The following is a 110,951-nucleotide window of genomic DNA, read 5'->3' as shown; positions in this document are numbered from 1 at the left end:
AAATCCGCCCTGGTGCCGCGATCGGGGTAGCTTCTTGTTATGAATCAGTGGCTTGGACGTGTGTGGCAACGTCCTGTCGACCTTCGCGCCAGATCCGCCAACGGGCAGGCGCAGACGCACACGCCGCTGAGCCAAGCAAGAGCCATGCCGTAGCGCACCAGCCATAGGCAGCACTGCTGCAAAAGCGTGCACGCCAGGGCGGCCGGCGACGCCGGACGCACCCGGCCCTGCCCCTGCCTCGACCAGCATAGCCCGCCATCGCCCCGCGGCTGTGCAGGGCTGCGCCGCGGCGCCGCACGCCCGCGCACGACCATGCTCCAGCACGGTGCATGCGCAAACCTGGCCGCATTCTTGCTAGACAGCCGCCCACCGCCCCTGCGGGCACTGCTGGAGCCTGACGTGTTCGCCGGCCAACCCTTCGCCGTGTTCCAACCCTTCGTCGATACCGCCACCGGCCTGATCGCCGGCGTCGAGGCACTCGCCCGCCTGCGCGACGCCGACGGCCAGCTGCACTCGGCCGGCGCGCTGTTCGCCGACCCGGACAGCGACCAGGCCGACCTGCTGCGGCTCGACCGCCAGGTGCGCGAGCACGCCCTCGACCAGCTGCGCCACGCGCCGGCGGACTGGTTCCTCAGCCTGAACATCTCGCCGCGCTGGATCAGTTGCCTGAGCCCCGGCCAGGCGCTGCCGAGCCTGTGCCAGCTGGAGCGCCACCGCATCGACCCGCGGCGCATCGTCTTCGAGATCACCGAGCTGGACGGCGACATCCCCTGCCTGCTGCAGGCCGTGCGCCAGTACCGCCAGGCCGGCGCGCGCATCGCCGTGGACGACTTCGGCGCCGGCTATTCGCAGCTCGACCGGGTGCTGGCCCTGCAGCCGGACATCCTCAAGCTGGACATGCGCCTGTTCCAGGACGCCGCCCGCGGCGGCCCCGGCTGCGAGCTGGTCAAGGCGCTGGCGCAGATGGCCGAGAAGACCGGCTGCCGGATCATCGCCGAGGGGGTGGAGACCGAGGACGAGCTGCACTTCGCCCTCGAGTGCGGCGCCCGCTACGTGCAGGGCTTCCTGTTCGCCGCCGGCAAGCCCGGCTTCTTCGCCGCCGACGCCTTCGCCGCACGCTTCGCCGAGGTGCGCGACCACTACGTGCAGATCAAGCTGGCCGAGCGCGCACGGCTGATCGAGCTGCGCCGCCAGCTCGGCGAGCTGCTGGAGCACCTGCGCCCCTGGGCGGAGCAGCGGGGGCCGGCGGCCGCCCTGCCGGCACCCGGGCATCCCTGGCTGCTGCGCATCTATCAGTGCGACCGCAGCGGCGAACAGATCACTCCCAACTGCGAGTGGCGCGGCGACGCCTGGCACGAGGAGCCCGTCTACCTGCGCCACAACTGGTCGTGGCGTCCCTGGTTCCACCAGTTGCTGGCCGAGGGCCTCGACGAACAGCGCCTGACCCTGTCACCGACCTACCGCGACGCCACCAGCAACCAGTACTGCCTGACCGCCGGCCGCTGCATCGACCAGGGTCGCCGCCTGCTGCTGGTCGACATCGACGCCGGCGCCCTGGCCTCCCCGCCTCCCCCAGCTACCCCGGCGGGGCTTGCCGGCCACTGCCGCAAGCCGCAAGCTGGAGCCTTTGCGACTGCTGAGGACTCCCCTTGGACTGGCACACCCTGCTTACCCGCGAACGTCTGGGCAAACCCGTGCAGAGCTCCGAGGAGCTCGGCCGCAGCGCCTTCCACAAGGACCACGACCGCATCATCTTCTCCGGCGCCTTCCGCCGCCTCGGGCGCAAGACCCAGGTGCACCCGGTCTCCAGCAACGACCACATCCACACCCGCCTGACCCACAGCCTGGAGGTGGCCTGCGTCGGCCGCTCGCTGGGCATGCGCGTCGGCGAGATGCTGCGCGACGCCCTGCCGATCTGGTGCGACCCCGGTGACCTGGGGGTGATCGTGCAGTCGGCCTGCCTGGCCCACGACATCGGCAACCCGCCGTTCGGCCACTCCGGCGAGGACGCCATCCGCCACTGGTTCCAGCTCGCCGACGAGCGTGGCTGGCTGGACGCCCTGAGCCAAGCCGAGCGCGCCGACTTCCTCGGCTTCGAGGGCAACGCCCAGGGCCTGCGGGTGCTGACCCAGCTGGAGTACCACCAGTTCGACGGCGGCACCCGGCTGACCTACGCCACCCTCGGCACCTACCTGAAGTACCCGTGGAGCGCCCGCCACGCCGACGCCCAGGGCTACAAGAAGCACAAGTTCGGCTGCTACCAGAGCGAGCTGCCGCTGCTCGAGCAGATCGCCCGCAAGCTGCAGCTGCCACAGCTCGAGCCCGAGCGCTGGGCGCGCCATCCGCTGGTCTACCTGATGGAGGCGGCCGACGACATCTGCTACGGCCTGATCGACCTCGAGGACGGCCTGGAGATGGACCTGCTCGACTATCCCGAGGTCGAGGCGCTGCTGCTCGACCTGGTCGGCGACGACCTGCCGGAAACCTACCGCCAGCTCGGCCCCAGGGATTCGCGCCGGCGCAAGCTGGCGATCCTGCGCGGCAAGGCCATCGAGCACCTGACCAATGCCGCGGCGCGGGCCTTCGTCGCCCAGCACGACGCGCTGCTCGCCGGCAGCCTGGAGGGCGACCTGGTCGAGCACATGCACGGCCCGGCCAAGCAGTGCGTGCTGCGCGCCAAGGCGCTGGCGCGGCAGAAGATCTTCCAGGACAAGCGCAAGACCCTGCACGAGATCGGCGCCTACACCACCCTGGAGATCCTCCTCAATGCCTTCTGCGGCGCGGTGCTGGAGCAGCACGGCGGGCGCACGCCGTCGTTCAAGAACCGGCGCATCCTCGACCTGCTCGGCAACAACGCGCCCGATCCGCACCGCCCGCTGTACCAGGCCTACCTGCGGGTGATCGACTTCATCGCCGGGATGACCGACAGCTACGCCACCGAGATGGCCCGCGAGATGACCGGCCGCTCCAGCCCGGTCTGAAACGCAAAAGCCCCGCGGCACGGGCGTGGCGCGGGGCTTTTGCGGGGAAACGCGGTGATCAGGCGTTGATGGCCTTCTCCGGGTACCAGGCATCGGCCAGCTCGCCGATCTTGAAGCTTTCCAGCTCGCCGCGGCCCTGCAGCCAGGCCTCGACGGCGGCGCGCTGTTCGGCGCTGACCGAGCCGCGCTTGTTCAGGCAGACCATGCCGAACTCGTCGCAGCCGATGAAGATCAGGCCGTTGGCCTCGATGGCCTGGTCGAGGAACTGCCCGAGGAAGGCCTCGGCGGCTTCGCCCTCGAGATCCTCGCGGTAGTTGAGGATCAGCTCGAAGCCGAGTTCCTGGAACTCGTCGACACAGAGCTTCTTGCGCAGGCGGCGGGAACGATTGGTAGCCATGGATGCATCCTCGAACGTATGGGGTGCGGCACTCTACCAGCTTCCGCAGGTCAGGCCCATGACAGCGGGCTCCGTTCGGCACGAAAAGCCCCGAAATAGCGGGCTTGAGGCATAATTGCCCGATTCTTTCGTCCGCGAACGTTGAGACGCCCCATGCTGTTGCGCGTAACCAAGTCCTTGCTCGCCAAGGCATCCGAGATCGCCCGCCCGCTGCGCCTGCTCGGCCTCGCGGGCCTGCTGCTGCCCGCCACCCTGCCGCTGCCGAGCCATGCCGCCAGTCTGCCGCCGCGGGTGGAGCAGGCGCTCAAGGCCAGCAAGCTGAGCAGCGACGCCCTGTCGGTGGCGCTGATCCCCCTCGACGGCCCCGGCACCCCCAGCTACCTCAACGCCGACCGCCCGGTGAACCCGGCCTCGACCATGAAGCTGGTGACCACCTACGCCGCGCTGGAGCTGCTCGGCCCGACCCACCAGTGGAAGACCGCCTTCTACACCGACGGCCCGCTGCGCAACGGCGTGCTGCAGGGCAACCTCTACCTCAAGGGCGGCGGCGATCCCAAGCTGACCATGGAGCGCCTGTGGCTGCTGCTGCGCGACCTGCGCCACGCCGGCGTGCAGCAGGTGCAGGGCGACCTGGTGCTGGAGCGCAACCACTTCCGCACCGACGGCCAGACGCCGTTCGACGACGACGGCGGCGACCGCACCAAGCCCTATCTGGTCGAGCCCGACGCGCTGATGGTCAACCTCAAGACCCTGCGCCTGATCGTGCGCGGCGAGGCGCGCGGCGCCGCGGTGCAGGCCGAACCGCCGATCCCCTACATCCGCATCGACAACCGGGTGAAGGTGACCGCCCCGGCCACCTGCCCGGGCTGGCCGCAGGTGACCTACAACTTCCAGCCGCAGGCCGACGGCAGCCTCGAGGTGATCGCCGCCGGGCAGATCCCGGAAGGCTGCAGCGGCCAGCGCTACCTGTCGCTGCTCGACCACCCGGCCTTCACCGGCGGCACCGTGCGCGCGCTGTGGAGCGAGCTGGGCGGCAGCATCAGCGGCCAGGACCGCCTCGGCGCCACCCCGGGCAACGCCCGCCTGCTGGCCCAGGCCTGGTCGCCGGACGTGGTGGAGATCATTCGCGACATCAACAAGTACAGCAACAACACCATGGCCCGGCAGCTGTTCCTGTCGATCGGCGCGCGCCACCGCCTGCCGGGCGACGCCAACGATGCCGCGGCCGCCTACCGGGCCATCGACCAGTGGTTGACCCGCAAAGGCATCCGCGCACCGAACCTGGTGCTGGAGAACGGCTCCGGGCTGTCGCGCCGCGAGCGCATCAGCGCCCGCGAGATGGCCGCCATGCTGCATGCGGCGTGGAAGAGCCCGTATGCCGCCGAGTTCATCTCCTCGATGCCGCTGGCGGCGATGGACGGCACCCTGCGCAAGCGCATGCGCAACACCCCGCTGGCCGGCAACGCGCACCTGAAGACCGGCACCCTGAACAACGTGCGCGCTCTGGCCGGCTACAGCCGCGACGCCCAGGGCCACACCTGGGCGGCGGTGGTGATCCTCAACCACCCGCGGCCGTGGGGCGCCTCGGCGATCCTCGACCAGGTGCTGCAGGAGCTGTACCGCCAGCCGGGCAGCCTGAGCGCCGGCCTGGCCCGCTGAGCCGCCCACGAAAAACCGCCTGCCCGGGACACCGGACAGGCGGTTTTTTCATGGGTGGTAGTCCGGCAGGGGGGAACACGACCGCAGGTCTTTTCCACCGCCCAGTCCCCTGCTCGGGCACTGCTAGAGGATCGCTGCGCGAGTCCTCTACCCTACCTGGTCACGCTCCCTACCGGGCAGTCAGGCGCCAGGCGCGGTGGATCTTCGGGTTGCGGGCGAAGTCCGGATCGAGGGTCTGCGCGCTGATCTCCTCCACCGCGTAGCGCTGCTCCAGGGCCGGATCGAGCTGGAACTTGCGGAAGTTGTTGGAGAAGTACAGCACCCCGCCCCTGGCCAGGCGCGCCATCGCCAGGTCGAGCAGGTGCACGTGGTCGCGCTGCACGTCGAACACGCCTTCCATGCGCTTGGAGTTGGAGAAGGTCGGCGGATCGATGAAGATCAGCTCGTATTCGCCGCGATCGGCCTCCAGCCACTCCATCACGTCGCCCTGCTCGAGGCGGTGCTTGTCGGAGAAGCCGTTGAGCGCCAGGTTGCGCCGCGCCCAGTCGAGGTAGGTCTTCGACAGGTCGACGCTGGTGGTGCTGCGTGCGCCGCCCTTGGCCGCATGCACGGTGGCGGTCGCGGTGTAGCAGAACAGGTTGAGGAAGCGCTTGCCGGCGGCCTCCTTCTGGATGCGCAGGCGCAGCGGGCGGTGGTCGAGGAACAGCCCGGTGTCGAGGTAGTCGGTGAGGTTGACCAGCAGCTTGACGCCGCCCTCGCCGACTTCCATGAAGCGGCCCTGCTGGTCCTGGCGCTCGTACTGCTTCTTGCCGGCCTGGCGCTCGCGGCGCTTGATCACCACCCGCGCCGGATCCATGTCCAGCGCCTGGGGAATCGCCGCCAGGGCGTCGAGCAGGCGCGCCTGCGCCTTGTCCGGATCGATCGAGCGCGGCGGCGCGTATTCCTGCACGTGCACCCAGTCGCGGTACAGGTCGACGGCCAGGGCGTACTCCGGCATGTCGGCGTCATACAGGCGGTAGCACTCGACGTCGGCCTTGCGCGCCCACTTGCCGAGGGTCTTGAGGTTCTTCTGCAGGCGGTTGGCGAACATCTGCCCGCCTTCGGACAGCCGCGCCGGCTCGGTGCGCACCGCCGGCGGGCGCTCGACCAGTTGGCCGCCGATCATCCGCGCCTGGCTCGGCGCCGGCTGGGCCGACTCGTTGCGGCCGGTGACGAACTGCTCCGGCAGCACCTTGAACAGCAGCAGCTTGCACGGCAGCGCGCCGTTCCAGAAGGCATACTGCTTGTGGCTGCGGATGCCCATGCGCTTGCCCAGCTCCGGGGCGCCGGTGAACACCGCCGCCTCCCAGTTCAGGCAGGACTGGCGCAGGCGCTCGCCGAGGTTCTGGTAGAGGTACAGCAGGCTGGCCTCGTCGCCGAGGCGCTCGCCGTAGGGCGGGTTGCACACCACCAGGCCGGTCTGGTTCTGGTCCGGGCGCGGTTCGAAGGTGGCCAGTTCGCCCTGGTAGATCTTCACCCACTCGGACAGGCCGGCGCGCTCGATGTTGTTGCGCCCCGGCTGGATCAGCCGCGGGTCGGCCTCGTAGCCGCGGATCCACAGCGGCGGGCGGGCGAGGCCGGCGGCAGCGCGCGCCTCGGCCTCCTCGTGCAGCTTCTTCCAGATCGCCGGCACGTGGCCCAGCCAGTTGGAGAAGCCCCACTTCTCGCGCCTGAGGTTCGGCGCGATGTCGGCGGCCATCATCCCCGCCTCGACCAGGAAGGTGCCGACGCCGCACATCGGGTCGGCCAGTGCGCCGCCTTCGGCGGCGATGCGCGGCCAGCCGGCGCGGATCAGGATGGCCGCGGCGAGGTTTTCCTTGAGCGGCGCGGCGCCCTGCTGCAGGCGGTAGCCGCGCTGGTGCAGGCTGAAGCCGGACAGATCCAGCGACAGCACCAGCTCGCCGCGCTCCAGGCGCGCGTGGATACGCAGGTCGGGCTCGTACTTGTCCACCGACGGCCGCTGGCCGGACTGCGCGCGCAGGGCGTCGACGATGCCGTCCTTGACCTTGAGGGCGCCGAAGTGGGTGTTGTCGATGCCGGCGCCGCGGCCGGAGAATTCCACCGCCAGGCTGCCGGTGGGCAGCAGGTGCTCGCTCCAGTCGATGCCGCGCACCGCCTGGTAGAGCGTCTCGGCGCTGTCCACCGCAAAGCGGCCGAGCACCAGCAGCACGCGGTTGGCCAGACGCGACCACAGGCACAGGCGGTAGGCGGTTTCCAGGCTGCCCTGCCCCTGCACGGCGGCCACCTGGGCGCGGCCGTCTTGCAGGCCGAGCGCGGCGGCCTCCTCGAGGAGCAGGGTTTCCAGCCCCTTGGGACTGGTGAGAACGAGCGGGTACAGATCGGACATGCGGTATTCCAGGGGCAGAGCCCGTCATGGGGTGTGACGCAGGGTCGCGGATGACCCCTCGTCGGAAGGCGGGCGCCGCAGGCGGCCTCACCGTCGGGTATTCAGTATCGGCGCAACAGGGCTGCCCAGGCGAGCCAGCCCGTCTGCCACGGGGATATGTCCCCTCTCCAACGCAATGAAAGCATTAGGATTATTTTTTTATGACAAAACGATCATTCACAGAGTCCCGGACATTGCTTTAGAACTCAAGACAGATCCGCGGCCGCAAGCGCTGCGGGACACGCTCGCCACGCCGGCAGCGAGCAGCAGGTGGCAGAACCTCTGCCAGGCCTCCCGAGAGGCCAACGGGAACAGTACAGTCAACGACCGAGGGCAATACCCGATGAGAAGACTTAAGCGTGATCCGTTGGAACGAGCCTTTTTGCGCGGTTATCAGTATGGCGTCAGCGGCAAATCCCGCGACATGTGCCCCTTCACCCAACCTTCCGCACGCCAGGCCTGGCTCAACGGCTGGCGCGAGGGCCGGGTCGACAACTGGGAGGGCATGACCGGCACTGCCGGCGTCCATCGTCTCAACCAGCTGAACGCCGTAGGCTGAGCCCACTCTTCACCTTCCGACCGGCTCTTCCATCCATCCACCACAGGGCTCCCGCGGGAGCCCTGCCTGTTTCCGGCCTCAGGCCCTGCCGGCTGCGGCGATGGCATCCACCGCCGCGCGGATCAGCGCCGGCCCCTTGTAGATGAAGCCCGAATAGATCTGCACCAGGCTGGCGCCGGCGGCGATCTTTTCCGCCGCGTGCACACCCTCGGTGATCCCGCCGACGGCGATGATCGGCAGGCGTCCGCCCAGTTCGCCGGCCAAGACGCGCACCGTGTGGGTGCTCCGGTCGCGCACCGGCGCCCCGGACAGGCCGCCGGCCTCGTCGGCATGCGCCAGCCCCTCCACGCCCTCGCGGCTCAGGGTGGTGTTGGTGGCGATCACCGCATCCATGCCGGTCTCCAGCAGCGCACGGGCGACCAGCACGGTTTCCTCGTCGCTCATGTCCGGGGCGATCTTGATCGCCAGCGGCACGCGCCGGCCATGACGCACCGCCAGCTCCTCCTGACGCACGCGCAGGGCCTCGAGCAGCTGCTTGAGCGAGTCGCCGAACTGCAGGCTGCGCAGCCCGGGAGTGTTCGGCGAGCTGACGTTGACCGTCACGTAGCTGGCGTGGGCATAGACCTTGTCCAGGCAGATCAGGTAGTCGTCCACCGCGCGCTCGACTGGGGTGTCGAAGTTCTTGCCGATGTTGATGCCGAGGATGCCGCGGTACTTGGCCGCCTGCACCCGCGCCAGCAGGTGGTCGACGCCGAGGTTGTTGAAGCCCATGCGGTTGATGATCGCCTCGGCCTGCGGCAGGCGGAACAGCCGCGGCTTGGGGTTGCCCGGCTGCGGGCGCGGGGTCACGGTGCCGATCTCGATGAAGCCGAAACCGAGCTGGGCGAAACCGTCGATGGCGTCGCCGTTCTTGTCCAGGCCGGCGGCCAGGCCGACCGGATTGGGGAACTCCAGGCCCATCACCGTCACCGGCAGGCGCGGCGTCTGGCACACCAGGCGGTTGAGGCCGAGGCGGCCGCCGGCGCCGATCAGGTCGATGGCCAGTTCGTGGGAGGTTTCCGGGGACAGCTTGAACAGCAGCTCGCGAGCCAGAGCGTACATGGGCAGGGGTCATCAGGAGGCCAGAAGGGCGCAGATTATAGCCCAGTGACCGCCGGGCGGCGAAGCCGCCGCCGGCAATCCGCCGCTCCAGAGCGGCCTGGCAACAGAACGCCAGCATTCTTTTGACGGCCGAAGTCGGGTAGTCTTGGCTTCTGTTAGGCCTTGGGGCAAGGTCCGTGCGGCATACTCCCCCGCCTATAATCCATCTGTGTGCAGGAAGCATTCGGGCATGACCATGCCACCCATCACACTGACCGAGCGTCTCGCGGCCCTGCTCCAGCGTCTGGGGCTGGGCGGGCGCGGCAGCCAGCAGCTGCGCGAGCAGGCGGCGCGTCTGCGCCTGCCCTTCGCTCCCCTGCCGGAGGTGCCGGACAGCATCTGGTGGCAGGACGGCCCGCCGCTGCAGCGCCTGGCCGACCTGCCGCGCGGCGCCCTGTCCGGTCCGGTGCAGGAAGACAAGGCGGCCGCCCATGGCGCGCTGCGCGCGCTGATCCGGGTCGAGGAACGGCAGATCGGCGAGTTCGACCTGCGCTGGATCGACGGTCTCGGCGGCGCCCCGGAGTCGGGCTGGCGCTTCAACCGCTTCGAGGACTACGCCGCCTCGTCCGCCTGCCGCAGCATCCGCCTGATCAGCTACAAGGATTTCAGCCGCACCCTGGCCCAGGCCCTGCCGCACCATGCCAGCGGCGAGACCCTCTACCTGCGCCAGGCCAGCTGGCGCGGCGAGCGCTACTTCTGGAGCGGCGAACAGGCCGCGCCGGCCTTCGCCTGTGCGGTGGCCTACGCCCGCCGCCGCGGCCTGACCATCCAGCTGCCGGCGCTGCTCAGCGAATATCGCCTGAGCCGCAGCGGCCTCGACCAGCTGGATGCCGGCTACCATGTACTGGCCATGCCGGCCGCGGCCTGGAGCGACGCGCGCTTCATGCGCCTGCTGCTCACCGGCATGCCCTACGCCCGCCTCAACCTGCTGCGCGACAGCGGCGGCCCGGAGTTCCTCCTCCTGCCACGCAGCCAGGCCGACGCCGACGCCCTCGGCGAGGGCCTGCGCCTAGCCGGCGCCGCCGACGTCAGCGCCTGGCTGCGCACGCTGCTGGCGATCTGAACGGCGTCAGGCCGGCACCCCATCGCGCTCGCGAGCCAGCCGCGCTCCCGCCTGGGCGGCGGGCAGCGGGCGGCCGCACAGGTAGCCCTGCACCGCATCGCAGCCGAGCGCACGCAGCAGCTCCAGCTGGCTGGCGGTCTCCACGCCCTCGGCGACCACCTGCAGGTCCAGGCCCTGGCCCATGGCGATCACGGTGGCGACTATCTTGTCGGCGCGTGCGTCCTGACCCAGGCCGTCGATGAAGCTCTTGTCGATCTTCAGCTTGTCGATGGGGAAACGGCTGAGATAGGCCAGCGACGAGTAGCCGGTGCCGAAGTCGTCCACCGCCAGGTGCACGCCCAGGGCCTTGAGCTCGGCCAGACGCACCTGGGTCTCCAGGTTCTGCGCCATCAGCGCGCCTTCGGTGATCTCCAGCTCGAGCAGCGCGCCGGGCAGGCCGCTGTCCTCCAGCGCGCGGCGCACCAGCTCGACCACGTCCAGATGCTGGAACTGGCGCGGCGACAGGTTGACGCTGACCGGCACCGCCGGCAGGCCCGCCTCACCCCAGCGCACGGCCTGGCGACAGGCCTCGTGCATCACCCACTCGCCGAGGGCGAGGATCAGCCCGGTCTCCTCGAGCAGCGGGATGAACACCGCCGGCGACACCGGCTCGCCCTGGATCGGGCACCAGCGCACCAGCGCCTCGAAGCCGAGGATGCGGCCGCTGGCGATGTCCACCTGCGGCTGATAGTAGAGCTGGAACTCCTGGGCGGTGATCGCCCGGTGCAGGCGGCTTTCCAGGGCCTGACGATTCTCCGCGGCGCGGGTCAGCTCCTCGGTGTGGAACTGGTAGTTGTTGCGGCCGTTTTCCTTGGCCTGGTACATGGCCACGTCGGCGCAGCGGATCAGCTCGGACATTTCCAGGCCGTCGTCGGGGTACAGGCTGATGCCGATGCTGGCGCCGACGAACAGCTCGTGACCGCTGCCGACGCGGAACGGCTGCTGCAGAAGGTCGATCAGGTCCTGGGCGACCAGCGCCGCCTCTTCGGGGTGATGGATGCCCTCGAGGACCAGCAGGAACTCGTCGCCGCCCAGACGGGCGAACATGTCCTCGGCGCGGATGCGCTGGCGCAGGCGCCCGGCGATCAGTACCAGCAGCTCGTCGCCGACGCCGTGGCCGAGACTGTCGTTGACCCGCTTGAAGCCGTCGAGATCGAGGAACAGCACCGCCACCTTGCAGTGCAGGCGGCGCGCCCGCTCGATGGCGCCGTTGAGGTGCGACTGCACGAGGATGCGGTTGGGCAGCTCGGTGAGCGGGTCGTAGTGGGCCAGGCGCTCGAGCTGCGCCTCGGACTCCTTGAGCTGGGAGATGTCGCTGAACACCGCCACATAGTTGGTCAGCTTGCCCTTGTCGTCGCGCACCGCGCTGATGCTGTGCCACTGCGGGAACACCTCGCCGGACTTGCGGCGGTTCCACACCTCGCCCTGCCAGTGGCCCTCATCGAGCAGGGCGGTCCACATGCTCTGGTAGAACTCCTTGCTCTGCCGGCCGGAGCTGACCATGCTCGGGTTGCGGCCGAGCACCTCGTGCTCCTCGTAGCCGGTGATGTCGCAGAAGGCACGGTTGACCGCGATGATCTTCGGCGTGGTATCGGTGATCACCACCCCCTCGCGGGCGTTGGTGAACACCGCGGCGGCATGGCGCAGCTTCTCGTCCGCCGCCTTGCGCGCCGAGATGTCCAGCAGCAGGCTCTCCAGGCACAGCGGCTCGCCCGCCGCATCGCGGTGCACGCGGGTATAGTCCTCGATCCAGATGTAGCCGCCGACGCCGGTACGGATGCGGTATTCGAGGACGAATTCCGGACGCGCCTCGTCGATGCTGCGCTGCACCTCGGCCAGCACCAGCGGCAGGTCGTCCGCATGGATCAGGGTGGTGAACCAGCGCTGGCCGTCGAGCAGGCTGGACGCCGAATAGCCCCAGCGCTCGACGTTGCTGGACACGAACTGCACCGGCCAGCCGGTCTGCGCCTTGCGCCGCAGCATCACCATCGGGCTGGCGACCACCGCATCCACCACCGCCTGCACCGTCTCGCGGTCCTTGTAGCGCTGGGTGACGTCGAGCAGGGTGCCGATGATCGCCGGCAGACCGTCCAGCTCGATGCGGGTGCCGAAGGCCTCGGCCATGAACTCGCGACCGTCGCGGGTCAGCGCGCGAAACTCGTAGTGGGCCGAAACCAGCTCGCCGCGTTCGCGCCGGTCGAGCATGTCGCGCACCCGCGGCCGGTCGGCCTCGCAGACCAGGTCCAGCAGCGAGCGCGCCACCAGCTCCTGCGGCTGGTAGCCGAACCATTCGGCCAGACGCGGGTTGGCGTACTCGAAGTGGCCGTCGCGCAGCACGTAGACACCGACCAGCGACTGTTCGACCAGTCCGCGGAAACGCGCCTCGTTGGCCTGCAGCTCGCTGCCGGCATCCAGCTCGGACTGGATGTCGAAGGCGCTGCCCAGGTAGCCGTTGAACTGGCCATCGCGCCCCACCAGCGGCTCGCCATGCAGCTGCACCCAGTGGTAGCGTCCGGTCCGCGCACGCAGGCGCAGGCGCACGGCGAAGTCCACCCCGCAGCCACTACCGCCCTCGGTCAGCAGCGGCTCGAGCAGGCGGCGATCGTCGGGATGCAGCGCCTGCCACCAGCCCTCGCCCTGGCTGTCCTCGTCGCCCATCCCGGTGAGCTGCATCCAGGCGGCGTTGACGTAGACGCAGCGCTGCTGGCGGTCGACCTGCCACACCGGACTGGGAATGCAGTTGAGCAGGTATTCGTTGTAGTCGCGGGCGCTGATCACCCGCTGCATCAGGGCACCGAACTCGGCGGCCAGCTGGCCGACCTCGTCGCCGCCGAGCACCGGCAGGCTGTCGATGCGCCCGGTGCTGAGCCGGCGCACGTCGTCCAGCAGCTCCTCGATGCGATCGGTGAGCAGGCGCTTGAGCAGCCAGGCCAGCAGCAGGGCCAGCAGCAGCAGCGGCACCAGCAGCATGAGCAGTTGCTGACCGGTGCGCGCCCAGGCCTTGTCGCGCAGCGTATCGGTACGCATGACCAGCACCACCATGCCCCCGCCGGGTACGCTCGCCTCCTCGCCCAGCGGATAGCCGCCCAGCAGCAGCTCGTCGCCCTCCAGCCAGTGCAGGTGCTGACGCTCCCAGCGCTCGGGATCCGCCAGCAGGTGTTCGACGGCCGGCATGTTCAGCGGCATGCGCGACGCCCCCTGGGGCAGGCTCAGGGCGCGCAGGCGACCGCTGCCATCGAGCACGGCCGCGTAGACCAGGGCCGGATGGCTGAGATGTTCGCTGAACAGGTGTCCGAGGCGCTCGGCGCTGGCGGATCCGTTCTGCACCAGGCCGCTGGCGATGAAGTGACCGATGAAGTCGGTGGTGGTTTCCAGCTCGCCCATCGTCTCCTGCAGCGAGTGGCGATAGACCGAGAGTACCTGATAGGCGGAGACCAGCAGTCCGAAGCAGAGAAAGGCGCTCAGCAACAAGGCACGCAGGGTGAACAGGCGACTCATGCGCGATCTCTCCAGGGCGGGACTCTGTCACGAAAGCGGCGGAACCTCCCGGTGGGCAGGACTAGGCGCGCCCGCAGTACAGCTGCCGCAGGGATGGGTGCAGGGTTTCTCGCTTGTTGCCCGACCGCTCCCAACGGCACACTTTGCATGCACCCGCGGCAGAAAAGCAAAAGGGTTACTCGCAAAAACGTAACCCGTTGATATGTATCAAGATTCTGGTGCGCGAGGGGGGATTCGAACCCCCGACCTACCGCTTAGGAGGCGGTTGCTCTATCCAGCTGAGCTACAGGCGCTAATGGCCGGCGATGTTAAACGAGGCGCGGCGACTTGTCATGCCCGGAAGCCAAATCCGCCGCCCGGCAATGCCCAACCAATCGCAATTCCGCCACCACCGACTGGCCAGCCCCGGCTCCAGCGGTCACACTGCCCATCCCTCCCCGCCGCATGCGCGGGGCGCGACTATGGATGGAAACGGTGCCGGCGCGGGCAACTGATGAACGGAAGCAACCGGGCATGGTCATATCACTGCTACCTGCACATTCCCATCTGCGATCACCTGATAACGCGGTTAGACAGCCCATGAAACAGAGCCTCCCCTCCCGCTCCAGTCGGAGCGCCGACAAGTTTGTCGTCCGCCTGCCGGAGGGCATGCGTGCCCGCATCGCCGAAGTGGCCCGCCACTACCACCGCAGCATGAACTCCGAGATCATCGCGCGCCTGGAGAAGACCCTGCTCGCCGAGGGCAGCCTGCCCAGCGCCGGCAGCAGCGCCGCTGCCTCCGGCGAACTGCCCCCGCACGAGCACCAGCTGCTGCAGCGCTTCCGCCAGCTGCCGCAGCCGCAGCAGAGCGCGCTGATAGCCCTGCTCAACAGCGCGGCGAACAGCTGACCCTCCAGACGCACAAGGGCCGCCGGACATCTGCCGGGCGGCCCTTGTGACGGCACGAGCGGCGTGCCCCACCCGCTACATGAGGAACAGGGTGGCCAGGCCGAGGAAGATGAAGAAGCCGCCGCTGTCGGTCATGGCAGTGATCATCACGCTGGCGCCCATCGCCGGATCGCGCCCCAGACGCGCCAGGGTCATGGGGATCAGCACCCCCATCAGCGCGGCGAGCAGCAGGTTGAGGGTCATCGCCCCGGTCATCACCGCACCCAGCGACCAGCTGCCGTACAGGTACCAGGCCACCCCGCCGATCACCCCCCCCCAGACCAGGCCGTTGATCAGGCCGACGCCCAGCTCCTTGCGCAGCAGACGCATGGTGTTGCCCGTCCCCACCTGATCCAGCGCCATGGCGCGGACGATCATGGTGATGGTCTGGTTGCCGGAGTTGCCGCCGATGCCGGCGACGATCGGCATCAATGCCGCCAGCGCCACCAGCTTCTCGATGGAACCCTCGAACAGGCCGATCACCCGCGAGGCGAGAAAGGCGGTGACCAGGTTGATCGCCAGCCAGGCCCAGCGGTTGCGCACCGATTTCCACACCGAGGCGAAGATGTCCTCCTCCTCGCGCAGGCCGGCCATGTTGAGCACTTCGCTCTCGCTTTCCTCGCGGATCAGGTCGACCATCTCGTCGATGGTCAGACGGCCGATCAGCTTGTCGCTCTTGTCCACCACCGGCGCGGAAATCAGGTCGTAGCGCTCGAAGGCCTGGGCGGCGTCGTGGGCGTCCTCCTCGGGATGGAAACTCACCGGGTCGGTGGCCATCACCTCGGCGACTTTCTTGTCGGGGTCGTTGACCAGCAGGCGCTTGATCGGCAGCACGCCCTGCAGGATGCCGTCGTAGTCGACCACGAACAGCTTGTCGGTGTGCCCCGGCAGCTCCTTGAGCCGGCGCAGGTAGCGCAGCACCACCTCGAGGGTCACGTCGTCGCGGATGGTGACCATCTCGAAGTCCATCAGCGCACCGACCTGGTCCTCCTCGTAGGACAATGCCGAACGCACCCGCTCGCGCTGCTGCGCATCGAGCGTCTCCATCAGCTCGTGGACCACGTCGCGCGGCAGCTCGGGAGCCAGGTCGGCCAGCTCGTCGGCGTCGAGGTCGCGGGTCGCGGCGAGGATCTCGTGATCGTCCATGTCGGCGATCAGCGTCTCGCGCACCGCGTCGGAGACTTCGAGGAGGATGTCGCCGTCGCGCTCGGCCTTGACCAGCTGCCAGACCGTCAGGCGGTCGTCGAGCGGCAGGGCTTCGAGGATGTGGGCGATGTCGGCGGGATGGAGATCGTCGAGCCGGCGCTGCAGCTCGGCCAGGTTCTGGCGGTGCACCAGGCTCTCGACCAGTTCCTGGTGCTCACCTTCCTGACGCTGGGTCAGCCCCTCCACCAGCCTGTGCCGGTGCAGCAGCTCGACCACCTGGGCCAGACGATCCTGCAGGCTTTCCTGGGGCTTCTTGGCTTCTGCTTCGGTCATTGCGCACTCCCTGTCCCCCAGTGGCAGGACGCGCCCCGGAGGCAATCAATCTTTCAAGATGCAGACGAACAATCGAGGTTCGGGATAACTGGGTAAGTCCATGGCTGGATTTCCACACGACCCGCTGGGGGGCAGACGTGTCAATGATAACATCCGCGGCGCCCTTGGGCGCGTCGAATCGGCCCGTGGCAGAGCGGCTGCGGGAACGAAACGCGGGAAATGAAAAAAGGGCCTGCATCGCTGCAGGCCCTTTCGGTATGGCGCACTCAGGAGGATTCGAACCTCCGACCGCCCGGTTCGTAGCCGGGTACTCTATCCAGCTGAGCTATGAGTGCACATGTGATGTTTAGCCAGATCACCGCTGGTCCGGAATCGCCGGCAATGCCGGCGACCCTGAAGATGGCGCACTCAGGAGGATTCGAACCTCCGACCGCCCGGTTCGTAGCCGGGTACTCTATCCAGCTGAGCTATGAGTGCACATGTGATGTTTAGCCAGATCACCGCTGGTTCGGAATCACCGGCAATGCCGGTAACCCTGAAGATGGCGCACTCGGGAGGATTCGAACCTCCGACCGCCCGGTTCGTAGCCGGGTACTCTATCCAGCTGAGCTACGAGTGCGCAGGGCTGCCTGTCTTGCCAGGCTGTCACTCCGTCGAGCCATGCGACTCTCTGGAGAAAAATGGCGGAGAGGGGGGGATTCGAACCCCCGACACCCTTTTGAGGTGTACTCCCTTAGCAGGGGAGCGCCTTCGGCCACTCGGCCACCTCTCCGCAACACGGGGCGTACTATACCCAAGCAAACCCCGTTTGCAAAGCCTTGATTCGATAAAAATCGAAAAAAAATCAATGGCTTGGTTCTTCGTCCTTCTCCTTCTGGATGCGCTGGTAGATTTCCTCGCGATGTACTGCGACTTCCTTGGGTGCATTGACGCCAATGCGCACCTGATTGCCCTTCACGCCCAGCACGGTCACGGTGACATCGTCACCGACCATCAGGGTCTCTCCCACGCGGCGAGTCAGAATAAGCATTCCTTTTCTCCTTTTGCCTGTATCAGGACAGCTGTCTGCAAGAAAAATGGCTAAACACCGGAGGGAAAAACTCCCCCCAGCTATCGCCCAAGTATTGACCAGAGCCGGCGGAATGAAATCCTCCATCCCGGCCAAAAACGACAAAAGGCGCGGAAAGCCGCGCCTTTTGCTCGGGAGGCGTCACTCGCCCTGACGGGTCGGCGCGTCCAGATCGAAAGCGGTGTGCAGCGCGCGCACGGCCAGCTCGAGGTACTTCTCCTCGACCACAACGCTGATCTTGATTTCCGAGGTGGAGATCATCTGGATGTTGATGTTCTCCTTGGCCAGCGCCTCGAACATGCGGCTGGCCACGCCGGCGTGGGAGCGCATGCCGACGCCGACCAGCGACACCTTGGCGATGTCGGTGTCGCCGGACACCTCGCGGGCGCCGAGCGCCTGGGCGGTCTGGCCGAGGATCGCCAGCGCCTTGTCGTAGTCGTTGCGGTGCACGGTGAAGGTGAAGTCGGTGGTGTTATCGTGCGCCACGTTCTGCACGATCATGTCCACCTCGATGTTGGCGGCGCTGATCGGGCCGAGGATCTTGAACGCCACGCCGGGAATGTCCGGTACGCCGCGAATGGTCAGCTTGGCTTCGTCGCGGTTGAAGGCGATGCCGGAGATGATCGGCTGTTCCATGGATTCCTCTTCGTCGATGGTGATGAGGGTGCCCGGACCCTCCTGGAAGCTGTGCAGCACGCGCAGCGGGACGTTGTACTTGCCGGCGAACTCCACCGAGCGGATCTGCAGCACCTTGGAGCCGAGGCTGGCCATTTCCAGCATCTCCTCGAAGGTGATCTTCTCCAGCCGCTGGGCCTTGGCGACCACGCGCGGGTCGGTGGTGTAGACGCCGTCCACGTCGGTATAGATCTGGCACTCGGCGGCCTTGAGCGCCGCGGCCAGGGCCACGCCGGTGGTGTCGGAGCCGCCACGGCCGAGGGTGGTGATGTTGCCCTGCGCGTCGACGCCCTGGAAACCGGCGACCACCACCACGCGACCGGCGTTCAGCTCGCCACGGATGCGGGCGTCGTCGATCTCGAGGATGCGCGCCTTGGTGTGGGCGCTGTCGGTGAGGATGCGCACCTGGTTGCCGGTGAAGGACACCGCCGGCACGCCGCGCTTGATCAGCGCCATGCTGAGCAGGCCGATGGTGACCTGCTCGCCGGTGGAGATGATGGCGTCCAGCTCGCGCGGATCGGGCTGCGGCATGACCTGCTTGGCCAGTTCGATCAGACGGTTGGTCTCGCCGCTCATGGCCGAGACCACCACCACGAGGTCATGTCCCGCCTCGCGGAACTTCTTCACCTTCTCGGCCACCTGCTCGATGCGCTCGACGCTGCCGACCGAGGTGCCGCCGAATTTCTGTACGATCAATGCCATTTCGATGCTGCCCAACCGCGAAGAAAAAGTCGCCCATTAAAACCGCCAGGCCGGGACCTGCCAAGAGCCCGCCGGGCGCGGGGCGGGCTCTCGCATCCGGTCAGAACGCGGCGGCGACGAACGGCTCGACCAGCGCCAGCGCCTCGCCCAGCTTGCCGGCGTCCACGCCGCCGCCCTGGGCCATGTCCGGGCGGCCGCCGCCCTTGCCGCCGACCAGCGCGGCGGCCTGCTTCATCAGCTCGCCGGCCTTGAGCCTGGCGGTGAGGTCCTGGGTCACGCCGGCGACCAGCACCACCTTGCCGTCGAACTCGCCGCCGAGCAGGATCACCGCGCGGCCCAGCTTGTTCTTCAACTGATCGACCAGCGCCAGCAGGGCCTTGCCGTCCAGACCGTCGAGACGCGCGGCCAGCACCTTGACCCCATGGACGTCGACCGCGGAACCGGCCAGATCGTCGCCGGCGGCGCTGGCGGCCTTGGCCTTGAGCTGCTCCAGCTCCTTCTCCAGCTGGCGGTTGCGCTCGAGCAGACCGGCCAGCTTGTCCAGCAGGTTGTCGCGCGAGCCCTTGACCAGCGCGGCGGCTTCCTTGAGCTGCTCCTCGGCGCCGTTGAGGTAGGCGAGCGCCTGCTCGCCGGTCACCGCCTCGATGCGGCGCACGCCGGCGGCCACGCCGCCCTCGCTGACGATCTTGAACAGGCCGATGTCGCCGGTGCGCTGGACATGGGTGCCGCCGCACAGCTCGACGGAGAAGCCGCCGCCCATGCTCAGCACGCGCACGCTGTCGCCGTACTTCTCGCCGAACAGCGCCATGGCGCCCTTGGCCTTGGCGGTGTCGATATCGGTTTCCTCGGTCTCGACCTCGGAGTTCCTGCGGATCTCGGCGTTGACCAGGTCCTCGAGGGCCTTGAGCTGCTCGGGCTTGATCGCCTCGAAGTGGTTGAAGTCGAAGCGCAGGCGCTGGCTGTCGACCAGCGAGCCCTTCTGCTGCACGTGCTCGCCGAGGATCTGGCGCAGCGCGGCGTGCAGCAGGTGGGTGGCCGAGTGGTTGAGCGCGGTGGCGCCGCGCACACTGGCGTCGACGATGGCCTCGACGCTGTCACCGAGCTTCAGGCTGCCGGCGTCGAGGATGCCGTGGTGCAGGAAGGCGCCACCGGCCTTGCGGGTGTCGCGCACGTCGAAGCGCACGCCGTCCTGGCTCAGGTAGCCGCAGTCGCCGGCCTGGCCGCCGGACTCGGCGTAGAACGGCGTCTGGTCGAGCACCACCACGCCCTCCTCGCCGGCGCTCAGGCTGTCGACGCTCATGCCTTCCTTGAACAGGGCGACGACCTTGCCGCTGCCGCTGGTGCCCGCGTAGCCGGTGAAGCGGGTCTCGCCTTCCACCTTGATCAGGCTGTTGTAGTCCATGTCGAAGGCGCTGGCCGAGCGGGCGCGCTCGCGCTGGGCCTGCATCTCGCGCTCGAAGCCTTCCTCGTCGATCGACAGCTCGCGCTCGCGGGCGATGTCGCCGGTCAGATCGACCGGGAAGCCGTAGGTGTCGTACAGCTTGAACACCACGTCGCCGGGGATCACCTTGCCCTCGAGGCCGGCCAGGTCCTGCTCGAGGATCTTCAGGCCCTGCTCCAAGGTCTTGGCGAACTGCTCTTCCTCGGTCTTCAGCACGCGCTCGATGTGCGCCTGCTGCGCCTTGAGTTCCGGATAGGCCTCGCCCATCTCGGCCACCAGGGCGGCGACGATCCTGTGGAAGAAGGCGCCCTTGGCGCCCAGCTTGTTGCCGTGGCGGCAGGCGCGGCGGACGATGCGGCGCAGCACGTAGCCGCGACCCTCGTTGGACGGGGTGACGCCGTCGGCGACCAGGAAGCCGCAAGAGCGGATGTGGTCGGCGACCACCTTCAGCGAGGCCTGCCCCTCGTTGGCGCAGCCGATGGCCGCGGCGGAGGCGTTGAGCAGGCTCTGGAACAGGTCGATCTCGTAGTTCGAGTTGACGTGCTGCAGCACGGCGCTGATGCGCTCGAGGCCCATGCCGGTGTCCACGCTCGGCGCCGGCAGCGGGTGCAGCACGCCGTCCGCGGTGCGGTTGAACTGCATGAACACGTTGTTCCAGATCTCGATGTAGCGGTCGCCGTCTTCCTCGGGCGAGCCGGGCGGGCCGCCCCAGATGTGCTCGCCGTGGTCGAAGAAGATCTCGGTGCACGGACCGCACGGCCCGGTGTCGCCCATCGCCCAGAAGTTGTCGGACGCGTAGGGCGCGCCCTTGTTGTCGCCGATGCGCACCATGCGCTCGGCCGGCACGCCGACTTCCTGGGTCCAGATGTCGTAGGCCTCGTCGTCGCTGGCGTAGACGGTGACCCACAGCTTCTCGGCCGGCAGGTTCAGCCACTTGGGCGAGGTGAGGAATTCCCAGGCATAGGCGATGGCGTCGCGCTTGAAGTAGTCGCCGAAGCTGAAGTTGCCCAGCATCTCGAAGAAGGTGTGGTGACGCGCGGTGTAGCCGACGTTCTCCAGGTCGTTGTGCTTGCCGCCGGCACGCACGCACTTCTGGCTGGTGGTGGCGCGGGTGTAGGCGCGCTTCTCCAGGCCGAGGAAGCAGTCCTTGAACTGGTTCATGCCGGCGTTGGTGAACAGCAGGGTCGGGTCGTTGGCCGGAATCAGCGAACTGGATGCGACGCGGGTATGCCCCTTCTCTTCGAAGAAGCGGAGGAAGGCTTCACGGATTTCTGCGCTTTTCATGGATTTTTCTCGGGAAACTGGATCGCTGCGGCCATTGCCTGACTGCCGCACGGATAACCGGCAAAGACGGGCATTATATAAACAACCCGCGCCAACTTGCATCGGCGCAGGCTATCGGCCCGATAGGAATGAACGCGGGGAAGTTCAGGGACAGACGTCGGCCAGGCTGACCGGCACCACGATCAGGCCGGCGCGCAGGCCGTTCTTCACCCTGGGGTTGGGAAACACGATGCGCGCACCGCGCTCCACCACCTGCCAGCGCCGGCCGCCGGCATCCTCCGCCAGCAGGCTGCCCGCCTCCAGTGCGGTGAAGTTCTCCACCGCATCGTCCAGGTACAGACGGAAGTCGTGGCTGTGCTTGATGATCTCGCGGGCGATGCTGAACAGCTGCAGGGCCGCAGGGTCGCCGGGGGGCAGCTCGCGGCCCTCGATCAGCGCGCGCAGCAGCGTCTCCAGGCGGCCGAGGTCGATGCCCTGGTTCTGCCCGAACGGCCGCGCCTGGCCCAGCTCGAGGGTGAAGGCCTCGGCGCCGAAGCGCTGGCTGGAGAAGGCGCTGAAGGTGGTCGAGGTGCCGCTCTGCAGCAACAGCGCCTGCAGCCCCGCGGCCTGCAGGCAGGCCAGCTGCTCGCGGGTCGGCGGCTGCGCGCTGGCCGGGCGCAGGGCGAACTGCTCGATCTGCGAGCCGCGGATCGCGGTGTGCAGGTCGTAGTGCAGGCGCCGGCGCCCGGAACTGGCGAAGAACAGCTCGGCCTGCAGCTCCAGTTCCACCGCGCGCAGGGCTTCGGGACCGCTGACCGAGGGATCGCCGCCGCCGAACAGACGGTTGAGGTCGTAGCCGACGAAGCGCTCGCCGCGGCGCAGCCCGGCGGGATTGCCGAGCACCAGCAGCAGGCGCACGGCCGGCTGCAGGCGGCAGGAGGCGATGTCGTGAAGCAGGCGCTCGAGCAGCTCGACCGGCGCGGTCTCGTCGCCGTGGATGCCCGCCGACAGCAGCAGATCGACACCGCTGTCGCCGCCGGCCGGCGGCTCGACCAGCAGCACGCCCTCGGCCTTCCACTGCAGGCGGGCGCCGGAGGCGCAGACCTGGATCTTTTCCGAGGGCTCGCGTCCGGCCAGGGTCAGCTCAAGCAGTTTGCCGAGGGCAAGCATGGCAGGCGCTCCTTACGGCTGGCGGTACTCCCAGCATAGCCGGCGACTCAGTGGTGGTCGCAGCCGCAGTCGGGGCCATGCTCGTGGGCCTCGGCGGCTTCCAGCTCGACGCTCAGCGACAGCTGGTTGACCGCCTGCGGGCGCACCACCAGCAGCGGGATGTCGGTCTCGCCCTCGACCGACTCGGCGTAGACGATCACCCCGCCCTTGCCGTCGGCCTCCAGCCACAGCTCGCGGCCTTCGAGGCGCACCGCCACGCGCGCGCTGTGGGTTTCCCGACGTTCGCCGTAGGCATCTTCGAGGATCAGGGGCAGGCTTTCGCTCATGGAAGTTTCTCGCTCAGACACGCTGGAAGGAATAGAGGGCTCCCAGCTTAAGGATTTGCGTCAGTTCGTCCAGTGCCGCGCGCGACTCGTCGAGCAGTTGCGGGTCGGCCAGATCACGGCTTACCAGGCGGTCGCGGTAGTGGCGGGCGACCCAGCGCTCGAGGCTATCGCACAGCGTCGGGGTCAGCAGCACGCCGGCATGGGTCGCCGCCAGCTGGCCCGGGGTGAGCACCACGCGCAGGCGCAGGCAGGCCGGACCGCCGCCGTTGCGCATGCTCTGCCTGAGGTCGACCACCTCGAGGGCGCGGATCGGGTTGTCGGCGGCCAGCAGCGCCTGCAGCCAGGCCCAGACTTGCGCCTGCTCGCGGCACTCCTCGGGCACCAGCAGCAGCATGGAGCCGTCGGCGCGGGTCAGCAGCTGGCTGTTGAACAGGTAGCTGCGCACCGCCTGCTCCAGCGACACGAGCGCGCGCGGCACGCACAGCGCCTGCAGGTGGCCGCCGCGGCGCGCCAGCTTGCCGGCCAGCTCGTCCAGAACCCGCGCGCCGTCGAGGAAGGCGTCCTCGTGATGCAGCAGCAGCTCGCCGTTGGCCACCGCGATCACGTCGTTGTGGAACACCCCGGCGTCGATCGCCGCCGGGTTCTGCTGGGCGAACACCACGCCGTCGGCGGCCAGACCGTGCAGGCGCGCCAGCGCCGCGCTGGCCTCGCGGGTCTGCCGCGCCGGGAAGCGCTGCGGCTGCGGCGCCTGCGGATCGAAGGCGCTGCGCCCGTAGACGAACAGCTCGACGCCGGGCTCGCCATGGGCGCGGCACAGCCGTGCGTGGTTGGCCGCGCCCTCGTCGCCGAAGGTCGCCTGGGCCGGCAGCGCCGGGTGATGGGCGAAGTGCCGCGGATCGCCGAAGATCTTCTGCAGCACGCGGGCGCTGGCCGGAGGCTCGATCGAGCGATGCAGCTGGGCGTGGAGGTTGGCGGCGGTGAAGTGCACGCGGCCGTCGGCGGTATCGGCGCCGGGGCTGACGGTGGCGGCGTTGGCCGTCCACATGCTGGCCGCCGAGCCGAGCGCGGTCAGCAGCGCCGGCGCCTCGCCGGCGGCGCGCGCCAGCACCTGGGCGTCGCTGCCGGCAAAGCCCAGCGCGCGCAGGGTGGCCAGGTCGGGGCGCTCCTGCGGCGGCAGCACGCCCTGGACGAAGCCCAGCTCCAGCAGGCGGCGCATCTTCGCCAGCCCCTGCAGCGCCGCCGCACGCGGATCGGCCGGCTGCTCGCGGCTGCCCATCGAGGCCAGGTTGCCGGGCGACAGGCCGGCGTAGTTGTGGGTCGGGCCGACCAGGCCGTCGAAGTTGACCTCGACGACGCTCACAGCGCCAGTCCCGGCGGCAGGCTGGCCGGCACGGCGAGTTGTGCGCTCTCCAGCGAGGCCACCGGGTAGGCGCAGTAGTCGGCGGCGTACCAGGCGCTCGGCCGGTGGTTGCCGGAGGCACCGATGCCGCCGAACGGCGTGCTGCTGGCGGCGCCGGTCAGCGGGCGGTTCCAGTTGACGATGCCGGCGCGGGCCTGCAGCAGGAACTGCTCGTAGCGCTCGGGCGAGTCGGAGATCAGCCCGGCAGCCAGGCCGAAACGGGTGGCGTTGGCCTCGCCCAGCGCCGCTTCGAAGTCGGCATAGCGGAGCACCTGCAGCAACGGGCCGAAGTGTTCCTCGTCGGGACGCTCGGCCACTGCGCCGACGTCGAGGATGCCCGGGCTCAGCAGCGCCGTGCCCGGCTCCAGCTGGCGCATCGCCAGCAGCGGCGTGGCGCCGCGGGCGAGCAGGTCATCCTGGGCCGCGAGCAGACGGGCGGCGGCCTCGGGCGAGATCAGCGCGCCCATGAAGGGTTGCGGATCGGCATCGAAGCGGCCGACGCGCAGGCGGGAAACGACCTCGACCAGCCGCACCAGCAGGCGTTCGCCCCACGCCCCGGCCGGCACCAGCAGGCGCCGCGCGCAGGTGCAGCGCTGGCCGGCGGAGAGGAAGGCGCTCTGCACGATGCACAGCACCGCGGCGTCGAGATCGGCGACCTCCTCGACCAGCAGCGGGTTGTTGCCGCCCATCTCCAGGGCGAGGATCTTCTGCGGCTGCTCGGCGAACTGGCGGTGCAGCAGGCGCCCGGTGGCACTGGAACCGGTGAACAGCAGGCCGTCCAGCTCGGTTTCGGCGGCCAGTGCGGCGCCGGTGGCGCGACCACCCGGCAGCAGGTTGAGCACCCCGTCTGGCAGGCCGGCCTCGATCCAGCAGCGCACGGTCAGCTCGGCCACCGCCGGGGTCAGCTCGCTGGGCTTGAACAGCACGCAGTTGCCGGCCAGCAGCGCCGGGACTATGTGGCCGTTGGGCAGGTGGCCGGGGGAAGTTGTAGGGGCCGAACACCGCCAGCACGCCATGCGGGCGGTGGCGCAGCACGCTGTGGGCGTCGCCCAGCGGCGCGCGGCGCTCGCCGGCGCGCTCGGCCTGGGCGCGGATCGAGATGGCCACCTTGCCGACCATGCTGGCGACCTCGGTGCTCGCCTCCCACAGCGGCTTGCCGGTCTCGCGGCCGATCAGCCGGGCCAGCTCGTCGCTGCGCGCCCTGAGCACCTCGGCGAAGCGTTCCAGCACGGCGATGCGCTCGGCCAGCGGCCGCGCGGCCCAGGCCGGGAAGGCGCGGCGCGCGGCGCGGGCGGCGGCGGCGACCTGCGCGGCGCTGGCCGCGCGGCCCTGCCAGAGCAGCTGGCGGTCGCAGGGATCAAGCGAGACCAGTGCCTCGCCCTCCCCGGCCAGCCACTGGCCGCCGAGGTACAAGCTCATCGCCAGCCGACCTGCGCCGACAACGGCACCGCGCGCACCTGGGCGCCGGCGGAAAGGCGCAGGCGCTTGGCGGTGACGGCATCCACCACCAGGGTGCCGGAGGCCGGGCGCGCCTGGCCGACGGTGATCCGGCAGTCCTCGCGCTTGCGGTTGTGGATGAGGAACTGCGGCGCCTCCTCGCCCGGGGTGCCGATGGCCAGCACCAGGGTCTGGCTGTCGCGTACCGCGCGGATGTTGCCGGTCTCGCACTCCAGCGCCGGGCCGCCATCGAAGATGTCGATGTAGCCCTGGTAGCTGAAGCCCTCGGCGCGCAGCATGGTCAGCGCCGGCTCGGTGTCGCGGTGCACGCGGCCGATCACCGCGCGCGCCTCCTCGCTGAGGAAGCAGGTGTACAGCGGAAACTTGGGCATCAGCTTGGCGATGAAGGCCTTGTTGCCGACCCCGGTCAGGTAGTCGGCCTGGGAGAACTCCATCTTGAAGAAGTGCCGGCCGAGGCTTTCCCAGAACGGCGCGCGGGCGTTGTCGTCGGAGATGCCGCGCATCTCGGCGATCACCTTGTCGGCGAACAGCTCGCGGAACTCGGCGATGAACAGGAAGCGCGCCTTGGACAGCAGGCGCCCGCTGAGCCCGCTGTGGCGGTAGCGGGCGTCGAGGAACAGCGAACAGACCTCGGTGTTGCCGGTCAGGTCGTTGGCCAGGAACAGGGTCGGGTTCTCGCGGTGGATGCCCAGCTCGCGCGAGGCGCTGACGGTCAGGCCGACCCGGTAGTTGTACCAGGGCTCGCGCAGGCCGACCGCGCCGTTGATGGCGCTGATGCCGACCACCTGGCCGTCGTCGGTCTCCAGCACGAACTGGTAGTCGGCGTCGGCGCGTTCGGCCTCGCCGTGGAAGGACTTCTCCGCCCAGGCCACGCGCTGGGCCAGGCGTTCCTCGTTGGCCGGCAGCGAGGTGAGGCCGGCACCGGTGCTGCGCGCCATGGCGATCAGCGCGGGCATGTCGGTGCTGCGAACGGGACGAACGATCATGGTGCCTCCTGTTGACGGCCGCGAGGGCCGGAGCGCCGGCTGGCGCGGCATCGCGCCGCCGCAGGCCGGCGGCTTGCTCCAATCGGGTCGGACGGGATCAGACCGCCACCACCCGCACGCTGCCGCCCTCGCCGACGCCGAGCGCCTCGGCCACCGCCGGGGTGAGGGTCAGCGGCTGGCCGGGTTCCCAGTCCAGCTCGGCGATCAGCGCGCGGAAGTCCAGGGTCTGGTTGTTGGCCACCAGGTAGGGCCGGCCGACCTGCGCCGGCGCGCCGAGGCGCACCGGCACCAGACGGCTCTGGGCGATCGAGCGGATCCCCGAGGTGCGCGCGTGCACGGTGGGCCCGCCGTCGAAGATGTCGACGTAGTGCTCGGTCTCGAAGCCCTCGCGCATCAGGATGGCGAAGGACACCTGCGAGCGCGGGTGCACCTGGCCCATGGCCTCCTGGGCGCTGTCGGGCAGCAGCGGCACGTAGATCGGGTAGCTGGGCATCAGCTCGGCGAGCATGGTACGGCTCTTCAGCCCGCACAGGCGCTCGGCCTCGGCGTAATTGATGGCGAGGAAGTTGCGGCCGATGGCGTCCCAGAACGGCGCGTCGCCCTGCTCGTCGCTGTAGCCGACCACCTCGACCACCATGGCCTCGGCGAAGCGCTCGGGATGGCTGGCGACGAACAGCAGGCGGCCGCGCGAGTTGAGTTCGGCCCACTGGGAGTTCTCCAGCTCGGGCTGCATGTAGAAGCTGGTCAGCAGGCTGTTGCCGGTCAGGTCGTGACACAGCGACAGCACGTGGATGCGGTTGAGGATGTTCAGCTCGCGCGAGGCGTGCACGAAGGTCTCGTTGCGGAAGCTGTAGAACGGCTCGGAGAAGCCGGCGGTGGCAACGATGCCCGAGCAGCCGACCAGGCGGCCGCTGCCAGTATCCTCGAGGACGAAGAAGTAGCTCTCCTCGCCGTTGAAGCTCACCTCGGCGGCGAACGAGGCCTCCGAGGCGCGGATCTTCTCGGCCAGCCGCTCGCGGTCGTCCGGCAGGGAGGTGACACCGATGGGACTGTCCTTGGCCAGGCGCTGGACCTCCGGCAGGTCGCCCATCCGGGCGGGGCGCATGATCAGCATCGGTGTCTCTCCTTGGTTGTCGCGGTTGTCGTCAGGCGGCGGTCAGGCTGGCCAGCGCGCGCTCGAGGCGGGCCAGGCCCTCGTCGATGTCGGCATCACTGATCACCAGGCTGGGCGCGAAGCGCACCACGTCCGGGCCGGCCTGCAGGATCATCAGGTCCTGCTGCTGGGCGGCGGCCATCACCTCGCCGGCGCGGCCCTTCCAGGCGTCGGTGAGCACCGCGCCGAGCAGCAGGCCCATGCCGCGCACGTGGCTGAACACGCCGTACTGCTCGCCCATGCGGGTCAGCTCGCGGGTGAAGCGCGCGCTGCGCACGGCGACGCCTTCGAGCACCTCGGGGGTGTTGACGATGCTGATCACCGCCTCGCCCACCGCGCAGGCCAGCGGGTTGCCGCCGTAGGTGGTGCCGTGCACGCCGACGCCGAAGTGCCTGGCCACCGCGTCGGTGGTCAGCATGGCGCTGATCGGGAAGCCGCCGCCCAGGCTCTTGGCGCTGGTGAGGATGTCCGGGGTCACGCCGTAGTGCATGTAGGCGTACAGCGCCCCGGTACGGCCGACGCCGGTCTGCACCTCGTCGAAGATCAGCAGCGCGTTGTGCTCGTCGCACAGTTGGCGCACGCCCTCCAGGTAGGCGCGGTCGGCCGGCAGGATGCCGCTCTCGCCCTGGATCGGCTCCAGCACCACCGCGCAGGTGTTGCCGGAGATCTGCGCCTTCAGCGCCTCCAGATCGTTGTACGGCACATGGCTGATGCCCTCGATCTGCGGGCCGAAGCCTGCGGAATACTTGGGCTGGCCGGCGACGCTGACGGTGAACAGGGTGCGGCCGTGGAAGCTGTTGACCGCGGAGATGATCTCGCACTTCTGCGCGCCGCCGGTGTCATGGCCGTAGCGACGCGCCAGCTTGAACGCGGCCTCGTTGGCCTCGGCGCCGGAGTTGGCGAAGAACACGCGGTCGGCGAAGGTGGCGTCGGTCAGCAGCTTGGCCAGGCGCAGGGCCGGCTCGTTGGTGAACACGTTGGACACGTGCCAGAGCTTGCCCGCCTGCTCGCTCAGCGCCTCGACCAGCGCCGGGTGGGCATGGCCGAGCACGTTGACGGCGATGCCGCCGGTGAAGTCGACCAGCTCGCGACCGCTCTGGTCCCAGACGCGGCTGCCCTCGCCTCGCACCGGGATGAAGGCGGCGGGGGCGAAAACGGGGACCATCAGCTGGTCAAAATCGGCGCGTTGCACCGGCGCGTGCGGAACGGACATCGAACTCTCCTGCCTGGGCGGCTGATCGGATGGAACTGAACGGGATTGTAGAGACAAACTCCGCGCCGGGATTGCAGCCATGCGACATCTTCGTACAGCCGAGGCCCCGGGAAGCGGATCTGCGCCAACCGGATGGCGGCGCGGCGAAGCGCGCAGTGTAAAGGCTCGGCGCGGCTACGCCAAAGCCCCCTTGCCGGGCGACCCGGTCACTCGCGCTCGCCGGCGCCCGCGGGCATCTCGGCGGCGGCGCTGCGGCGCAGGTTGCGATCCTCGCGCGGGGTGACGCCGAAGAAGTTGCGGTAGGCGCTGGAGAAGTGCGGACCGGAGGAAAAGCCGCAGGACAGGCCGATCTGGATGATCGAGGTGCTGGTCTGCTGCAGCAGCTGGCGCGCACGGTTCAGGCGCAGTTCCAGGTAGTACTGGCTGGGCACCCGGTTGAGGAACTGCTTGAAGATGCGCTCCAGCTGGCGACGCGACACGCAGACCTGCTGGGCGATCTCGTCGGTGGTCAGCGGCTCCTCGATGTTGGCCTCCATCAGCAGCACCGCCTGGGTCAGCTTGGGGTGGGTGGCGCCCAGGCGGTTGCGCAGCGGCACGCGCTGGCGCTCGCTGCCGTCGCGGATGCGCTCGAGCACCAGCTCCTCGGCGATCGCCCCGGCCAGCTCGGCGCCGTGATCGCGCGCCAGCATCGCCAGCAGCATGTCCAGCACGGCCAGGCCGCCGCAGGCGGTCAGCCGCTCGCCGTCCCACTCGAACAGGTGGTTGCTGGCCGCCACCTGGGGGAAGCGTTCGGCGAAGTCGTCCTGCCAGCGCCAGTGCAGCGCCGCGCGATGGCCGTCGAGCAGGCCGAGCCGGGCCAGCGGATACAGGCCGGCGCCCACCGCGCCGAGCAGACTGGCGTTGCGTCCGGCCTGGCGCAGGGCGGCGTCCAGCTCGTCATCCGGAGCGGGAACCTCTTCGGCGAGCAGGAACAGGCGCTGTCCGGCCTGCAGCTGGCCGCGCCAGGGCTGGCCGGGCAGCGGCCAGGCGCCGGCCACCGGCGGCGCGGCCTGCAGGTAGCTGACCTGGTAGCCCGCCTCGGGATGCAGGCGGGCGGCCAGCTGCAGGACCTCGTCGACCAGGGTCAGGGTGAGCGGACGGACGTCCGGCCAGTAGAGAAAGGCGAGCTGTATGGGAGTCATGGACGGCAGTCTGGCCGGATTGCAGGCGCAAGGCTAGGCGGACGTTGTGGGCGGGCCGGCAATTTAACTGGTATCGCCGAAAAATGCACCAAAAAGGGGCAAAAAAACCCGTCCGGACGGAGCCGCCCGCCTCCCCCCCCCTCCCACCCCGCCAGCCCCGGACCGGCTCCGCCGCCGGCCACGGGGCGCCCCTGCGGCGGTCGTCGTCCTGTGCCCGTGACAGGCCACCCGCAAACGCAAACGCCGCGGCAGAACGCCCCTTGCGGGGCCTCTGACGCGGCGTTGTCGCCCGCCGCAGCGCGTGCGGCGGGACCGGGCGCGGATCAGCTCGGCTGCTGCAGCTCGAGGACGTCGCTGGTGCGCGCGCGCACGCGGCGCAGCAGCTCGCCATCGGTCTCCAGGGCCTTCTCGCTGGCCTCGAAGATCTTGCCCAGGCGCTCCTGCCAGGCGGCGCTCTTGTACTGCTCGGGGAAGCAGCGCTCGATCACTTCCAGCATGACCGACACCGACACCGAGGCGCCCGGCGAGGCGCCCAGCAGCGCGGCGATGGAGCCGTCGGCAGCGGCGACGATCTCGGTGCCGAACTGCAGGATGCCGCCCTTCTTGGCGTCCTTCTTGATGATCTGCACGCGCTGGCCGGCGATCTCCAGGCGCCAGTCTTCCTTCTTGGCGTCCGGGAAGAACTTGCGCAGGGCGTCGAGGCGCTGGTCCTCGGACTGCAGCACTTCCTTGATCAGGTACTTGGTCAGGTCCATGTTGTCGCGCGCCACGGCCAGCATCGGACCGATGTTGTTCGGGCGGATCGACAGCGGCAGGTCGAGGAACGAGCCGGTCTTGAGGAACTTGGTGGAGAAGCCGGCGAACGGTCCGAACAGCAGCGACTTGCCGCCGTCGACCACGCGGGTGTCCAGGTGCGGCACGGACATGGGCGGCGCGCCGATGTCGGCCTGGCTGTAGACCTTGGCCTGGTGCTGCCTGACGATTTCCGGATTGTCGCAGCGCAGCCACTGACCGCTGACCGGGAAGCCGCCGAAGCCCTTGCCTTCCTCGATGCCGGACTTCTGCAGCAGGGTCAGCGCGGCGCCGCCGGCGCCGAGGAACACGAAGCGCGCGGTCACCTCGCGGCTGCCGCCACGGGCCAGGTCGTCGACCGACAGGCGCCAGCGGCCGTCGGCGTCGCGACGCACGTCGCTGACCTTCTGGTTGTAGAGGACCTTGCAGCCCTGGCTCTGCTCGAGGTGCTGGAGGAGCTTGCGGGTCAGCGCACCGAAGTTGACGTCGGTGCCGCCCATGGCGCGAGTGGCCGCCAGCGGCTCGTCACTGGTGCGGCCCTGCATCAGCAGCGGCGCCCACTCGCCGATGACCTTGCGGTCCTCGGTGTACTCGAGGTCGTCACGGAAGCAGTGATGGGCCTTCATCGCCTCGAAGCGCTTGCGCAGGAAGGCGACGCCCTTCTCGCCGCGCACGAAGCTCATGTGCGGAACCGGGTTGATGAAGTCCTTCGGCGACTTGAAGTAACCCTGCTCGACCAGGTAGGCCCACAGCTGGCGGGACACCTCGAACATCGCGTTGATGTTCACGGCCTTGGCGATGCCGACCGAGCCGTCCGGACCTTCGGGGGTATAGTTCAGTTCGCAGAGTGCGGCATGGCCGGTTCCCGCGTTGTTCCACGGGAAGGAACTCTCGGCGGCCCCGGATTCGAGTTGCTCCAGGACTTCGATCTTGAGGCTCGGGTCGAGCTCTTTCAGCAGTACCGCGAGGGTCGCGCTCATGACGCCTGCCCCGACGAATACCAGATCCGGCTGATCACCACCAGTTTGCATCATTCATGCTCCTGAGACACAGGTTCCGCATTTTACCGCGGATCGTCTACAGAACGTACTGTAGCCCGTCCGACAAAAGTACTACACGCTCCCCGGAAGACCCCGGGCAAGGGGGCAGGCGAAGGCGGCGCAATGCTAACGATGTGCGTCGCGCAGCGCCAGTGGCAGCTTTGGTTTACGCCAAAAATCCGTCTGAGGCAGGGATTTGCGTCAACGCGGCACCAACAGGCGCCGCCCTGGCGCTGGCGGTAGGACACGCCGCCCGGGCACTACAGCAGGCGGACGGACGGCAGGCCGGGCAGGCGGCATCGACGCGGATTGTCGACACCCTGCCCCGCCGCGCCCGCCGGCGGTTACAGCACCGACTCGAACAGCTCCAGCTGCGGCGGGCCGAGGTAGATCTCACGCGGGCTCTTGCCGGCGTTGGCGTGGGCCTTGCGGAACGACTCGGAGTGGGTCCAGGCCTCGAAGGCCGCGGCCGACTCCCACTCGGAATAGGAGGAGAACAGGGTGTACTCCTCGGTCTGCGGCCCCTTGAGCAGGTGGAAGCGCAGGAAGCCGGGCACCTCGTCGAGGTAGCTCTCGCGCTGGCGCCAGTGCTCGACGAAGGTCTCCTCGTGGCCGCGGGCGATCTTGAAGCGGTTCATGGCAAGGAACATGGGTGGCACTCCGGTGGTCGGGAAGCGGCCATTCTAGCCGGCTAGTGCTGCAGATGGCCGTACAGGCGCGCATACAGGCCGCCCTCGGCGATCAGCTGCTGATGCTCGCCCTGCTCGGCGATGCGCCCGCCGTCGAACACCAGCACGCGGTCGGCCTGCTTCACCGCCGACAGGCGGTGGGCGATGATCAGCGTGGTGCGCCCCTTGAGGAAGGCGCCCAGCGCCTGATGCAGGGCGTACTCGGTGGCGGCGTCCAGCGCCGAGGTGGCCTCGTCGAGGATCACCACCCTGGGTTCGGCGAGGATCATCCGCGCGATGGCCAGGCGCTGGCGCTGGCCGCCGGAGAGGCGCACGCCGGAGCGGCCGACCACGCTGTCCAGGCCCTGCGGCAGGGCGCGCACGGTGTCGGCCAGCTGGGCGATCTCCAGGGCGCGCCAGCAGTCGGCCTCGCTGCAGTCGCGGCCCATGCTCAGGTTGGCGCGCACCGTGTCGTTGAACAGCGCCGGATGCTGCAGCACCACCGCCACCTGCTCGCGCACCCGCTCCAGGCCGATCTCCTCGAGGGTCGCGCCGCCGAAGCGGATGCTCCCGGCCTGCGGTGTGTAGAGGCCGAGCAGCAGCTGCACCAGGGTGCTCTTGCCGCCGCCCGAGGCGCCGACGATGGCCACCTTCTCGCCCGCCGCGATGGAGAGGTCGAGGCCGTCGAGCACCGGCTCGTCGCGGTAGGCGAAGCGCAGGCCGCGCACCTCGATGCCCAGCGTGGTCTGCCCGGCGAAGGGATCGACGCCGCCGGCATGCTGCGGCTCGTCGGCGCGGGCGAGCAGCTCGTTGATCCGGCTCAGCGCGCCGCCGGCGGCGTAGTAGGCGTACTGCAGGCCGAGCAGCTGCTCGACCGGGCCGATCATGAACCACAGGTAGCTGAACACCGCGAGCATCTGGCCGATCGACAGGTCGGAGAACAGCACGGTGAGCATGGCGGCGGCACGGAACACGTCGATGCCGAACTGGAACAGCAGGCCGCTGGCGCGGCTGGCGGCGTCGCTCTTCCACAACGAGGCCACCGCGTAGTCGCGCACCTCGCGGGCGCGGCCGCCGAGGCGACCGAGGAAGAAGCCCTGGCGGTTGCCGGCGCGGATCTCCTGGATCGCCTCGAGGGTCTCGCCGAGCGCCTGGGTGAAGCGTGCGGTGCTGTCGTTCTCCAGCTTCTTCAGGTGCTTGACCTTCTTGCCGAGCAGCACGGTGGCGTAGATCACCAGCGGGTTGAACAGCAGGATCAAGAGCGCCAGCTGCCAGTGCATCCAGATCAGGATCGCCGAGGTGCCGGCCAGGCTCAGCAGCGCCACCAGGAAACGGCTCAGGGTGTCGCCGACGAACTTGTCGAGGGTGTCCAGATCGGTGACCAGGTGCGCGGTCACCGTGCCGCTGCCGAGGCTCTCGTACTCGCCGAGGGAGATGCGCTTGAGGCGCTCGATCAGGCGCAGGCGCAGGCGGTACACCACGTCCTTGGACAGCCCGGCGAACAGCCGTGCCTGCAGCACGTTGAGCGCCAGCGCGGCGCCGCGCAGCAGCAGGGTCACCAGCAGCATCAGGCCGATGTAGCCGGCCGCCTGCTGCCAGGCCGCCGGCAGGAAACGGTCCATCACCCGCAGCGCGGCATCGCCCTGCCCCAGCAGCACCTCGTCGACCAGCAGCGGCAGCAGCAGCGGGATCGGCACGCTGCACAGGGTAGCCAGCACCGCCAGCAGGTTGGCGAGCAGCAGGGGACGGCGATGGCGCAGGGCCAGGCGGCGGATCTCCGCCCAGCCCAGCCGGTCGCCGCCGGCCGGCTCAGCCACGGGCGCGACGCTCCAGCCAGCGGCCGAGCAGCGGCGCCAGGGCGTCCAGCGGCTGGTAGCCGTTGGTCAGCAGCGCCAGCTGGCCGTTGCGCTCGGCCAGCAGGGTGGGAAAGCCGGCGATGCCGAGGTTCTGCACCCGCTCGAAATCGGCCTGGGTCGCCGCACGCTGGGCCGGACTGTCGAAGGCCGCGGCGAAGGCGGACCGCGGCACGCCGACCGCCTCGGCCAGCTCGACCAGCAGCGCCGGCCGGGTGACGTCGCGGCCCTCGACGTAGAACGCCTGCTGGATCGCCCACACCAGCGGCCAGACCTTGTCCGGCGCCAGGCTGCGCACCGCCACCAGGGCGCGACTGGCCGGTTCGGTGTCGTAGACGAAGCCATCCGGCAGGGCATCCTCGAAGCGGAACGCCTGGCCGGTACGCTCGGCCACCGCGCGCCAGTGCCGAAGGATGTAGTCGCGGGTGCTGCCGTCCAGCGCCTGCGCGCTGCCCGGGCGCAGGCCGCCGGCGACCAGGTGCAGGGCCATGCCGGCTTTCTGGGCCTGGGCGGCCAGGGCGTCGAACACCGGGGCGAAGCCCCAGCACCAGGAACACATGGGGTCCATCACATAGAGCAGGCGGGCGTTCATCCGGGCTCCTGTTGGCCGGGCAGGCGCCGGCCGGTGGGGGTGCGCCCTGCGCACCGGGATCAAATACGGGCCCTGCGGCCCGGGGGATTCGACGGGCACGGCCCGGCCCCCGGCAGACTCCCTTGCTCAGAGGTTGGCGCAGTCCGCCGGGCTTGTCGAACAGCCGGCGGCGCGGCGGGCCGGCGACTCAGTGGCGGTCGTGCTTGCTGCCGCCCAGGCAGGCCGGCGAGTCCGGCGCCACGCCCAGCGCGGCCCACTCCTCGGGGGTGTAGGTATGCTGGGCCAGCGCGTGGAACTGCGGCATCAGCTCGGCGAGCGCGGCATACACCTTCTGGTGGCGCTGCACCGGGCGCAGGCCGGTGAAGGCGTCGCTGACCACCACCGCCTTGAAGTGGCTCTCCTGGCCGCGGCTGTGCATGTGGCTCTCGTTGACCACCTCCAGGTGCTGCGGTGCGAAGGCGGCGGCGAGCGCCTGGCTGATCTGTTCCTGCATCGACATGGGAATGCTCCGCAATGGTTTCGGGCGACGCCCGGGAATGCCGCCATTTTCCGCGCATCGCCCGGCCCGCTCAAGCGCAGGACTGTCGCAGCGGCTGGACGGACGGAGCGCCCCGCGGACAGTGGCCGCCTAGACTGAGGGAGCCGAGCCACCGCGGAGACCAGCCGATGAGCCGCACCGAAACCGACAGCCTGGGCCCGATCGAGGTCCCGGACGACGCCTACTGGGGCGCGCAGACCCAGCGCTCGCTGATCAACTTCGCCATCGGCAGCGAGCGCATGCCGCTGGCGGTGATCCACGCCCTGGCGCTGATCAAGAAGGCCGCCGCGCGGGTCAACGCGCGCAGCGGCGCCCTGCCGGCGGACATCGCCGCGCTGATCGAGCAGGCCGCCGACGAGGTGCTGGCCGGCCAGCACGACGGCCAGTTCCCGCTGGTGGTGTGGCAGACCGGCAGCGGCACGCAGAGCAACATGAACGTCAACGAGGTGATCGCCGGGCGCGCCAACGAGCTGGCCGGCCAGGGCCGCGGCGGCAAGCAGCCGGTGCACCCCAACGACCACGTCAACCGCGCGCAGAGCTCCAACGACTGCTTCCCCACCGCCATGCACATCGCCGTGCTGCTGGCGGTGCACGCGCAGCTGCTGCCGGCGCTGCACGAGCTGCGCGACGGCCTCGCCGAGCAGGCGCAGCGCCACCGCGAGCTGGTCAAGACCGGCCGCACGCACCTGATGGACGCCACGCCGATCACCTTCGGCCAGGAACTGTCGGCCTTCGTCGCCCAGCTCGAGCACGCCGACCGCGCCATCCACGCGGCACTGCCGGCGGTCGGCGAGCTGGCCCAGGGCGGCACCGCGGTGGGCACCGGGCTGAACGCGCCGCAGGGCTTCGCCGAGGCCATCGCCCGCGAGATCAGCGAGCTGTCCGAGCAGCTGTTCGTCAGCGCACCCAACAAGTTCGCCGCCCTCGCCGGCCACGAACCGCTGGTCAGCCTGTCCGGCGCGCTGAAGACCCTGGCGGTGACCCTGATGAAGCTGGCCAACGACCTGCGCCTGCTCGGCTCCGGCCCGCGCGCGGGCCTGGCCGAGGTGCGCCTGCCGGCCAACGAGCCGGGCAGCTCGATCATGCCCGGCAAGGTCAACCCGACCCAGTGCGAGGCGCTGTCGATGCTCGCCTGCCAGGTGCTCGGCAACGACGCCACCGTGTGCTTCGCCGCCAGCCAGGGCCACCTGCAGCTCAACGTGTTCAAGCCGGTGATCGTGCACAACCTGCTGCAGTCGATTCGCCTGCTCGGCGACGGCTGCCGCAACTTCAACGAGCACTGCATCCGGGGCCTGGAGCCGGATGCCGCGCGCATGGCCGAGCAGCTCGAGCGCGGGTTGATGCTGGTCACCGCGCTCAACCCGCACATCGGCTACGACAAGGCCGCGCAGATCGCCAAGAAGGCCTACGCGGAGAACACCAGCCTGCGCGAGGCGGCGCTGGCGCTGGGCTACCTCAGCAACGCCGAGTTCGACGCCTGGGTGCGCCCCGAGCGCATGCTGCAGGCCGGCGAGGAAGGCTGAGGCTCAGCCCCGGCGGCGCCCGGCGAGCAGCGACGGCGCCAGCGCCACCAGCGCCGAGCCGCCGGCCACCAGCAGCGCGCCGCCGTAGGCCAGCAGGTTGAGCTCCTCGGCCGGCACCAGCGCCGGCCACAGGCTGGCGGCCGCGGCCACCGCGCCGAGGGTGACCAGCGGGGTCAGCGCCAGGGTGGCGCTGACCCGCGACGCCTCCCAGTGGGCCAGCGCCTCGGCGAAGGCGCCGTAGGCCACCAGGGTGTTCAGGCAGCAGGCCAGCAGCAGCCAGGCCTGCAGCGGGCTCAGCGCCAGCAGCTGGGTCGGCTGGGCCCAGGGCGTCAGCAGCGCCGCGCAGGCCAGGTAGATGACCATCATGATCTGCGCCGAACTCCACTGGGTCAGCAGCTGCTTCTGCGCCAGACCGTAGAACACCCAGACCAGCGCCGCGGCCAGCACGGTGAGCACGCCGAGGGTGTAGTCGCCGAGGGAGCCGAACAGCTCGCCCAGGCGCTGGTTGAAGAACAGCCCGAAGCCCAGCAGCAGCACGGCCAGCCCCACGCCCTGGACGCGGCCGAAGGACTCGCGGAACACCAGCAGGCTGGCCAGCAGCAGCATGATCGGCGCGGTCTGGATCAGCAGCTGGGTGGTGCCGGCGCTGAGGCGCTCGAGGCCCAGCAGGTAGAGCACGTAGTTGGCGGTCAGCCCGCCGATGGCCAGCGCCAGCAGGGCGCCGCCACGCCGCCCCAGCGGGCGCAGCGACGGCAGCCGACGCGTGGCGCCGAGCCAGGCCAGCAGGATCAGCCCCGAGCTGGCCAGCCGGTACCAGGTGACGGTGACCGGGTCCATCGCCTGCAGCACCTGCTTGAGCTGGATCGGCAGGATGCCCCAGAGCACCACGGTGATCAGGGACAGGAACAGGCCGTACAGCCGGCGGCCACTGGAAACATGCATGGGATAGTCACGCCGGGCAGGATGGGGAAGCGCCGCATTCTAGACCTGGCGCGCTCCGGGCGACAGCCGGCGGCGCCACCGGTCGCCTGCGGGCGCCGCGCCGCCTGCAGCGACTAGACTTAACGAGTCCACACCCCTGCGGGAGAGTTCGTGATGATCGGCAAGCGACAGCAGGATATGGCCCCCGGCAGCTACTACCGCACGGATCGCATCAGCGCTGTCAACGGCCAGTATTTCTTCGCCACCCGCGAAGGCACGCTGGAAGGCCCCTTCTACACCCGCGTCGACGCTCAGCAGGCAGCCAACCGCTACGTAGTCCACATGAGCAACCTGCAGCGCAGGCACTGAGGCCGGCGGCTCAGCGCTTGCGCGCGAAGGCCGCCTCCAGCGCCTCGTTGAGGGTGCGCAGCACCTTGACCCGGGCGAAGCGCTTGTCGTTGGCCTCGACCAGGGTCCAGGGCGCGATCTCGGTACTGGTGCGGTCGACCATGTCGTTCACCGCATCGATGTAGTGCGCCCACTTGTCGCGGTTGCGCCAGTCGTCCTCGGTGATCTTGAAACGCTTGAACGCGGTCTGCTCGCGCTCCTTGAAGCGCTCGAGCTGGGTCTGCTGATCGATCGCCATCCAGAACTTCACCAGCACCACGCCGGCATCGGTGAGCTGCTCCTCGAAGTCGTTGATCTCGTTGTAGGCACGCAGCCAGTCGGCCGACGAGCAGTAGCCTTCGACCCGCTCGACCAGCACGCGGCCGTACCAGGAGCGGTCGAACATGGTGAAGCGGCCGCGCGCCGGGATGTGCCGCCAGAAGCGCCACAGGTAGGGCTGCGCCCGCTCCTCCTCGGTCGGCGCCGCCACCGGCACTATGTGGTACTGGCGCGGGTCCAGCGCGCCGGTCACCCGGCGGATCGCCCCGCCCTTGCCCGCCGCATCGTTGCCCTCGAACACCGCCACCAGTGCATGGCGGCGCATGCGCTTGTCGCGCAGCAGCCGCGCCAGGCGCGCCTGTTCGGCCTCCAGCTGCTGCTGGTAGCTGTCCTTGTCCAGGCTCTGGGTCATGTCCAGGCTGTCGACCAGCCCGCGATTGTCGATGCTGGCGGCGACCGGGGCGGCATGCGGCTGGCGCTTGGGGCGCTCCTGCAGTTGCAGCGCCGCCTGCAGCCCTTCGAGCAGGATGCGGCCGATGGTCAGGCTGCGGTAGCGCTCGTCGCTGCCCTCGACCACATACCAGGGCGCGTAGTCGCGGCTGGTGCGGCGCAGCACCCGCTCGCCGTAGCGCACGAAGTCGTCGTAGGTCTTCGACTGCTGCCAGTCCAGCGGGCTGATCCGCCAGCTGTGCAGCGGATCGTCCTGCAGGGTCTTCAGGCGCGCCCTCATCTGCTTCTTCGACAGGTGCAGCCAGAACTTGAAGATCAGCGCGCCCTCGTCGCAGAGCATGCGCTCGAAGCGCACCGCCGTACCGATGGCCTGGTCGAGCCGGGCATCGTCGATGCGCCCGTGCACCCGGCCCTGCAGCATCTGGCTGTACCAGTTGCCGAAGAACACGCCGGTGCGCCCCTTGGGCGGCAGGCGCCGCCAGTAGCGCCAGAACGGCGGGCGAGCCAGCTCCTCGTCGGTCTGCTGGTCGAAGGTCTCGACCTGGATCAGCCGCGGGTCCATCCACTCGTTGAGCAGCTTGACCGTCTCGCCCTTGCCGGCGCCCTCGATACCATTGAGCAGGATGATCACTGGAAAGCGCGCCTGCTGGCGCAGCTCGAGCTGCGCCTCGAGCAGCGCCTCGCGCAGCTCGGGCACGGCGGCGTCGTAGGTTTCCTTGTCGATCTGGTGGCCGATTTCGGCGGATTCGAACATGCAAGCTCTCCCTGGCGATGCGCGCAGACTAGCCGATGGGCGGGGGAGTCGCGCAAGGGGTTTGTCGGCCGCTTCCCGCCGATCGGCTAGAATACGCGCCCCACTTTTCCGCGCACCACACCGATGACCGACCAACCGCATGCCCAGCTCGACTGGGACGAACAGGGCCAGCCGCACTCGCGCACCTTCGGCGACGTCTACTTCTCCCGCGCCTCGGGGCTGGAGGAGACCCGCCACGTGTTCCTCGCCCACAACCGGCTGGCCGAGCGCTTCGCCGCCCTGCCGGCCGGCGGGCGCCTGGTGATCGGCGAGACCGGCTTCGGCACCGGCCTCAACTTCCTCTGCACCTGGCAGCTGTTCGAGCAGACGGCACCGGCCGATGCCCGCCTGCACTTCGTCAGCGTCGAGAAGTATCCGCTGACCCGCAGCGACCTCGAGCGCGCCCTGGCCCTGTGGCCGGAGCTGGCGCCCTGGAGCAGCCAGCTGCAGGCGCAGTACCTCGCGCTGCACCCGGGCTTCCAGCGTCTGGCCTTCGCCGGCGGTCGGGTGATCCTGACCCTGCTGGTGGGCGATGTGCTCGACTGCCTGCCGCAGCTGGATGCGCGGGTCGACGCCTGGTTCCTCGACGGCTTCTCGCCGGCCAGGAATCCCGAGATGTGGACGCCGGCGCTGTTCGCCCAACTCGCCCGGCTGTCCGCCCCCGGCGCCAGCCTGGCCACCTTCACCTGCGCCGGTTTCGTGCGCCGCGGCCTCGGCGAGGCCGGTTTCGCCATGCGCAAGGTCCAGGGCTTCGGCCACAAGCGCGAGATGCTCGCCGGCGACTTCCGGGGTTCCCCTGCCGCAACCGGCAAGCCCTGGTACGCCCGCCCGCCGCAGCCGCCGGGCAGCCGTCAGGTGCTGGTGGTCGGCGGCGGCCTGGCCGGCTGCGCCACCGCGGCCAGCCTGGCCATGCGCGGCTGGCAGGTCACCCTGCTGGAGCGCCACGGCGCACTGGCCGAGGAGGCCTCGGGCAACCCCCAGGGCGTGCTCTACCTCAAGCTTTCCGCCCACGGCACCGCCCTGTCGCAGCTGGTGGTCGGCGGCTTCGGCCATACCCGCCGCCTGCTCGAGCGCCTGCAGGCAGGCGACGACTGGAGCGCCTGCGGCGTGCTGCAGCTGGCCTTCGACGGCAAGGAAGCCGAGCGCCAGCAGCGCCTGGCCGCCGCCTTCCCGCCGGACCTGCTGCGCGCGGTGGATGCCGCCGAGGCCAGCCAACTTGCCGGCCTGCCGCTGGCGCAGGGCGGCCTGTGGTTCGCCGAGGCCGGCTGGGTGCATCCGCCCGCACTGTGCCGCCGGCTCGCCGACCATCCCGCGATCCGCGTGCTGCCCCACCTCGAAGCCCTCGAACTGCGCCGGATCGACGACCGCTGGCAGGCCTGGCAGGGCGAGTGCCTGCTGGCCGAGGCGCCGGTCGCGGTGCTGTGCACCGCCAGCGAGGTCGGCCGCTTCGCCGCCGCCGCCCACCTCAGGCTCAAGCGCATCCGCGGACAGATCAGCCGCCTGCCGGCCACCGCAGCCAGCCGCGCGCTGAAGACCGTGCTGTGCGCCGAGGGCTACGTCGCACCGGTACGCGGCGGCGAGCATACCCTGGGCGCCAGCTTCAACTTCCAGCGCGACGACCTGGCGTTGTCGACCGAGGAGCACCTCGACAACCTCGGCATGCTCAGGCAGATCTCCCCCGTCCTGAGCGAGGCCCTGCACTGCGACCGGCTCGACCCGGCGGCCCTCGGCGGGCGCGCGGCCTTCCGCAGCACCAGCGCCGACTACCTGCCGCTGATCGGCCCGCTGGTCGACGCCGGCGCGTTCCGCGCCGCCTACGCAGCCCTGGGCAAGGACGCCAGCCGCCCCATCGATACGCCGGCGCCCTGGCTGGAAGGCCTGTACGTCAATTGCGGCCACGGCTCACGCGGCCTGATCAGTGCGCCGCTGTCCGGCGAGCTGATCGCCGCCTGGCTGGACGACGAACCGCTGCCGCTGCCGCGCCCGGTCGCCGAAGCCTGCCACCCCAGCCGCTTCCTGCTGCGCGAACTGATCCGCGGTCGCTGACGGCCGCGCCAGCGCCATACATCGCCGGAGCGACTCCCGGCGATTGCTTTTGGCCGGCCGCCCCAAGATACTCCCCACAGTACCTTGAAAGCGCCACCTACAGGAGTTCTCCATGCGCATTGCCAGTCTCGCCCTGCTCGCCACCCTCGCCGCTCCGGCCATGGCCGCCGACACCCAGCAGCTCGCCGCCGAGGGCGCCGCACTGATTCCGCCGTTCCAGCAGCAGCTGCTGGACACCGTGAAGGCAGCCATGCAGGATGGTGGCCCGGTCAAGGCCGTGGAAGCCTGCCAGCTGCTCGCACCGCAGATCGCCGCCCAGCACAGCCAGGCGCCATGGCGGGTCGGCCGTACCGCGCTGAAGGTGCGCAACCCGAACAACGCGCCGGACGCCTGGGAGCGCCAGGTGCTGGAGCAGTTCGCCGCGCGTGCCGCCGCCGGCGAGCCGGTGGCCGAACTCAGGCATGCCGAGGTGGTCGATGGCGAATTCCGCCTGATGAAGGCCATCCCCACCGGCGAGCCCTGCCTGGCCTGCCACGGCAGCAAGCTCAAGCCGGAACTGGCCGCAGTGATCGATCAACGCTATCCGCAGGACCAGGCCCGCGGCTTCGCCCTCGGCGAGCTGCGCGGCGCCTTCACCCTGCGTCGAACCCTGGATACCCCGAATGAGTGACACGCCCCCCCACCAGCAGGACGCCATGCTCAAGCGCCTGGCCCGTATCGAGGGCCAGGTCCGCGGCCTGCAGGCGATGATCCGCCGCGGCGAGGACTGCGAGGCGATCGCCCAGCAATTCGCCGCGGCGCGCAAGGCACTGGACCGCGCCTACCAGGAAATGCTCGCGTGCCTGCTGGAGGAGGCGGTGCTCGATCCCGAACAGGACAGCCGCGCGACCCTCAGCCGGGTGCGCGCGATCTTCACCAAATACACCTGAACGCCCGCCAGGATCGCCCGTGAGCAGCAGGGACGCTGCGTCGCCGAGATGCCCCATGCTGATTCCCCACGACCTGCTCGAGCCCGCCACCCTGACCCGCCTGATCGAGGACTTCGTCACCCGCGAGGGCACCGACAACGGCGACGACACGCCGCTGGACACCCGCGTCGCGCGTGTGCGCCAGGCCCTGCAGCGCGGCGAGGCGATCATCGCCTTCGACCCGGACAGCCAGCAGTGCCAGCTGATGCTGCGCCGCGACGCCCCGGCCGAATGGCTGGACTGAGCGCCGCGCCCAGCCCCTCCCCGCCTCAGCCGCGCACGCCGCCCTCGTGCTCCCAGGCGCAACGCATGCGCAGCACGCCCTCGCCCGGATGATGGCAGCCCTGTTCACTTTCCCAACGGAAGGTGTGGAAACCGCGCAGCTCGGTATCCAGATGCACCACCGCACTGGACCAGTACAGTCGCCCGAGCAGGGCCTCGAACTGCTTCAGCCAGGCCACCCACTCGTACTCCACGGCACGGTAACTGGCGCCGAAATGGATCACCTGGGTCTGGTACAGGCCATCGCCCTCGAAGCGGCAGAAGGAGAACATCGGCCGGCTGAGCAGCGCCAGCGCGCCGATCTCCGGCAGCTCGTCGAGCATGCGCCGGTTGTGCAGCCGGCGAACGCGCCGCTCCTGCGGATCGCCGTCCGGACAGTCGCGGATGCAACCGTAAACGATGGATTCCGGATCCACACGGACACTCCTGAAATGACAGGCCCGCCTTCTATCACAGCGACCGGCGGCAGGAAAGGAACTGCGCCATGGCGACGGAGAAAAGCCGCCGGCAAGCAAAAAGGGGCAGCCCGCAGGCTGCCCCTTTTTGCTTGGCTCGGTTGAGCGTGCCGCTTAGTGCGCTACCGCACCAGTGGCACCCAGGCCGGTCTGCGAACGCACGAACTGCGGGAAGAAACGCTCGCGCTCGTCGCTGGCCATCTTGGACTTGTCGGTGATCGAGAAGAACCAGATGCCGATGAAGGCAACAGCCACCGAGAACAGCGCCGGGTAGGAGTACGGGAAGATCGCCTCGGCGTTGCCCAGCACCTGCACCCAGACGGTCGGGCTGAGGATGGTCAGGACCAGCGCGGTGAACAGACCCAGTGCACCACCGATCAGCGCGCCGCGGGTGGTCAGGTTCTTCCAGTACATGGAGAGGAACAGGACCGGGAAGTTGCAGCTGGCGGCGATGGAGAAGGCCAGACCCACCATGAAGGCGATGTTCTGCTTCTCGAAGGCGATACCGAGCAGGATCGCGACCACACCCAAGGCCAGGGTGGTGCGCTTGGTCACCTTCATCTCGTCCTCTTCCTTGGCCTTGCCCTTCTTGATCACGCAGGCGTACAGGTCGTGGGACACGGCCGAGGCGCCAGCCAGGGTCAGACCGGCAACCACCGCCAGGATGGTGGCGAAGGCCACGGCGGAGATGAAGCCGAGGAACAGGTTGCCGCCGACGGCGTTGGCCAGGTGGATGGCCACCATGTTGGTGCCGCCGATGATGGCGCCAGTGGCGTCCTTGTACTCGGGGTTGGTGCTGACCAGCAGGATCGCGCCGAAGCCGATGATGAAGGTCAGGATGTAGAAGTAGCCGATGAAGCCGGTAGCGTAGAACACGCTCTTGCGGGCTTCCTTGGCGTCAGACACGGTGAAGAAGCGCATCAGGATGTGCGGCAGACCGGCGGTACCGAACATCAGGGCCAGACCCAGGGAGATCGCGGAAACCGGATCGGTCACCAGGCCGCCGGGGCTCATGATGGCCTCGCCCTTGGTGTGGATCTTCACGGCTTCGGAGAACAGGGAGCCGAAGTCGAAGCCCACGTGCTTCATCACCATCAGCGCCATGAAGCTGGCACCGGACAGCAGCAGGACCGCCTTGATGATCTGCACCCAGGTGGTGGCCAGCATGCCGCCGAACAGCACGTAGCAGACCATCAGCACGCCGACCAGGATCACCGCGACGTAGTAGTCGAGACCGAACAGCAGCTGGATCAGCTTGCCGGCACCGACCATCTGGGCGATCAGGTAGAAGGCGACCACGGTCAGCGAGCCCAGGGCCGACAGGACGCGGATCTGGGTCTGGCCGAGACGGTAGGACGCCACGTCGGAGAAGGTGAACTTGCCCAGGTTGCGCAGGCGTTCGGCCATCAGGAACAGGATCAGCGGCCAGCCGACCAGGAAGCCGATGGAGTAGATCAGGCCGTCGAAGCCGCTGGTGAACACCAGGGCGGAAATACCCAGGAAGGACGCCGCGGACATGTAGTCACCGGCGATCGCCAGGCCGTTCTGGAAACCGGTGATGCTGCCGCCGGCGGTGTAGTAGTCGGCGGTGGAGGTGTTGCGCTTGGCCGCCCACTTGGTGATGCCCATCGTCAGGACGATGAAGATCACGAACATGGAAATGGCGGTCCAGTTGGTCGCCTGCTTCTGGACTTCGCCGGTCAGGGCTTCGCCCGCCAGCAGCATCGGGGAGGCTGCCAGCAGGGCTGCAGCGCTCAGGAAACGAGCAATCATTATTTTTGGGCCTCGTTGAGGATTTCCTGGTTGATGCGATCGAACTCGCCGTTGGCACGCTGCACGTAGACACCGGTCAGGGCGATGGCCAGGAAGATCAGGCCCAGGCCAGCCGGGATGCCCCAGGTCGTGACGGTATCCGGGCCGAGCGGAATGCCGAACACCTTCGGATCGAAGGCGATCACGAGGATGAAGGCGAAGTAGGCCACCAGCATGATCGTCGAAAGGATCCACGCGAAACGACCGCGCTTGGCGACCAGTTCCTGGAAGCGTGGGTTGGCATAGATCTGCCGGTACACGTTTTCATTGTTCATTATTAGTCTCCAACGTCTGTCGAGCCTCCCACTGGGTGGCATGTACGCTACTTTATGACCCCCACCGACGAACACCAGACGACTTTAGTCGTGCCCCAAACCCTTGATCTTGAGCGCCTGCGGCCTTGACGGAAAAAACTGGTGACAATTCGACTTTTGATTGAGATCACCTATTCGATCCATCGACGACAGCCATTTCCCAGACCTCCCGCCGCGAGCCATGCTTGCTACCAGGCGACAACCGATCTCGTTCAACCACGCGGAGGTGCACCATGCTCAAGACCATGACCTTCACCCTGATGCACTTCTGCATCGCCTTCGGCGTGGCCTATGCCCTGACCGGCAGCCTGGCCGTCGGCAGCCTGCTGGCCATCGTCGAACCGCTGTGCAACTCGGTCGGCTTCTTCCTGCACGAGAAGATCTGGCAGCGCGTGGAGCATCGGCAGCCCGACAGGCAGCAATCCTCCGCAGCGCGCTGGCAGCACCGGCACGCCTGAGCACCGCTGCATGTTCCGCGCTGCCTGTTACAGAACGTGCACGCCTCTGGCGCACGGGCGGGGCGATCTTTAATATCCGCGGCTCCGCCTATCGCCCCGTGCCACCATGACCGCCCGATCGCGCTGCCTCCCGCTGTACTGCCTGTCCCTGCTGTTCACCCTGATCGCCCTGGCCGGCCTGTGGTACGGCCTTGGCCGCGAGCAGCCGCTGCCCGACCCGCAACTGGCCAGCGGCAAGCTGCAATGCGCGTCCTACAGCCCGTTCGACCACGACCAGTCGCCGTTCAACAAGCCGCTGAACATCCGCCGCGAGCGCGTCGAGGCCGACGTCGCCCTGCTCGCCGAGCGCTTCGACTGCCTGCGCACCTACTCGGTGACCGGCCTCGACTACCTGCCCGACCTGGCCCGCCAGCATGGCCTCAAGCTGATGATCGGCGCCTGGGTCAGCCGCGAATCCAAGGCGACCCGCCGCGAGATCGAGCGGGTGATCCGCATGGCCAACGCCCACCCGGACGTGGTGAGCGCGGTGATCGTCGGCAACGAGGCGCTGCTGCGCCGCGAGATCAGCGCCAGCCGCCTGACCGCGCTGATCGAGGAGGTGAAGTCGCGCGTCGAGCAGCCGGTGACCTACGCCGACGTCTGGGAGTTCTGGGAGCGCCACCCGGAGATCGCCCCGGCGGTGGATTTCATCACCATCCACCTGCTGCCCTACTGGGAGGACGATCCCACCGGCATCGACGGCGCACTGGCGCAGGTCAGGCGCGTGCACGACGAGTTCGAGGAAAGATATGCGCCCAAGCCGATCTTCATCGGCGAGACCGGCTGGCCGAGCGAAGGCCGCCAGCGCGAGGATGCACGCCCCAGCCGGGTCAACGAGGCGCGATTCATGCGCGGCGTGATCGACATGGCCGAGCAGAACGGCTGGCAGTACAACCTGATCGAGGCCTTCGACCAGCCCTGGAAGCGCATCAGCGAAGGGACCGTCGGCGGCTACTGGGGACTGTTCGACGCCCACCGCAACGACAAGGGCGTGCTGGCCGGACCGGTATCCAACCTGCCGGACTGGCAGCACTGGCTGGGCCTGAGCATCCTGCTGCTGGGCGGCGGCCTGCTGCTGGGCGGCGCTCCGCTCGCCCGGCCATCCGCCTGGCAACTGCCGCTGGCCACCGGCATCGCCGCCGCCGTCATCACCCTGTGGGCCGAGCAGATGCGCCTGGACAGCCGCCATCCGGGCGAGTGGCTGTGGCACGGCGCCCTGCTCCTGCTGAGCCTGCTGAGCGCCGCGCGCGGGCTGCTGCACCTCAACCCGCCGGCGGCAGGCTGGCGCGCCCGATTGGCCACCTGGCTGGCGAGCCGCTCCAGCACGCTGCTGCTGGCCATTGCGCTGGCCGGCGCCTGGCTGATGATGGCCCAGGTGTTCGACCCCCGCTATCGCAGCTTCCCCACCTTCGCCATGCTGCTGCCGGCATTGAGCTTCTTCATCTGGCCGTCGCGCGGACCGCGCGACGAACTCGGCCTGCTCGCCGTGCTGATCGGCATCGGCCTGCCGATCATGCTCTGGCAGGAAACCCTGCTCAACATCCAGGCCGCGGGCTGGGGACTGGTCGGCCTGCTGCTGGTCGCCGTGCTGTGGCGCAGCCGCCAGCCGTCGGGCATGCCCAGCCTGCCGGAACTGCCGGCGCGCGCCTGAGTCGCCCGCCCGCGCCGCGGAAAGCCCGGCCGCTCGGTCCGGCAGGACATGCCCAGCCCGGACTGTGCCGGGCTGGGCTGGGGCGGCGAAGGCGTCAGCGGCCGCCTACCCGATTCTCCAGCAGGCGCGGCCAGAAGTCGTCGATCAGCTTGCCGACCTCCTCGCGCGGCGCCTGGTAGCCGAACATGTCGGCACTCAGTCGCGCCGCCTGCACGCTGCCGCCCTCCGCCTCCAGCGCCTGACGCGCCCTGGCGTTCGGCGTCTGGTAGTAGGTGGCCCGGGCAATGCGGGCGGAAACCTCGGGGCGCAGCATGTAGCGGATGAAGGCCTGCGCCTCCTCGGGGTTCTTTGCGGCGGCAGGAATCGCCAGGATGTCGACGAACACCAGGCTGCCCTCCTCCGGCACCATGAACTTCACCGGCAGCCCCTTGGCCGCAGCGGCCAGGGCATCGCCGGTCCAGGCCATGCTCACACAGAGCTTGCCGCTGCCCAGATCGTCGACGTAGCGGCTGCTGTCGATGTAGCGGTAATGCGGGCGCAACCGCCCGAGCTGCTCCAGCACCCGCGAGACATAGGCCTCGCCGGCCGTTCCGAGGCTACGCCCCTGGTAGTTGGCCAGCAGGCTGGTCACGTCGTTGGCCGAATCGAGCAGGCTTACCCCGCAGGCGGACAACCTGGCCAGCAGGGCCTTGTCGAAGACCAGCCCCCAGGTATTGGGCACCGGGCCGCCCAGCGCGGCTTCGGCCTGCGGCACGTTCACCGCCAGGCCGATGCTGCCCCACAGGTAGGGCACGCCGTACTCGTGGGTCGGATCATGGCCGGCCACGCGCGCCATGATCAGCGGCTCGAGCACCTCGAACCCCGGCAGACTGGCCGCCGCGTAGGGCCGCAGCAATCCCTCCCTGATCAGCTTGCCGAAGTTGTCCGTGGAGGGCACAACGACATCCAGGGCCTCGCCCTGCTTCAGCAGCGCGTAGACTTCCTGATCGCTGTCGTAGGTCCGGTAATTGACTTCGATCCCCGTTTCCCGGGTGAAATCCGCCAGCACCGCAGGATCGATGTAGTCGTTCCAGTTGGCGACATTCAGGGGCTGGGCGTGGACGGGGGACAGCGCGAACGCCAGCAGCGGCGCCATGATCCATTTCTTCACGGTGCGAGATCCATTCGGTGGGTAGATAGCGTTGTGGTCGCCCGCCGCGGTTTCCCCTGGCGCAGCGACAGCCATGGACAGCCTTCAGAAGAGCGCGCGAATCACAGGGCCTTTTCTCGCGAAAGCCAGCGTGCACGCGCTCCCGCCGACGGACGAAAAGCACGGAAAGGACAGGCCGGCCACGACCGGGGAGGAAAGCTTTCCCCGCAAAATGAAAAAGCCCCGGGAGCCGAAGCTTCCGGGGCCTGAATATGGCGGGGAGATAGGGATTTGAACCCTAGGTACCCTCGCGGATACAACGGATTTCGAATCCGTCCCGTTCGACCACTCCGGCATCTCCCCCAAGTCGGCGCACATGATACCAGCTAGAATCCGTTTGGCGAAGCCCCCTCGAGAGTTTTTTTCGCGCCGGATCAGCAACTTGCGCGCCGCGGCGATGCTCAGCGGGTCAGCCGGGTCAGCGCCTCGCGGTACTTGTCGGCGGTCTTCTGCGCCACCTCGACGGGCACCGCCGGGGCCGGCGGCTGCTTGTTCCAGCCGGTGGACTCCAGCCAGTCGCGCACGAACTGCTTGTCGAAGCTCGGCGGATTGCTGCCTTCGGCGTAGCTGTCGGCCGGCCAGAAGCGGCTGGAGTCGGGGGTCAGCGCCTCGTCCATCAGGGTCAGGGTGCCGTCCTCGTCGAGGCCGAACTCGAACTTGGTGTCGGCGATGAGGATGCCGCGGGTCGCGGCGTACTCGACCGCCGCGCTGTACAGGGCGATGGCGGTGTCGCGCACCTTGGCGGCCAGCTCGGCGCCGATGATCGCCTCGCACTGGGCGAAGGAGATGTTCTCGTCGTGATCGCCGACGGCGGCCTTGGTCGAGGGGGTGAAGATCGGCTGCGGCAGCTTGGCCGCCTCCTTGAGACCGGCCGGCAGGGCGATGCCGCAGACGGTGCCGCTCTTCTGGTACTCCTTCCAGCCGGAGCCGACCAGGTAGCCGCGCACGATGGCCTCCACCGGCACCGGCTTGAGGCGCTTGGCGACCACCGCGCGGCCCTCCACCAGCGGCAGCTCGGCCGCCGGCACCACGTCCTCGACCCGGTCGCCGGTGAAGTGGTTGGGCACCAGGCCCTTGAGCTTGTCGAACCAGAAGTTGGAGATGGCGGTGAGGATCTTGCCCTTCTCCGGGATCGGCTGCTCGAGGATGACGTCGAAGGCCGAGAGACGATCGGTGGCCACCATCAGCATGCGCTTGTCGTCGATTTCGTAGAGGTCGCGGACCTTGCCCGAGTAGATCTTCTTCAGGCTCAGAGTGGTGGGTGTGCTCATAGCGGCATTTCCGTTTCTGGTAAGCAAGACAGGCGAAACCCGAGGGGTTTCGCCTGTCACGGTGGATGGCTGGAGCCCGAGGGCCCTGCTCAGCCGAGTTTATCCTGGATCAGCTCCAGCACGCGGCGCGCCACGTCGGCCGGCGCCACGGCGTCGATGCCCTTGTCTACCGACACCTGCACGCTGCCGCCGACGCTGGTCAGGCGTACCTGATAGCGCTCGGCACGCGCCTCGATGTCCTCGGCCTCGTCCTTGCCACCGAGCAGACGAGAGAAGAAGCCCGGCTCCTCGTCCGGCTGCTTCGCTTCCTCCGCAAGGTTGATGTAGTAGACGCCGAGACTGCGGTTCATGTCGTCGACGCGCACGTCGGCATCCTGCAGCGCCCGGCCGACTGCCGACCAGGCGCGATCGAAGTCGCTGGCCAGGGTCAGCAGCGGGTTGCCGCTGCCGTCCTGGCCCAGACTGACGCGCGCAGGGGCGTCGAAGCTGCGATCGGCCAGCAGCGATACGCTGCCACCCGGCGCATCGCCGGCGGAGGCGATCTCGCCGGCGCGCAGGGCGCGCGGACGCGGCACCTCGAACTTGCCCTCGGCGCTCGGCGTCGGCACCGCGGCCGGCACCGGCAACAGCGGCTCGAGGGGGCGCGCCTGGACATCCGGCGGCAGCTGCATCGGCGCCGCCTCGCGGGCCGTCAGGTAATCGCTGCCGCGATCACGGAAGTAGCCGTTGTCGCCCCAGATCCAGCCGCATCCGCTGCTGGCAGCGATACTCAGGGCGAGCGCGGAAAATCCGGCCAGTCGCTTCATGCGTGTTCTCTCTCCGTCGGGTCAGGCCAGCACGCCGGCCTGGCGCATGGCCTGGCGCAGCGGCTCCTGGCAGCCCTGGCTGAGCCAGGTCAGGGGCAGGCGGATGCCTTCGGGAATCAGGCCCATTTCGTGCAGGGCGAACTTCACCGGAATCGGGTTGGCCTCGCAGAACAGCTTCTGGTGCAGCGGCATCAGGCGTTCGTTGATGGCACGGGCGGCTTCGGCCTCGCCACGCATGGCCAGGGCGCACAGCTCGCTCATCGCGCGCGGGGCGACGTTGGCGGTCACCGAGATGTTGCCCTTGGCGCCCATCAGCATCAGCTCGACGGCGGTGGCGTCGTCACCGGAGAAGGTCAGGAAGCCCGAGGCGACCTTGTCCAGCACTTCCTTGCCGCGGACCAGGTCGCCGGTGGCTTCCTTGACGCCGATGATGTTCGGCACTTCGGAGAGACGGGCGATGGTGTCCGGCAGCATGTCGCAGGCGGTACGCCCGGGCACGTTGTAGAGGATCTGCGGGATGGCCACCGCTTCGGCGATGGCCTTGTGGTGCAGGTACAGGCCTTCCTGGGTCGGCTTGTTGTAGTACGGGGTCACCAGCAGGCAGGCGTCGGCACCGGCCTCCTTGGCGGCGGCGGTCAGCTCGATGGCCTCGCGGGTGGAGTTGGCGCCGGTGCCGGCGATCACCGGGATGCGCCCGGCGACCTGCTTGACCACGTGACGGATCACCGCCACGTGCTCCTCGACGTCCAGCGTCGCGGACTCACCCGTGGTGCCGACCGCGACTATGGCGTTGGTGCCTTCCCGGAGTTGAAAATCGACCAGCTGGGTCAGGCTGTCCCAATCCAGACGGCCCTGTGCATCCATGGGCGTGACCAGTGCCACCATACTGCCCGCAATCATGCAACCACTCCTGCCGCTATATAAAGAAAGGCGTAATGTTACTGGCGCCACCGGCCTTGCACAAGCTGGCGGCGGCGGGCCGGCCATTCCCCTGGTCGGCGCTTTTCGCTACCCTTCCCGCCTTTGCCGGCAGCCGTTCTGCCGCCACTTCTTTGCTCCAGGAATCCTGCATGTCGACCATTCCACCCCGTGAACAGTTTCTCGTGATCAGCGCCCTGGGAGCCTCGCCCATGGAGCTCACCAGCGTACTCTGTCGCGCCGCCCAGGAAAGCCGCTGCAACGTGGTCAGCAGCCGCCTGACCCGCCACGGCGAGTACAGCGCCCTGGTGCTGCAGCTCAGCGGCAGCTGGGACGGCCTGGCGCGCCTGGAAGCCGGCCTCGGCGCCCTGGCCAAGCGCCACAAGTTCAGCCTCAACGTGATCCGCAGCGCCGCCGCCGTGGAGCGGCCCAACGCCCTGCCCTACGTGGTCTACGTCAGCGCCGCCTATCGTCCGGACATCCTCGGCGAGCTGTGCCAGTTCTTCAGCGACCACCGCGTCGAGCTGGAAAACATCACCTGCGACACCTACCAGGCACCGCAGACCGGCGCCCTGCTGCTCAACGCCACCATCACCGTGACCCTGCCGCCGGGCACCCAGATCAGCTGGCTGCGCGACCAGTTCCTCGACTTCGCCGACGCCCTCAACCTCGACGCCCTGATCGAGCCGTGGCGCCCGCAGAACCCGTAACCCCATGCGTCCAAGGAGAGCCCCATGCCGGTAGCCATCGATTCGCCCGTCGCCGACTTCCAGGTCCAGGCCACCAGCGGCCAGCAGGTCGTGCTCAGCGCGCTGCGCGGCAAGCAGGTGGTGCTGTACTTCTACCCCAAGGACAGCACCCCGGGCTGCACCACCGAGGGCCAGAACTTCCGCGACCTGCACGGCGAATTCGCCGCCGCCAACACCCTGGTGTTCGGCGTGTCGCGCGACAGCCTGAAGTCCCACGAGAACTTCAAGTGCAAGCAGGAGTTCCCCTTCGAGCTGATCTCCGATGCCGACGAGCAGCTGTGCCGGCTGTTCGAAGTGATCAAGCCGAAGAAGCTGTACGGCAAGGAGTACCTGGGCATCGAGCGCAGCACCTTCCTCATCGACCGCGATGGCGTGCTGCGCCAGGAATGGCGCGGCGTGAAGGTGCCGGGCCACGTCGACACCGTGCTGGCCGCCGCCCGGGCGCTGAACGCCGGCTGACGCAGCGGGCCGTCAGGCCTTGCGCAGCCAGTAACGGAAGCAGCCGCCCTCCTCTTCCTCGCGCAGCAGCGCGTGACCGGCCAGCCGCGCGAAGGCACGGAAATCGCGCTGCGAGCCGGCATCGGTGGCGGTCACCTTGAGCACCGCGCCGCTGGGCAGGCGGTTGAGTTCCAGCTTGGCCTTGAGCAGCGGCAGCGGGCAGCTCAGGCCGCTGGCGTCCAGCTCGGCGTCATGGGCCGGCACCGGCCCGCAGGGTTCGCTCATCGTCACTCTCCGCAAATGCCGCGCAGCATACCCAAGCCGGCGCATCACTGGCCAGCCGGGCCGGGCAGCGGCTAGAGTAGGACTTTGCCGCAACGAGCCCGAGCGATGAAGATCCTGCGCCCCACCCTGCTGACGCTGGCCTGCCTGCTGGCGCCCCCGGTCCTCGCCAGCGAGCTGCCGTCGCTGGGCGATGCCAGCTCGGCGATCGTCTCCGCCGACCAGGAGCACCAGCTCGGCCGCGCCTGGCTCAGCGTGCTGCGCGGCCAGGTGAAGAGTCTGTCCGACCCGCAGCTCAAGGACTTCGTCGAGAGCAGCGTCTACCGTCTGGCGGAAACCAGCCAGCTCGAGGACCGCCGCCTGGTCTTCGTCCTGCTCGACAGCCCGCAGCTCAACGCCTTCGCCGCCCCCGGCGGGGTGATCGGGGTCAATGCCGGCCTGTTCCTCCACGCGCAGAGCGAGGCCGAATACGCCTCGGTGCTCGCCCACGAACTGGCGCACCTGTCGCAGCGCCACTTCGCCCGCGGCCTCGAGGAGCAGCAGCGCATGCAGGTGCCGCTGATGGCGGCCATGCTCGCCGGCGTGGTGGCCGCCGCGGCCGGCGCCGGCGACGCCGGCATCGCCGCCATCGCCTCGACCCAGGCCGCCGCCATCCAGGCGCAGCGACGCTTCTCGCGGCAGAACGAGCAGGAAGCCGACCGCATCGGCATTCTCAACCTCAAGCAGGCCGGCTACGACCCGAGCGCCATGCCGAGCATGTTCGAGCGCCTGATGCGCCAGTACCGCTACACCCAGGCGCCGCCGGAATTCCTGCTCACCCACCCGCTCAGCGAATCGCGGGTGGCCGACACGCGCAACCGTGCCGAGCAGTTCAGCAACGGCGGAAACCGCGACAGCCTGCGCTACCAGCTGATGCGCGCCCGCGTGCAACTGAACTACGAGAACTCGCCGGGGCTGGCCGCCAAGCGCTTCCGCGCCCTGCTCGAGGAAAATCCGCAGCTGGATGCAGCGCGCTACGGCCTGACGCTGGCGCAGACCCGCAGCGGCCAGCTGGAGGCGGCCGCCAAGACCCTGCAGCCGCTGCTGGCCAAGGCACCCAACGACATCACCTACAACCTCGCCCAGGTCGACCTCGACCTCGCCGCCAACCGCCTGGACGCCGCCGGCCAGCGCCTGCAGCGCCTGCTCGGCCTGTACCCGTCCAGCTACCCGCTGCGCCAGTACCAGAGCGAGCTGCTGCGCAAGCAGAACCGTCCGGCCGATGCCGAGCGCCTGCTTGATCGCCTGCTCGCCGAGCGCCCCGGCGATGCCGAGCTGTGGTACCAGCAGGCCGAGACCCGCGGCCTGTCCGGCAACATCGTCGGCGTGCATCAGGCCCGCGCCGAATACTTCGCCCTGACCGGCGACTACGACCAGGCACTGGAACAGCTCGACTTCGCCCGCCGCCGCGCCAGCGACAACTTCCAGTTGGCTGCGCGCATCGATGCGCGCCATCAGGAGCTGGCCGAGGAGAAGCGGATGATCGACAAGCTGCTGCGCTGAGCGCCGCGCAGAAACGCGAAGGCCCGGCGCAAGCCGGGCCTTCTGCATTCAGGGGGACACCCTCAGGCGTTGCCGGTCGCCTTCAGGCGCGCCGCCTGGGTGAAGTCGAGCATGCGCTTGAGCGGCTTGACCGCCTTGGGGATCAGCACCGGATCGACGTGGATCTCGTTGCTGCCCTCGCGCAGGCACTGCAGGGTGCGCTCCAGGGTGTTCATCGCCATCCACGGGCAGTGCGCGCAGCTGCGGCAGGTTGCGCCCTGGCCGGCGGTGGGCGCCTCGATGAACGACTTGCCCGGGCACAGCTGCTGCATCTTGTAGAGGATGCCGCGATCGGTGGCGACGATGAAGATCTGGTTGGGCAGGGTCTGCGCCGCCTTGATCAGCTGGCTGGTGGAGCCCACCGCATCGGCCAGCTCCACCACCGACTCCGGCGACTCCGGATGCACCAGCACCGCCGCCTCGGGATACAGCGCCTTGAGGTCCTGCAGCTGCTTGGTCTTGAACTCCTCGTGGACGATGCACGCGCCTTCCCACAGCAGCATGTCGGCGCCGGTCTCGCGCTGGATGTAGCGACCCAGGTGCTGGTCCGGCGCCCAGAGGATCTTCTCGCCGTTGTCCATCAGGCTCTCGACGATCTCCAGCGCGCAGCTGGAGGTCACTACCCAGTCGGCGCGCGCCTTCACCGCCGCCGAGGTGTTGGCGTAGACCACCACGGTGCGCTCGGGATGCTGGTCGCAGTAGGCGGAGAACTCCTCCACCGGGCAGCCCAGGTCCAGCGAGCAGGTCGCCTCCAGGGTCGGCATCAGGATGCGCTTTTCCGGATTGAGGATCTTCGCCGTCTCGCCCATGAAGCGCACGCCGGCGACCACGATGGTCGAGGCGGGGTGCTGGCTGCCGAAGCGGGCCATCTCCAGCGAGTCGGCCACGCAGCCGCCGGTTTCCTCGGCAAGCGCCTGGAGGACCGGGTCGGTGTAGTAGTGGGCGACCAGTACGGCGTCACGCGCCTTGAGTTCGGCGGCGATGGCCTGGCGGTAGTCGGCGACTTCCTCGGCGGTCAGCGCGCGCGGCTGTTTGGCATCGAGATGGGCCTGGACGAGGAGTCGTTCGGAGATCTGCGTCATGTTCGCTGCACCTGAAGGTTAGGGTGCGGGAACCGGAGTATACACCCGATCCAGAGCACCAGACGGGATAACGAGCGGGAGGTGGAACGGGGAACAGCGGGGAAAGTGGTGGGTCGTGTAGGGGTCGAACCTACGACCAATTGGTTAAAAGCCAACTGCTCTACCACTGAGCTAACGACCCAGGAACATCTACATCTTGCTGCTTCACCCCGAACAGCCATGCTTTGACGGCCAACTCGGGGCTTTGGAAAAAGTGGTGGGTCGTGTAGGGGTCGAACCTACGACCAATTGGTTAAAAGCCAACTGCTCTACCACTGAGCTAACGACCCAACGCCTGCGCATCATACTGATTTAATTCGGAATTTCAACTTTTTCCGAAAAAAAGTTCAAACGTAGCGGGTCGGATCGGCGATCCCCGCGCTGGCGAAGCCCTCGGCGCGCAGGCGGCAGCTGTCGCAACGCCCGCAGGCGCGGCCGTCGGCATCGGCCTGGTAGCAGGACACGGTCAGGGCGAAATCCACCCCGCGGGAGATGCCTGCCTGGATGATCTCGGCCTTCGACAGGTACTGCAGCGGCGCACGGATGCGGAAGCCCTCGCCCTCCACCCCGGCCTTGGTCGCCAGGTTGGCCAGGCGCTCGAAGGCGTCGATGAACTCGGGGCGGCAGTCCGGGTAGCCCGAGTAGTCGACCGCGTTGACGCCGATGAAGATGTCGCGCGCGCCCAGCACCTCGGCCCAGCCCAGCGCCAGCGACAGGAACAGGGTGTTGCGCGCCGGCACGTAGGTCACCGGAATGCCCTCGCCCGGGGTCTCCGGCACGGCGATGCTGGCGTCGGTCAGCGCCGAGCCGCCGATGCCGTTGAGGTCGATGCCGACCACCTTGTGTTCGATGGCGCCCAGCTGGCGCGCCACCCGCTCGGCGGCCTGCAGCTCGGCGCGGTGGCGCTGACCGTAGTCGAAGCTCATGGTGTAGCAGGCATAACCCTCGGCGCGGGCCATGGCCAGCACGGTGGCGGAGTCGAGGCCGCCGGACAGCAGGATGACCGCTTTCTTGTCGCTCATGTTCAGTGCCCCGGCTCGTCGTTCCACAGGTACTTGTGCAGCTGCAGCTGCAGGCGCACCGGCAGGTTGTCGGCGATGATCCACTCGGCCAGGGTGCGCGGCTCCAGCTGCTGGTGGCTGGGCGACAGCAGCACCTCGCCGGCGCGCTGGTCGAGGCGGTACTCGATCAGCTTCGACACCGCCCAGTCGTAGTCCTCGCGCGAGCAGATCACGAACTTGACCTGGTCGTTGCGGGTCAGTTCGGCCAGGTTCTCGTAGCGGTTGCGGCCGACCTCGCCCGAGCCCGGGGTCTTCAGGTCGACCACCCGGCTGACCCGGGTATCCACCGGGGCGATGTCCAGCGCGCCGCTGGTTTCCAGCGACACCTGGTAGCCGACATCGCACAGCGCGGCGAGCAGCGGGATGCAGTTGGGTTGCGCCAGCGGCTCGCCGCCGGTCACGCAGACATGGCGCGGCCGGTAGCTGGCGACCCGGGCGAGAATTTCCTCGAGGGTCATCAGCTCGCCGCCGCTGAAGGCGTAGGCGGTATCGCAGTAGCCGCAGCGCAGGGGACAGCCGGTGAGGCGGACGAACACGGTCGGCAGGCCGACGGTACGCGCTTCGCCCTGCAGCGAATAGAAGATTTCGGTGATACGCAGAGTCTGATTCATAAGCCCCGGGCGTGCTGGCGAAACAGGCCAACCGCCTCCGTTGCAGGATGTGGAAAAGGACGACGATTTTAACGAAAAAACCCGCGCCAGGCGCGGGTTTCATCGGCAAGGCCTGCCGTCAGGGCAGGCGGGCCAGGTCGCGCTGAGCCAACTGGGCGGCCGAGGTGCCCGGATACTGGGCGACCACCTGCTGGAGGATGCCCTTGGCCTTGCCGGCGTTGCCGAGGCGCTGCTCGACATCGGCCAGCTTGTACAGCGAGTCCGCGACCTTCTGGTGCTGCGGATAGCTCTGGCTGACCTGGGCGAAGGCGCGGCCGGCGCCCTGCAGGTCGCCTTGGGCGAGCTTGACCTCACCCAGCCAGTACTGGGCGTTGCCGGCGTACTGGCTGCTCGGATACTTGCGCAGGAATGCGGTGAAGGCCTGGTCGGCCTTGGCAAAGTCCTTCGCCTTGATCAGGTCGAAGGCGGCGTCGTAGAACAGCTTCTCCTTGGCCGGATCCCCCGGTGCGGCATTGGCAGCCGGAGCCTGGGCGGCAGGAGCGGCGCCCGATGCGCCGACGGCAGGTGCCACCGGTGCCTGGGCAGGAGCCTGGGGTGCGGCGGACAGCCGGCTGTCGAGGTCCTGATAGCGCTCGAGGCTCTGCTGCTTGAGCTGCTGGATCTCGTACTGCTGCTCTTCCAGGGTGCCGCGCAGGCGGGCAACCTCTTCCTGCAGCTGCTGCAGCTGCAGGAAGAGCTCGCCTTGCGCCGAGGTGGGCGCGGCAGGCGCCGCGCCACCGGCGTAAGCAGCCCCCGTCGCCCCGTAACCGGACGGCGGATAACCGCTGCTGCCCTCCATGACGGGCACCTGGGCCCAGGTCGAGAGGGGCGCGGCCAGGGCCAGCAGGGTCAGGAGACGGGAGTGCTTGCGCATGGCTTCTTACTTCTTCAGCTCGACGCGACGGTTCTGCGCCCAGCTCTCTTCGCCGCTGCCAGCGGCCAGCGGACGCTCTTCACCGTAGGACACCAGCTCCAGCTGGGCCGGGGAAACGCCCTGCAGGACCAGGTAGCGCTGCACGGCCTTGGCGCGACGCTCGCCCAGAGCCATGTTGTACTCGCGGGTGCCGCGCTCGTCGGCGTGGCCTTCCAGGACGACGCGGGCGCCGTTGGCCTGCAGATCGCGAGCGTGGACGTCCAGGGCGCGCATGGCTTCCGGCTTCAGGTCGGAGCTGTCGTACTCGAAGTAGAAGGTGGTGATGGCGCGCAGAGCGGCTTCTTCACCGTTCATGCTGCCATCGACGGCACCGGCGTTGGCACCGTAGCCGGCGTTCGGATCAACAGCGCCTTCGCCAGCGGCGTCGCCACCCTTGGACGAGCAACCCACGGCAACTGCCATAGCCAGAGCCAGCGCAGCAAACTTGCCGAATTTCAGCATTTCCATCTTTCAAAACCCCAGTGGTGTGTTCAAAAACAACTTGTTCAGGACAACGCATTAAAACGAGCAGCAGCGCGCCCTCACTGAATGTAGGGCGACCAGGAAGGCTCGCGGATTTCACCCTGAGCTGCAGGCAGCGGCAGACGAACGCGTCCGTTGGTGGAGACGAGCATCAGCACTCCACGGCCCTGCTGACGGGTGGCGTAGATTAGCATGGTGCCGTTGGGCGCGACAGTGGGCGACTCGTCCAGACTGGTCTGCGCGGAGAGCACGCGCAGGGTGCCGCGCTGCAGGTCCTGGGCCGCCACGCGGAACACGGTGAAGCCGTCCTGGCGATGGACCATCACCAGGGTCTTCTCGTCGGCGGACAGTTTGGGGTTGGCGTTGTAGTTGCCGATGAAGGTCACCCGCTCCGCGCCACCCGAACCGATGCTGGTCTTGTAGATCTGCGGCTTGCCGCCCCGGTCGGAGGTGAAGTAGATGGTCTGGCCATCCTTGCCCCAGAACGGCTCGGTGTCGATCGCCGGGCTGTTGGTCACGCGGCGCACCTGGCGGCTGCCCATGTCCATCACGTAGATCTCCGGGTTGCCGTCGCGCGACAGGGTGAAGGCCAGGCGGCTGCCGTCCGGCGACCAGGCCGGCGCGCCGTTGAGGCCCTCGAAGTTGGTGACCTGCTCGCGGCGGCCGGTGTCGATGTGCTGCACGAAGATGCGCGGGCGCTGCTGCTCGAACGACACGTAGGCGATGCGCCGGCCGTCCGGGGCGAAGCTCGGCGACAGGATCGGCTCGCGCGACTGCAGCAGGGTCACCGCGCGGGCACCGTCGTAGTCGGCGCGCTGCAGGGTGTAGCGGGTGTTGTTGGCCGAGAAGCGTTCGGCGGTGACGAACAGCAGCTTGGTGGAGAAGGCGCCCTTGATGCCGGTGAGCTTCTCGAACGACTGGTCGGCGATGTAGTGCGCCATGTCGCGCAGCTGGGCGGTGCTGCCGCCGACACTGCCGGTCAGCATCTGCTGCTCGGTGGTGACGTTGAACAGCGCGTACTGGATCTGCACGCCGGCACCGCCGGGCACGATGCTGCCGGTCAGCACGTACTGCGCGCCGAGGGCCTTCCAGTCGCGGTAGATCACTTCGCCGGCCTGGCTCGGCAGGCTGATCATGTTCTGCCGCGGAATCGGCTCGAAGTAGCCGGAGTTGCGCAGGTCGTTGCCGACGATCTCGGCCATGTCCTCGGGCAGCACGGCGCCGCCCTGCGAGGCGAACGGCACCACGGCGATCGGGATGGCCCGGTCGGTACCGCTGGAGATCACCAGCGGGTCGGCTGCCCTCGCCACACCGGCGAGCAGCGCCAGGCCCAGCAGGGCCATGCGGATCAGGGTGTTCACAGGCTCAAGTCCTCCGGTTTGAATATCATGGCGCGCTTTCGATACATGCGGTCGAAGGTCGCCCGGTCCAGTTGCTGCATTTCCGGTATGCGGCCGACGTTGCGCACCGCGGCTACCGCCGAATTGTCGAAGGCCACGTCGCCGCTGGAGCGGGTCACGCTGGCGTTGGTGATGGTGCCGTCGGGCAGCATCTGGATGGTCACCGTCACGCTCATCCCCTGGCGCGCCGACGGCGGACGCCGCCACTGCTGGCTGACCAGGTTGATGATCAGGTCATCGAGGTTGCCGGCCACCTTGTCGCCGACCTCGTCGGCCAGCGCCTGCTGATGCTGCACGTCGTCGGCGAGCAGCTCGGCCAGCGCGGCGGCCTTCTTGTCCTCCTGCGCCTTGCGGGCGGCCTCGGCGGCGGCTTTCTTCTTCGCCTCCTCGGCGGCAGCCTTCTTCCTGGCTTCTTCGGCAGCCTTCTTCGCCTGCTCCTCGGCGGCCTTCTTCTTGGCCTCCTCCGCGGCTTTCTTCTTCGCGGCCTCCTCCTGCGCCTTCTTCTTGGCGAGCTCCTCGGCAGCCTTCTTCTTCGCTGCCTCCTCGGCGGCCTTCTTCTTGGCGATGTCGGCCTGCTGCTTCTGTTCGGCAGCCTTCTTCTCGGCCTCGGCCTTGGCGGCAGCCTCTTTCTTCTGCGCCTCGGCCTTGGCCGCGTCAGCTTCCTTCTGCTTCTGCGCCTCGGCAGCCTTGGCCTGCTCCGCCTTTCGAGCCTCCTCGGCGCGCTTTTGTTCCGCAGCCTTGGCCGCCGCGATCTTCTGCTGCTCGGCCTTCTTCTGCTCCATCTGCTCGGTTTCGTACTGCGGCGCCGCCGTCTTCTGCGACTCGCCGGCGATGCGCTGGTTGGTCTGCACCTTCGCCTGGCTCTGCGATTTCAGCTGGTACAGGGTGGCCTGGACGATCGGCCGCGACGGCGGCAGCTCCGGGGTCATGGCGAAGCTGACGAACAGCATGGCGAAGATCAGCACATGCAGGCCGACCGCCCAGATGCTCGGCCAGAAGTAGCTTTCCGAAGGAGAGCGCTCACGCTGCTGCATCAGGGCGCCTCGGTAATCAGCCCGACGTTGCCCACGCCGGCCTGCTGCAGACCGCCCATGGCCGCCATCACCGCGCCGTAGTCGACCGCCTTGTCGGCACGCACGAACACCTGCACCGGCTTACCCTGGCTGCGGTTCTGGCTCATGATCGCGGTGACCGCCTGGGTCATCTGCTCGAGGGTCAGCGCAGTGTCCTGCACGGTGTCGACGTCGACCTCGCTGCCCATGTTCCAGTAGTAGGTCTTGTCGGCCTTGATCGAGATCGTCAGCACCTGGGCGTTGTTGTCCTGCGGCAGCGCCTCGCTGCTCACCTTGGGCAGGTCGACCTTGACCCCCTGGTTGAGCATCGGCGCGGTCACCATGAAGATCACCAGCAGCACCAGCATGACGTCGATGTAGGGCACGACGTTCATCTCGGCGACCGGCTTGCGTCTGTTGCGAATTCTGGCCATGTCTTGAATCGAACCTGTCGGAAAAGCGGATCCGGCGGCGCCGTGCTGGGCGCGGCCGGAGACGGCGTCAATCGTCGCTGGTGTGCACCTTGCGGTGCAGGATGGCCTGGAACTCGTCGGCGAAGGTGTAGTAGCGGTTGATCAGCATCTCGCCGCGGGCGGAGAAGCGGTTGTAGGCGATCACCGCCGGAATCGCGGCGAACAGGCCGATGGCGGTGGCGATCAGCGCCTCGGCGATGCCCGGCGCCACGGTGGCCAGGGTGGCCTGCTGCACCTGGGCCAGACCGCGGAACGAGTTCATGATGCCCCACACGGTGCCGAACAGGCCGACGTACGGGCTGGTCGAACCGACGGTGGCGAGGAACGGCAGGCTCTGCTCGAGCTTCTCCTCCTCGCGGGAAATGGCCACGCGCATGGCACGGTTGACACCGTCCATCACCGCATCCGGGTCGACGCCGGGCTGCTGGCGCAGGCGGGAGAACTCCTTGAAGCCGGCGCGGAAGATCTGCTCGACGCCGGAGTCCGGGTCGGGGTTGCTGCCGGCCTGGCGGTACAGCTTGGACAGGTCGATGCCCGACCAGAAGCGCTCCTCGAAAGTGTCCAGCCCCTTCTTGGCGGCACGCAGCATGCTGCTGCGCTGGAAGATCATGATCCACGAGGTGACCGAGGCGGCGACCAGGGCCAGCATCACCAGTTGCACCACGAAACTGGCATTGCTGATCAGGCTCCACATCGACATATGGTCAACGGCGTTGGCTTCCACGCTTACTCTCCTGCAGGGATTGGACCCGGCCCGGCGAAGGCTGCTCGCAGCGCTTCGGGAATGGCCCGGGGTTTGAAACTGTCGGCGCGCACGCAGGCCACCGTGATACGCCCTTCACAGAGCAGTGCATCGTCGCACATGCGGCGCACCTGCTGGCGAAAGACCAGACTGGCACGATTGAGTTCCACCACCTCGGCACTGACCGACAGCTCGTCGTCGAGCCGGGCCGGCGCCAGGTAGCGGGCCTCGGCCGAATGCACGACGAACAGCAGGTTCTCGCCGACCAGCTGCGACTGGGCAAGGCCCGACGCACGCAACCGCTCGGTGCGGGCCCGCTCCATGAACTTGAGGTAGTTGACGTAATAGACAACGCCACCGGCATCGGTGTCCTCGTAATAGACCCGACAACAGTGGCTGAACGGCTGGCTCTTGTTTTGCGCGCGCATACTCTAGTCCCGGCTCCCCCGGTTGCCAACGGTCGTGGCAACTATTTTTTCCGTCAGTCGTCGCCTGCGGCCGCTGCGGCGCCACGGCCCTCGCCGAGACGCCCCGGCACATCGAGGCCGAAGTGCAGGTAGGCGTGACGGGTCACCACCCGCCCGCGCGGCGTGCGCATGATGTAGCCCTGCTGGATCAGGTAGGGCTCGAGCACGTCCTCGATGGTATGGCGTTCCTCGCCGATGGCCGCCGACAGGTTGTCGATGCCCACCGGGCCGCCGTCGAACTTGTCGATCATGGTCAGCAGCAGGCGGCGGTCCTGGTGGTCGAAGCCGTGGGCGTCGATGTCCAGCATGTCCAGCGCGCGGTCGGCGATGCTGCGGCTGATCGCGCCCTGGCCGCGCACCTCGGCGAAGTCGCGCACCCGGCGCAGCAGCCGGTTGGCGATGCGCGGCGTGCCGCGCGCGCGGCGGGCGATCTCGTAGGCGCCTTCGGCGTCGATGGGCAGGCCGAGGATGCCGGCCGAGCGGCCGACGATGGTCGCCAGGTCGGCGACGCCGTAGAACTCCAGGCGCTGGACGATGCCGAAGCGGTCGCGCAGCGGGTTGGTCAGCATGCCGGCGCGGGTGGTGGCGCCGATCAGGGTGAACGGTGGCAGATCGAGCTTGATCGAGCGCGCCGCCGGCCCCTCGCCGATCATGATGTCGAGCTGGTAGTCCTCCATCGCCGGGTACAGCACCTCCTCCACCACCGGCGACAGCCGATGGATCTCGTCGACGAACAGCACGTCGCCCGGCTCGAGGTTGGTGAGCAGCGCGGCCAGGTCGCCCGGGCGTTCCAGCACCGGCCCCGAGGTGCTCTTGATCGACACGCCCATCTCCTGGGCGATGATGTTGGCCAGGGTGGTCTTGCCCAGCCCCGGCGGGCCGAAGATCAGGGTGTGGTCCAGCGCCTCGCTGCGTCCGCGCGCGGCGCGAATGAACAGCTCCATCTGCTCACGCACCACCGGCTGGCCGATATACTCGGCCAGCTTGAGCGGGCGGATGGCGCGATCCTGCTGCTCCTCGCGCTCACGCGGGCTGGCGGTGACCAGGCGGTCGGCTTCGATCATCGGGATTCACCCACGGGTTCAGGCCATGCCCTTGAGGGCACGGCGGATCAGTTCTTCGCTGGACAGGTCGGCAGCGTCCACCAGACTGACGGCGCGACTGGCCTCGGCCGGCTTGAAGCCCAGCGCCACCAGGGCGCTGACCGCATCGGCCTCGGCGCTGGAAACCGCCGGTGCACGCGCCGGCTCCACCACCAGCGGGGCGATGGCCGGCATGCTTTCCCAGACCTGGAAACGGTCCTTGAGTTCCACCAGCAGACGCTCGGCGGTCTTCTTGCCGACCCCCGGCACCCGCGTCAGCGCCTTGGTGTCGCCGGCCTGCACGCAGCGCACCAGCTCGTCCACCTCGAGGCCGGACATCAGCGCCAGGGCCAGCTTGGGACCGACGCCGTTGAGGCGGATCAGCTCGCGGAACAGCTCGCGCTCGCGCTTCTCGGCAAAGCCGTAGAGCAGCTGGGCGTCCTCGCGCACCACCAGGTGGGTGTGCAGGGTCAGCGCCTCGCCGACGCCCGGCAGGCGGTACAGGGTGGTCATCGGCACCTCCAGCTCGTAGCCGACGCCATTGACGTCGACCAGCAGGTGCGGCGGCTGCTTCTCCGCCAGGGTACCGCGCAAACGTCCGATCAAGATGGGCTCCTCGGGTTACAGGCGCAGGCGCCCGCCGCGCCGGCGGGCGGTGGCCAGGCCATGGGGAATCAGGCTCTGCCGGTGGTGGGCGTGACAGAGGGCGATGGCCAGGGCGTCGGAGGCGTCGATCTGCGGCTTCTGCAGCAGGCCCAGCAGGTGCATGACCATCAGCTGCACCTGCTGCTTGTCCGCCGCGCCGCTGCCGACCACCGCCTGCTTGACCTGGCTGGCGGTGTACTCGGCGACGCTCAGCCCCTCCTCCACCGCCGCGACTATCGCCGCGCCGCGCGCCTGGCCGAGCTTGAGCGCGGAGTCGGCGTTGCGCGCCATGAACACCTGCTCGATGCCGAGCATCACCGGTCCGTGCAGGCGGATCACCTCGCGCACGCCACGGTAGACCTTCTGCAGGCGCTCGGGCAGCGGGCCGTCGCCGGTGCGGATGCAGCCGGAGGCGATGTACTCGCAGCCGCGCCCGGTGTCGCGCACCACGCCGTAACCGGTGATGCGCGAACCGGGGTCGATGCCGAGGATCAGGGTCATGCAGGGGTCATCCGCCTTGTCCGCCAGCGTCACTCACTGGCTATTTATCCAGCCGCGAGTATAGGTGCCCCCTGCCGCGTCGTCACGCCCGACACGCCGGAGCATGACGACGCGCCCAAAAACAAAGCCGGAAGGGACGGGGCTCCTTCCGGCTCGGGTCACACCGACACCTGGCCTCAGCCGAGCTGCTCCATGATCTCGTCGGGGATCTCGGCGTTGTGGTAGACGTTCTGCACGTCGTCGAGGTCTTCCAGCATGTCGATCAGCTTGAGCACCTTCTGCGCGGTCTCCAGGTCGGTGATCGGCGCGGTGATCGACGGGATCATCGCCACCTCGGCCTCGTCGCCCTTGAAGCCGGCGGCGGTCAGCGCCTCGTTGACCGACAGGAAGTCGGCGAAGGAGGTGTACACCTCGACCGAACCGTCCTCCTCGGCGACCACGTCGTCGGCGCCGGCTTCCAGCGCCGCCTCCATCAGGGCGTCCTCGTCGACGCCCGGGGCGAAGCTGATCTGCCCCTTGCGGTCGAACATGTAGGCCACCGAACCGTCGGTGCCGAGGTTGCCGCCGCACTTGCTGAAGGCATGGCGCACTTCGGCCGCGGTGCGGTTGCGGTTGTCGGTCATCGCCTCGATGATGATCGCCACGCCGCTCGGCGCGTAGCCCTCGTAGCTCAGCTCGACCATGTTGTCGGCTTCATTGGTGCCGGCGCCGCGGGCGATGGCGCGCTCGATGACGTCACGCGACATGTTGGCAGTCAGGGCCTTGTCCACCGCCAGGCGCAGGCGCGGATTGTCAGCCGGGTTGCCGCCACCGTGTTTGGCCGCGACGGTCAGTTCGCGGATCAGCTTGGTGAAGATCTTGCCGCGCTTGGCGTCCTGACGTTCCTTGCGGTGCTTGATGTTGGCCCATTTGGAATGACCTGCCATGACTCTCTCCGTCGTGTTGCTGGTGGATCTTGTACTTTTGCCGCGCCGAAACTGAAGGAGCCTGGCTTAACCAGGCTCCTGTGTCGGCTTATTCGGCCTTGGGCTGCTCGCGCAGGCGGATGTTCAGTTCGCGCAGCTGCTTGGCGTCGACCACGCCCGGCGCCTGGGTCATCACGCAGGCGGCGCTCTGGGTCTTCGGGAAGGCGATCACTTCGCGGATCGAGCTGGCGCCGGTCATCAGCATCACCAGGCGATCCAGGCCGAAGGCCAGGCCACCGTGCGGCGGCGCGCCGAACTTCAGTGCATCGAGCAGGAAGCCGAACTTCTCCTGCTGCTCTTCCTCGCTGATGCCGAGCACGCGGAACACGGCCTGCTGCATTTCCTTGCTGTGGATGCGGATCGAACCACCGCCCAGCTCGGTGCCGTTGAGCACCATGTCGTAGGCGCGCGACAGCGCGGCAGCCGGGTTGGCCTCCAGTTCCTCCGGGCTGCACTTCGGCGCGGTGAACGGGTGGTGCATGGCGGTCAGGCTGCCGTCGTCGCTTTCCTCGAACATCGGGAAGTCGACCACCCACAGCGGGGCCCATTCGCAGGTCAGCAGGTTCAGGTCGTGGCCCAGCTTGACGCGCAGGGCGCCGAGGGCTTCGGAAACGATCTTCGCCTTGTCGGCGCCGAAGAACACGATGTCGCCATCCACCGCACCGACGCGATCGAGGATCACGTTGATGTTGTCCAGCGGGATGTTCTTGACGATCGGCGACTGCAGGCCCTCGACGCCCTTGGCGCGCTCGTTGACCTTGATGTAGGCCAGGCCCTTGGCGCCGTAGATGCCGACGAACTTGGTGTAGTCGTCGATCTGCTTGCGCGGCATGCTCGCACCGCCCGGCACGCGCAGGGCGGTGACGCGGCACTTGGGATCGTTGGCCGGGCCGGCGAACACCTTGAACTCGACATCCTTGAGCTGGTCCTCGACGTCCACCAGCTCCAGCGGGATGCGCAGGTCCGGCTTGTCCGAGCCGTAGCGGCGCATGGCTTCGGCCAGGGTCATGTGCGGCAGCTCGCCGAACTCGACGTCCAGCACTTCCTTGAACAGGTTGCGGATCATGGTCTCGGTCAGGCCCATGATGTCCTGCTCGTCGAGGAAGCTGGTCTCGATGTCGATCTGGGTGAATTCCGGCTGACGGTCGGCGCGCAGGTCCTCGTCGCGGAAGCACTTGGCGATCTGGTAGTAGCGGTCGAAGCCGGCGACCATCAGGAGCTGCTTGAACAGCTGCGGCGACTGCGGCAGGGCGAAGAAGCTGCCGGCGTGGGTGCGGCTCGGCACCAGATAGTCGCGCGCGCCTTCCGGGGTGGCGCGGGTGAGGATCGGCGTCTCGACGTCGAGGAAGCCGTTGTCGTCCAGGTAGCGGCGGATGCTGCTGGTGATGCGCGAGCGCAGCTTCAGCTTTGCGGCCATCTCCGGGCGACGCAGGTCGATGAAGCGGTAGCGCAGGCGGGTCTCCTCGCCGACGTCGCTGTACTCGTCCAGCGGGAACGGCGGGGTCTCGGCCTGGTTGAGCACTTCCAGCTCGTAGCCCAGCACCTCGATGGCGCCGGAGGCCATGTTCGGGTTGACCGCACCGGCCGGGCGCAGGCGCACCTTGCCGGTGATCTTCACCACGTACTCGCTGCGCACGCGGTCGGCCTTGGCGAAGGTCTCGGCGCGATCCGGGTCGAACACCACCTGGGCCAGCCCCTCGCGGTCGCGGATGTCGAGGAAGATCACTCCGCCGTGGTCGCGACGGCGATGGACCCAGCCGCACAGGGTGACTTCCTGGCCGTCCAGGCTTTCGTTGAGTTGGCCGCAATAGTGGCTGCGCATCATGGTCGGTTCGCTTCTCAAAGGTCAGTCGTGGATTGCCGGCGGCGGTCGCTCCGCGGTTGCCGTGGGCAACCGCTGCCGCCACGGCCGCCGGCGCGACGCAGGCACGCGGGCAGCAGGCCTTGCCGTGATAAAGGGCGGGGATTATAGCCTGAAACAATCACGCGGCGCAGGCCCTGCGGCCCGCCGCTGGCGCCATCGCCGGCGGCGCTTTTCCCGGCCCGCGCATCATGCTGGCGCGCGAGAATGCCGCTTGGCCGCAGCCCGCCGGAAGGCTGCCACCCTCGGCGCACCGACAGCCGCTCCGCACAGCGCACCTGCAGGTCCCCACCCCGCCAGGCGAGCGCCTTTGCCCAACGGCGCAATTGAGCGCTGCCTGCCTTTACGGTTAAATAGCCGCCGCGTCCGCACCGCTCGCGTCAATTTCTCGCCGAGGCCGTCGCGGCGCCGTCCGGCCTGACCTGTACGCCCCTCTCCGGGCGTTCCCCTTCCCGCTTCGCCCCCGTCACGCCCGGACGCCATCGTCAGTATCCGTCGTTACCAAGGTGAGTTCTTTGAGCATATTGAAAACCGTCCATCTCCTATCGGGCGCGGCCGCCCTGCTGCTGTCGTTCGTCCCCAGCCTGCGCGCCGACGCCCTGCCCTGGCTGCAGCAGCCCGACGCCCTGTACCTGGCCTTCACCGGCCTGGCCAACCTGCTGGTCGCCCCCCTGGCCGATACCACGCGCGTGCGCCTGCAGCGCCTGGCCAGCGCCCTGCTGCTGCTTGCCGTGATCCTGCAGAGCCTGACCCTTCTGGTGCCGCTGAATAGCCTAGGCGGCCAGCCGGCGGTGCTGCTGTGCCTGCTCGCCCTGGCCCTCGCGGCGCTGGTGCAACTGCTGCCGCAGCCGCGTGCGGCCGCCTCCGAGGCCGCCGCCGCGCCGGCGGCACAGACCGCCCAGCGCGCCCCGCAGCGCCCGGCGCCGAGCGCCAGGCCGGCCGCCGCCACCAGCCGCGGCGAGGCGAGAAGCCCGCGCGAAGCCGGCACGGTGAAGTGGTTCAACACCTCCAAGGGCTTCGGCTTCATCTCCCGCGACAGCGGCGACGACATCTTCGTGCACTTCCGCGCCATCCGCGGCGACGGCCACCGGGTGCTGGTCGAGGGCCAGCGCGTGGAGTTCACCGTGGTCCAGCGCGACAAGGGCCTGCAGGCCGAGGACGTGCAGATCCTCGAGGACTGAGCCCCTTCGCAACGACAGCGCCCGCCAATCGGCGGGCGCTGTCGTTTGCGGACCCGGTCATTCGTGACCCGGTCATTCGTGATCCGGTCATTCGCGACCTGCTCAGTAGTGCGGCGGCGGCGCCTCGTCCTCGGCGGGACCGATCTGGCCGACCAGCTCGGCCTGGCGCGCGGCCAGCGCGGCGATCTGGCGCTGCAGCAGATCGATCAGCCGGCCCTGGGCGAGCAGCTCGTCGCTGAGCTGCTGCAGGGTGTCGTCCTGGAAGGCCAGGCGGGTTTCCAGTTCGGTGACGCGCAGCTCCAGACTCATGCGGCCTCCGGGGCGAAGCGGAAGTCCTCGGGATCGAGCACCAGGCGCAGCTTGGCGCGCACCTCGCGGACCTGCTCCGCGGTGTAGGGCTGCGCCGGCTGGCGCCCCCACACCGGCGCCGGCCAGGCGGCGTCGTTGCGCCGCCGCACGATCACGTGCATGTGCAGCTGGCTGACCACGTTGCCGAGGGTGGCGACGTTCATCTTGTCGGCCTTGAAGGTGTCCTTGAGCAGCTCGGCGAGCAGCAGGGTCTCGCGCCACAGCGAACGCTGGTCGGCCGCGTCGAGCTGGAACAGCTCGCTGACCTCCTCGCGGCGCGGCACCAGGATGAACCAGGGATAGCTGGCGTCGTTCATCAGCAGCAGGCGGCACAGGGGGAAGTCGCCCATGTGCAGGGTGTCCTGCTCCAGGCGCGGATCGAGGGCAAACATGGCTGCATCTCCTTGGGATGGGGTGGCGATGCGCGCCAGTGTGCCACAGCTGCCTCCTCAGCTGGCCGGCGACAGGCCGCGCGGCAGCCACACCTCGACCTGCAGCCCGCCGAGGGGCGACTCCGCCAGCTGGATCTCGCCGCGATGCAGCTCGACGATGCGCTGCACGATGGACAGCCCCAGGCCGGCGCCCTGCCCCTCGCCCTGGCGATAGAAGCGGCGGAACAGCAGCTCGCGCTGCTCGGCCGGCACGCCCGGACCGCTGTCGGCCACCCGCAGACCGACGCGCTGTGCCTCGACCTGCAGGCTGACGGCGATGCGCCCGCCCGCAGGTGTGTACTGCACGGCATTGCCGACCAGATTCTGCAGCAGGGTGCCGAGGCTCGGCGCATCGCCCAGCAGGCGGTGGTCCGCCATGTCGTCGCAGTCGAAGCTCAGCTCCTGGTCGCGCTCCAGCGCCAGCGGGATCAGCTCGGCCAGCTCGCCGCGCACGTAGCTCGCCAGGTCCAGCTCGGCCATGCCCAGCTGGCGGGCAGCCGGCTCCAGGCGCGCCAGGGTCAGCAACTGGGTCACCACGCGGGTGGCGCGCTCGACCCCGGCCACCAGCTGGCGCAGGGCCGCCTCGCGGTCGGCGGCTTCCGGCGCCTCCAGAGCGTTCTGCGCGTGGATGCGCAGCACCGCCAGCGGCGTGCGCAGCTCGTGGGCGGCATCGGCGAGGAAGCGCTTCTCCCGCTCCAGCAGGGTGGTGACCTGGAGGAGCAGGCGGTTGAGGGCAGCGACCATCGGCTCCAGCTCCTGGGGCAACGGCGCCAGGGTCAGCGGGGCGAGGTTTTCCGCATCACGTGCCTTGATCAGCCCGACCACCTGCTGCAGCGGTCGCAGGCCGAGGCCGACCGCCGACCATACCAGCAGCGCCAGCAGCGGCAGGCCGACAAGGTCGGGCAGCAGGCTGCGCAGGGTGATGCTGCCGACCAGTTCGCCACGCACATCCTCGCGCTCGGCGACCAGGATCCAGTGGCGGTCGGCCAGGTCCTGGCGCACGAACAGCCGCCACTTCGCATCTGCCAGGCTCAGCGTGTGGTAGCCGACCAGCCGCTCGGCCCGGGCGGCCAGCGACACGCCTGCCGGCGCCTGCGCGCCGGTCTGCTGCAGCAGGCTGGCCAGCAGCCCGGGGGGTGCGCTGGCCGACTGCAGCAGCACCTGTCCCCGCCCGTCGAGCACCTGGAAGGCCAGCTTGGTTTCGTAGCGGTGCCCCTCGACGAGCGCCGGGCCACCATCCGGCTCGTCCCGCACGCGCAGGGCGGCATCCAGCGCCTGCTGCAGGGTCGCACGCAGCGCCGGCGACAGCTCGCCGCCGACCATGCCCTCGAGCAGACGCGCACTCTGCGCCAGCTGGGCATCGAACAGCTCCTCGATCTCGTGCTTGGCGTCGCTGTAGCTGAGCCAGGAGATCACCGTCAGTGCCAGGATCAGCACCCCCAGCACCCGCGCCAGGGTGCGCGAGCGGATCGAGCGCAGCCTCACGCCTTGTCCACCAGATAGCCGACGCCGCGCACGGTGCGGATCAGCTCGGGGAAGAACTTCTTGCGCAGGTGGTGCACGTGCACCTCGAGGGCGTTGCTCTCCACCTCCTCGTCCCAGCCGTAGAGCACCTGCTGCAGCCGGTCGCGGGTCAGCACCCGCCCGGGCTGGGCGAGCAGCTCGTGGAGGAGGAGAAACTCCTTGCGCGGCAGGTTGACCGCCACGCCCTGGAAGGTCACCTGCTGGCTGTCCGGCTCCAGACGGATGCCGCGGTACTCCAGCGCCGGCTGGGCGCGACCGAAACTGCGCCGCAGCAGGGCGCGCAGGCGCGCCTTGAGTTCGGCGACGTCGAAGGGCTTGACCAGGTAATCGTCGGCGCCGGCATCGAGGCCGGCGATGCGGTCGCTGGTGGCGTCGCGCGCGGTGAGCACCAGCACCGGCATCGCATTGCCGGCGCCGCGCAGGCGGCGCAGCACCTCCAGGCCATCCATGCGCGGCAGGCCGAGATCCAGCACGCACAGATCGAAATCCTCGTGACTGAGTGCATGCCAGGCGCTGGCGCCGTCCTGCACCCAATCAACGGTATAGCCCTCGGGCTTGAGCGCAGTGCGGATACCCTCGCCCAGCCCCCTGTCGTCCTCCACCAGCAAAATCCGCATCCACACCTCCTCGATTCGGGACCCTGACCGGCACGAAAACGCCGGGCGGGCGAGAGTATCGCACCCTCGCCGACCCGGCGCTCGAATCGTCGCCGGCGACTCAGCGCAGCTTGGCCCGCGCCTTCTCCAGCAGTGCCTGGGCCTCCTTGCGGCGGCCGGCGTCGGCCACCTCGCGCCCCGGGCGCGGCGGTGCCGCCAGCGCCTGCTCCAGCACCTTCTCGGCTTCGGCATAGCGCTTCTCGCGCAGCAGGAAGTCGCCGTAGAAGTAGTTGGGGTCGATGCCATCGGGATTGAGGGTCAGCGCCTGCTTGAGCAACTGCTCGGCGCGCTCGTCGTCGCCGAAGCCGACCGGCCAGCCCGGCACCTGATAGTAGAGCGAGCCCAGGCTGGTATAGGCCGAACCATCGAGGGCCTTGGGATCGAGTTCGATCGCCCGCTCGAACTGGCTGCGCGCCTGCTTGACCAGGTCCAGGGCGCCCAGCCCGCCCTTGGCGCCGGCCCAGGTGCTGAGGATGATGCCGTTCCAGATCAGCAGCTCGGGGGCCTGCGGCTCGGCCTTGACGACGGCCTCGGCCTCGCCCGCCAGCCTGGCGAAGGCAGCCTCGCGCTGCGCCTCGGGCAGTTGGTAGTTGATCTCGGCCCAGCGCCCCTGCAACTGCTTCAGGCTCTGCTCGCCGGCAGCGGTGAGGGCGAAGCTCGGCAGGCTGAGCAGCAGGGCGCCGCCGAGGACCAGATTGCGCACGAAGGATTTCGACATGGTTCCACTCCATTCCCGGGATACGTGCTCGCTGGCCGGCCTCGGGCGCAGTCGCCGCGCCCCCGGACCGCACCAGCTCAGCATCGACGACACACAGCCAGCAGGGGCTGCGCCGCTCATGACTTGCCGCGCGCGAAGCGCTGGATGATCGGCAGCTGCTTGCGCAGCGCCTGGTCGACAACCCGCGGCAGCAGGCTGTTGAGACGCACGAAGAGCTTTTCCGGCCAGCCGAGGTAGAGCTCCTCGCTTTCGCGACCGATGGCGGCGACCACCGCCTCGGCCACCCAGGCCGGGTCGTCCATCGCCACCTTCAGCTCGTCGTTCATCGCCACCACGCTCTGCTCGTTCATGCCGGTGCGGGTGGCGCGCGGGGCGACGTACATGACCTTGACCCGGGTGTCGGCCAGCTCGCGGCGCAGCGCCTCGGAGAAGCCGCGCAGGGCGAACTTGCTGGCGCAGTAGGCGGCGAAGCCCGGGTAGCCGATGGAGCCGAAGGTCGAGCCGATGTTGACCACCAGCGCCCGCTCCTGCTGGCGCAGCATCGGCAGCAGGCGGTGGGTGAGCTGCAGGGTGGCGGTGACGTTGAGCTGGACCAGGGCGGCGATGGCCTCCTCGTCATGCTGCTCGAGCAGGCTGAAGTGGTTGACCCCGGCGGCGTTGATCAGCAGGTTGATGCCGCCGAAGCGGCGCGCCGCCTGCAGCACCGCCTCGCGCCCGGCGCTCTCGGTGATGTCGGCGCACACGCTCTCGGCGCGCCCCTGGCAGCGCTGCGCCAGCTGCGCCAGGCGCTCGGCCTGGCGGCCGACCAGCAGCAGGCGCGCGCCGCCCGCGCAGAGGTGTTCGGCCAGCTGCTGGCCGATGCCGCCGGTCGCGCCGGTCAGCAGGATGCGGCAATCAGGCAGTCGCATGCTGACTCTCCCGCGACAGCGGCAGGCTGCGGAACATGTCGCCGTACAGGCGGTAGACCACCTTGGCGGTGTGCACCACCGCGGCCTGGTCGTCGGCGTCGTCGAGGCGGTTCATCAGCTTCTCGAAGAAGGCGACGTGACTGATGTCCAGGCTGCCGTGCGAGGTCAGGTAGCTGAACGCCTGCGCCGGCAGCTGCAGGCGATCCTGGATGATCTGCGCCGCCTGGGTCGCCAGGGCGATGCTGGTGCCCTCCAGCACGTTGACCATGCCGAAGAAGCTCACCGGGTTGCAGCGGGCGATGCGGTCGTAGACATAGCTGACCATCAGCTCAGTGGGCAGGTTGGGCGTGGCCTGGCGCACCGCCTCGGCGTCGGCGCCGCAGGCGCGGATGTCGTTGAGGATCCACTCCTGGTGGCCGTACTCCTCCTCGATGTACTCGGCGATCGCGCCCCGCAGCCACTCCAGGCGCTCGGGCAGGCGCGCCCCGCAGGCCATCAGCAGCGGCACGGTGTGCTTGACGTGGTGGTAGGCCTGGCCGAGGAAGGCGACGTAGCTCTCCAGGCTGATCCGCCCGGCCATCACCTCGGCGAAGATAGGCGCCGCCAGCAGGTACTCGCGCTCGGCCTGGGTCTGCTGCTGCAGGGACTCGTAGAAACTCATGAAGGCTGTTCCTCTTGAACTTGGACGCTCGCCTCGGCGAGCAGACGTTCGATGGCACTGCGGTAATGCTGATACAAGGCGGGGCGGCGCAGCCGGCCGTTGCTGGTGGCCAGGCCGCCGGCCTCGCTGAAGGGCTGTTCGGCGCGCAGCCAGAAATGCACGCGGGCGTAGTCGGGCAGACCGGCGTTGACCGCATCCACCGCCGACTGCAGCAGCGCATCGCTGGCCTCGCCGCGCGGCACCAGCACCGCGACGTTGGCCGGCAGCGCCTCGCCGTGCAGCCAGGCCTGGGCGATCGGCAACTGCTGGACCAGCTCGGCCTCCACCCACTCGGGATTGACGTTGCGGCCGAAGGCGGTGACGAACTGGTGCTTCTTGCGCCCGTGCAGGACCAGGAAACCGTCCTCCCAGTGGCCCAGGTCGCCGCTGCCCAGCCATTCGCCCGGGCGCAGAGGGTCGCCGAGGTAGCCGAGGAAGGTCGCCCCGCGCACCAGCACCTCGCCGTCGTCGGCCAGGCGCACCTCGGCGTGCGCCAGCGGCCGGCCGACGCTGCCGATGCGGCGCGCCTCGGGCGTGTTCAGGCACACCACCGAGGCGCACTCGGACAGGCCATAGCCCTCGAACACCGGCAGGCCCAGGGCCTCGGCGCGTTCGAGCAGCTGCGGCGCCACCCGGCCACCGCCGACGGCGATGAAGTGCAGCGAGTCCGGCAGCGGCTGGCCGCCCTCGGCGGCGGTGACCAGCGCCAGCAGTTGCTGCGGCAGCAGGATCAGGCTGCTCGGCCGCACCCGCGCCAGGCTGGCGAGGAAGGCGGGCAGCTCGAACTGGCTGGCACCGCGCATGCCGACCGCGGCCAGTGGCGGGATTTCCAGGCAGGCGCCGATCAGCAGCGGCGCATAGTTGCCGGCCAGGTTCTCCAGCAGCACCGCCAGCGGCAGCACGCACAGGTGGCGCTCGATGCCGCTGCCGGCGGTGGCCGCGGCGATGCTCTGCGCCACGTTCAGCATGGCCTCGGCCGACAGGCACACGCCCTTGGGCTGGCCGGTGGTGCCGGAGGTGTAGGTGATCTTCGCCGTGCCGGCCGGCAGCGGCGCCGGGTCACTCACCTCACGCTGGCACAGGGCGCCGCGCGGGACGAAATCCAGGGCGACGAAGCCATGCGGATCACGGGTGACCAGGGTGTCGACGCCGGCGCTGTCCAGCACGTGGCGCTGCTGTGACGGCGAGAAGAACCCCGGCAGCGGCACGCAGACCAGGCCGGCCAGCAGGGCGGCCAGATCCCAGAACAGCCAGTCGGGGCCGTTGTCCAGGGCGATCGCCAGGCGCCGCGCCCCGCACTGGTGCAGGAGGGCCCGGCGTGAGTCGATTTCGTGCAGCAGTTCGGCGTAGGTCCACTGCCGGTCGGCGCCGCGCAGGGCGATGCGCGTACCGTGATCAGCCAGTTGCTGGCGGAAACGTTCAACCGCAGGCGACATGGGCGAGCTCTCCGTCCAGTGCATGGCGCGGCTGGTAACCCAGCCGCCGGTAGATGCCCAGCGCCTGCAGGCGCTGGTGGGCGGCCAGCACGTCGCCGACCATCACCTGCGGCTGGGTGGCGTAGTAGCTGCCCCAATCGGCCAGCTCCGCACCGAGGCGCTGGCCATCGGCCGGGCCCAGGTGCAGCAGGCTCAAGCCCAGGCGCTGGAAGCTGTTGAGCAGCAGCGGAGTGCCCGTGAAGGCCACCCAGCGAAAGCCCGCGGTGGCCAGCAGCTCGGTGAGCGACACGATCAGCAGGCGGGCATAGCCGCCGCCCACGGAAGCCAGGTTGCCGACCTCGGCGATCCGCCCGCGCGCCGGCAGGCTGCCGCCGTTAAGTTCGGCGATGCGTTGCTCGACCGGCGCATCCAGGTAGTGCTCGAGAAACAGCGAGCCCTGCTGGCCACAGCGCACGCCGAGGGCGGCCTGCAGTTGCTGACCGCCGTCATAGAGCCCCAGCAGGCAGGGCATGAAGTGGCGGATCCGTGCGCCATAGTGTTCGGCGAAGCGCTCGCCGATGAAGTTTTCCAGCTGTCTGCGACGGCTTGTGCACGGCTCTTGCATAGCCAGATGCAACGCCAGTTCGGCATTCGTGCCGACCGTCGCCAGAAAATCGTCCCGACCAGCCTGAAGCGGTGCCATGAATGGGGCCTCCCTCTAGGGTATGAGGCAATTCTGGTACGGCAGACTTAACGCAGTCTTAAGCGCGGATGGGGCGCGGCGGAAACGACGGAAACTTGTCCCCGTCGACAAGCGCGACGAACGCGAGAGCAGGCAACTTCCGCGACACTTGAGCTCCGTGCTATAAGTGACCGCCGACAAAAAGAAAGTCCTGCCCTGTCAGATCCATTCACAGGGCCACAAGTACTTCGAAAAGAAACCTAGGGGCAATCCGATATGCAACTGAAGAAACTGAGCGTCATCGCACTGGCCGTGGCTGCCGCTTCCTCCCAGCTGGCCCAGGCCAGCGCGCAGTCCGAGTCCAAGGGCTTCGTCGAGGACGGCAGCCTGGTTCTGCTGAACAAGAACTACTACTTCAACCGCGACTTCCGTAACAACACTGGTGGCCAGAGCTACCGCGAAGAGTGGGCCCACGGCGTTCTGGCCACCTTCGAGTCCGGCTACACCCAGGGCACCGTCGGCTTCGGCATCGACGCCCATGCGGCACTGGGTCTGAAGCTGGACAGCGGCAAGGGCACCAGCGGCACCGGCCTGCTGCCGACCTCCACCGAGGACTGCAGTGCTGACGGCTGCGCAGCTCAGGATGAGTATTCCTACGCTGGCGGCGCAGTGAAGGCGCGCATCTCCAACACCGAGCTGAAGTACGGCCACCTGATCCCGACTTCCCCGGTGTTCGCCACCGGCACTGCCCGCCTGTTCCCGGGCACCGCCACCGGCTTCCAACTGCTGAGCAGCGAAGTCGACGGCCTGAGCATCGACGCCGGCCACTTCACCGCCATCCGCGACGGCAGCCGCGAAACCAACAGCGATGGTGAAATCACTACCGCCTACGGCCTCGGCGTCGGCGACAAAGTCGGCAGCGCCGACTACCTGGGTGGCACCTACGCCTTCACCGACAACTTCAGCGTCACCCTGTACGGCGCCCAGCTGGAGGACGTCTGGAACCAGTACTACGCCAACCTGAACTACAACATCCCGCTGAGCGACAGCCAGGCGCTGACCTTCGACGCCAACGTCTACGACACCAGCGAAACCGGTGACGAGAAGGCCGGCAAGATCGACAACACCACCTGGTCGCTGTCCGCCGCCTATACCCTGGGCGCGCACAAGCTGACCCTGGCCCACCAGCAGGTCGATGGCGACGTGCCGTTCGACTACATCTCCATGGACGGCCGCAACTACGGCGACTCGATCTTCCTGGCCAACTCGGTGCAGTACTCCGATTTCAACGCGCCGAACGAGAAGTCCTGGCAGCTGCGCTACGACCTGGACATGGCCAGCTACGGCGTGCCGGGTCTGAGCTTCATGGCGCGTTACATCACCGGTGAGGACATCGACGGCACCAAGGCTACCGGTGCTTACAGCTACTACAGCACTGTCGAAGACGGCAAGGAGTGGGAGCGCAACCTGGAAGCCAAGTACGTGTTCCAGGAGGGCGCCGCCAAGGACCTGTCCATCCGCGTACGTCACTCCACCTGGCGCGCCAACAGCGAATTCAATGGCGGCGGCAACATCGGAGGCAACGATCTGGACGAGATCCGCGTGATCACCGAGTACCCGCTGAGCATCCTGTAAGGCTCCTCGGTCGTACCGACGAAACGGAAGCCCGGCCCCGCGCCGGGCTTCTGCTTTTCCAGCCCCGCACAGCCCTCCCCCGCCCTGTACGCCACCAGACCCGCGCCGTACAATGCGGGCATTTTTCCGTTCAGCGAAACCGGATCATCCTGCCCATGCGTACCAGCCAGTATCTGATCTCGACCCTCAAGGAAACCCCCACCGACGCCGTGGTCATCAGCCACCAGCTGCTGCTGCGCGCCGGCATGATCCGCAAGCTGGCCTCGGGCCTGTACACCTGGCTGCCGATGGGCCTGCGCGTGCTGCGCAAGGTGGAGAACATCGTGCGCGAGGAAATGAACGCCGCCGGCGCCCTGGAAGTGCTGATGCCAGCCATCCAGCCGGCCGAGCTGTGGCAGGAGTCCGGGCGCTGGGAGCAGTACGGCCCCGAGCTGCTGCGCATCAAGGACCGCCACCAGCGCGACTTCTGCGTCGGCCCGACCCACGAGGAAGTGATCACCGACCTGGCGCGCAACGAGCTGAACAGCTACAAGCAGCTGCCGATCAACTTCTACCAGATCCAGACCAAGTTCCGCGACGAGATCCGCCCGCGCTTCGGCCTGATGCGCGGCCGCGAATTCCTGATGAAGGACGCCTACTCCTTCCACATGACCCAGGAGTCGCTGCAGGAAACCTACGACCGCATGCACCAGGCGTACTGCAACGTGTTCACCCGCCTGGGCCTGAACTTCCGCCCGGTGCAGGCCGACACCGGCTCGATCGGCGGCACCGGCTCCCACGAGTTCCACGTGCTGGCCGAGTCCGGCGAGGACGACATCGCCTTCAGCGACAGCTCCGACTACGCGGCCAACATCGAGAAGGCCGAGGCCATCCCGCGCGAGAAGGCGCGTGGTGCGGCAACCGAGGAACTGCGCCTGGTCGACACCCCGGACGCCAGGACCATCGACGAGCTGGTCGCCCAGTTCGGCCTGGCCATCGACAAGACCGTGAAGACCCTGGTGGTGCACGCCGCCGAGGAAGGCAAGCTGATCGCCCTGATCGTGCGCGGCGACCACGAACTGAACGAGATCAAGGCCGCCAACCACGAGCTGGTCGCCAGCCCGCTGGTGTTCGCCTCCGAAGCCGAGATCCGCGCCGCCATCGGTGCCGGTCCCGGCTCGCTCGGCCCGCTGAACCTGCCGATCCCCTGCGTGATCGACCGCTCGGTGGCGCTGATCAGCGACTTCGCCGCCGGCGCCAACGTCGACGGCAAGCACTATTTCGGCCTCAACTGGGAGCGCGACCTGCCGCTGCCGGCGGTCGCCGACCTGCGCAACGTGGTCGAGGGCGACCCCAGCCCGGACGGCCAGGGCACCCTGGTGATCAAGCGCGGCATCGAGGTCGGCCACATCTTCCAGCTCGGCACCAAGTACAGCCAGGCGCTCAACGTCTCGGTGCTCGGCGAGAACGGCAAGCCGGTGACCCTGATCATGGGTTGCTACGGTATCGGCGTGTCGCGCGTGGTGGCCGCCGCCATCGAGCAGAACTGGGACGAGCGCGGCATCCTCTGGCCGCAGGCGCTGGCGCCGTTCCAGATCGCCATCGTGCCGATGAAGTACGAGAACGCCGCGGTCAAGGAAGCTGCCGACCGCCTGTACGCCGAGCTGACCGCTGCCGGCTACGAAGTGCTGTTCGATGACCGTGACAAGAAGACCAGTCCGGGCGTCAAATTCGCCGACATGGAACTGATCGGCATCCCGCACCGCATCGTGGTCAGCGAGCGCGGCCTGGCCGAATCGGTTCTCGAATACAAGGGCCGCCGCGACAGCGAGGCGCAGAACGTGCCGCTCGCCGAGATCCAGGCGTTCCTCGCCGCCCGTATCAACCGCTAACCGAGATCATGCCCAGACGCCACCATCGCCTTGCCGGCGCCGCCCTGTGCGGCGCCGTGCTCCTCACCGGCTGTGCCAACCAGCTGCCCCAGCGCAGCGAACTCGAGGAGCGGGTCGAGCGCAAGCTGCTCGACCACAGCCTGCAGATCGACGCCGGCAGCTCGCCGGTGCTCGAGCTGCCGCAGCGGCGGGTGCGCATCCAGGAGCAGAAGACCTTCGAGGTCACCCCGTTCGAGGTGACGCGCCGCTACCAGCGCTACACCCCCTACCAGCCCTGGCGCGAACTCTACGAGATCCCGCTGGGCGCGCTGGCGGTGGTCGCCGGCATCGGCGCCAACGTGCTCAACGTGCCCCTGCTCGGCCACCTGCCGGAAAGCGCCACCCGCGACTGGATCAGCTACGGCTTCGCCGGCCTCAACCCGCTGATGAACGTCGAGTCCAACGGCCGCGCCCAGCAGAACCTCGCCGCGCTCGACGAGCAGCAGGGCGAGCCCCGTCTGGAATACTCCAGCCTGCCCTGGGCCGAGCGTCCGGTGCAGGTGCAGGTCGGCGAGCAGACCTACGAGCTGACCACCAGCCGCAACGGCGTGCTGCGTCTCAACCTGCTCGACAGCCCGTTCGCCGAGCAGGATCTGGGCCACATCGCCAGGCTGCAGCTGCGCGCCGAGGATCCCCAGGGACAGGCCCGCGCCGAAGTCACCCTGCGGCTCAGCCACAGCCTGCGCGGCCGCCTGCGGGAAGCCCACGAGCTGATCTACGCCGACCTGGAGGGCGACGACGTGACCCACTGGGTGCACCGGGTCAAGCGCCTGTCCGAACTGGGACTGGAAGAGGAAGCCAGCGAGCTGGAGCAGAGCCTGATCGAGCTGACCCGCAACGACCCCGAGCTGCAGCAGGAACTGGTCCAGGCGCTGCTCGAGGATGCCGGCCGGGTGGCCAGCGACACGCCCCGCGGCGACTGATCAGCCTCCGGCGCTTTCCCCCGCCGTCCTGCCGGGAGCGGCCGCGCCGAGGGCCGCCGCTCGCTGCGCCGCACGCTGCTGCTTGACCGCATACATGGCGGCATCCGCCTGGCGGAGCAGCTCGAACTCGCTCTCGCCATCTCCGGGATAGAGCGCGATGCCGATGCTCGGCAACATGCATGGCGCGCCCCCCGCCAGCTCGAGCGGCCGCCCCAGGGCCGCGCGAATCTTCTCCGCCACCTGCGGGGCCTGCTCCGCGTGCAGGATGCCCTCGAGCAGCACCACGAACTCGTCGCCGCCGATGCGCGCCACCGTGTCGCTGGCGCGCACCGTCTGCAGCAGCCGGCGCGCCGTCTCCTGGAGCAGACGGTCGCCGGCGGCGTGACCCAGGGTGTCGTTGACCCGCTTGAAGTCGTCGAGGTCGAGGTAGAGCAGCGCCAGCAGCTGCCCGCTGCGCCGCGCACGGGCCAGCGCTCCCTGCAAGCGCTCGGAGAGCAGCTCCCGATTGGCCAGGCCGGTCAGGGCGTCATGCTGCGCGGCGTGCGCGAGGCGCGCGTAGAGGCGCTTGCGCTCGATGGCGGTGGCGACCTGCGCCGAGACGAACTGCAGCAGTTCGCGCTCCTGCTCGCCGTAGCCGGTACCGCCGGCCGGGCTTTCCAGCAGCAGCGCGCCGATGACGCCCTGCTGGCAGTCGAGCGGGACACCGAGCCAGCAGCCATCGTCCGGCTGCACGCCGGCCTGCAACAGCGCCTGCCGACTGCGGACGATCTGCGCGCACAACTCGACGGCAGCGGCGGACTCGGCGGAGGATGGATAGGCGAGCGTCAAGCGCTCGCCGCGCTCATCGCGCAGGGCAACGAAGAAGCCGCGCACCGGCAGCAGCTCGCCGATGATCCGTCGGATCTGCTCGAACAGCGCCAGCAGATCGCTGGCGGCATGGGCCGCCTCGGAGATGGCGTAGAGCGCCGCCTGCAGCCTTTCGGCGCGCCGGCGCGCACTGACGTCCCGCGCCACCGCGATCCGCACGCCGTCGCTCTCCAGCCAGCAGGCCGACCACTGGATATCGGCATAGCGGCCGTCCTTGCGCCGGTAGCGGTTCTCGAAATTGAGCTTGGGCTCGCCGGCCATGATCTCGCGGGCCGCCTGCAGGGTGCGCGCACGATCCTCGTCGGCGACCAGCTCGATCATCGGCCGGCCGATCAGCTCCTCCGGCCGGTAGCCGAAGATGCGCTCGCAGGCGGCGCTGACGGCGAGAAAGCGCCCCTCGACATCGACCACGCAGATGGCGTCCATCAACAGGTCGACGATCTTGACCAGCGGGGGGTGGTTGCCGTTGTTCATCGCAAGGCCCGGAGAAGTGCCGAAGGTACCCGCCGCGGTGCAGCGCAGGCGCCGAACCGGACGGGGCGTTCGGCGTGACGAATATCACATATCCGTGAACGTGCGCCAACCAGGCCGCACGCGCCGCCGTCATGGCAGCGTAGCCCCCAGCGCGCGCAGCCGCTCGCGCAGGCCCGACGCCGTCTGCTCGCCGCTCAGTTGCTCGCGCGCCCGGCCCTGCGGATCGACCAGCCAGGTCACCGGCAGCACCTGGCTGGGCGCCAGCCCCAGGCGCGGCGCCGGATCCTGCGCCAGGTTGGCGTAGCGGATGCCCAGCGCCTCGACGGCGCGGGCCAGTTCCTCGCCCTGCAGGGCATCGAAGTTCACCCCCACCACCCGCACCGGAGCGCTCTGCAGCTCCTCGGCCAGGCGATTGAGCTCCGGTATCTCCCTGCGACAGGGGCCGCACCATTCAGCCCAGTAGTTGACCACCAGCCAGCGGCCCTCCAGCTGTTCCGCAGCCACCGGCCGACCGTGCTGGTCCGGGCCCCAGTCCTCCCCGCCACAGGCGGCCAGCAGCAGGCCGACTGCCAGCGGCAGCAGTCTCCGCCATGTCTTCAGCATCATCTCACTGCCCCCTCGCTTCCCGAGCCACCGCGAGCACATCGGTGCTCCCCGACCACCCTCACGGCCGCCCCACAAAACGACAAAAAACCGACCAATCAGCAAGCGCGCGAATCACAACACCCGAACGGCGCCACAAAACCGCCGAAGACGACTACCTATAATGCCGCCGCTCGAGATCATTCAGCGGAGACTACCATGGCATCCCACCACGACCAGCTGCTGCACACCCTGACCGCCGCCCAACTGGCCGCCGCAAGCCGCCAGGGCAGCCTGGGCAACGGCCGCGTCCTGGAGCTGGAGATCGCCGCCTGGCTGCACCTGCCCGGTCTCAGCGAGCTGCCGGTGTCGCTGCTGGTCAGCTACCTCGACGGCAACCAGTCACACGAGGTACTGATCGACCACGGTCGCCTCGACATGCGCCAGCGCATCCTGCTCTCCGGCGTGGCGCGCCTGCCGGTGCGGCAGCAGCTCGCCGCCGTCGAGCTGCGCCTGCGCAGTGCCGTCGCGCCGCGCAGCGTGCGCATCGAGGACATCTTCGTGCAGCCCGTGACCAGCGTGCTCATCTGAGACTCAGCTCCCGCCCTTCCCCGCCAGCCACTGCGCCAGGCTGTCGCCGAACCGTTCCGCGCGCGCCTGCTCCAGGGCCTGCAGGGCCTCGCGCAGGCGCGGATACCAGGGTGCCGGCAGCGTCTGCGGCAGACGCTCCGGCAGGCCGGACAGCGCCGGCAGCGGCCAGGGACTGCGCCCCAGCAGCTCGGCCAGCGACAGCCGCGACAGGTCGCGGCACAGCACCCAGTCGCCGCCGCCGGTGGTGCTGACCAGGCGCTCCCCCTCGAGGAAGTCGATCAGCGCCAGCCACTCCTCGTCGTCCACCCCCCAGCCCCGCTGCGCCAGCGCCTCGCGGGAAAGGGCGCGACCGCTCTGCTGGGCCTCGTGGAACTGCGCCAGCACGCCGAGCAGGTTGAGTAGCGCCGGGCGTGCGCGTCCCTCCCAGCTGTCCGGCGAGCCGAGATGGCAGACCAGCTCGGCACCGGCCAGCACGATCAGCCAGCCCAGGTAGATCCACAGCAGGAACAGCGGCACGGCGGCGAAGGCGCCGTAGATCAGCTGGTAACCGGGGAACAGACTGACGTAGAGGGCAAAAAGCGCCTTGGCCGCCTCGAACAGCAGGGCGGTGAACACGCCGCCGACCAGCGCGTGGCGCAGGCGCACCCGGGTGTTGGGCACGGCCACGTAGAGCAGGGTGAAGGCGGCGATGCCGCTCAGCAGCGGAGTGAGGCCGAGCAGGGTCGCCGCGCCGGGCAACGCCTCGGGGCCGGAGAGGAACTTCAGCGAAGTGACATAGGTGCTGGCGGCGAAACCGGCGCCGAGCAGCAGCGGGCCGAGACTGAGGATCGCCCAGTACAGCAGGAAACTCGACAGGCCGCGACGTGCCCGACGCACCCGCCAGATCTGGTTGAAGGCGCCCTCGATGGTGCTCAGGGTCAGCAGCGCGGTCGCTCCCAGCAGCGCCACGCCGATCCAGGTCAGCTCGCGCGCCTGGCTGCTGAAGCCGCGCAGGTACTGCTGCACCTGCTCGCCCGCCGAGGGCACGAAGTTGTGGAAGATGAACGCCTGGATCGGCTCGCCGAGATCGCGGAAGGCCGGCACGGCGGCGAGCATGACGAAGGTCACGGTCATCATCGGCACCACCGCGAACAGGGTGGTGTAGGTCAGGGCCGCGGCGCTCTGCGGCACGCGGTCGGCGAAGAAGCGGCGCACCAGCCGCTCGGCGAAGCGCCAGGCCTGCTGCAGGTGAGGATGCATCGACACTCCTTTGTAGGCGGCATCGTCCCGTCTCGCTCGGGAAGGTTCAGGGCCGGGGGCCGGCCCGGTTAGAATAGCGCCCTCCTCCAGTCACGGGCCAACCGAGATGACCGACCTGACCCTGTATCACAACCCGCGCTGCTCGAAATCCCGTGGCGCGCTGGAACTGCTCGAGGCCCGCGGCCTCGCCCCGCACGTGGTGCGCTACCTGGACACCCCGCCGTCGGCAGCGGAGTTGCGTGCGCTGCTCGCCAAGCTCGGCTACACCCCTCGCCAGCTGCTGCGCAGCGGCGAGGAAGTCTACCAGGAGCTCAACCTGGCCGACCCGGCGCTGGACGACGAGGCGCTGATCGCCGCCATGCTCGCCCACCCGCGACTGATCGAGCGGCCGATCCTGGTGGCCGGCGACCGGGCGGTGGTCGGCCGGCCGCCGGAGCGCGTTCTGGAGCTGCTGCCGTGAGCCAGCCCTACATCCTGGTGCTCTACTACAGCCGCCACGGCGCCACCGCCGAGATGGCGCGGCAGATCGCCCGCGGCATCGAGCAGGGCGGCCTGGCGGCGCGCCTGCGCTGCGTGCCGGCGGTCTCCCCCGAGTGCGCGGCGGTGGCCCCGGAGATCCCCGAGGAAGGCGCGATCTATGCCACCCTCGACGACCTCAAGCACTGCTCCGGCCTGGTGCTGGGCAGCCCGACCCGCTTCGGCAACATGGCCGCGCCGCTCAAGCATTTCCTCGACAGCACCAGCAGCCTGTGGCTGACCGGCGAGCTGGTCGGCAAGCCGGCCGGGGTGTTCACCTCCACCGCCAGCCTGCACGGCGGCCAGGAGAGCACCCAGCTGTCGATGATGCTGCCGCTGCTGCACCACGGCATGCTGGTCTGCGGCCTGCCCTACAGCGAGACCGCGCTGCTGGAGACCCGTGGCGGCGGCACGCCCTACGGCGCCAGCCACCACGCCGGCGCCGACGGCAAGCGCACCCTCGACGAACACGAGACCGCCCTGTGCCGCGCACTGGGCCAACGCCTGGCGCAGACCGCGCTGAAACTGGGGAGCTGAGATGGCGCGCAAGAACAAACCGCTGCCGGCGCTGGAATGGCTGGAGCCACGCCGCCGCCTGGCGCGCTGGGCCAGCCTGGCCACCTTCCTCGCCCTGATCGCGCTGCTCGGCGTCTGGTACCTGCTGATCGTCGACCTGCACGGCGCACGCCCCTGGGTGATCCTCGGCGTGCACCTGCTGCCGCTGGCGATCCTCGCCCCCGGCATCCTGCTCGGCAACGTGCGCGTGCACGCCTGGGCCTGCTACGTGGTCAACCTGTACTTCATCCAGGGAGTGGTCACCGCCTTCGAGCCGGGCCGCCTGGTCTACGGCAGCCTGGAGGCGGCGCTCAGCGTGCTGCTGTTCTGCAGCGCCACCCTGTACACGCGCTGGAGCTTCCAGTACCAGCGCAAGCTGGCCGGGGAATGATGCGGGGATGCGCAGGGTGGGTCAGCCGCACCGCGGCGTAACCCACCCTACGCCAGCCTCACCAGCCGAGGGTTTCCTTGAGGAAGGGGATGGTCAGCTTGCGCTGCGCCTGCAGCGAGGCGTGGTCGAGCTGCTCGAGCAGGTCGAACAGCGAGTTCATGCTGCGCGAGCCGCGGGTGAGGATGAAGCGGCCGACCTCGTCGGTCAGGTGCAGGCCGCGACGCGAGGCGCGCAGCTGCAGGGCGCGCAGCTTGTCCTCGTCGGACAGGCCGTGCAGCTGGAACACCAGCGCCAGGGTCAGCCGCGACTTGAGGTCGGGCAGCTTGATCGGCACCTCGCGCGGCGGTGCCGAGGCCGACAGCAGCAGGCGCCGGCCGGCGTCGCGCAGGCGGTTGAACAGGTGGAACAGCGCCTCTTCCCAGGTCGGGTGGCCGGCCACCAGGTCGACCTCGTCGATGCACACCAGGTCGCACTGCTCGAGGTTGTCGAGCAGCTGCGGGCCGTACATGGCCACCGTATCCAGCGGCAGGTACACCGCGCGGCCGCCGAACTGCTCCATGCGCAGGCAGGCGGCCTGCAGCAGGTGGCTGCGCCCGACGCCCTCGGCGCCCCACAGGTAGATCAGGTTTTCCGCCCAGCCGACATCGGTCTCGCACATGCGCTCGACGTACCCCAGTGCGGCCGCGTTGGCCCCGGGATAGTAGTTGGCGAAGGTGGCGTCATCGCGCAGACGCACACCCAGAGGCAGCTGGATGGGTTTCATGGGGACTCCGACGGCTCCTGCGAGCCATCGCCTGACTCTCCGTAAAGTGCTGACAGTTTATAGAAGTCGTGCACATGGCGCAGCAGCACCATGATCACCGCCGCCACCGGCAGCGCCAGCAGCACGCCGGTGAAGCCGAACAGCTGGCCGCCGGCGAGCACGGCGAAGATCACCGCCACCGGGTGCAGGCCGATGCGGTCGCCGACCAGCATGGGGGTCAGCCACATGCCCTCGAGCAGCTGGCCGACGGTGAACACCACCAGCACGCCGAGCAGCGGATACCACTCGAGGCCGAACTGGAACAGCACCGCCACCAGCGCCGCGGCGATGCCGACCACGAAGCCCATGTACGGCACCAGACTGGCCAGGCCGGCAAGCACGCCGATCAGCAGGCCCAGCTCGAGACCGAGCAGCATCAGCCCCGCCGCGTAGACCAGCGCCAGTGCCAGCATCACCAGCAGCTGGCCGCGCAGGAAGGCGCCGAGCACCTCGTGGCATTCGCCGGCCAGACGCACCACCAGCCCCTCGCGGCGGCGCGGCAGCAGGTTGCGCAGATGGGCGAGCATCAGGTCCCAGTCGCGCAGCAGGTAGAAGCTCACCACCGGGATCAGCAACAGGTTGCCGAACCAGGCCAGCAGCGCCAGGCTCGACGAGGTGACCTGGCTCAGCAGCAGGCCGGCGAAGTCGGTGGCCTGGCCGAGGTGTTCGGTGAACAAGGCCTTGAGGCGGTCCAGGCGCCAGAAGTCGGCGCGCAGGCCGAACTGCTGCTGCCCCCACGGCAGCGCAGTGCCCTGCAGCCAGTCGAGCATCAGCGGCGCCAGCTCGTAGAGGCGCAGCAGCTGGCGGCCGAGCAGCGGCACCAGCACCAGCAGCATGGCCAGCAGGATCAGGCTGAACAGGGTGAACACCGCCACCACGCCCCAGGTGCGCGACAGGCCGCGCGCCTCGAGGCGGTCGACCAGCGGGTCGCCCAGGTAGGCCAGCAGGGTGCCGACCAGGAAGGGCATCAGCACCGGCTGCAGCTGGTGGATCAGCCAGCCGAGCAGGACCAGGCCGGCCAGCCACAGCCAGCTGCGCGAATTGCTCAACATGGGCGCACTCCTTGCCAGCCCCGGAGGAAGACGTCGCCTTACCAGGCGAAGCGCAGGCGATCGGCCGACGGCGCCGGCACCTGCAGCGGCGGCTGCTGGGGCGGCTGCGGCGCGGCCTGAGCGTCGACGGCCTGCGCCGGCACCTCATGCAGGCGACCGAGCTGCAGCTGGGCGCGCAGTTGCTCGGGGCTGGCCTTGACCTGATAGACCAGGCTGCTGCCGACCACCGCCTGCAGGCGCGGCGCGAAGGGTTCGAGCAGGCGCTGCAGGGCGACATAGCGACCGAGGTCGCTGCCCTGCACCTCGAGGGTCAGGCTCTGTGCCGCGGCGCTGGCGGCGAAACGGCCGGCCAGTTGCTCGCCGACCTCCAGCAGCACGGCGTCGGCCAGGGCGGCCTGGCTGGCGGCGCTGCTGGAGCCTGCGGCGCGCTTGTCGCCCATCCACAGCTGCCAGTCGGCCTGCCAGCTGTCAGCGGCGCCCTTGGCCACCACCGCGAGCAGGGCGTCGGCGGCGTAGCGCGCCGAGGCGCCCTGCAGGGCCTGGCCGTCGCTGCCGCGCAGGGTCTGCGCATTGGCCAGCAGCTGCTCGTCGAGATCGCCCAGCGGCAGGCTCAGCGGCACACCGCGATTGCGCGCGGCATCGCGCAGGACGGCCGCGCCATCCTGGTCCCCAGCCAGCAGGCTGCTGCCGGTCTCGCCCTCGTTCAGCCACCAGGCCAGCACGCTGGCGCGCTCGGCGTTCAGCAGGCTCAGACCGGCATCGCGCAGGGCGCGCTGGGTGAGCACCGGATCGAACACCACCGACAGGGTCACCGGCGTGCCGGACTCGTAGACGTACTGCTGCACCAGCTGCTGCGGATCGGCCAGCAGCGGCTGCAGGCGGCTGTCCTGGGCCGACTCGCGCTTGCCGGTCAGGCGCACCACCAGGGTCTGCAGCGCGCGGCTCATCGCCGCAGCACGCTCGGCCGGGTCCTGCGAGGCCACCGGTTCGTGCACCTCGTACAATCCCTCGACCTGCGCGGCGGTGGCCGACAGGGTGGCGAACAACAGGCAGCAGGCGAACCAGCGGGCGATCAGGCGCATGGGGCATCTCGACAGGGCAACGGACGCGCCAGATGCGCGCCAGACAAGGCCTATACCTTAAACAGCCGCCCGGACGGCGGCAACCGCCCGTGATGGCCGCTCCCGGGCAAGGATGCTAGAATCGCGCGCTTTCCCGCACTTCCCGCAAAGGCCCGCATTCATGAGCAAGCAACCCTCCATCAGCTACAAGGACGCCGGTGTAGACATCGACGCCGGCGAAGCCCTGGTCGAACGCATCAAAGGCGTGGCCAAGCGCACCGCGCGCCCGGAAGTGATGGGCGGGCTGGGCGGCTTCGGCGCCCTGTGCGAGATCCCCGCCGGCTACAAACAGCCGGTGCTGGTGTCCGGCACCGACGGCGTCGGCACCAAGCTGCGCCTGGCGCTGAACCTGAACAAGCACGACAGCATCGGCCAGGACCTGGTCGCCATGTGCGTCAACGACCTGGTGGTGTGCGGCGCCGAGCCGCTGTTCTTCCTCGACTACTACGCCACCGGCAAGCTCAACGTCGACGTGGCCGCCACCGTGGTCACCGGCATCGGCGCCGGCTGCGAACTGGCCGGCTGCTCGCTGGTCGGCGGCGAGACCGCCGAGATGCCCGGCATGTACGAGGGCGAGGACTACGACCTGGCCGGCTTCTGCGTCGGCGTGGTGGAGAAGAGCGAGATCATCGACGGCTCGAAGGTGCAGACCGGCGACGCGCTGATCGCCCTGCCCTCCTCCGGCCCGCACTCCAACGGCTACTCGCTGATCCGCAAGATCCTCGAGGTGTCCGGCACCGACATCGAGGCCACCGAGCTGGACGGCACCAAGCTGGCCGACCTGCTGATGGCGCCGACCCGCATCTACGTCAAGCCGCTGCTCCAGCTGATCAGGGACACCGGCGCGGTCAAGGCCATGGCCCACATCACCGGCGGCGGCCTGCTCGACAACATCCCCCGCGTGCTGCCGGAAGGCGCCCAGGCGGTGATCGACGTGGCCAGCTGGACCCGTCCGGCGGTGTTCGACTGGCTGCAGGAGAAGGGCAACGTCGACGAGCACGAGATGCACCGCGTGCTCAACTGCGGCGTCGGCATGGTCATCTGCGTGGCGCAGGAGCAGGTCGACACCGCCCTGGCCAGCCTGCGCGCCGCGGGCGAAGCCCCGTGGCTGATCGGCAGCATCGCCGCCTGCGGCGAAGACGCCGAGCGCGTGGTGCTGAACAACCTGAAGGCGCACTGATGGGCAACACCTGCAACGTGGTGGTGCTGATCTCCGGCTCCGGCAGCAACCTGCAGGCGCTGATCGACGGCATCGCCGAAGGCGGCATCCCGGCCCGCATCGGTGCGGTGATCTCCAACCGCGCCGATGCCTACGGCCTGGTCCGCGCGCAGAACGCCGGGATCGCCACCGCCGTGCTGGACCACAAGGCGTTCGAAGGCCGCGAGGCCTTCGATGCCGCACTGATCGAGGCCATCGACGCCCACCGGCCCGACCTGGTGGTGCTGGCCGGCTTCATGCGCATCCTCACTCCGGGCTTCGTGCGCCACTATGCCGGTCGCCTGCTCAACATCCATCCCTCGCTGCTGCCCAAGTACAAGGGCCTGCACACCCACCAGCGCGCGCTGGAGGCCGGGGATGCCGAGCATGGCTGCAGCGTGCACTTCGTCACCGAGGAACTCGACGGCGGACCGCTGGTCGTACAGGCCGTGGTGCCGGTGCAGGCAGGCGATAGCCCCGAGCGGCTGGCCAAGCGCGTGCAGATCGGCGAGCATCACATCTATCCGCTGGCCGTGCGCTGGTTCGCCGAGGGACGCCTGCGTCTCGGCCACCAGGGCGCCGAACTGGACGGCACCCCCCTGCCGGCCAGCGGCCAGCAGATACGCGACTTGCCGCTGCCGCACTGAGGCAGCGGGCAAGCATCCGCCATCAAGGAGATCGTCATGCGCCGCGCGCTCACGCTTGCCCTGGCCCTCTGCGGCCTGCCCACCGCCGCCCTGGCCCTGGAACCCTTCAGCGCCCAGTACACCGCCGACTGGCAGCAGGTGCCGGTCAGCGGCAGCGCCGAGCGCCACCTGGCGAAGGCCGCCGACGGCAGCTGGACCCTGCAGTTCAAGGCCTCGATGCTGGTGGCCGGACTGAGCGAGGAAAGCCGCTTCCGCTACGACAAGCAGCGCTTCGTGCCGCTCAGCTACCGTTTCGAACGCAGCGGCCTGGGCAAGAGCAAGAGCATCGCCCACGACTTCGACTGGCAGGCCAAGATGGTCACCGGCCACGACCGCGACCATCCGGTGAAACTGGTACTCAAGAGCGGCCTGCTCGACAAGTCCACCTACCAACTGGCCCTGCAGGAAGACGTCGCCGCCGGCAAGAAGAGCATGAGCTACCAGGTGCTCGACGGCGACGAGATCGAGACCTACGACTTCCGCGTGCTCGGCGAGGAGCAGGTGCAGACCGAGGCCGGCCAGATCACCGCCCTCAAGGTCGAGCGGGTGCGCGACCCCACCAAGTCCAACCGCAAGACGGTACTGTGGTTCGCCAGGGACTGGGGCCACCTGCTGGTGCGCCTGCACCAGGTGGAGAAGGACGGCAAGGAATACCAGATCATGCTCAAGCAGGGCACGGTCGACGGCCGCGCCGTCAAGGGCAGCTGAAGCCCTCGTCCCCGCACAGCAAAACGCCCGGTCCATGCCGGGCGTTTTGCTGTGCGGGGCGCGCGCGTATGCTGGCAGAAAACATCCTGCCGCGAGGCCGCCATCATGTCCGACAGCTACCGGCCGCTGGCCTGCGACCGCCACGACTACCTGGAGATCGCCTGCCTGTACGGCTACCGCCTGCGCATCGAGCTGACCGACGGCAGCTGGCTGGAAGGGCGCGCACTGGACACCCGCACCCTGCCGAACAAGGAGGAAGTGCTGCTGGTGCAGGTGGCCGGAGCCACCCGCCAGCTGCGCCAGGACCGCCTGCGCGCCATCACGCCGCTGACGCCCGGCGCGCGCTTCGGGCGCATCGCACTGCAGTCCTGACCCGCAAGATCACCACATCAGGTCGTCGGGGATCACGTAATCCTTGTACGGATCGTCCTCGGCGTCCGGCACCTCGCTGGCGACGTTGAGCAGGACGATGCGCTGCGGCTCGCGCTCCTGCACCTTGAGCGCCGCCTCGCGCGGGATCAGCTCGTACTTGCCCTCCAGACGCACGATGGCCAGGGTGCCGCGGCTGAGCTTGTCGCGCAGCATCGGGTTGACCGCGATGCGCTTGACCTTCTTGTCGTCGACGAAGTTGTAGTAGTCGTCGCCATCCAGTCGCGGCAGGCGGCTGCCCTCGATCAGTTGCCTGACCTGGGCCGCCAGCGCCTTCTTCTGCGCCTTCTCCTGCTGCTGGCGGTTCAGCTCCTGGTCGCGGGCCAGCTTCTCGGCCTGCGCCTTGAGTGCCGCCTCGCGCTGCGAGTCGTCCTTCTCCGCCTGGCCCTTGTGCTCCAGACGCTGCTGCTTCTGCTTCTGCTTGGCCGCCTGCTTGGCCTGCTTCTCGTTGACCAGACCCGCCTTGAGCAGCTGGTCGCGTAGGGAAAGACTCATGACTTACCTTGTTGCCGGGGAATCTGACAGGGACGGCACGCCACCCGGGCGCGCCGTCGCGAATGGAGCGCGGGAGCGGCTAGCCGCAGGCCGGGCCTTCCCGCTCCTGGCGCTTGGCCTCGCCCCACAGGGCGTCCAGCTCTTCGAGGGGGCAATCATCCATGGCCTTGCCGGCGGCGCGCAAGGCCTGCTCGATGAACCGGAAGCGGCGCTCGAACTTGCGGTTGGCCGCGCGCAGCGCCGCCTCCGGCTCGACCTTGAGATGGCGGGCCAGGTTGACCGCGACGAACAGCAGGTCGCCGACCTCCTCGGCGATGTGCGCCTGGTCGCCCTCGGCCATCGCCTCGAGCACCTCGTCGAGCTCCTCCTGCAGCTTGTCCAGCACCGGCAGCGGCGCCGGCCAGTCGAAGCCGACCTGGGCGGCGCGCTTCTGCAGCTTGGCCGCCCGCGACAGCGCCGGCAGCGCCTGGGGGATGTCGTCGAGCAGCGACAGCTGCTCCGGCGCGGCCACCTGCTCGGCGCGCTCCTCGGCCTTGATCTCCTCCCAGCGCTGCCGGATCGCCGCCTCGGCGAGCCTCGGCAGGTCGGGCGCGCCGTACAGGTCGCCGTCGGGGAACACGTGGGGATGGCGGCGGATCAGCTTGCGGGTGATGCCGTCGACCACCCGGGCGAAGTCGAAGCGCCCCTCCTCGCGACCCAGCTGGCTGTAGTAGATCACCTGGAACAGCAGGTCGCCCAGCTCGCCCGGCAGGTGGGCGAAGTCGCCGCGCTCGATGGCATCGGCCACCTCGTAGGCCTCCTCCAGGGTGTGCGGCACGATGCTGGCGTAGTCCTGCTTGAGGTCCCAGGGGCAGCCGTATTGCGGGTCGCGCAGGCGGGCCATCAGGTGCAGCAGGTCGTCCAGCCGGTACATGTCCATCTCAGGCCCCCGAGCGGCTGCGCCGCGCTTCGATGATGTTGGGCAGCTGCGAGATGCGCGCCAGCAGGCGGCCCAGCGCCTCCATGCCGGGAATCTCGATGGTCAGGCGCATGTTGGCGGTGTTGTCGCTCTTGTCCGACTGGGTGTTGACCGCCAGCACGTTGATCTTCTCGTTGAGCAGCATCTGCGACACGTCGCGCAGCAGACCGGAGCGGTCGTAGGCGCGGATCTGGATGTCCACCGGATAGGTCTTGGCCGGCGCCTGGCCCCAGCTGACCTGGATGATCCGCTCGGGCTCGCGCTCGCGCAGCTGCAGGGCGCTCGGGCAGTCCTGGCGGTGGATGCTCACCCCGCGGCCCTGGGTGATGTAGCCGACGATCGGCTCGCCCGGCACCGGCTGGCAGCAGCCGGCCATCTGGGTGAGCAGGTTGCCGACGCCGAGGATCTGGATCTCGTCGCGTCCGCCGCGCGGGCCACTGGGACCACGGCGGCCGATCAGGTCGACCACCTCGAAGCTGCGCTCGGGCTCGACCAGCTGCTGGGCGGCGTTGACCACCTGCGACAGGCGCAGGTCGCCGGCGCCGAGAGCGGCGTAGAGGTCCTCGGCGGTCTTCAGGTTGCACTTCTCGGCGAGGCGCTCGGGGTCGACCGCGGTCAGCGCCAGGCGCACCAGCTCGCGCTCCAGGTAGTTCTTGCCGGCGATCACGTTCTGGTCGCGCGCCTGGGTCTTGAACCAGTGGACGATCTTCGCCCGCGCCCGCGAGGTGGTCACGTAGCCGAGGTTGGGGTTGAGCCAGTCGCGGCTCGGCGCACCGTGCTTGCCGGTGATGATCTCCACCTGCTCGCCGGTCTGCAGGCTGTAGGTGAGCGGCACGATGCGCCCGTTGACCTTGGCGCCGCGGCAGTTGTGGCCGATCTCGGTGTGCACCCGGTAGGCGAAGTCCAGCGGTGTGGCGCCGGTCGGCAGGTCGATGGCGTGGCCGTCGGGAGTGAACACATAGACGCGGTCGGGCTCGATGTCGACGCGCAGCTGCTCGGCCAGGCCGCCGATGTCGCCCAGCTCCTCGTGCCATTCGAGCACCTGGCGCAGCCAGGCGATCTTCTCCTCGTAGTGGCTGGAGCCGGAGTTGACGTCGGTGCCCTTGTACAGCCAGTGGGCGCACACGCCCAGCTCGGCCTCCTCGTGCATGGCGTGGGTGCGGATCTGCACCTCCAGCACCTTGCCCTCGGGGCCGATCACCGCGGTGTGCAGCGAGCGGTAGCCGTTCTCCTTGGGGTTGGCGATGTAGTCGTCGAACTCCTTGGGAATGTGCCGCCACAGGGTGTGCACGATGCCGAGGGCGGTGTAGCAGTCGCGCACCTCGGGCACCAGGATGCGCACGGCGCGCACGTCGTAGATCTGGCTGAACTCCAGACCCTTGCGCTGCATCTTGCGCCAGATCGAATAGATGTGCTTGACCCGGCCGCTGATGTCGGCCTCGATGCCGGTGGCGTCGAGTTCCTCGCGCAACTGGCTCATCACGCTGTTGATGTACTGCTCGCGATCGAGACGGCGCTCGTGCAGCAGCTTGGCGATCTGCTTGTACTGCTCGGGCTCGAGGTAGCGGAACGACAGGTCCTCGAGTTCCCACTTGATGTGACCGATGCCCAGGCGATGGGCCAGCGGCGCATAGATGTCGAACACCTCGCGGGCCACCCGGTAGCGCTTGTCGTCGGGGGCGTTCTTCACCGCACGGATGGCACAGGTGCGCTCGGCCAGCTTGATCAGCGCCACGCGCACGTCGTCGATCATCGCCACCAGCATCTTGCGCAGGTTCTCCACCTGCGCCTGGGCGCCAAGCACCATGGACTGGCGCGGATTGAGACTGGCACTGATCGCGGCCATGCGCAGCACGCCCTCGATCAGCTTGGCGACCTGGGCGCCGAAGCGCTGGCCGACCGCCTCCAGGCTGGTCTTGCCCTCGCGCACCGCACGGTAGAGCACGGCGGCGACCAGCGACTCCTGGTCGAGCTTGAGGTCGGCGAGGATCTCGGCGATCTCAAGGCCGGTACGGAAGCTCGACATGCCCTCGGCCCAGATGTTCTGCGCGGCGATCGCCTGCTGCTCGACCTCGCGGGCGAACTCGCAGGCCTTGCGCAGGCTGTCGCGATCGAGGGCCGGGTCGACATCGAGGATGTGATCCAGCCAGGCCTCGAGGTTGATGCTGCCGTCGGTGTTGACCGGCTGTTGCGCTCTTACCTGTACCATCGTCTTTCACCTTTCCTGCCAGGGCACGGAACAGCCGTGCCCGGTCAAGGGCCCGCCTCCGCGGGTCCTGCCTGCGCCGGCCTTCTGCGGACCGGTGCGCCTACGGACGCTCGGCGTCCGCCTCGAACAATGCCATCGCCTCCACATGCGCCGTCTGCGGGAACATGTCGAGGATGCCGGCGCGCTTCAGGCGATAGCCCTGCTGCGCCAGCGCTGCCGCGTCGCGCGCCAGCGTGGCCGGGTTGCACGACACGTAGAGCACGCGCCGCGCGCCCAGGGCACGCAGCTGGCCGACCACCGCCGCCGCGCCGTCACGCGGCGGGTCCAGCAGTACCGCGGCGAAACCGCCGCGCGCCCAGCCCGTCTGGCCCAGCGGCTGGGACAGGTCGGCGCGGAAAAAGTGCGCATTGCCCAGGCCATTGGCCGCGGCATTCGCCGCGGCCCGCTCGACCATCGCCTGCACGCCCTCCACCCCCACCACCTCGGCGGCGCGCCGGGCCAGCGGCAGGGCGAAGTTGCCCAGGCCGCAGAACAGGTCGAGCACCCGTTCGTCGGCCTGCGGCGCCAGCCAGGCCATGGCCTGGGCGAGCATCGCCTCGTTGACCGGGGCGTTGACCTGGACGAAGTCGCCCGGCCGCCAGGCCAGGGTCAGCCCCTCGCCCTCCAGCCGATAGCCCAGCTCCTGCGTCGGCTCGTCCGCCTGCGGCTCGCCCTCGCCCTGCCACCACAGCTGGGCGCCGTGCGCGGCGCAGAAGGCCCGCAGCGCGGCGCGATCCTCCTCCGCCAGCGGCTGGGTGTGGCGCACCAGCAGCGCACTGGCGGTGCCCTGGAACAGCTCGGCGTGGCCGATGGCCTGCGGCTTGCGCAGGCCGCGCAGCACCGCCGGCAGTTCGGCGAGCAGCGATTGCAAAGCCTGTACCAGTACCGCGCAGCGGTCCAGATCGACTATCGCCTGACTTGCCGCGGCGCGGAAGCCGACCTCCAGCCGCCGGCCCTTGGCATCCCAGCGCACCGCCAGGCGCGCGCGGCGCCGGTAGCCGAACTCCGGCCCGACCAGCGGCGGCGCCCACTCCTCGGGCGCCAGACCGGCCAGACGCTGCAGCTGCTCGGCCAGGGTGCGCTGCTTGAGCGCCAGCTGCTCGGCGTGCGGCAGGTGCTGCAGGGTGCAACCGCCGCAGCGTCCCGCCAGCGGACAGGGCGGCTCGCGGCGCAGGGCGCTGGGCTCGAGCAGCCGCTCGACCCGCGCGTCCACCACCTGGCTGCGCGCGGCCAGCACGCGGGCCTCGACCGTTTCCCCGGCCAGGGCCCCGGCGACGAACCAGGTGCGGCCGCCCTCGTGGGCGATGCCGCGGCCGTCGTGGGCCAGGCGTTCGATGCAGAGGCGTTGCTTCTTGCCGACCGGCAGTTGTGCGGCGCGTGCGCCGCCGCTCGGCTGGAAGCGCAGCCCGGTATTGCGTTTGGCCATCAGGCGACCTGCAGATTCAGTGTAGGGTGCGCCGGGCGCACCGCAGGGAAAGCGTGCTCGACCGCGGGCTCAGGCCTGCGGCTCGTCGTAGACGCCGGTGGACAGGTAGCGGTCGCCGCGGTCGCAGATGATCGCCACCATCACCGCGTTCTCCACCTCGCGCGACAGGCGCAGCATGGCCGCCACCGCGCCGCCCGAGGACACGCCGCAGAAGATGCCTTCCTCGCGCGCCAGACGACGCATGGTGTCCTCGGCCTCGCCCTGCGCCATGTCGATCACCCGGTCGACGCGGCTGGCGTCGAAGATCTTCGGCAGGTACTCCTGCGGCCAGCGGCGGATGCCGGGGATGGCCGAGCCCTCCTGCGGCTGCAGGCCGACGATCTGCACCGCCGGGTTCTGCTCCTTGAGATAGCGCGACACGCCCATGATGGTGCCGGTGGTGCCCATCGAGCTGATGAAGTGGGTGATGCTGCCCTGGGTCTGCCGCCAGATCTCCGGGCCGGTGCTCTCGTAGTGGGCCTGCGGGTTGTCGAGGTTGCCGAACTGGTCGAGCACCTTGCCGCGGCCCTCGGTCTGCATCCTCAGCGCCAGGTCGCGGGCGCCCTCCATGCCCTCGGCCTTGCTGACCAGCACCAGCTCGGCGCCGTAGGCGGTCATCGCCGCCTTGCGCTCGGCGCTCATGTTGTCCGGCATGATCAGCACCATCCGGTAGCCCTTGATCGCCGCTGCCATCGCCAGGGCGATGCCGGTGTTGCCGGAGGTGGCCTCGATCAGGGTGTCGCCGGGCTGGATGTCGCCGCGCAGCTCGGCGCGGGTGATCATCGACAGCGCCGGACGGTCCTTCACCGAGCCGGCCGGGTTGTTGCCCTCCAGCTTGACCAGGAGGGTGTTCGTGGTCGGGCCCGGCAGGCGCTGCAGGCGCACCAGCGGAGTGTTGCCGACGCAGTCGGCGATGGTGGGATACTGCACGGTCATGGAAGCGCTCGGTCATCGCAGCGGCCAGGGGGAGCGCTATGATAACGGCAAACCGGGCGGGCCGATAACACGGCACGATCGAACCTTATAACCTCAAGATATAAGGTTCGCGCGCTTGCCGACCTCTGGCGAGGCGCTACACTGCCGCCAACCCAGTAGTGCAGCGGAGAATCTGCGTGTTCGACAAACTCGGGATCAAGGGCCGCATCCTGCTGCTGTCCCTGCTGCCCACCAGCCTGCTGGCGCTGGTGCTCGGCAGCTACTTCACCTACACCCAGCTGGCGCAGATGCAGCACCAGCTCGACGACCGCGGCCAACTGCTGGCCGAACACCTGGCACCGCTCAGCGCCCGCCCGCTGGCCGCCGGCGACCGGGAGCTACTCGAGCGCCTGGCGACCCGCAGCCTCGAACAGAGCGACGTACGCGCCATCAGCCTGCTCGACGCCGAGGGCAGACCCCTGGCCCACGCCGGCCCGCGCATGCGCGGCGAGCCTCCCGCGGCGCAGCCCGGGCTGCTCAGCCAGGCCCGCAGCCTCAGCGCCACGCGCTTCCGCCTGCCGGTCTACGGCCACCACCGCCAGCTCGGCGGGCAGGCGCCGCAGAACGAGGACGACAACCTGCTCGGCTGGATCGAGGTCGAGCTGTCGCACCAGAACACCCTGCTGCAGAGCTACCGCAGCCTGCTCGCCAGCCTGCTGCTGACCCTCACCACACTGGGCCTGAGTGCCCTGCTCGGCCTGCGCCTGAGCCGCTCGATCAACCAGCCGCTGGCGCAGATCAGCCAGGGCGTGGCGCAGATCCGCGACGGCCAGCTGCACACCCGCCTGCCGAGCCTCGACAGCCGCGAGCTGAACGAGCTGGCCGCCGGCATCAACCGCATGGCCGAGGCGCTGGAGAGCGCCCACGACGAGCTGCAGCAGAGCGTCGAGCAGGCCACCGAGGACCTGCGCAGCACCTTGGAAAACATCGAGGTGCAGAACATCGAACTCAATCTGGCGCGCAAGGAGGCGGTGGAGGCCAACCGCATGAAGTCCGAGTTCCTCGCCAACATGAGCCACGAGATCCGCACCCCGCTCAACGGCATCCTCGGCTTCACCAACCTGCTGCGCAAGAGCGGCCTGGACAGCCGCCAGCAGGACCACCTGGCGACCATCGAGAAGTCCGCCGACAACCTGCTGGCGATCATCAACGAGATCCTCGACTTCTCGAAGATCGAGGCCGGCAAGCTGCTCCTCGAACAGGTGCCGTTCAACCTGCGCGACCTGATCCAGGACGTCCTCACCATCCTCGCCCCCGCCGCCCACGAAAAGCGCCTCGAACTGGTCAGCCTGATCTACCGCGACACGCCGCAGGCGCTGGTCGGCGACCCGCTGCGCCTCAAGCAGGTGATCACCAACCTGGTCAGCAATGCCATCAAGTTCACCCGCAGCGGCAGCATCGTGGTGCGCGCCATGCTCGAGGAGGACCTCGGCGACCGCGCCCACCTGCGCATCAGCGTGCAGGACAGCGGCGTCGGCCTGTCCGAGGCCGAGCAGCGCAGCCTGTTCCAGCCGTTCAACCAGGTCGACAACTCCAGTTCGCGACAGGCCGGCGGCACCGGCCTCGGCCTGGTGATCTCCAAGCGCCTGATCGAACAGATGGGCGGCGAGATCGGCGTGACCAGCGAGAGCGGCCATGGCGCCGAGTTCTGGCTGCTGCTCGACCTGCCCAAGGCCGCCGAGGAAAGCGACGAACTGCCGCGCGCCCTGCTCGGCGGACGCTGCGCCGCGCTGCTGGAAAGCCACGAACTGGCCCGCCAGTCGCTGCGCCACCAGCTCGAGGACTGCGGCCTGCAGGTGATCGAGTTCGGCAACCTCGACGCGCTGATCGAGGAGGCGGCCCTGCGCCAGCACGGCAGCGCGCCGCTGGCCATCGCCCTGATCGGCATCGATACCAGCGAGCATCCGCCCGAGCGCCTCAGCCGCCAGCTGTGGGAGCTCAACCAGCAGGGCTGCCAGAGCCTGCTGCTGTGCCCGACCACCGAGCTGATGCTGTATCACGCCAGCCTGCCGGCCGACCACGGCCAGCTGCAGGCCAAGCCGGTGTGCACGCGCAAGCTGCAGCGCACCCTGATCGACATGCTCAGCCCGCGCGCGCAGCGCAGCGAACCGAGCGGCAGCAACCACGCCACCGGCGCCAGCCGCGCGCCGCGCCTGCTGTGCGTCGACGACAACCCGGCCAACCTGATGCTGGTCAAGACCCTGCTCGGCGACATGGGCGCCCAGGTCACCGCCGTCGACAACGGCTACGCCGCACTGTGCGCGGTGCAGCAGGACAACTTCGATCTGGTGTTCATGGACGTGCAGATGCCCGGCATGAACGGCCGCGAGACCACCGAGGCGATCCGCCAGTGGGAGCTCGAGCAGCGCCAGTCGCCCCTGCCGATCGTCGCCCTGACCGCCCACGCCCTGGCCAGCGAGAAGCGCGCCCTGCTGCAGTGCGGCATGGACGACTACCTGACCAAGCCGATCAGCGAGCGCCAGCTGGCCCAGGTGGTGCTCAAGTGGACCGGTCTGTCGCTGCGCGGCAGCGAGCCGGCGGCCAGCCACCTGCCCGAGCGCGGCAGTGCCGCCCCGGAGCTGCGCGTGCTCGACCCCGAGGAGGGCCTGCGTCTGGCCGCCGGCAAGGCCGAGCTGGCCGCCGACATGCTGGCCATGCTGCTCGACTCGCTGGAGTCCGACCAGGCGGCGATCCGCCAGGCGCGCGCTGCCAACGACACCACCGCGCTGCTCGAGCGCATCCACCGCCTGCACGGCGCCACGCGCTACTGCGGCGTGCCGCAGCTGCGCGCCGCCTGCCAGCGCAGCGAGAGCCTGCTCAAGCAGAACGCCCCGGCCAGCGTCGCCCTCGACGAGCTGGATGCCGCCATCACCCGCCTGGCCGAACAGGCCGCCCGCCCCGCCCCGGATACGGCGTCGTAACGAGGAGTCCCCGTGCGCATCACCCTGTTCAGCAGCAAGCCCTACGACCGCGACAGCTTCGCCGCCGCCAACGACGGCGGCTTCGACCTGCACTTCCTCGACGCGCGCCTGGACGTCGACACCGCCGCCCTGGCCGCCGGCAGCACGGTGGTCTGCGCCTTCGTCAACGACGACCTGTCCGCGCCGGTGCTGGAGCGGCTGGCGCAGGCCGGCACGCGGCTGATCGCCCTGCGCTCGGCCGGCTACAACCACGTCGACCTGCACGCCGCCGCACGCCTCGGCCTGCCGGTGGTGCGCGTGCCGGCCTACTCGCCGCACGCGGTGGCCGAACATGCCGTGGGCCTGGTGCTGGCCCTCAACCGACGCCTGCACCGCGCCTTCAACCGCACCCGCGAGGGCGATTTCTCCCTGCACGGCCTGACCGGCTTCGACCTGCACGGCAAGACCGTCGGGGTGGTCGGTACCGGCCAGATCGGTGCGGTGTTCGCCCGCATCATGCTGGGCTTCGGTTGCCAGGTGCGGCTGTTCGACCCGCAGCCCGACGCCGGTCTGGTCGCCCTCGGTGCGCGCTACGTGGCGCTCGACGAACTGCTGGCGAGCAGCGACATCCTCAGCCTGCACTGCCCGCTGACCGCCGCCACCCGCCACCTGATCGACCGCCACAGCCTGGCGCGGATGAAGCACGGAGCCATGCTGATCAATACCGGGCGCGGCGCCCTGGTCGACACCCCGGCGCTGATCGGCGCACTGAAGAGCGGCCAGCTCGGCTACCTGGGCCTCGACGTCTACGAAGAGGAGGCCGACCTGTTCTTCGAGGACCGCTCCGACCAGCCGCTGCAGGACGACGTGCTGGCGCGCCTGCTGACCTTCCCCAACGTGATAGTCACCGCCCACCAGGCCTTCCTCACCCGCGAGGCGCTGGCGGCCATCGCCGGCACCACCCTGGACAACGTCGTCGCCTGGCAGGCCGGACGGCCGAGCAACCAGGTGCAGGCCTGAACCGTCATGGACAGCGTGCTAGCATGCCCGCCTTGCCCGGAGGCTCCATGACCGAACACGATTTCCGCTACACCCTGCTCAACCCGCAACACACCCTCACCGAGTGCCGTGCGCTGGCGCCCGGCCGCTATCAGGTCACCGGCAACGGCGGCTCGATCAAGGTCGGCGACATCCTGCTGGTGACCCTCAAGGGCAGCCGCGACCTGTCCATGCGCCTCGCCGTGGAAAAGGTCCGCCACCTGATCACCCCGCCCGGCCAGTGGCTGGCGGTGGCCCGCGGCCCTGCGTTCCGCGAGCTGAACATCCACACCTGGCAGGTGGCCTGCGACGGCTGCGGCGTGCAGCTCGACCTCGAGTTCGCCGTCGACGGCGCGCTGGGCGACAAGGCCCGCGCTCCGGCAGCCGAGGCGCGCCTTGCCGAACTGGGCTGGGCCAACCGCGCCGGCCGCCATCTCTGTCCGCAGTGCAGCGCCAAGGAGGCCTGATGTTGCCGCGTACCGCCTTGCTCGTCGCCGCCGCCGCGCTCGCCGGCTGCGCCGCCACGCCACCGCCCCTGGAGCAGGAGCGCACCTACCGCGTCGAGTGGATCGACGAGCGCCCGCTGCTCGAGGGCAGCCACCTGACCATCACCTTCGGCGCCGACGACCGCGCCTACGGCACCGGCGGCTGCAACCACTGGTTCGCCGGCTACGGCCTGGAAGGCGAGATCCTGCGTTTCAGCCAGGTCGGCAGCACCCGCAAGCTCTGCTCGCCGAGCCTGATGGAGCAGGAAGCACGCTTCTTCCGGGCGTTGCAGCAGGTGCGCCGCTGGGACGTCTCGCCGCTCGAGCAGCTGCGCCTGTGGCCGGAACAGGGCAAGCCGATCCGCCTGTGGCCGGACGAAGGCTGAGCTATTCGAACAGCACCAGTTGCTCCCCCCCCTCGCGCAGGTCGACCAGGCGCACGCCCACACCGATCAGCCGCACCGGCCTGCCGCCGCGGGCGAAGGCTGCCGCCAGCAGACGCTGGTAGCTGCCGCCATCGCGCCCGGCGCCGGCCTGCTCCAGGGTAGTCTGGGTGAAGTCGTGGAACTTCAGCTTGACCAGCGGCTTGTCCGCCCGGTAAGCGCTGTCCAGGCGCGCCAGGCGGTGCTCCAGTTGCTCGAGCAGCGCCGGCAGCTCGGCCACGCAGGCGGCCAGGTCCGGCAGGTCGCGATCGAAGGTGTGCTCGACGCTCAGCGTCTGCCGGCGCCGCTCGACCCGTACCGGGCGCTCGTCGATGCCACGGGCCAGCTGCCACAGGCGCTCGCCGAAGCTGCCGAACTCGCGCACCAGCGCCAGCCGCTGCCACTCGCGCAGGTCGCTGCAGCGCTGGATGCCGAGCCGCGCCAGACGCTCGGCGGTGACCTTGCCCACTCCGTGCAGGCGCGCCACCGGCAACGCGGCGACGAAGGCATCGACCTCCGGCGGCGTGATCACGCACAGGCCGTCGGGCTTGTGCCAGTCGCTGGCGATCTTGGCGAGGAACTTGTTCGGCGCCACCCCGGCCGATACCGTGATGTCCAGCTGCTCGCGCACCCGCCGGCGGATGTCCTGGGCGATGCGCGTGGCGCTGCCGGAGAAATGCGCCGAGTCGGAAACGTCGAGGTAGGCCTCGTCCAGCGACAGCGGCTCGATCAGCTCGGTGTAGTCCTGCAGGATGGCGTGGATCTGCCGCGAGGCCGCCTTGTAGGCCTCGAAGCGCGGCCGCACGATCAGCAGCTGCGGGCACAGCGCCAGCGCCTGGCGCGAGGCCATCGCCGAGTGCACGCCGAAGGCGCGCGCCTCGTAGTTGCAGGTGGCGATCACCCCGCGGCGGTCCGGCGCACCGCCCACCGCCATCGGCCGGCCGGCCAGACGCGGGTCGTCGCGCATCTCGATGGCGGCGAAGAAGCAGTCGCAGTCAATGTGGATGATCTTGCGCACGGCGCGGGACGGCAGAGGCCGGACTCCGGAACGATACAGGCGGACCGCCAGTGTAACGCCTGGCGCCAGCAAAGGGCGCAGCACTCTGGCGGCCGCGCCGGACGGGGCCTGGTGGCTGCCAGGCGCTCTGCCCGGGCGCATAACTGCTTGATCCGGCGAACGTTTTTCAAGATAGCGCTTGACACCGCGGCGCTTTTGCGTAAAATCGCCAACCACAGACGCGGGGTGGAGCAGTCTGGTAGCTCGTCGGGCTCATAACCCGAAGGTCGTAGGTTCAAATCCTGCCCCCGCAACCAAATCTCGAAAAGGCCATTCTCCGGAATGGCCTTTGTCGTTTCTGCTCGCAGCCGTTTCTCGCGGCAAGCCATTGATTCAGAAAAACTATTGGTTGACTGCCAGCCATTTGCGAGTAGAATGGCCGACATCAGACGCGGGGTGGAGCAGTCTGGTAGCTCGTCGGGCTCATAACCCGAAGGTCGTAGGTTCAAATCCTGCCCCCGCAACCAAATCTCGAAAAGGCCATTCTCCGGAATGGCCTTTTTCGTTGCTGCGCGAAAAGCACAGCCGCCCCCCCTCAGCTTGGCTTAAGGTTGGCGCCCTAGACTACCGGCATCGATTCGAATCGCCTGTCCGGAGTCAGCATGGCCTCTTCCCCCTCACGCTACAGTCCCCTGTCCATCGCCCTGCACTGGGTCATGCTGCTGCTGATCGCGGCGGTCTATGCCTGCATCGAACTCAAGGGCAACTTCCCCAAGGGCAGCGACATCCGCGAAGGCCTCAAGTACTGGCACTTCGTCCTCGGCCTGTGCATCTTCGCCCTGGTCTGGCTGCGCCTGCTCGGCCGCCTGACGGGCAGGACGCCGGCGATCCAGCCGGCACCGCCGGCCTGGCAGACCGGCATGGCCCACCTGATGCACCTCGCCCTCTACGCCCTGATGATCGGCATGCCGCTGCTGGGCTGGCTGCTGCTCAACGCCGAGGGCAAGCCGGCGCCCTTCTTCGGCATCGAGCTGCCCATGCTGGTGCCGCAGAACCACAGCCTGGCGGAAAACATCGAGGAACTGCACGAGTTCGGCGGCCAGGCGGGCTACTGGCTGATCGCCCTGCACGCCGCTGCCGGCCTGTTCCACCACTATGTCAGCCGCGACAACACCCTGACCCGCATGCTGCCGGGCCGCGACTGAAATCCTCCGCAGCAGGCCCCGCCCGCACTGTCGCGGGGCCTGCGTTCCTCCCTGCAGCACTGGCCAAGCGCGCCCGGCACCGCTAGAATTGCGCACTTTTTGATCAAGCGCCCGCGCGGCGTCACCCAGAGGTCAGCCTGCATGTCCAGCTCCACCCCCAAAGTCGGCTTCGTAAGTCTCGGTTGCCCGAAAGCGACCGTCGATAGCGAACGCATCCTCACCCAGCTGCGCATGGAGGGCTACCAGATCGTCCCCTCCTACGAGGATGCCGACGTGGTGGTGGTCAACACCTGCGGCTTCATCGACAGCGCCAAGGCCGAGTCGCTCGACGCCATCGGCGAGGCGCTGGCCGAGAACGGCAAGGTGATCGTCACCGGCTGCATGGGCGTCTCCGAGGACAGCATCCGCAACGTCCACCCCAGCGTGCTGGCGGTCACCGGCCCGCAGCAGTACGAGCAGGTGGTCAACGCCGTGCACGAGGTGGTGCCGCCCAAGGTCGACCACGACCCGTTCGTCGACCTGGTGCCGCCGCAGGGCATCAAGCTGACCCCGCGCCACTACGCCTACCTGAAGATTTCCGAGGGCTGCAACCACAGCTGCAGCTTCTGCATCATCCCCTCGATGCGCGGCAAGCTGGTCAGCCGTCCGGTCGGCGACGTGCTGTCCGAGGCCGAGCGCCTGGTCAAGGCCGGGGTCAAGGAGCTGCTGGTGATCAGCCAGGACACCAGCGCCTACGGCGTCGACCTCAAGTACAAGCTGGACTTCTGGAACGGCCAGCCGGTGAAGACCCGCATGCTCGAGCTGTGCGAGGCGCTCTCCGGCATGGGCGTGTGGGTGCGCCTGCACTACGTCTACCCCTACCCCAACGTCGACGACGTCATCCCGCTGATGGCCGCCGGCAAGCTCCTGCCGTACCTGGACATCCCCTTCCAGCACGCCAGCCCCAAGGTGCTCAAGGCGATGAAGCGCCCGGCCTTCGAGGACCAGACCCTGGCGCGGATCAAGAAGTGGCGCGAGATCTGTCCGGAGCTGACCATCCGCTCGACCTTCATCGTCGGCTTCCCCGGCGAGACCGAGGAAGACTTCCAGTACCTGCTCGACTGGCTGACCGAGGCGCAGCTCGATCGCGTCGGCTGCTTCCAGTACTCGCCGGTCGAGGGCGCCCCGGCCGAGGAGCTGGGCCTGGAGGCGGTGCCGGACGAGGTCAAGCAGGAGCGCTGGGAGCGCTTCATGGCCCACCAGCAGGCGATCAGCGCGGCACGCCTGCAGCTGAAGATCGGCAAGGAGATCGAGGTGCTGATCGACGAAGTCGACGAGCAGGGCGCCATCGGCCGCTCCGCCGCCGACGCCCCGGAGATCGACGGCAACGTCTACGTCGACAGCGACCGCGACCTGCAGCCGGGCGACAAGGTGTGGGTGCGCGTCACCGACGCCGACGAGTACGACCTCTGGGCCGAAGTGATTTAAGCCCCCTCCCCCGACGAGCCCGGCCCAGTGCCGGGCTCGTCGTCTCTGGGCCCGACGCGGGGAATGGGGTGTAATGTCTGCTCGTCCGGCATGGATGGAGACCGCCGATGAATCCCTGGCTGCAGATACTCGCCCTCACCCTGTTCGCCGGACTGGCCATGCCGGCCGGCGCCTTGCTCGCCATCCGCGAACACATCCACCCGCGCTGGCTGGAAACCGAACTGCGCCACACCATTCTCGCCTTCGGCGCCGGCGCCCTGCTCGCCGCCGTGACCCTGGTGCTGGTCCCCGAGGGCATGCGCACCCTGCCGGTCTGGCTCGGTGCGCTGTGCTTCGCCGCCGGCGGCGTGCTGTTCATGCTGATCGACCGCTACCTTGCCGCCCATCGCACCTCGGCCAGCCAGGCGGTCGACATGCTGTTCGACTACATCCCCGAAACCCTCGCCCTCGGCGCGGCCATGGCGCTCGGCAGCCACGCCGGCCTGCTGCTGGCCCTGCTGATGGCCCTGCAGAACCTGCCGGAAGGCTTCAACGCCTACCGCGAACTGCGCCGCTCCTCGCGCCTCGACAACCGGCAGATTCTCGGCCTGTTCACCCTGATCGCCCTGCTCGGCCCGTTCGCCGGCCTCTGCGGCTACCTGTGGCTGGCGCCCTACTCCGAGGTCGTCGGCGCCATCATGCTGAGCGCCTCCGGCGGCATCCTCTACTCGGTGTTCCAGGACATCGCTCCGCAGATCCCGCTGCGCCGCCACTGGGCTCCGCCGCTGGGCGCGGTGGCCGGCTTCCTGCTGGGGATGATCGGCCAGCCCCTGGGGGCCTGAGGGGCCGATTCGGCCGGCCAACCGCCCCGCAACGGAAACACCTTGCGATCTTCGTCACCGTGACGGCGAACTGGCCGGCATCCCGGGATGCGACTGCCGCCGCGGACGACTGCCTGCGAGTTCCGCTGCGGGGCGCGACTCGTTAAGATCATCACGACCCAGCGGGGCGCCCTGCCCGCCCCGTCCCCTTGCGCCCACTTCAGGAAGAGTGCCCACGATGAGTTCCACCTCCCGCTTCGCCCCCATGCCCGATGCCCGCGGCTACTTCGGCCCCTACGGCGGCCAGCTGGTGCCACCGGAACTCAAGCAGGTGATGGACGAGATCGACGCTGCCTACGAGGAGATCCGCCAGCGCGAGGACTTCCAGCAGGAGCTGGCCAGCCTGTTCGCCGACTACGTCGGCCGTCCCAGCCCGATCTTCCATGCCCGCCGCCTCTCCGAGCAGCTCGGCGGCGCGCAGATCCACCTCAAGCGCGAGGACCTCAACCACACCGGCGCGCACAAGATCAACCACTGCCTGGGCGAGGCGCTGCTGGCCAAGTTCATGGGCAAGACCAAGGTGATCGCCGAGACCGGCGCCGGCCAGCACGGCGTGGCGCTGGCCACCGCCTGCGCGCTGGTGGGCATCCCCTGCGAGATCCACATGGGCCAGGTGGACATCGAGAAGGAACATCCCAACGTCACCAAGATGAAGATCCTCGGCTGCAAACTGGTGCCGGTGACCCGCGGCGCGGCGACCCTCAAGGAGGCGGTGGACAGCGCCTTCGAGGAATACCTCAAGGACCCGCACAACTTCATCTACGCCATCGGCTCGGTGGTCGGCCCGCACCCGTTCCCGAAGATGGTCCGCGACTTCCAGTCGATCATCGGCACCGAGGCCCGCGCGCAGTTCCTCGGCAAGCACGGCCGCCTGCCCGACCACGTCGCCGCCTGCGTCGGCGGCGGCTCCAACGCCATGGGCATGTTCACCGCCTTCCTCGACGACGAGAGCGTCAACCTGGTCGGCGTCGAGCCGGCCGGCGAAGGTCTGGACAAGCCCGGCCGCCACTCGGCCACCCTGTCGATGGGCAAGCCCGGCGAGCTGCACGGCATGGCCTGCTACGTGCTGGAAGACGCCGAAGGCAAACCGGCCGCGGTGCACTCGATCGCCTCCGGCCTCGACTACCCCGGCGTCGGCCCGCAGCACAGCTACCTGAAGGACATCGGCCGGGTCAGCTACCAGACCGCCAGCGACCAGGAATGCCTCGACGCCTTCATGACCCTGTCGCGCGTCGAGGGCATCATCCCCGCCCTGGAAAGCGCCCACGCGGTGGCCTGGGCCATGCGCGTGGCACCGACCCTGCCGAAGGATGCGCACATCCTGGTCAACCTGTCCGGTCGTGGCGACAAGGACGCCGATTACGTGGCCAAGCTGCTCGGCCTGTAACCGCTCGCACACCCCGCGTCCCCCGGGACGCGGGGTGCTCTCCCGCCGTCCGGCGCGTATCATCCCCGCTGCCCCGTCGCCTCCCCGGTCTCCCCGCCATGTCCTACAGCGTCAGCCCCGTCGGCTACCTGCGTTCCTGCTTCAAGGAAAAGTTCGCCATCCCGCGCCAGCCGCAACTGGCCCCGGCCGCCCGCGGCGTGCTGGAACTCGTGCCGCCGTTCGACGATGGCTCCGCGGTGGCCGGGCTGGAGCAGGTCAGTCACGTCTGGCTGCTGTTCCTGTTCCACCAGGCGCTGGAGGACCGGCCGCGGCTCAAGGTGCGCCCGCCGCGTCTGGGCGGCAACCGCTCGCTGGGGGTGTTCGCCACCCGCGCCACCCACCGCCCCAATGGCATCGGCCAGTCCGTGGTGAAACTGGAGCGGGTCGAGGCGGGCCGCCTGCACCTGTCCGGCATCGACCTGCTGGACGGCACCCCGGTGCTGGACATCAAGCCCTACGTGCCCTACGCCGACATCGTCGACGAGGCCCGCAACGCCATCGCCGACGCGCCGCCGCCGGCGATCCCGGTCGACTGGTGCGCTAGCGCTCTGGCCCAGGCCCGCGAGCAGGCGCTGCGTCTGGGCGAACCGGTGGTCGAGCTGATCGAGCAGTGCCTGGCCCAGGACCCGCGTCCGGCCTACCAGGTGCCTACGCCGGAGCGCCGCTACGGGGTGCGCTTCTGGGACCTGCAGGTGCGCTGGCACTACCCCGCCCCCGAGCGCATCCGCGTGCTGGAGGTGGTGCGCGCCGAAGCGTAGGGTGCGCTATGCGCAGCACCGTTGGCTGCTCGCTGCGCTGCTTGAGCGGCCGTCCATAAGCGAAAACGGCGGAGCCCATCACCGGGGCTCCGCCGTTTTCCGTTGCGCGGTTCGTCTTATTTTTGGTTCTTCGCGGGATCGTGGGGAAGAGCGGATTGACAGACAGGGAAGCAGGTAAATTGGCAGTCGCCAAACACACCAACGCCTGCCCCCTGCTGTCACCGTGCATCCTATTGATCTTGCTGCTTTCTGGCCAGGCTACGACGTTGTAGCCTGCAGCCATTCCGTCGAAAAAA

General features: G+C 69.1%; 103 protein-coding genes, 10 tRNA genes and 3 pseudogenes. 41 read left to right on the top strand and 75 right to left on the bottom strand.

The genetic code is table 11. The features are described from left to right. Window positions 1-399 precede the first annotated feature (399 nt). Together RA210_RS05350 and RA210_RS05345 are read left to right on the top strand one after the other, a co-directional pair. A pseudogene (locus tag RA210_RS05350) lies at window positions 400-1,557 on the top strand (EAL domain-containing protein); the annotation flags it as partial. Between the two features lie 92 nt (window positions 1,558-1,649). Further along, a complete protein-coding gene (locus RA210_RS05345) occupies window positions 1,650-2,981 on the top strand; it encodes a deoxyguanosinetriphosphate triphosphohydrolase (RefSeq protein WP_136489287.1) in 1,332 nt (443 codons plus the stop codon). A 58-nt stretch (window positions 2,982-3,039) separates the two neighbouring features. On the opposite strand, the gene RA210_RS05340 is transcribed toward RA210_RS05345, so the two are convergent. Then, entirely contained in the window at window positions 3,040-3,378 is a 339-nt protein-coding gene (locus RA210_RS05340; RefSeq protein ID WP_136489288.1) for a YggL family protein, read from the bottom strand. Window positions 3,379-3,531: 153 nt separating this feature from the next. Here RA210_RS05340 and dacB point away from each other — a divergent pair, with 153 nt between their 5' ends. Further along, a complete protein-coding gene (gene dacB / locus RA210_RS05335; RefSeq protein WP_201485631.1) occupies window positions 3,532-5,037 on the top strand; it encodes a D-alanyl-D-alanine carboxypeptidase/D-alanyl-D-alanine endopeptidase in 1,506 nt (501 codons plus the stop codon). Window positions 5,038-5,206: 169 nt separating this feature from the next. Here dacB and rlmKL read toward each other — a convergent pair whose 3' ends face one another. Next, complete coding sequence (rlmKL, locus tag RA210_RS05330; RefSeq protein ID WP_136489290.1) at window positions 5,207-7,423, bottom strand: bifunctional 23S rRNA (guanine(2069)-N(7))-methyltransferase RlmK/23S rRNA (guanine(2445)-N(2))-methyltransferase RlmL; 2,217 nt, start codon at window positions 7,421-7,423, stop codon at window positions 5,207-5,209. 382 nt (window positions 7,424-7,805) lie between these two features. On the opposite strand from rlmKL, the gene rmf reads away from it, so the two are divergent. After that, window positions 7,806-8,021, top strand: coding sequence for a ribosome modulation factor (gene rmf, locus RA210_RS05325; protein ID WP_136489301.1), 216 nt, complete (start codon window positions 7,806-7,808; stop codon window positions 8,019-8,021). Between the two features lie 78 nt (window positions 8,022-8,099). On the opposite strand, the gene RA210_RS05320 is transcribed toward rmf, so the two are convergent. After that, window positions 8,100-9,122 (bottom strand): quinone-dependent dihydroorotate dehydrogenase, encoded by a 1,023-nt coding sequence (locus tag RA210_RS05320; RefSeq protein WP_201485630.1) that lies wholly within the window; start codon window positions 9,120-9,122, stop codon window positions 8,100-8,102. A 229-nt stretch (window positions 9,123-9,351) separates the two neighbouring features. Here RA210_RS05320 and RA210_RS05315 point away from each other — a divergent pair, with 229 nt between their 5' ends. Beyond that, window positions 9,352-10,224, top strand: a complete 873-nt coding sequence (locus tag RA210_RS05315; RefSeq protein WP_136489292.1) for a DUF6685 family protein — start codon at window positions 9,352-9,354, stop codon at window positions 10,222-10,224. Between the two features lie 6 nt (window positions 10,225-10,230). On the opposite strand, the gene RA210_RS05310 is transcribed toward RA210_RS05315, so the two are convergent. After that, complete coding sequence (locus tag RA210_RS05310; RefSeq protein WP_201485629.1) at window positions 10,231-13,761, bottom strand: sensor domain-containing protein; 3,531 nt, start codon at window positions 13,759-13,761, stop codon at window positions 10,231-10,233. Between the two features lie 216 nt (window positions 13,762-13,977). After that, a tRNA-Arg gene (locus RA210_RS05305) sits at window positions 13,978-14,054 on the bottom strand. A 286-nt stretch (window positions 14,055-14,340) separates the two neighbouring features. Between RA210_RS05305 and RA210_RS05300 the strand changes: the two genes are divergently transcribed. Next, entirely contained in the window at window positions 14,341-14,649 is a 309-nt protein-coding gene (locus RA210_RS05300) for an Arc family DNA-binding protein (protein WP_236574621.1), read from the top strand. A 75-nt stretch (window positions 14,650-14,724) separates the two neighbouring features. Here the strand turns inward: RA210_RS05300 and mgtE are convergent, their stop codons facing one another. The 21 genes and pseudogenes from mgtE to RA210_RS05195 all read right to left on the bottom strand — a co-directional run bounded on the left by mgtE (window position 14,725) and on the right by RA210_RS05195 (window position 35,647). Further along, window positions 14,725-16,167 (bottom strand): magnesium transporter, encoded by a 1,443-nt coding sequence (mgtE, locus tag RA210_RS05295; protein ID WP_136489294.1) that lies wholly within the window; start codon window positions 16,165-16,167, stop codon window positions 14,725-14,727. Between the two features lie 258 nt (window positions 16,168-16,425). Beyond that, window positions 16,426-16,502 (bottom strand) — tRNA-Arg (locus RA210_RS05290). 65 nt (window positions 16,503-16,567) lie between these two features. Then, window positions 16,568-16,644 (bottom strand) — tRNA-Arg (locus RA210_RS05285). A gap of 65 nt (window positions 16,645-16,709) precedes the next feature. Continuing rightward, window positions 16,710-16,786: transfer RNA gene (locus RA210_RS05280), tRNA-Arg, on the bottom strand. A gap of 62 nt (window positions 16,787-16,848) precedes the next feature. Continuing rightward, window positions 16,849-16,939, bottom strand: a tRNA-Ser gene (locus tag RA210_RS05275). A 72-nt stretch (window positions 16,940-17,011) separates the two neighbouring features. Continuing rightward, window positions 17,012-17,197 (bottom strand): carbon storage regulator CsrA, encoded by a 186-nt coding sequence (gene csrA, locus RA210_RS05270; protein WP_090312814.1) that lies wholly within the window; start codon window positions 17,195-17,197, stop codon window positions 17,012-17,014. Window positions 17,198-17,377: 180 nt separating this feature from the next. Beyond that, window positions 17,378-18,613, bottom strand: coding sequence for an aspartate kinase (locus RA210_RS05265; RefSeq protein ID WP_136489295.1), 1,236 nt, complete (start codon window positions 18,611-18,613; stop codon window positions 17,378-17,380). A 100-nt stretch (window positions 18,614-18,713) separates the two neighbouring features. Continuing rightward, window positions 18,714-21,338 (bottom strand): alanine--tRNA ligase, encoded by a 2,625-nt coding sequence (gene alaS, locus RA210_RS05260; RefSeq protein ID WP_201485628.1) that lies wholly within the window; start codon window positions 21,336-21,338, stop codon window positions 18,714-18,716. Window positions 21,339-21,482: 144 nt separating this feature from the next. Beyond that, window positions 21,483-22,487: a succinylglutamate desuccinylase gene (astE, locus tag RA210_RS05255; RefSeq protein ID WP_136489297.1), complete on the bottom strand. Its 1,005-nt coding sequence runs from the start codon at window positions 22,485-22,487 to the stop codon at window positions 21,483-21,485. A gap of 47 nt (window positions 22,488-22,534) precedes the next feature. Beyond that, complete coding sequence (locus tag RA210_RS05250; RefSeq protein WP_136489298.1) at window positions 22,535-22,813, bottom strand: GTPase; 279 nt, start codon at window positions 22,811-22,813, stop codon at window positions 22,535-22,537. A 13-nt stretch (window positions 22,814-22,826) separates the two neighbouring features. Continuing rightward, a complete protein-coding gene (astB, locus tag RA210_RS05245; RefSeq protein ID WP_201485627.1) occupies window positions 22,827-24,173 on the bottom strand; it encodes an N-succinylarginine dihydrolase in 1,347 nt (448 codons plus the stop codon). Next, window positions 24,170-25,631 (bottom strand): annotated as a pseudogene (astD, locus tag RA210_RS05240) (succinylglutamate-semialdehyde dehydrogenase). Before astD ends, astB begins: the two are co-directional and overlap by 4 nt. Beyond that, on the bottom strand, window positions 25,628-26,656 hold the full coding sequence (gene astA / locus RA210_RS05235; RefSeq protein WP_136489875.1) for an arginine N-succinyltransferase: 1,029 nt from the start codon (window positions 26,654-26,656) through the stop codon (window positions 25,628-25,630). Before astA ends, astD begins: the two are co-directional and overlap by 4 nt. A 97-nt stretch (window positions 26,657-26,753) precedes the next feature. Next, window positions 26,754-27,770, bottom strand: a complete 1,017-nt coding sequence (aruF, locus tag RA210_RS05230) for an arginine/ornithine succinyltransferase subunit alpha (protein WP_136489874.1) — start codon at window positions 27,768-27,770, stop codon at window positions 26,754-26,756. A 31-nt stretch (window positions 27,771-27,801) separates the two neighbouring features. Further along, window positions 27,802-29,022, bottom strand: a complete 1,221-nt coding sequence (locus tag RA210_RS05225) for an aspartate aminotransferase family protein (protein ID WP_201485626.1) — start codon at window positions 29,020-29,022, stop codon at window positions 27,802-27,804. Between the two features lie 206 nt (window positions 29,023-29,228). After that, entirely contained in the window at window positions 29,229-30,203 is a 975-nt protein-coding gene (locus tag RA210_RS05220; RefSeq protein ID WP_136489872.1) for a GlxA family transcriptional regulator, read from the bottom strand. A gap of 323 nt (window positions 30,204-30,526) precedes the next feature. Then, a complete protein-coding gene (gene mqo / locus RA210_RS05215) occupies window positions 30,527-32,029 on the bottom strand; it encodes a malate dehydrogenase (quinone) (RefSeq protein ID WP_136489871.1) in 1,503 nt (500 codons plus the stop codon). 350 nt (window positions 32,030-32,379) lie between these two features. Further along, window positions 32,380-32,685, bottom strand: a complete 306-nt coding sequence (locus RA210_RS05210) for an antibiotic biosynthesis monooxygenase family protein (protein WP_201485625.1) — start codon at window positions 32,683-32,685, stop codon at window positions 32,380-32,382. 41 nt (window positions 32,686-32,726) lie between these two features. Next, window positions 32,727-34,520 carry an ABC transporter ATP-binding protein gene (locus RA210_RS05205; protein WP_201485624.1) on the bottom strand — a complete coding sequence of 598 codons (1,794 nt, stop codon included), beginning with the start codon at window positions 34,518-34,520 and terminating at the stop codon, window positions 32,727-32,729. After that, on the bottom strand, window positions 34,513-35,148 hold the full coding sequence (locus RA210_RS05200) for a DsbA family protein (protein ID WP_201485623.1): 636 nt from the start codon (window positions 35,146-35,148) through the stop codon (window positions 34,513-34,515). Before RA210_RS05200 ends, RA210_RS05205 begins: the two co-directional genes overlap by 8 nt. Before the next feature lie 187 nt (window positions 35,149-35,335). Continuing rightward, window positions 35,336-35,647, bottom strand: coding sequence for a BolA family protein (locus RA210_RS05195; protein ID WP_136489867.1), 312 nt, complete (start codon window positions 35,645-35,647; stop codon window positions 35,336-35,338). 167 nt (window positions 35,648-35,814) lie between these two features. On the opposite strand from RA210_RS05195, the gene RA210_RS05190 reads away from it, so the two are divergent. Beyond that, entirely contained in the window at window positions 35,815-37,209 is a 1,395-nt protein-coding gene (locus RA210_RS05190; protein WP_136489866.1) for a class II fumarate hydratase, read from the top strand. Between the two features lie 3 nt (window positions 37,210-37,212). Here the strand turns inward: RA210_RS05190 and RA210_RS05185 are convergent, their stop codons facing one another. Then, on the bottom strand, window positions 37,213-38,151 hold the full coding sequence (locus RA210_RS05185; protein WP_201485622.1) for a DMT family transporter: 939 nt from the start codon (window positions 38,149-38,151) through the stop codon (window positions 37,213-37,215). 153 nt (window positions 38,152-38,304) lie between these two features. On the opposite strand from RA210_RS05185, the gene RA210_RS05180 reads away from it, so the two are divergent. Beyond that, the gene (locus tag RA210_RS05180) at window positions 38,305-38,499 is read left to right on the top strand and encodes a DUF6316 family protein (RefSeq protein WP_136489864.1); all 195 of its coding nucleotides are present in this window, start codon (window positions 38,305-38,307) and stop codon (window positions 38,497-38,499) included. Window positions 38,500-38,509: 10 nt separating this feature from the next. Here RA210_RS05180 and pap read toward each other — a convergent pair whose 3' ends face one another. Continuing rightward, window positions 38,510-40,000: a polyphosphate:AMP phosphotransferase gene (gene pap / locus RA210_RS05175; protein ID WP_201485621.1), complete on the bottom strand. Its 1,491-nt coding sequence runs from the start codon at window positions 39,998-40,000 to the stop codon at window positions 38,510-38,512. Window positions 40,001-40,123: 123 nt separating this feature from the next. Between pap and mnmC the strand changes: the two genes are divergently transcribed. The 4 genes from mnmC to RA210_RS05155 all read left to right on the top strand — a co-directional run bounded on the left by mnmC (window position 40,124) and on the right by RA210_RS05155 (window position 43,297). Then, window positions 40,124-42,085 carry a bifunctional tRNA (5-methylaminomethyl-2-thiouridine)(34)-methyltransferase MnmD/FAD-dependent 5-carboxymethylaminomethyl-2-thiouridine(34) oxidoreductase MnmC gene (gene mnmC / locus RA210_RS05170; protein ID WP_201485620.1) on the top strand — a complete coding sequence of 654 codons (1,962 nt, stop codon included), beginning with the start codon at window positions 40,124-40,126 and terminating at the stop codon, window positions 42,083-42,085. Window positions 42,086-42,197: 112 nt separating this feature from the next. Beyond that, window positions 42,198-42,755 carry a Tll0287-like domain-containing protein gene (locus tag RA210_RS05165; RefSeq protein ID WP_136489861.1) on the top strand — a complete coding sequence of 186 codons (558 nt, stop codon included), beginning with the start codon at window positions 42,198-42,200 and terminating at the stop codon, window positions 42,753-42,755. Then, window positions 42,748-43,014, top strand: a complete 267-nt coding sequence (locus RA210_RS05160) for a metal-sensing transcriptional repressor (RefSeq protein WP_136489860.1) — start codon at window positions 42,748-42,750, stop codon at window positions 43,012-43,014. Before RA210_RS05165 ends, RA210_RS05160 begins: the two co-directional genes overlap by 8 nt. Window positions 43,015-43,069: 55 nt before the next feature. Next, window positions 43,070-43,297, top strand: coding sequence for a YheU family protein (locus tag RA210_RS05155; protein ID WP_136489859.1), 228 nt, complete (start codon window positions 43,070-43,072; stop codon window positions 43,295-43,297). Window positions 43,298-43,322: 25 nt separating this feature from the next. On the opposite strand, the gene RA210_RS05150 is transcribed toward RA210_RS05155, so the two are convergent. From RA210_RS05150 to RA210_RS05140, 3 genes are all read right to left on the bottom strand, one after another. After that, window positions 43,323-43,751: a hypothetical protein gene (locus RA210_RS05150; RefSeq protein ID WP_201485619.1), complete on the bottom strand. Its 429-nt coding sequence runs from the start codon at window positions 43,749-43,751 to the stop codon at window positions 43,323-43,325. A gap of 153 nt (window positions 43,752-43,904) precedes the next feature. Continuing rightward, complete coding sequence (locus tag RA210_RS05145; protein WP_136489857.1) at window positions 43,905-45,563, bottom strand: cation acetate symporter; 1,659 nt, start codon at window positions 45,561-45,563, stop codon at window positions 43,905-43,907. Then, window positions 45,563-45,877: a DUF485 domain-containing protein gene (locus tag RA210_RS05140; protein WP_168772511.1), complete on the bottom strand. Its 315-nt coding sequence runs from the start codon at window positions 45,875-45,877 to the stop codon at window positions 45,563-45,565. The genes RA210_RS05145 and RA210_RS05140 overlap by 1 nt, the downstream gene beginning before the upstream one ends. 272 nt (window positions 45,878-46,149) lie before the next feature. On the opposite strand from RA210_RS05140, the gene RA210_RS05135 reads away from it, so the two are divergent. Both RA210_RS05135 and RA210_RS05130 read left to right on the top strand, forming a co-directional pair. Continuing rightward, on the top strand, window positions 46,150-46,374 hold the full coding sequence (locus tag RA210_RS05135) for a DUF2061 domain-containing protein (RefSeq protein ID WP_201485618.1): 225 nt from the start codon (window positions 46,150-46,152) through the stop codon (window positions 46,372-46,374). Window positions 46,375-46,480: 106 nt separating this feature from the next. Further along, window positions 46,481-48,064: a glycoside hydrolase family 17 protein gene (locus RA210_RS05130; RefSeq protein ID WP_201485617.1), complete on the top strand. Its 1,584-nt coding sequence runs from the start codon at window positions 46,481-46,483 to the stop codon at window positions 48,062-48,064. Window positions 48,065-48,158: 94 nt separating this feature from the next. On the opposite strand, the gene RA210_RS05125 is transcribed toward RA210_RS05130, so the two are convergent. The 5 genes from RA210_RS05125 to dapA form a co-directional block, all read right to left on the bottom strand. Then, the gene (locus tag RA210_RS05125) at window positions 48,159-49,214 is read right to left on the bottom strand and encodes an extracellular solute-binding protein (RefSeq protein ID WP_201485616.1); all 1,056 of its coding nucleotides are present in this window, start codon (window positions 49,212-49,214) and stop codon (window positions 48,159-48,161) included. Between the two features lie 252 nt (window positions 49,215-49,466). Then, a tRNA-Ser gene (locus RA210_RS05120) sits at window positions 49,467-49,556 on the bottom strand. Window positions 49,557-49,654: 98 nt separating this feature from the next. Further along, on the bottom strand, window positions 49,655-50,524 hold the full coding sequence (locus RA210_RS05115; RefSeq protein ID WP_201485615.1) for a phosphoribosylaminoimidazolesuccinocarboxamide synthase: 870 nt from the start codon (window positions 50,522-50,524) through the stop codon (window positions 49,655-49,657). 89 nt (window positions 50,525-50,613) lie between these two features. After that, the gene (gene bamC / locus RA210_RS05110; protein ID WP_136489852.1) at window positions 50,614-51,330 is read right to left on the bottom strand and encodes an outer membrane protein assembly factor BamC; all 717 of its coding nucleotides are present in this window, start codon (window positions 51,328-51,330) and stop codon (window positions 50,614-50,616) included. A gap of 21 nt (window positions 51,331-51,351) precedes the next feature. Further along, window positions 51,352-52,230 (bottom strand): 4-hydroxy-tetrahydrodipicolinate synthase, encoded by an 879-nt coding sequence (dapA, locus tag RA210_RS05105; protein ID WP_136489851.1) that lies wholly within the window; start codon window positions 52,228-52,230, stop codon window positions 51,352-51,354. Window positions 52,231-52,400: 170 nt separating this feature from the next. Between dapA and RA210_RS05100 the strand changes: the two genes are divergently transcribed. Beyond that, window positions 52,401-52,958 carry a glycine cleavage system protein R gene (locus tag RA210_RS05100; RefSeq protein ID WP_136489850.1) on the top strand — a complete coding sequence of 186 codons (558 nt, stop codon included), beginning with the start codon at window positions 52,401-52,403 and terminating at the stop codon, window positions 52,956-52,958. A gap of 24 nt (window positions 52,959-52,982) precedes the next feature. Then, a complete protein-coding gene (locus RA210_RS05095; RefSeq protein ID WP_201485614.1) occupies window positions 52,983-53,456 on the top strand; it encodes a peroxiredoxin in 474 nt (157 codons plus the stop codon). Window positions 53,457-53,468: 12 nt separating this feature from the next. Here the strand turns inward: RA210_RS05095 and RA210_RS05090 are convergent, their stop codons facing one another. Beyond that, window positions 53,469-53,720: a sulfurtransferase TusA family protein gene (locus tag RA210_RS05090; RefSeq protein WP_136489848.1), complete on the bottom strand. Its 252-nt coding sequence runs from the start codon at window positions 53,718-53,720 to the stop codon at window positions 53,469-53,471. A 105-nt stretch (window positions 53,721-53,825) separates the two neighbouring features. On the opposite strand from RA210_RS05090, the gene RA210_RS05085 reads away from it, so the two are divergent. Beyond that, complete coding sequence (locus RA210_RS05085; protein WP_201485613.1) at window positions 53,826-55,259, top strand: M48 family metalloprotease; 1,434 nt, start codon at window positions 53,826-53,828, stop codon at window positions 55,257-55,259. A 62-nt stretch (window positions 55,260-55,321) separates the two neighbouring features. Here the strand turns inward: RA210_RS05085 and nadA are convergent, their stop codons facing one another. The 17 genes from nadA to aspS form a co-directional block, all read right to left on the bottom strand. Next, the gene (gene nadA, locus RA210_RS05080) at window positions 55,322-56,380 is read right to left on the bottom strand and encodes a quinolinate synthase NadA (protein ID WP_201485612.1); all 1,059 of its coding nucleotides are present in this window, start codon (window positions 56,378-56,380) and stop codon (window positions 55,322-55,324) included. A 106-nt stretch (window positions 56,381-56,486) separates the two neighbouring features. After that, a tRNA-Lys gene (locus RA210_RS05075) sits at window positions 56,487-56,561 on the bottom strand. A 73-nt stretch (window positions 56,562-56,634) separates the two neighbouring features. After that, window positions 56,635-56,709, bottom strand: a tRNA-Lys gene (locus tag RA210_RS05070). 57 nt (window positions 56,710-56,766) lie between these two features. After that, entirely contained in the window at window positions 56,767-57,441 is a 675-nt protein-coding gene (queC, locus tag RA210_RS05065) for a 7-cyano-7-deazaguanine synthase QueC (protein ID WP_201485611.1), read from the bottom strand. Between the two features lie 2 nt (window positions 57,442-57,443). After that, window positions 57,444-58,091 (bottom strand): 7-carboxy-7-deazaguanine synthase QueE, encoded by a 648-nt coding sequence (queE, locus tag RA210_RS05060; protein WP_201485610.1) that lies wholly within the window; start codon window positions 58,089-58,091, stop codon window positions 57,444-57,446. A gap of 118 nt (window positions 58,092-58,209) precedes the next feature. Next, the gene (gene ybgF, locus RA210_RS05055; protein WP_201485609.1) at window positions 58,210-59,004 is read right to left on the bottom strand and encodes a tol-pal system protein YbgF; all 795 of its coding nucleotides are present in this window, start codon (window positions 59,002-59,004) and stop codon (window positions 58,210-58,212) included. A 6-nt stretch (window positions 59,005-59,010) separates the two neighbouring features. Continuing rightward, complete coding sequence (pal, locus tag RA210_RS05050; RefSeq protein WP_136489842.1) at window positions 59,011-59,511, bottom strand: peptidoglycan-associated lipoprotein Pal; 501 nt, start codon at window positions 59,509-59,511, stop codon at window positions 59,011-59,013. Between the two features lie 74 nt (window positions 59,512-59,585). Continuing rightward, the gene (tolB, locus tag RA210_RS05045) at window positions 59,586-60,887 is read right to left on the bottom strand and encodes a Tol-Pal system beta propeller repeat protein TolB (RefSeq protein ID WP_201485608.1); all 1,302 of its coding nucleotides are present in this window, start codon (window positions 60,885-60,887) and stop codon (window positions 59,586-59,588) included. Beyond that, on the bottom strand, window positions 60,884-61,963 hold the full coding sequence (gene tolA, locus RA210_RS05040; protein ID WP_442963376.1) for a cell envelope integrity protein TolA: 1,080 nt from the start codon (window positions 61,961-61,963) through the stop codon (window positions 60,884-60,886). The genes tolB and tolA overlap by 4 nt, the downstream gene beginning before the upstream one ends. Beyond that, window positions 61,960-62,412, bottom strand: a complete 453-nt coding sequence (gene tolR / locus RA210_RS05035; protein ID WP_201485606.1) for a protein TolR — start codon at window positions 62,410-62,412, stop codon at window positions 61,960-61,962. Before tolR ends, tolA begins: the two co-directional genes overlap by 4 nt. Before the next feature lie 67 nt (window positions 62,413-62,479). Further along, the gene (gene tolQ / locus RA210_RS05030) at window positions 62,480-63,175 is read right to left on the bottom strand and encodes a protein TolQ (RefSeq protein ID WP_136489838.1); all 696 of its coding nucleotides are present in this window, start codon (window positions 63,173-63,175) and stop codon (window positions 62,480-62,482) included. Window positions 63,176-63,177: 2 nt separating this feature from the next. Further along, complete coding sequence (gene ybgC / locus RA210_RS05025) at window positions 63,178-63,621, bottom strand: tol-pal system-associated acyl-CoA thioesterase (protein ID WP_201485605.1); 444 nt, start codon at window positions 63,619-63,621, stop codon at window positions 63,178-63,180. A 53-nt stretch (window positions 63,622-63,674) separates the two neighbouring features. After that, window positions 63,675-64,724 (bottom strand): Holliday junction branch migration DNA helicase RuvB, encoded by a 1,050-nt coding sequence (ruvB, locus tag RA210_RS05020; RefSeq protein WP_201485604.1) that lies wholly within the window; start codon window positions 64,722-64,724, stop codon window positions 63,675-63,677. Window positions 64,725-64,742: 18 nt separating this feature from the next. Beyond that, window positions 64,743-65,348 (bottom strand): Holliday junction branch migration protein RuvA, encoded by a 606-nt coding sequence (gene ruvA, locus RA210_RS05015; protein ID WP_201485603.1) that lies wholly within the window; start codon window positions 65,346-65,348, stop codon window positions 64,743-64,745. Between the two features lie 15 nt (window positions 65,349-65,363). Then, window positions 65,364-65,888, bottom strand: a complete 525-nt coding sequence (gene ruvC, locus RA210_RS05010) for a crossover junction endodeoxyribonuclease RuvC (RefSeq protein WP_136489834.1) — start codon at window positions 65,886-65,888, stop codon at window positions 65,364-65,366. 176 nt (window positions 65,889-66,064) lie between these two features. Continuing rightward, window positions 66,065-66,814, bottom strand: a complete 750-nt coding sequence (locus RA210_RS05005; protein ID WP_136489833.1) for a YebC/PmpR family DNA-binding transcriptional regulator — start codon at window positions 66,812-66,814, stop codon at window positions 66,065-66,067. An 88-nt stretch (window positions 66,815-66,902) separates the two neighbouring features. Continuing rightward, complete coding sequence (gene aspS / locus RA210_RS05000; protein ID WP_201485602.1) at window positions 66,903-68,678, bottom strand: aspartate--tRNA ligase; 1,776 nt, start codon at window positions 68,676-68,678, stop codon at window positions 66,903-66,905. A gap of 542 nt (window positions 68,679-69,220) precedes the next feature. Here aspS and RA210_RS22160 point away from each other — a divergent pair. Then, a pseudogene (locus RA210_RS22160) lies at window positions 69,221-69,496 on the top strand (cold shock domain-containing protein membrane protein); the annotation flags it as partial. 207 nt (window positions 69,497-69,703) lie between these two features. Further along, on the top strand, window positions 69,704-69,895 hold the full coding sequence (locus tag RA210_RS22155) for a cold-shock protein (RefSeq protein WP_136489458.1): 192 nt from the start codon (window positions 69,704-69,706) through the stop codon (window positions 69,893-69,895). A gap of 102 nt (window positions 69,896-69,997) precedes the next feature. On the opposite strand, the gene RA210_RS04990 is transcribed toward RA210_RS22155, so the two are convergent. The 9 genes from RA210_RS04990 to RA210_RS04950 form a co-directional block, all read right to left on the bottom strand. Further along, window positions 69,998-70,204, bottom strand: coding sequence for a SlyX family protein (locus RA210_RS04990; protein ID WP_136489407.1), 207 nt, complete (start codon window positions 70,202-70,204; stop codon window positions 69,998-70,000). Next, window positions 70,201-70,635: an HIT domain-containing protein gene (locus RA210_RS04985; RefSeq protein WP_136489408.1), complete on the bottom strand. Its 435-nt coding sequence runs from the start codon at window positions 70,633-70,635 to the stop codon at window positions 70,201-70,203. The genes RA210_RS04990 and RA210_RS04985 overlap by 4 nt, the downstream gene beginning before the upstream one ends. A gap of 57 nt (window positions 70,636-70,692) precedes the next feature. Further along, window positions 70,693-72,159, bottom strand: coding sequence for an ATP-binding protein (locus RA210_RS04980; protein WP_201485601.1), 1,467 nt, complete (start codon window positions 72,157-72,159; stop codon window positions 70,693-70,695). Continuing rightward, window positions 72,156-72,815 (bottom strand): response regulator, encoded by a 660-nt coding sequence (locus tag RA210_RS04975; protein WP_136489409.1) that lies wholly within the window; start codon window positions 72,813-72,815, stop codon window positions 72,156-72,158. Before RA210_RS04975 ends, RA210_RS04980 begins: the two co-directional genes overlap by 4 nt. 100 nt (window positions 72,816-72,915) lie before the next feature. Next, a complete protein-coding gene (locus RA210_RS04970) occupies window positions 72,916-73,572 on the bottom strand; it encodes a TRAP transporter TatT component family protein (protein ID WP_136489410.1) in 657 nt (218 codons plus the stop codon). A gap of 116 nt (window positions 73,573-73,688) precedes the next feature. Continuing rightward, window positions 73,689-74,480, bottom strand: a complete 792-nt coding sequence (locus tag RA210_RS04965) for an SDR family oxidoreductase (protein WP_201485600.1) — start codon at window positions 74,478-74,480, stop codon at window positions 73,689-73,691. After that, on the bottom strand, window positions 74,467-75,141 hold the full coding sequence (locus RA210_RS04960) for a TenA family transcriptional regulator (protein WP_201485599.1): 675 nt from the start codon (window positions 75,139-75,141) through the stop codon (window positions 74,467-74,469). Before RA210_RS04960 ends, RA210_RS04965 begins: the two co-directional genes overlap by 14 nt. Further along, window positions 75,138-76,616: an AMP-binding protein gene (locus tag RA210_RS04955; RefSeq protein WP_201485598.1), complete on the bottom strand. Its 1,479-nt coding sequence runs from the start codon at window positions 76,614-76,616 to the stop codon at window positions 75,138-75,140. Before RA210_RS04955 ends, RA210_RS04960 begins: the two co-directional genes overlap by 4 nt. Beyond that, complete coding sequence (locus RA210_RS04950; protein WP_201485597.1) at window positions 76,600-77,298, bottom strand: thermostable hemolysin; 699 nt, start codon at window positions 77,296-77,298, stop codon at window positions 76,600-76,602. The genes RA210_RS04955 and RA210_RS04950 overlap by 17 nt, the downstream gene beginning before the upstream one ends. 255 nt (window positions 77,299-77,553) lie before the next feature. Between RA210_RS04950 and RA210_RS04945 the strand changes: the two genes are divergently transcribed. The 3 genes from RA210_RS04945 (at window position 77,554) to RA210_RS04935 (ending at window position 81,745) form a co-directional block, all read left to right on the top strand. Next, window positions 77,554-78,912: an OprD family porin gene (locus tag RA210_RS04945; protein ID WP_201485596.1), complete on the top strand. Its 1,359-nt coding sequence runs from the start codon at window positions 77,554-77,556 to the stop codon at window positions 78,910-78,912. Window positions 78,913-79,067: 155 nt separating this feature from the next. Continuing rightward, the gene (locus RA210_RS04940; RefSeq protein WP_201485595.1) at window positions 79,068-80,783 is read left to right on the top strand and encodes a proline--tRNA ligase; all 1,716 of its coding nucleotides are present in this window, start codon (window positions 79,068-79,070) and stop codon (window positions 80,781-80,783) included. An 8-nt stretch (window positions 80,784-80,791) separates the two neighbouring features. Next, on the top strand, window positions 80,792-81,745 hold the full coding sequence (locus RA210_RS04935; protein WP_201485594.1) for a hypothetical protein: 954 nt from the start codon (window positions 80,792-80,794) through the stop codon (window positions 81,743-81,745). Here RA210_RS04935 and RA210_RS04930 read toward each other — a convergent pair whose 3' ends face one another. Further along, window positions 81,746-83,086 carry a diguanylate cyclase domain-containing protein gene (locus RA210_RS04930; RefSeq protein WP_201485593.1) on the bottom strand — a complete coding sequence of 447 codons (1,341 nt, stop codon included), beginning with the start codon at window positions 83,084-83,086 and terminating at the stop codon, window positions 81,746-81,748. Between the two features lie 129 nt (window positions 83,087-83,215). Then, complete coding sequence (locus tag RA210_RS04925; RefSeq protein WP_201485640.1) at window positions 83,216-83,689, bottom strand: TlpA family protein disulfide reductase; 474 nt, start codon at window positions 83,687-83,689, stop codon at window positions 83,216-83,218. A gap of 198 nt (window positions 83,690-83,887) precedes the next feature. Here RA210_RS04925 and RA210_RS04920 point away from each other — a divergent pair, with 198 nt between their 5' ends. Further along, on the top strand, window positions 83,888-84,259 hold the full coding sequence (locus RA210_RS04920; RefSeq protein ID WP_201485592.1) for a hypothetical protein: 372 nt from the start codon (window positions 83,888-83,890) through the stop codon (window positions 84,257-84,259). A 3-nt stretch (window positions 84,260-84,262) separates the two neighbouring features. Here RA210_RS04920 and RA210_RS04915 read toward each other — a convergent pair whose 3' ends face one another. Then, window positions 84,263-85,498 (bottom strand): YihY family inner membrane protein, encoded by a 1,236-nt coding sequence (locus RA210_RS04915; protein WP_136489419.1) that lies wholly within the window; start codon window positions 85,496-85,498, stop codon window positions 84,263-84,265. A gap of 106 nt (window positions 85,499-85,604) precedes the next feature. On the opposite strand from RA210_RS04915, the gene arsC reads away from it, so the two are divergent. The 3 genes from arsC to RA210_RS04900 are packed head-to-tail and all read left to right on the top strand — an operon-like array spanning window position 85,605 to window position 86,960. Next, the gene (gene arsC / locus RA210_RS04910) at window positions 85,605-85,958 is read left to right on the top strand and encodes an arsenate reductase (glutaredoxin) (RefSeq protein WP_201485591.1); all 354 of its coding nucleotides are present in this window, start codon (window positions 85,605-85,607) and stop codon (window positions 85,956-85,958) included. Then, window positions 85,955-86,551 (top strand): NAD(P)H:quinone oxidoreductase, encoded by a 597-nt coding sequence (gene wrbA, locus RA210_RS04905; protein ID WP_201485590.1) that lies wholly within the window; start codon window positions 85,955-85,957, stop codon window positions 86,549-86,551. The genes arsC and wrbA overlap by 4 nt, the downstream gene beginning before the upstream one ends. Window position 86,552: 1 nt before the next feature. After that, window positions 86,553-86,960, top strand: a complete 408-nt coding sequence (locus RA210_RS04900) for a DUF2069 domain-containing protein (protein WP_201485589.1) — start codon at window positions 86,553-86,555, stop codon at window positions 86,958-86,960. Between the two features lie 58 nt (window positions 86,961-87,018). Here the strand turns inward: RA210_RS04900 and hda are convergent, their stop codons facing one another. The 3 genes from hda to RA210_RS04885 are packed head-to-tail and all read right to left on the bottom strand — an operon-like array spanning window position 87,019 to window position 89,896. After that, window positions 87,019-87,723, bottom strand: a complete 705-nt coding sequence (gene hda, locus RA210_RS04895; protein WP_136489423.1) for a DnaA regulatory inactivator Hda — start codon at window positions 87,721-87,723, stop codon at window positions 87,019-87,021. Continuing rightward, window positions 87,720-88,814 (bottom strand): AI-2E family transporter, encoded by a 1,095-nt coding sequence (locus tag RA210_RS04890; protein ID WP_201485588.1) that lies wholly within the window; start codon window positions 88,812-88,814, stop codon window positions 87,720-87,722. Before RA210_RS04890 ends, hda begins: the two co-directional genes overlap by 4 nt. Before the next feature lie 38 nt (window positions 88,815-88,852). Then, window positions 88,853-89,896, bottom strand: coding sequence for a DUF2066 domain-containing protein (locus RA210_RS04885; RefSeq protein WP_201485587.1), 1,044 nt, complete (start codon window positions 89,894-89,896; stop codon window positions 88,853-88,855). A 160-nt stretch (window positions 89,897-90,056) separates the two neighbouring features. On the opposite strand from RA210_RS04885, the gene purM reads away from it, so the two are divergent. The 4 genes from purM (at window position 90,057) to RA210_RS04865 (ending at window position 92,899) form a co-directional block, all read left to right on the top strand. After that, window positions 90,057-91,115, top strand: coding sequence for a phosphoribosylformylglycinamidine cyclo-ligase (gene purM / locus RA210_RS04880; protein ID WP_201485586.1), 1,059 nt, complete (start codon window positions 90,057-90,059; stop codon window positions 91,113-91,115). Next, window positions 91,115-91,780 carry a phosphoribosylglycinamide formyltransferase gene (gene purN / locus RA210_RS04875; protein WP_201485585.1) on the top strand — a complete coding sequence of 222 codons (666 nt, stop codon included), beginning with the start codon at window positions 91,115-91,117 and terminating at the stop codon, window positions 91,778-91,780. Before purM ends, purN begins: the two co-directional genes overlap by 1 nt. A gap of 36 nt (window positions 91,781-91,816) precedes the next feature. Beyond that, window positions 91,817-92,527, top strand: a complete 711-nt coding sequence (locus RA210_RS04870; protein ID WP_136489428.1) for a DUF3108 domain-containing protein — start codon at window positions 91,817-91,819, stop codon at window positions 92,525-92,527. A gap of 105 nt (window positions 92,528-92,632) precedes the next feature. Then, complete coding sequence (locus RA210_RS04865) at window positions 92,633-92,899, top strand: Rho-binding antiterminator (protein ID WP_136489429.1); 267 nt, start codon at window positions 92,633-92,635, stop codon at window positions 92,897-92,899. A gap of 9 nt (window positions 92,900-92,908) precedes the next feature. Here RA210_RS04865 and RA210_RS04860 read toward each other — a convergent pair whose 3' ends face one another. The 5 genes from RA210_RS04860 to cysM all read right to left on the bottom strand — a co-directional run bounded on the left by RA210_RS04860 (window position 92,909) and on the right by cysM (window position 99,058). Next, window positions 92,909-93,451, bottom strand: coding sequence for a DUF2058 domain-containing protein (locus RA210_RS04860; RefSeq protein WP_136489430.1), 543 nt, complete (start codon window positions 93,449-93,451; stop codon window positions 92,909-92,911). Between the two features lie 79 nt (window positions 93,452-93,530). Then, window positions 93,531-94,364 (bottom strand): nucleoside triphosphate pyrophosphohydrolase, encoded by an 834-nt coding sequence (gene mazG, locus RA210_RS04855; RefSeq protein WP_201485639.1) that lies wholly within the window; start codon window positions 94,362-94,364, stop codon window positions 93,531-93,533. A 7-nt stretch (window positions 94,365-94,371) separates the two neighbouring features. Beyond that, window positions 94,372-96,618: a GTP diphosphokinase gene (relA, locus tag RA210_RS04850; protein WP_136489431.1), complete on the bottom strand. Its 2,247-nt coding sequence runs from the start codon at window positions 96,616-96,618 to the stop codon at window positions 94,372-94,374. A gap of 100 nt (window positions 96,619-96,718) precedes the next feature. Then, entirely contained in the window at window positions 96,719-98,083 is a 1,365-nt protein-coding gene (gene rlmD / locus RA210_RS04845) for a 23S rRNA (uracil(1939)-C(5))-methyltransferase RlmD (protein ID WP_136489432.1), read from the bottom strand. A gap of 69 nt (window positions 98,084-98,152) precedes the next feature. Next, entirely contained in the window at window positions 98,153-99,058 is a 906-nt protein-coding gene (gene cysM, locus RA210_RS04840) for a cysteine synthase CysM (protein WP_136489433.1), read from the bottom strand. 176 nt (window positions 99,059-99,234) lie between these two features. On the opposite strand from cysM, the gene RA210_RS04835 reads away from it, so the two are divergent. The 4 genes from RA210_RS04835 to RA210_RS04820 are packed head-to-tail and all read left to right on the top strand — an operon-like array spanning window position 99,235 to window position 103,906. After that, window positions 99,235-102,018, top strand: coding sequence for a response regulator (locus RA210_RS04835; protein WP_136489434.1), 2,784 nt, complete (start codon window positions 99,235-99,237; stop codon window positions 102,016-102,018). Window positions 102,019-102,030: 12 nt separating this feature from the next. Then, complete coding sequence (locus tag RA210_RS04830) at window positions 102,031-103,017, top strand: 2-hydroxyacid dehydrogenase (RefSeq protein ID WP_201485584.1); 987 nt, start codon at window positions 102,031-102,033, stop codon at window positions 103,015-103,017. Between the two features lie 47 nt (window positions 103,018-103,064). Next, window positions 103,065-103,502: a hypothetical protein gene (locus RA210_RS04825; protein ID WP_136489436.1), complete on the top strand. Its 438-nt coding sequence runs from the start codon at window positions 103,065-103,067 to the stop codon at window positions 103,500-103,502. Further along, window positions 103,502-103,906, top strand: a complete 405-nt coding sequence (locus RA210_RS04820; RefSeq protein WP_136489437.1) for an META domain-containing protein — start codon at window positions 103,502-103,504, stop codon at window positions 103,904-103,906. The genes RA210_RS04825 and RA210_RS04820 overlap by 1 nt, the downstream gene beginning before the upstream one ends. Window position 103,907: 1 nt before the next feature. Here the strand turns inward: RA210_RS04820 and dinB are convergent, their stop codons facing one another. Then, window positions 103,908-104,960 (bottom strand): DNA polymerase IV, encoded by a 1,053-nt coding sequence (gene dinB / locus RA210_RS04815; protein WP_168772495.1) that lies wholly within the window; start codon window positions 104,958-104,960, stop codon window positions 103,908-103,910. Between the two features lie 219 nt (window positions 104,961-105,179). Between dinB and RA210_RS04810 the strand changes: the two genes are divergently transcribed. The 7 genes from RA210_RS04810 (at window position 105,180) to tsaA (ending at window position 110,655) form a co-directional block, all read left to right on the top strand. Further along, window positions 105,180-105,256: transfer RNA gene (locus tag RA210_RS04810), tRNA-Met, on the top strand. Window positions 105,257-105,389: 133 nt separating this feature from the next. After that, window positions 105,390-105,466, top strand: a tRNA-Met gene (locus RA210_RS04805). A gap of 135 nt (window positions 105,467-105,601) precedes the next feature. Further along, window positions 105,602-106,144, top strand: coding sequence for a cytochrome b (locus RA210_RS04800; RefSeq protein WP_201485583.1), 543 nt, complete (start codon window positions 105,602-105,604; stop codon window positions 106,142-106,144). A gap of 141 nt (window positions 106,145-106,285) precedes the next feature. After that, window positions 106,286-107,611 (top strand): 30S ribosomal protein S12 methylthiotransferase RimO, encoded by a 1,326-nt coding sequence (gene rimO, locus RA210_RS04795; protein ID WP_201485582.1) that lies wholly within the window; start codon window positions 106,286-106,288, stop codon window positions 107,609-107,611. A 107-nt stretch (window positions 107,612-107,718) separates the two neighbouring features. Beyond that, complete coding sequence (locus RA210_RS04790) at window positions 107,719-108,432, top strand: ZIP family metal transporter (protein WP_201485581.1); 714 nt, start codon at window positions 107,719-107,721, stop codon at window positions 108,430-108,432. A 217-nt stretch (window positions 108,433-108,649) separates the two neighbouring features. Further along, window positions 108,650-109,858, top strand: a complete 1,209-nt coding sequence (gene trpB / locus RA210_RS04785; protein ID WP_201485580.1) for a tryptophan synthase subunit beta — start codon at window positions 108,650-108,652, stop codon at window positions 109,856-109,858. A gap of 98 nt (window positions 109,859-109,956) precedes the next feature. Then, on the top strand, window positions 109,957-110,655 hold the full coding sequence (tsaA, locus tag RA210_RS04780) for a tRNA (N6-threonylcarbamoyladenosine(37)-N6)-methyltransferase TrmO (RefSeq protein WP_136489443.1): 699 nt from the start codon (window positions 109,957-109,959) through the stop codon (window positions 110,653-110,655). The last annotated feature ends 296 nt before the right edge of the window (window positions 110,656-110,951 follow it).

Origin of the sequence: Pseudomonas sp. OF001 (genome assembly GCF_904426495.1) — a bacterium.
Lineage (GTDB): Bacteria > Pseudomonadota > Gammaproteobacteria > Pseudomonadales > Pseudomonadaceae > Geopseudomonas.
The sequence above is the reverse complement of the archived record's forward strand: the minus strand, read 5'-3'. Positions and strand labels throughout refer to the sequence as shown.

Coding starts and splice junctions, on each gene's coding strand:
- alaS (WP_201485628.1), bottom strand. CDS start 21,338: ATGAAAAGCGCAGAAATCCGTGAAGCCTTCCTCCGCTTCTTCGAAGAG.
- astA (WP_136489875.1), bottom strand. CDS start 26,656: ATGATCGTTCGTCCCGTTCGCAGCACCGACATGCCCGCGCTGATCGCC.
- RA210_RS04935 (WP_201485594.1), top strand. CDS start 80,792: ATGCCCAGACGCCACCATCGCCTTGCCGGCGCCGCCCTGTGCGGCGCC.
- RA210_RS05180 (WP_136489864.1), top strand. CDS start 38,305: ATGATCGGCAAGCGACAGCAGGATATGGCCCCCGGCAGCTACTACCGC.
- dacB (WP_201485631.1), top strand. CDS start 3,532: ATGCTGTTGCGCGTAACCAAGTCCTTGCTCGCCAAGGCATCCGAGATC.
- RA210_RS05210 (WP_201485625.1), bottom strand. CDS start 32,685: ATGTTCCTTGCCATGAACCGCTTCAAGATCGCCCGCGGCCACGAGGAG.
- RA210_RS04960 (WP_201485599.1), bottom strand. CDS start 75,141: ATGAGTTTCTACGAGTCCCTGCAGCAGCAGACCCAGGCCGAGCGCGAG.
- RA210_RS05115 (WP_201485615.1), bottom strand. CDS start 50,524: ATGAGCACACCCACCACTCTGAGCCTGAAGAAGATCTACTCGGGCAAG.
- RA210_RS05100 (WP_136489850.1), top strand. CDS start 52,401: ATGTCGACCATTCCACCCCGTGAACAGTTTCTCGTGATCAGCGCCCTG.
- RA210_RS04975 (WP_136489409.1), bottom strand. CDS start 72,815: ATGCGGATTTTGCTGGTGGAGGACGACAGGGGGCTGGGCGAGGGTATC.
- RA210_RS05195 (WP_136489867.1), bottom strand. CDS start 35,647: ATGTCGATGCAGGAACAGATCAGCCAGGCGCTCGCCGCCGCCTTCGCA.
- RA210_RS05300 (WP_236574621.1), top strand. CDS start 14,341: ATGAAACAGAGCCTCCCCTCCCGCTCCAGTCGGAGCGCCGACAAGTTT.
- mnmC (WP_201485620.1), top strand. CDS start 40,124: ATGACCGACCAACCGCATGCCCAGCTCGACTGGGACGAACAGGGCCAG.
- purN (WP_201485585.1), top strand. CDS start 91,115: ATGGGCAACACCTGCAACGTGGTGGTGCTGATCTCCGGCTCCGGCAGC.
- queC (WP_201485611.1), bottom strand. CDS start 57,441: ATGAGCGACAAGAAAGCGGTCATCCTGCTGTCCGGCGGCCTCGACTCC.
- dapA (WP_136489851.1), bottom strand. CDS start 52,230: ATGATTGCGGGCAGTATGGTGGCACTGGTCACGCCCATGGATGCACAG.
- astE (WP_136489297.1), bottom strand. CDS start 22,487: ATGCTTGCCCTCGGCAAACTGCTTGAGCTGACCCTGGCCGGACGCGAG.
- csrA (WP_090312814.1), bottom strand. CDS start 17,197: ATGCTTATTCTGACTCGCCGCGTGGGAGAGACCCTGATGGTCGGTGAC.
- RA210_RS04800 (WP_201485583.1), top strand. CDS start 105,602: ATGGCCTCTTCCCCCTCACGCTACAGTCCCCTGTCCATCGCCCTGCAC.
- tsaA (WP_136489443.1), top strand. CDS start 109,957: ATGTCCTACAGCGTCAGCCCCGTCGGCTACCTGCGTTCCTGCTTCAAG.
- rlmKL (WP_136489290.1), bottom strand. CDS start 7,423: ATGTCCGATCTGTACCCGCTCGTTCTCACCAGTCCCAAGGGGCTGGAA.
- ybgC (WP_201485605.1), bottom strand. CDS start 63,621: ATGCGCGCGCAAAACAAGAGCCAGCCGTTCAGCCACTGTTGTCGGGTC.
- RA210_RS04955 (WP_201485598.1), bottom strand. CDS start 76,616: ATGTCGCCTGCGGTTGAACGTTTCCGCCAGCAACTGGCTGATCACGGT.
- RA210_RS04990 (WP_136489407.1), bottom strand. CDS start 70,204: ATGAGTCTGGAGCTGCGCGTCACCGAACTGGAAACCCGCCTGGCCTTC.
- hda (WP_136489423.1), bottom strand. CDS start 87,723: ATGAAACCCATCCAGCTGCCTCTGGGTGTGCGTCTGCGCGATGACGCC.
- nadA (WP_201485612.1), bottom strand. CDS start 56,380: ATGACGCAGATCTCCGAACGACTCCTCGTCCAGGCCCATCTCGATGCC.
- RA210_RS05310 (WP_201485629.1), bottom strand. CDS start 13,761: ATGAGTCGCCTGTTCACCCTGCGTGCCTTGTTGCTGAGCGCCTTTCTC.
- RA210_RS04870 (WP_136489428.1), top strand. CDS start 91,817: ATGCGCCGCGCGCTCACGCTTGCCCTGGCCCTCTGCGGCCTGCCCACC.
- RA210_RS04965 (WP_201485600.1), bottom strand. CDS start 74,480: ATGCGACTGCCTGATTGCCGCATCCTGCTGACCGGCGCGACCGGCGGC.
- ybgF (WP_201485609.1), bottom strand. CDS start 59,004: ATGCGCAAGCACTCCCGTCTCCTGACCCTGCTGGCCCTGGCCGCGCCC.
- RA210_RS04915 (WP_136489419.1), bottom strand. CDS start 85,498: ATGCATCCTCACCTGCAGCAGGCCTGGCGCTTCGCCGAGCGGCTGGTG.
- RA210_RS05155 (WP_136489859.1), top strand. CDS start 43,070: ATGCTGATTCCCCACGACCTGCTCGAGCCCGCCACCCTGACCCGCCTG.
- tolR (WP_201485606.1), bottom strand. CDS start 62,412: ATGGCCAGAATTCGCAACAGACGCAAGCCGGTCGCCGAGATGAACGTC.
- RA210_RS04865 (WP_136489429.1), top strand. CDS start 92,633: ATGTCCGACAGCTACCGGCCGCTGGCCTGCGACCGCCACGACTACCTG.
- RA210_RS05220 (WP_136489872.1), bottom strand. CDS start 30,203: ATGACTCCCATACAGCTCGCCTTTCTCTACTGGCCGGACGTCCGTCCG.
- ruvC (WP_136489834.1), bottom strand. CDS start 65,888: ATGACCCTGATCCTCGGCATCGACCCCGGTTCGCGCATCACCGGTTAC.
- RA210_RS05340 (WP_136489288.1), bottom strand. CDS start 3,378: ATGGCTACCAATCGTTCCCGCCGCCTGCGCAAGAAGCTCTGTGTCGAC.
- RA210_RS04940 (WP_201485595.1), top strand. CDS start 79,068: ATGCGTACCAGCCAGTATCTGATCTCGACCCTCAAGGAAACCCCCACC.
- RA210_RS04820 (WP_136489437.1), top strand. CDS start 103,502: ATGTTGCCGCGTACCGCCTTGCTCGTCGCCGCCGCCGCGCTCGCCGGC.
- queE (WP_201485610.1), bottom strand. CDS start 58,091: ATGAATCAGACTCTGCGTATCACCGAAATCTTCTATTCGCTGCAGGGC.
- purM (WP_201485586.1), top strand. CDS start 90,057: ATGAGCAAGCAACCCTCCATCAGCTACAAGGACGCCGGTGTAGACATC.
- RA210_RS05135 (WP_201485618.1), top strand. CDS start 46,150: ATGCTCAAGACCATGACCTTCACCCTGATGCACTTCTGCATCGCCTTC.
- arsC (WP_201485591.1), top strand. CDS start 85,605: ATGACCGACCTGACCCTGTATCACAACCCGCGCTGCTCGAAATCCCGT.
- RA210_RS04885 (WP_201485587.1), bottom strand. CDS start 89,896: ATGCGCCTGATCGCCCGCTGGTTCGCCTGCTGCCTGTTGTTCGCCACC.
- RA210_RS05095 (WP_201485614.1), top strand. CDS start 52,983: ATGCCGGTAGCCATCGATTCGCCCGTCGCCGACTTCCAGGTCCAGGCC.
- aruF (WP_136489874.1), bottom strand. CDS start 27,770: ATGCTGATCATGCGCCCCGCCCGGATGGGCGACCTGCCGGAGGTCCAG.
- RA210_RS04920 (WP_201485592.1), top strand. CDS start 83,888: ATGGCATCCCACCACGACCAGCTGCTGCACACCCTGACCGCCGCCCAA.
- RA210_RS05320 (WP_201485630.1), bottom strand. CDS start 9,122: ATGTACGCTCTGGCTCGCGAGCTGCTGTTCAAGCTGTCCCCGGAAACC.
- RA210_RS04860 (WP_136489430.1), bottom strand. CDS start 93,451: ATGAGTCTTTCCCTACGCGACCAGCTGCTCAAGGCGGGTCTGGTCAAC.
- RA210_RS04930 (WP_201485593.1), bottom strand. CDS start 83,086: ATGAACAACGGCAACCACCCCCCGCTGGTCAAGATCGTCGACCTGTTG.
- rmf (WP_136489301.1), top strand. CDS start 7,806: ATGAGAAGACTTAAGCGTGATCCGTTGGAACGAGCCTTTTTGCGCGGT.
- pap (WP_201485621.1), bottom strand. CDS start 40,000: ATGTTCGAATCCGCCGAAATCGGCCACCAGATCGACAAGGAAACCTAC.
- aspS (WP_201485602.1), bottom strand. CDS start 68,678: ATGATGCGCAGCCACTATTGCGGCCAACTCAACGAAAGCCTGGACGGC.
- ruvB (WP_201485604.1), bottom strand. CDS start 64,724: ATGATCGAAGCCGACCGCCTGGTCACCGCCAGCCCGCGTGAGCGCGAG.
- RA210_RS05200 (WP_201485623.1), bottom strand. CDS start 35,148: ATGAACGCCCGCCTGCTCTATGTGATGGACCCCATGTGTTCCTGGTGC.
- RA210_RS05145 (WP_136489857.1), bottom strand. CDS start 45,563: ATGATTGCTCGTTTCCTGAGCGCTGCAGCCCTGCTGGCAGCCTCCCCG.
- RA210_RS05225 (WP_201485626.1), bottom strand. CDS start 29,022: ATGTCCGTTCCGCACGCGCCGGTGCAACGCGCCGATTTTGACCAGCTG.
- rimO (WP_201485582.1), top strand. CDS start 106,286: ATGTCCAGCTCCACCCCCAAAGTCGGCTTCGTAAGTCTCGGTTGCCCG.
- RA210_RS04890 (WP_201485588.1), bottom strand. CDS start 88,814: ATGTTGAGCAATTCGCGCAGCTGGCTGTGGCTGGCCGGCCTGGTCCTG.
- RA210_RS04825 (WP_136489436.1), top strand. CDS start 103,065: ATGACCGAACACGATTTCCGCTACACCCTGCTCAACCCGCAACACACC.
- RA210_RS04985 (WP_136489408.1), bottom strand. CDS start 70,635: ATGTTTGCCCTCGATCCGCGCCTGGAGCAGGACACCCTGCACATGGGC.
- relA (WP_136489431.1), bottom strand. CDS start 96,618: ATGGTACAGGTAAGAGCGCAACAGCCGGTCAACACCGACGGCAGCATC.
- RA210_RS04790 (WP_201485581.1), top strand. CDS start 107,719: ATGAATCCCTGGCTGCAGATACTCGCCCTCACCCTGTTCGCCGGACTG.
- RA210_RS05315 (WP_136489292.1), top strand. CDS start 9,352: ATGACCATGCCACCCATCACACTGACCGAGCGTCTCGCGGCCCTGCTC.
- RA210_RS05165 (WP_136489861.1), top strand. CDS start 42,198: ATGCGCATTGCCAGTCTCGCCCTGCTCGCCACCCTCGCCGCTCCGGCC.
- cysM (WP_136489433.1), bottom strand. CDS start 99,058: ATGACCGTGCAGTATCCCACCATCGCCGACTGCGTCGGCAACACTCCG.
- RA210_RS05265 (WP_136489295.1), bottom strand. CDS start 18,613: ATGGCATTGATCGTACAGAAATTCGGCGGCACCTCGGTCGGCAGCGTC.
- RA210_RS05130 (WP_201485617.1), top strand. CDS start 46,481: ATGACCGCCCGATCGCGCTGCCTCCCGCTGTACTGCCTGTCCCTGCTG.
- RA210_RS04945 (WP_201485596.1), top strand. CDS start 77,554: ATGCAACTGAAGAAACTGAGCGTCATCGCACTGGCCGTGGCTGCCGCT.
- RA210_RS05085 (WP_201485613.1), top strand. CDS start 53,826: ATGAAGATCCTGCGCCCCACCCTGCTGACGCTGGCCTGCCTGCTGGCG.
- RA210_RS04970 (WP_136489410.1), bottom strand. CDS start 73,572: ATGTCGAAATCCTTCGTGCGCAATCTGGTCCTCGGCGGCGCCCTGCTG.
- RA210_RS05090 (WP_136489848.1), bottom strand. CDS start 53,720: ATGAGCGAACCCTGCGGGCCGGTGCCGGCCCATGACGCCGAGCTGGAC.
- bamC (WP_136489852.1), bottom strand. CDS start 51,330: ATGAAGCGACTGGCCGGATTTTCCGCGCTCGCCCTGAGTATCGCTGCC.
- RA210_RS05190 (WP_136489866.1), top strand. CDS start 35,815: ATGAGCCGCACCGAAACCGACAGCCTGGGCCCGATCGAGGTCCCGGAC.
- RA210_RS04900 (WP_201485589.1), top strand. CDS start 86,553: ATGGCGCGCAAGAACAAACCGCTGCCGGCGCTGGAATGGCTGGAGCCA.
- mgtE (WP_136489294.1), bottom strand. CDS start 16,167: ATGACCGAAGCAGAAGCCAAGAAGCCCCAGGAAAGCCTGCAGGATCGT.
- mqo (WP_136489871.1), bottom strand. CDS start 32,029: ATGATGCAAACTGGTGGTGATCAGCCGGATCTGGTATTCGTCGGGGCA.
- RA210_RS05250 (WP_136489298.1), bottom strand. CDS start 22,813: ATGAGCGAAAGCCTGCCCCTGATCCTCGAAGATGCCTACGGCGAACGT.
- RA210_RS05160 (WP_136489860.1), top strand. CDS start 42,748: ATGAGTGACACGCCCCCCCACCAGCAGGACGCCATGCTCAAGCGCCTG.
- RA210_RS05185 (WP_201485622.1), bottom strand. CDS start 38,151: ATGCATGTTTCCAGTGGCCGCCGGCTGTACGGCCTGTTCCTGTCCCTG.
- pal (WP_136489842.1), bottom strand. CDS start 59,511: ATGGAAATGCTGAAATTCGGCAAGTTTGCTGCGCTGGCTCTGGCTATG.
- RA210_RS04925 (WP_201485640.1), bottom strand. CDS start 83,689: ATGCTGAAGACATGGCGGAGACTGCTGCCGCTGGCAGTCGGCCTGCTG.
- RA210_RS04950 (WP_201485597.1), bottom strand. CDS start 77,298: ATGGCACCGCTTCAGGCTGGTCGGGACGATTTTCTGGCGACGGTCGGC.
- trpB (WP_201485580.1), top strand. CDS start 108,650: ATGAGTTCCACCTCCCGCTTCGCCCCCATGCCCGATGCCCGCGGCTAC.
- RA210_RS05005 (WP_136489833.1), bottom strand. CDS start 66,814: ATGGCAGGTCATTCCAAATGGGCCAACATCAAGCACCGCAAGGAACGT.
- rlmD (WP_136489432.1), bottom strand. CDS start 98,083: ATGGCCAAACGCAATACCGGGCTGCGCTTCCAGCCGAGCGGCGGCGCA.
- mazG (WP_201485639.1), bottom strand. CDS start 94,364: ATGTACCGGCTGGACGACCTGCTGCACCTGATGGCCCGCCTGCGCGAC.
- RA210_RS05140 (WP_168772511.1), bottom strand. CDS start 45,877: ATGAACAATGAAAACGTGTACCGGCAGATCTATGCCAACCCACGCTTC.